The organism is Rhizobium leguminosarum bv. viciae, from assembly GCF_012276115.1.
In the GTDB taxonomy this organism is placed as follows: Bacteria; Pseudomonadota; Alphaproteobacteria; order Rhizobiales; family Rhizobiaceae; genus Rhizobium; species Rhizobium leguminosarum_T.
This window is the reverse complement of the sequence record NZ_WIEU01000007.1, coordinates 55,469-168,282: the sequence shown is the minus strand read 5'-3', so window position 1 is coordinate 168,282 and position 112,814 is coordinate 55,469. Positions and strand designations below refer to the sequence as shown.

The following is a 112,814-nucleotide window of genomic DNA, read 5'->3' as shown; positions in this document are numbered from 1 at the left end:
GGCGGCTTTATCGCCTCATACTGCATAATTCCCTAAATCGGAATCGATTTAAGGATAAAATCATGCAGCCATTCAAAGTGCTGCAGCCTCCTTTGCGCCTCTCGAAAGATGCGCGGCGCTGCAGACAAACAAAGCCTTCACAAGGGTGAAATGGCGGCCGAAATCGACCCTGTGACGGCCTCGGACCCGCGGGCCTCGAAAGCTTCATGCACATGATGGCGGCCGTCGAGGATGACGTCCTCCATCGCACGGCGCGCGGCGGCGTTATCGCCGGAAACGATCGCATCGACGATGCGCATATGGGTATCGGCGATATTGGCGAAGCCGTTTTCGGTTGGCGGCGTGCTCATCCGGAACATGCCGACGAGGGCTGCTTCGATGAGACTGCCCAGTGTCCGCATGAAGGGATTGTGCGAGGCTTCGGCGATCGCCAGGTGAAAACGAAGGTCGGCGAGTGCCAGGCTGTCGGCCGTATGACCGGACGCCGCCATCTCGAGCGCCAGCCCGCGCAGCATCTCGATCTCCTCGGCATTCGCCCGCTCGGCGACGAGACCGGCGGCGAAAGGTTCGAAGGCGAGACGGATATCGTAGAGCTGCAGCAGAAACTCTTCCGTCACGCCATTGTCGAAGTGCCAGGCGATGATCTCGCTGTCGAACATGTTCCAGAGGTTCTTCTCGGTCACACGCGTACCGACCCGTGCCTTGGCGACGACCATGCCTTTGGCGGCGAGCGTCTTCATCGTCTCGCGCAACACCGTGCGAGACACTTTGAAGCGTTGCGCCAGTTCCGTATCGCCTGGCAGGATCGAGCCGACCGGATAGGTGCCGGCAACGATCGCCTTGCCGAGTTCGTCGACCACCTGAGCGTGGCTCGTCCGGGTTCTACGCCCCGTCTTGCGTGTCTCGTCCAATTTGTAGCGCAAGCGATCCGTCTCCCCCCTCAGGCGTACCTCTTGTTCAGACTGGAAACGAACAGGATTGCTTTCTGCATCAAGATGAATGCAAACAGCAAAAGGCCAATCAGGATCTTGGTCCACCAGCTCGACAGCGTGCCGTCGAAGGTGATGTAGGTCTGAATGAGCCCCTGGATCAGGATACCGATCAAGGTTCCCGCCACGAATCCCGCTCCTCCGGTCAGCAGCGTCCCCCCAATGACGACCGCCGCGATGGCATCGAGTTCGACGCCGACTGCTGCAAGAGAATATCCGGCAGAGGTGTACAGCGAAAAAACGATCCCGGATAGACCCGCGAGAAAACCCGACAACGCATAGATCTGGATTGTCGTGCGGCCGACCGGCACGCCCATCAGCCGCGCCGTCTGCGTCCCGCCGCCGAGCGCATAGACATTGGTGCCGAAGCGGGTGCGCTGGGCGATGAAGATGCCGACGGCAAAGACCAGAAGCATGATGCCGCCGATCAGCGTCAGCCGCCCGCCGCCGGGCAGACGGTAATAGAGGCTCGTCAGCGTCGAATAATATTCGTGATTGATCGGGATGCTGTCGATCGAGAGCACGAAGGCCATGCCGCGCGCCAGGAACATGCCGGCAAGGGTGACGATGAAGGCCGGCATTTCGAGATAGTGGATGATCGCGCCCATGATACCGCCAAAGGCAGTCGTGATGACGAGCACCAGCGCGAAGGCGAGCAGCGGATGGATCGAGGTATTCTGCAGGATCACCGCCAGGAAGACGCCGGTAAAGGCGATGACCGAGCCGATCGACAGATCGATGCCGCCCGAAATGATGACGAAGGTCATGCCGACGGCGGCGATGCCGAGAAAGGCGTTGTCGGTCAAAAGATTGCCGATGACGCGCGTCGACAGAATGTTCGGATATTGCAGTGCGCAGCCGGCATAGGCGAACACGAAGATGACGATGGTCGCAAGCAGCGGCAGGTATTTGGAGTTCATTTCGGCTGCTCCCTAGCGCCCTGCCGGCGGCTGGCGAAGATGGCGAGCGATTGTACCGCCGGCGACTGGATGACGAGGATGACGATAATGATGACGGCCTTGATGATCAGGTTGAATTCAGGCGGGAAGCCGGCGGACAGGATGCCGGTATTCACCGCCTGGATGATCATCGCACCGATCAGCGATCCGAGAATGCTGAAACGTCCGCCGAGCAGCGAATTGCCGCCGACGACGACGGCAAGGATCGCGTCGAGCTCCAGCCAGAGGCCGGCATTATTGGCATCGGCGCCCTTGATGTCGGCTGCGACGATGATGCCCGCGATCGAGGCGCAGATCCCGCTCAGCATATAGACCGCCATCAGCAGCACCGGCGTTTGAATGCCGGAAAGCGTGCTGGCGCGGCGATTGATGCCGACGGCCTCGATCAGCATGCCGAGCGCCGTGCGGCGGACGAGCAGGATGACGAGCAGGCCGACGAGAAGCCAGATGACGACAGGCATCGGCAGGAGAGCCAGCGAACCGCTGCCGAAGAAAGTGAGCCCATCATTGTTGAAGGTCAGGATGGCGCCTTCGGTGATCAACTGGGCGATGCCGCGGCCGGCCACCATCAGCACCAGCGTCGCGATGATCGGCTGGATATTGAGGACTGCCACCAGGAAACCGTTCCAGATACCGCAGGCAAGCCCGATCGCAAGCGTCAGGACAATGGTATAAGAAACTGAATTTCCTGAGACAATCGACGAGGCGGCGACGGCGCCGCAGATCGCGATGACCGCACCGACGGACAGGTCGATACCCTTGGTGGCGATGACCAGCGTCATGCCGATCGCCAGCAGCGCCACCGGCGCGCCGCGGTTCAGCACGTCGATCAGGCTGCCATAGAGGCGGTCATTCTGAACCACAACATTAAAAAACTGCGGTGACGTGATGAAATTCAACAGAAGAATGACAACGAGCGCAATCAATTGCGGCGCCAGGCGATATGCCAGCGCTTTCAGCGAGGACCTCATGCATCCTCCATCTTGTGCTCGGCCGCAGCGATGGCATCGACGATGCCGGCAGCGGTGATACGTTCGCCTGTCAGTTCGGCGATATGCTGCCTGTCGCGAAGTACGATAACACGTGAACTATAAGCGACAAGCTCTTCAAGTTCCGAGGAAATCACGATCAGCGACATGCCGCCGGCACAGAGCTCTTCGATGAGCCGGATGATCTCGGCATGGGCACCGACATCGATGCCGCGGGTCGGCTCGTCCAGGATCAGAAACTTGGGATTGGTCGCCAGCCAGCGGGCAAGGATCGCCTTCTGCTGGTTGCCGCCTGACAGTAGCCGGATCGGCTTCTCGCGATCGGTGGTGCGGATATCGAGCGCCTTGATGTAGCGGTCGGCGAGCGTGTTCTGCTCGGCGCGCGACAGCGGCCGCGTCCAGCCGCGGCGGGCCTGCAGTGCCAGGGCAATGTTTTCCCGGATCGACAGGTCGCCGATGATGCCATCGGTCTTGCGGTCCTCCGGGCAGAAGCCGAAGCCCTTTGCGATCGCCGCGCGGGGGCTCGAAATCGTCGCCGGCTGGCCGTCGATCGTGGCGCTGCCGCTGTCGGCGTGTTCGATGCCGAAGAGCAGTTCGGCGGTTTCGGTGCGGCCGGAACCGAGCAGCCCGGCGACGCCGACCACCTCTCCGGCGCGCACTTCAAGGTCGAACGGTTTGACCTTGCCACGTTTGCCATAACCTGAAAAACGGTATCGAACATCACCCGCCGCAAGGCTGTGTTCCCTGACCGTCTCCTCGACATGGGCCAGTTCGCGGCCGAGCATCATCGCGATCAGGCCCTGGCGCGGCAGATCGGCGGCGTCGCGGGTGCCGACGAGCTTGCCGTTGCGCAGCACGGTGATACGGTCGCTGATCGCATAGACCTGCTCGAGAAAATGGGTGATGAAGACGATGCCGAGGCCGCGCTTCTTGAGGTCTTCGATGATGCGGAAGAGCAGCGCCACTTCCTGATTGTCGAGACTTGCGGTGGGCTCATCGAGGATCAGCACCTTGCCGGAGAGATCGACGGCACGGGCGATGGCAACCACCTGCTGGACGGCGACGGAGAAACGGCCGAGTTCGGCGGTGACGTCGATATCGACGCCGTAGCCGGTGAGCAGGTGGCGCGCCTTGCGGTTCATCGCACGCACGTCGGTCATGCCGAAACGCCTTGGCTGGCGTCCGAGAAAGAGGTTTTCGGCGACGCTGAGATTGGATAGGAGATTGACCTCCTGGTAAACCGTGCCGATGCCGAGCTTCTGGGCGGCGAGCGTATTGGCCGGATTGATTTCCTGGCCGTCCAGCGTCAGGCTGCCCTCGTCACGATGGTAGGCGCCGGTGATGCACTTGATCAGCGTCGATTTGCCGGCGCCGTTTTCGCCCAGCAATGCATGCACCTCGCCTCTGCGGAGCGTGAAATCGACCTTATCCAAGGCGACGGCCCCGGGAAAGAATTTCGATATTCCGGAGGCCGCGAGAACGTTCTCGAAATCGTGAATCATAAGGGTCTGTTTTCCTGATATTGACGCCGAAAGCCGCGCCGCCGCCGGACATGACGTCCCAAGGCGGCAAGGCAGTTCCGCACCGGTCCATGACGGGCCGGTGCGGTTCTACAGAGCCCTCTCGTCTTTTCAGACGCAGGACGCTGTAGCGCTTTTATTGCTGCATAATCTTATTCTGAAATCGACTTCGATTGCGGAATTATGCAGCGGTGTCACATCAGATCAGTAGCCCTGACCCTTCTTCTCTTCGTAGACCTTCATCGGCTCGTCGGCAGGCGTGTAGAGCTTCGACTCGGTCTGGATCCACTTCGCCGGAGCCTTCTTGTCCTTCAGATAGGCTTCGAGCGCATCGAAGGCCGGACCAGCCATATTCGGCGTCAGCTCGACCGTGGCATTGGCTTCGCCTTCGGACATCGCCTTGAAGATATCCGGAACGGCATCGATGGAGACGACGAGGATATCCTTGCCGGGCTTCAGGCCGGCTTCCTTGATTGCCTGGATAGCGCCGACGGCCATGTCGTCGTTGTGGGCGTAGAGCGCGCAGATATCCTTGCCACCATTCTCGGCCTTCAGGAAGCTTTCCATGACTTCCTTGCCCTTGGTGCGGGTGAAGTCACCGGTCTGGCTGCGAACGATCTTGAGGTTGTCGTGGCCGGCAAGAGCTTCTTCGAAGCCCTTCTTGCGGGCGATGGCCGGCGACGAACCGGTGGTGCCCTGAAGCTCGACGACATTGCACTTCTTGTCGCCCACGGTCTTGACCAGGAAGTCGCCTGCGACCTTGCCTTCATGGACCAGGTCCGACGTCACCGCCGTCAGGTAGAGATCATCCGGAGCCTTGATGGTACGGTCGAGAAGGATGACCGGGATTTCGGCTTCCTTGGCTTCCTTGAGAACGTCGTCCCAGCCGGTTTCGACGACCGGAGCAATGAGAATGGCATCGACGCCCTGAGCAATGAAGGAGCGCAAAGCCTTGATCTGGTTTTCCTGCTTCTGCTGCGCATCGGCAAATTTCAGATCGATGCCGCGCTTCTTGGCCTGTTCCTTGGTGACGGTCGTTTCAGCCGCACGCCAGCCCGATTCCGAGCCGATCTGCGAGAAGCCGACAGTGAGGCCGGCGGCCGAAGCCGAACCGAACATGCAGGCAGCCAGAATCGTGGCACTCAAAAGTGCAGTCTTCAATTTCATGATTTCCTCCCAATGCCGCATCTCGCGGCGCAGGGTCAAAAAATCATATAGTATTACTTTTGTAAATCGGAATCTTGGGATGCATTGCAGCAAAAAAAGAGCGCCCAGAAGGGCGCTCTTCGCAACTGCGAGATAGCTACGGGACTATTTACCCGGCAGCTTGTCGTCGACACCTTCGACATAGAAGTTCATGCCGAGCAGGGTGCCGTCATCGGCCTTCTCTCCGGCCTTCAGCCAGGGCGTGCCGTCCTGCTTGTTGATCGGGCCGGTGAAGGGATGCAGTTCGCCTGACTTGATCTTGGCTTCGGTCTCCTCGGCGAGTTTCTTCACGTCGTCGGGCATGTTGGTGTAGGACGCCATCGTCAGGATGCCGTCCTTGAGGCCATCCCAGCTCTGCTCCGACTTCCAGGTGCCGTCGAGAAGCGCCTTGACGCGCTTGACGTAATAATTGCCCCAGGTGTCGATGATCGCGGTCAGCTGGACGTTCGGGCCAGCCTTGATCATGTCGGAAGCCTGGCCGAAGGCCTTGACGCCGCGCTGCTCGGCGACCTGCATGGGAGCCGTCGTGTCGGTGTGCTGGGTGAGGATATCGACGCCCTGGTCGATCAGCGCCTTGGCGGCATCGGCTTCCTTGCCCGGGTCGAACCAGGTGTTGACCCAGATAACCTTCATCTTGAAGTTCGGATTGACCGACTTGGCGCCGGTTTCGAAGGCATTGATGCCCATCACCACCTCGGGGATCGGGAAGGAGGCGATATAGCCGGCCGTGCCGTTTTTCGAGAGCTTGCCGGCGATAATGCCACTGATGTAGCGGCCTTCATAGAAGCGCGAATTGTAGGTCGCGACATTGTCGGCGGCCTTGAAGCCTGTCGCATGCTCGAACTTCACTTTCGGGAACTTCTTGGCGACGGCAATAGTCGGGTCCATGAAGCCGAAGGACGTGGTGAAAATCAGCGAGCAACCGGAGCGGGCCATGCGCTCGATGGCGCGTTCGGCATCCGGGCCTTCCGGAACGCTTTCGAGGTAGGGCGTCTCGATCTTGTCGCCGAATTCTTTCTCGAGCTGGAGGCGACCGTTCTCATGGGCCTGCGTCCAGCCGCCGTCCGTGCGGGTGCCGACATAAACGAAGCAGACCTTGGTCTTGTCAGCCGCCTCGGCAGCCGAACCGATGCTCAAAACGAGGGCAGCTGTCGCTGCGAGAGCAAGTGCAAATTTTTTCATATTGATCCCTGTTGGTTGGAAGTTTCGAAATCCGTCTTGTTTGTTGTTCACCGGTCCGGCACGAAGGCTTTGCCGAGCGAGGCCGGCGTATTGATCAACGTCGTGCGCCGATTATGCGAGATGATGATGAGGACCACAACTGTCGCCGCATAGGGCAGCATCGAAAGGAACTGCGAGGGAATGCCGATGCCGAAGGCCTGGGCGTGCAGCTGCAGGATCGTTACCGCCCCAAAGAGATAACCGCCGGCCAGCAGGCGCCAAGGCCGCCAGGAGGCGAAGACGACGAGCGCCAGCGCGATCCAGCCGCGCCCGCTTGACATGTTCTCTGTCCATTGCGGCGTATAGATCAACGACAGCTGCGCGCCGGCAAGGCCGGCGCAGGCGCCGCCGAACATCACGGCGAGGTAGCGCATGCGGATGACATCGATGCCGAGCGCATGCGCCGAGGCGTGATTGTCGCCGATGGCGCGGATCTTCAGGCCGGTGCGACTCTTGAAGAGGAACCAGTTGACGGCGATAACGAGCAGGATCGACAGGTAGAAGATCAGATCCTGCTTGAAGAGGACCGTTCCGACATAGGGAATGGCCGAAAGCACCGGAATTTCGATCGGCAGCAAACGGACGCCGGGCGCTCCGACGAAGGCCTCGCCGAGCATGCCGGAGGCGCCGAGGCCAAGGATCGTCATCGCAAGGCCTGTCGCCACCTGATTGGCGACGAGCGTCAACGTCAGGAAGGCGAAGAGCAGCGAAAACAGGGCGCCGCTGACAATGCCGCCGACAATGCCGATATAGGCCGAGCCGGTGAGCTGTGCCGTGGCAAAGGCACCGACCGCGCCCATGATCATCATGCCCTCGACACCGAGATTGAGAACGCCGGAGCGCTCGGTCACCAGTTCGCCGAGGGCGGCGATGACGAGCGGCGTGGAGGCGGTGATGACGGTCAGCAGAATCGCTTCGAAGATGCTCATGCCGCCTTGCCCCCGACCCGCGACCAGACCAGGCGGATTTTGTAATAGATCAGCGTATCGCACGACAGCACGAAGAAGAGCAGCAGCCCCTGGAAGACGCGAGTGACCTTATCGGAAACGCCGAGCGAAAGCTGTGCTGCCTCGCCGCCGAGATAGGTCAACGCCAGCACCAGGCCCGATGCAATGATACCGAGCGGATTGAGGCGGCCGAGGAAGGCGACGATAATGGCGGTAAAGCCATAGCCCGGCGAGATGGCCGGCTGCAGGTGACCGATCGAGCCGGAGACCTCGGCTATTCCGGCAAGGCCGGCAAGAGCGCCCGAGAAGAGAAAGCTGAACCAGATCATCTTTTTCGACGAGAAGCCGGCAAAGCGCCCTGCCCGTTCGGATTGGCCGAGCACGACGATCTGGAAGCCTTTCAGCGTGTAGCGCAGCATGAACCAGGCAGCGACCGCCGCAATGATGGCGAAGATGAAGGCCCAATGGGCGCGGCCCGATTCTTCCCAGATCGCCGGCAGCACCGCTTCCGTCGCGAAATCGCGCGAAACCGGAAAGTTGAAGCCTTTCGGATCGCGCCAGGCGCCGCGAATCAGCCAGTCGAGGAAGAGCTGGGCGATATAGACCAGCATCAGCGATGTCAGGATCTCATTGGTGTTGAAATGCGCCTTCAGCAGCGCCGGAACGGCGGCGAAGAGCGCACCGCCGAGCGCACCCAATATCAGCATCAGCGGCAGCACCAGCGGCGAATGCCAGTCGTAGAAGACGATCGGCAGATAGGAGCCGGTGATGGCGCCGATGGTGAACTGGCCTTCGGCGCCGATATTCCAGTTATTCGAGCGATAACAGACGGCCAGGCCGACGGCGATCAGGATCAGGGGGGCGGCCTTGATCGCCAGCTCATGCAGCGACCAGACCTCGAGCAGCGGTTCGACGAAGAAGGCGTAGAGTGCGGCGACCGGGTCCTTGCCGAGCATGGCGAACATGATGGCGCCGAACACCAGCGTCAGGACAAGGGCCAAGAGCGGCGAGACGAAAGCGAAGAGCTTCGAGACGTCGGGGCGTTTTTCGAGTTCAATGCGCATGGGGCGCCTCCGGAGCAGAGCTGCTCTCGTGCAGGCCGCCCATCAGCAGGCCGATCTTTTCACGCGTCAGTTCGCCCGCCGGGAAAGGTCTGGAAAGGCGGCCTTCGGAGATGACGGCGATATCTGTCGCCACCTCGAAAATTTCGTCGAGATCCTGGCTGATAACGACGACAGCCGAACCGCTTCTTGCGAGATCGACGAGCGCCTGGCGGATGCGGCTTGCCGCCCCGGCATCGACGCCCCAGGTCGGCTGGTTGACGACGAGCACCGCCGGCTGCCGGTCGAGCTCGCGGCCGACGATGAATTTCTGCAGGTTCCCGCCGGACAGGGAGCCGGCGGCGGGATCCTCGCCACTCTTGCGGACATCCATGGCCTCGGAAATGCGCCTGGCTGCGGATTTCACCGCAGCGTGGCGGATGATGCCGAAGAGGCCTAGAAACGCCTTGCGGTCGGACTGGCTGCGGGCAAGGACGAGATTGTCCGACAGTTTCATGGCGGAGACGGCGGCGTGGCCGTGGCGCTCCTCCGGCACGAAGCCGGCGCCGAGAAGACGGCGGGCGGTAATGCCCTGGTTGCCGACCGGTTTCTTGCGGATGACGATCGCCTCGGCCGAGGCGACCGGATATTCGCCGGACAGCGCGTCGAAGAGTTCGCTTTGGCCGTTGCCCGCGACACCGGCAATGGCGAGGATTTCGCCGGAGCGGACCGCCATCGACACATCGCGCAGCGGCATGGCGAAAGGGGTGCGCGCGGCAACGGAAAGACTGGCGACGGCAAGCTGCACCTCGCCCCTGTCGCTGCGCTCCGGATGCGTCACGGTCGCCACTTCGCTGCCAACCATCATGCGGGCGAGGGAGGCAGGCGTTTCCCGCTTCGGATCGCAGGCGCCGGTCACGCGGCCATGACGCAGGACGGTGGCGCGATCGCAGATGCGCTGCACCTCTTCCAGGCGGTGGCTGATATAGAGAACCGAACGGCCTTCGGCGCGCAGCTTGAACAGAGTCTCGAACAGCTTGTCAGCCTCCTGCGGTGTCAGCACCGAAGTCGGCTCGTCGAGGATGATGAGCTTCGGGTTCTGCAGCAGCGCGCGGACAATCTCGATGCGCTGGCGCTCGCCAACCGAGAGATCGGCGACATGGGCATGCGGATCGAGCGGCAGGCCGTAGGCGATGGACAGCGCCCTCGCCTCCTCGGCGATCCTGTCGATCGGGATGGCGTCATCGAGCGACAGGGCGATGTTTTCGGCAACCGTCAGCGCCTCGAACAGCGAAAAATGCTGGAAGACCATGCCGACGCCGAGCTTGCGGGCCTCCCCTGGCGATGCGATCGCAACCGGCTGGCCCTGCCAGAGGATATGCCCATGCGTCGGCTCGAGAACGCCGAACAGCATCTTCACCAGGGTGGATTTGCCTGCACCATTTTCGCCGAGAAGCGCATGAATTTCGCCCGGCGCTATATCGAGATCGATTTCATTGCAGGCGGCAAAGCCACCGAAGAACTTCGTCAGCTTCTGGACCGATAATAACGCACCGGAATCCGGCACATTCAATGGCGACACGTTCCCCTCATTTCTTCTGCCAACCGGTCCGTTCGGATCTCATGGAATCAGCAGCGTCGTTCCTGTTGTTTTTCTTGTTTCCAGATCGACGTGAGCCTGCCCAACCTCACGCAGCGGATAGGTTTGATTGATATTGATACGCACTTTGTTGCTTTGCACAATATCAAATAGCGCTTTGGCGCTGTCGATCAGCTCCTGACGCGCGGCGATATAGGTGAAGAGCGTCGGCCGTGTCGCAAAGAGCGAGCCCCGCTGGGCCAGCATTGCCAGGGTGAAATTCTCGATCGGACCGGAAGATTGGCCGAAGGAGGCAAAAAGGCCGCGCGTTTTCAAACAATCGAGCGACTGTGGAAAAGTATCCCGGCCGATCGAATCGTAGACGACATCCACCCCCTTGCCGCCGGTGATGTCGCGGACACGATCGACGAAGCTGTCGCTCTTGTAGTTGATCACATGGTCGTAGCCATGGGCGAGCGCCAGCTCGATCTTGTCTTCGGAGCCCGCCGTGCCGATGACGGTGGCGCCGAGCGCCTTAGCCCACTGGCCGGCGATCAGCCCGACGCCGCCGGCTGCGGCGTGGAACAGCAGGACGGTCTCAGGGCCGACCTTGAAGGTGCGGTTCAAGAGATATTCGGCGGTCATGCCCTTCAGCATCATCGCCGCTGCCGTTTCGAGTTCTATGCCGTCAGGCACATGCACCAGATGCCGCGTCTCAATATTGCGTTCGGTGCTATAGGCGCCGTCGGCGCTGGCGTAGGCGACACGGTCGCCGACCTTGAAATCCTCGACGCCGGGGCCGACCGATGTCACGGTGCCGGCGCCCTCCTTGCCGGTGACAAAGGGCAGATGCGGCGCCTTGTAGGTGCCGTTGCGGAAATAGACATCGATGAAATTGAGCCCGACCGCCGCCTGTCTGATCTGCACTTCGCCTGGCGATGGCGGCGGAAGATCGATCTCGACATAGTCAAAAACCTCCGGCCCGCCCGTCCTCGAAAATGAAACCGCCTGCGTCTTGGTCATCTTGCCTGTCCTACGCTTCGCGTCCAAGGGCGGGGAAGAATTGCAGCACCGCGCCGATGACGTAAAGATAGGCGCCGGTCACGATGAAGAGAATGAGCGCCCATTCGGGCGTGTCGAAATGCATCAGCAGCGAAAATATGCCGAGCGCCGACCACAGGAAAAAGACGCCGAGGTTGAGCGGGCGCAGCCTTTTGACCCGGACCGGGTGAAGGAAATTGATCGGCAGGAATGTCAGCACCACCGAAACGATGACAACGGTGAGCGCCGTCGTGGCGCTGGCATCGATGACGAACAGCGTGAAGACGATCATGTTCCAGACGACGGGGAAGCCGGAGAAGAAATACTCGTCCGTCTTCATGCCCATATCGGCATAGTAAATGGCGCTGGAGACGACGATCATGCCGGCGGCGACGAAGGACCAGGGCTCACCGATCATGCCGCTCTGATAGAGCGCGAAGGCCGGCAGAAGCACATAGGTGACGTAATCGATGATATTGTCGAGCGTATCGCCCGACCAATTCGGCAGCACTTCCTTGACGCGCACCTTGCGGGCGATCGGCCCGTCTATGCCGTCGACGAGAAGGGCGAGGCCCAGCCACCAGAACATGTCGATGAAGCGGTGCTCGGCGGCGGCAACGACGCCGAGAAAGGCAAGGAAGGAGCCGGAGGCCGTCAGGATATGGACGGAAAAGGCGCGCATCTCCGCATAAGGAACACGCTTGTAGTTGAAAATCTTCATATTCCCCGACCGCCCTATCGCGCTCGCCCCGGCAAGCATCTTTTTTTCGCCACCATCGCCGGACCCTGTTGCTGAATCGGGTTCGACGCCGTAGGTCTTTGTTGTCGCACCGTTTTTGTCGAAAACCCGTATCCGTTTGCGGCGCGCTGCTCTAATATGCATCCTTTGCCGGCCTTCGCCAGCGGGAAAAACGACATTCTCCGCCTGCCCCTGCTCCCCATTGAATCCTGACAATGACATGCATATTTCCCTTTAGAAGCGTCGCGTGGAATGGAATGCCTTTAATTCCGGCCGGATTTGTAATATTTCGCTCGCATCCGACTGTTCATCCGACGAAACGGGATCCGCTACCGAAATGAACGCGCCTGCAAAGACCGAAGACTTCGCCTTGTCCATCCCCGCCGGCGTCTATGCCGAGACGGTGCTCGATGTCACGCACTATACCGACCGGCTCTTCCGCTTCACGATGACCCGGCCGCAGGGCTTCCGTTTCCGTTCCGGCGAATTCGCGATGATCGGCCTGATGGTCGAGGGCAAGCCGGTGTTCCGCGCCTATTCGATCGCCAGCCCCGCCTGGGCCGAAGAGCTTGAATTCTTCTCGATCAAGGTGCCGGACGGTCCGCTCACCTCCCATCTGCAGGCGATCAAGCCGGGCGACCAGGTGCTGATGCGCAAGAAGCCGACGGGCACGCTGGTGCTCGATGCGCTGACGCCCGGCCGTCGTCTCTACATGTTCTCGACGGGAACCGGCATTGCGCCTTTCGCCAGCCTGATCCGCGATCCCGAGACCTATGAGAAGTTCGAGGAAGTGATCCTCACCCACACGACACGCGATGTCGCCGAGTTGAAATACGGCTTCGACCTCGTGCACGAGATCCAGAATGACGAGCTGCTGAAGGAAGTCGTCGGCGATAAGCTGCGCCACTATGCGACCGTCACGCGCGAGGACTTCGCCTATCGCGGCCGCATCACCGACCTGATCTCGTCAGGCAAGCTGTTTACGGATCTCGGCGTGCCGCCGCTCGACCCGGCGATCGACCGCGGCATGATCTGCGGCTCCTCGGCCATGCTGAAGGACACCAAGGAACTGCTCGAGAAGGCCGGCCTCAATGAAGGCGCCAACAGCAAGCCCGCCGAATTCGTCATCGAGCGCGCTTTCGTCGGCTAAAACATTTCTGACAATCAGACCTGTGGCGGCTCCGGAAACGGAGCCGTTTCTATGTCTGGCTGAGGTAATCGATCAGTACCGCCATGGCGGCGCGCGCCTCATCCGGCCTGCCCTGATGGATGGCGCGGATGACGGCGACGTGTAGCGCGATGGCGCGGTCCATGCGCTCCGGATTTGCCTTGGAGTACCAGAGGCGACGTGAATGCGTCTGCACCGGACCGAGTGCTGCCGTGATGAAGCCGTTCGGGCAGGCATCTTCAAGGATTTCGTCGAAGGCCTTGTCGGCGGCGAAGAAGCCGGCGAGATCGCCGGTGACGGCGCATTCCTCCATCGCGCGGGCGCAATCGATGAGGCGCGCGCGGTGCTCGTCGCTTGCATGTTCAGCAACAAGGCTTGCCGCGATCGGCTCCAGCTCGCGGCGCACCTGCATGACATTGCCATGATCCTCAGCCGCGATCTCGGCGATCTGCAGGCCGACGCGCGGCTTGACCAGGATCAGCCCCTGCCAGGCAAGCTTCTGGATCGCCTCGCGCACCGGCGTACGCCCATGGCCCGCCATATCGATCAGCTGCTTTTCAGTGACAAGCGCGCCAGGCTTCAGCGCCAGCGTCACGATCAGATGCTCCAGCGCGAGATAGGCAAGGTGGCTCTGAGAAGTCTGCAATAAGGAGCTCCGTCGCAAAGTCTGATATATCACATGGTGACACGGCCAAAAACCGAAGACAAGTCGGCTAGGCCGAGGAGGACGGAGAGTGCGGTTGGCTTTCTCGCCAAACTCGCCCTCGCCTATAGAGGCAAAGCGCGCGCGACTTTCCCTCGGTCACCCCTTGCGAAACGCCCGACTGGAAACCGAGATCGAATTTTGACATGGGTCTTTTGCATTGGCGAACTGATAGCCATCGGCCTTATGGATGGCACCGAACTCCAGGCCATTCTCCGCGCATCGTCTGCAAAAGGTCTCGACGTCCTCCACGTCGAAGACCAGTTTGACGGTGGATTGGCCGCTCCGCTGGCCCTTGGCGGCCTGATGCAGCATGATATTCGCACCGCCGTCCTGAGCGATGAGTTCAATAATCCTGTCGCCCGGCAAGCTGGTCGCCTTGAAACCGAAGTGCTTCTCATAAAAGCGCGCCGTTTCCTCGACATTCCCAGCATAGATCACCAGCCTGTTGAGCGGCATGATGCTTAGCCTCCGATAGCGGTTGCGTTCGATTGGCAGGCTAGAGAGACATGATGCGTTTTGCCATAGCTCATGTGTCGGGGACCGACGTTCTGACTGTCCGTTTTGGCGTACTCCCACCTTTTGCTACTATCGACCTCCGTTGTCACTGATACTAGGAAGTGATACTATACGACTGTTAGTGGAAAACACCGGACGACTCTGGAAGCCATATTCGCCGATCCCGTCCGCGCCAGCATCGCCTGGCGCGATATCGAGGCGTTTTTCGTCGCTTGCGGGGAGAAGTCAGCGAAGGCAACGGCTCGCGCGTCCGCGTTGCACTGAATGGCGTTCGCGCGGTTTTCCATCGGCCGCATCCGCAGAAGGAAACAGACAAGGGCGCGGTACGGTCGGTGAGACGTTTTCTGCAGGAAGCGGAGATAAGACCATGAACGTTATGCACTACAAAGGTTATGAGGCCGTCATCGAATTCGATGAAGAGGCCGAGATTTTTCATGGCGAAGTCGTCAACATGCGTGATGTCATTACCTTTCAGGGAACGTCCGCTGTGGAGCTGAAACAGGCCTTCGCCGATTCGCTGGATAATTATCTGGCTCTCTGCGCAGAACGCGGCGAACAGCCGGAAAAGCCGTTTTCAGGGCAGTTCGTGGTCCGCGCTGATCCGACCCTGCACAAGGCGCTTTCAAGTGCGGCGCAACGCGACGGCGTCAGCCTGAACAAATGGGTGACGTCTGCGCTCGAACGCGCCGTCGGCTGAAGCCTTCACTCGTGCCGCAGCGCCTCAATAGGGTTCAACTGCGCGGCCCTTCTCGCCGGGAAATAGCCGAAGATCATGCCGATCGCCGCGGAGAAGAGGAAGGCGACGGCGACCATTAGGGGGCTGAAGACGAAGGGGACTTTCAGGAGCGTCACGGTGCCGAAGCCGAGGCCGAGGCCCAGCACGGTTCCGGTGATGCCGCCGAAAAGCGACAGTGCCACCGCTTCGACCAGGAACTGGGTGAGCACCTGGCTTTCGAGCGCGCCGATCGCCAGGCGGATGCCGATCTCGCGGGTTCGCTCGGTGACGGAGACCAGCATGATGTTCATGATGCCGATGCCGCCGACGAGCAGGCTGATCGCGGCGACTGCGCCGAGCAGGCCGGTCAATAACGTCGTCGTGCCGGTCATCGCCGCGGCGATCTGGGTCATGTCGTTGACGTTGAAATCGTCCTGGCGGCCGGGCACGATCTTGCGGCGCTCGCGCAGGAGATTTTCGACATCGGACTGCACCTTGGCCGTGGAGGCGCCGTCGCGCGCCGAGATGATGATCTGCGGCACGTTGCTGTTGCCGCTAATGCGCCGCTGGAACACCTTGACCGGCATGATGACGACATCGTCCTGGTCGTTGCCCATGCCGGACTGGCCGCGCTTGGCAAGCACGCCGATGACGGGGCACGAGACCTTGCCGACGCGGATCTGCTGGCCGGTGGGGTCGGCGCTGCCGAAGAGCTGCGAGCGCACCGTTTCGCCGATGATGCAGCGCGCCTGGCCGCGTTCCTCGGCAGGAGTGAAATTGCGGCCGAGCGCCAGGTTCCAGTCCTGCGCGATGAAATAGTCGTTGGTGGTGCCCGACACGCTGGTGGAATGATTCTGGCCGCCGAAAATCACCGTCGCCGTCGACTGGTTGAGCGGCGCCACCGCCCTGAGGCCGCCGATCTGGTCGCGGATCGCCGCGACGTCCTTGACGCTGAAGCGCTTGGCTTCGGAGCTCGCCCGGCCGGGGCCGAACTGGCCGGGACGGACGAACAGCATGTTGGTGCCGAGCCGCGACAGCTCGGTCGAGACCTGTGCGGTGGTGCCGTTGCCGATCGTCACCAGCGCGATCACGGCGGCAACGCCGATGACGACGCCGAGCACGGTCAGGAACGAGCGCAGCATGTTGCGGCTGATGGCCCGCAGCGCCAGCTTCAGTGTCTCAAAGAACATGATCCGCCCTCCTCCGATGCTCGACTTCCGTCTCCAGCTTGCCGTCGACGAAACGCAGCAGCCGCTGCGCATAGGCGGCGATATCGGGCTCGTGGGTGACCATAACGATGGTGATGCCCTGCTCGCGGTTCAGCCGCGTCATCAGATCCATGATTTCGACGCTGGTCTTCGTGTCGAGATTGCCTGTGGGCTCATCGGCGAGCAGCAGTGCCGGCTCGGTAACGATGGCGCGGGCGATGGCGACACGCTGCTGCTGGCCGCCTGACAGTTCCTGTGTCTTGTGATGTTCGCGCCCGGTGAGACCGACCAGCGCCAGCGCCTCGCGGGCCCGTTCGCGCCGCTCGCGCACCGCCATGCCGCGATAGATCAGCGGCAGCTCGACATTTTCGACGGCCGAGGTGCGCGACAGCAGGTTGAAGCCCTGGAAGACGAAGCCCAGCATATGGCGGCGCAGCAGCGTCAGCTGGCTGCGGTCGAAGCCGCTGGTCGGAATGCCCTCGAAGATGTAGTCGCCGGCGCTCGGCACGTCGAGGCAGCCAAGAATGTTCATCGCCGTCGACTTGCCGGAGCCTGACGGCCCCATGATCGCGACGAATTCATGGGCGTTGATCGCAAGGTCGACGTGGTCGAGCGCGCGGATCGCCGCCTCGCCCTCGCCATAGACTTTCGAGACCTGTCTGAATTCGATGAGCGGCGGGCTTGCCATCCGTCTCTCCGCCTAGTTCGCACGCGCCGTGGCGTCGATCACCAGTGCGTCGTCTTGCTTGATGTCGCCGGAGACGACCTGGGTGAACTGGCCGTCGGATGAACCGACCTGGATGACAACAGGCACCGGGCGGCCGTTGCGCAGCACCCAGACGCGGCGCTGCGTGCCCGTCAGCGCCGGGCCGGCATTGTTGCGCTGGCGCGGCGGGCCGAAGATGCCGAAAATGCCGCGAGCGCGCCTTTCGGCCTGGGCCGGGGCATAGCGCAACGCAGCGTTCGACACCATCAGCGTGTCCTTGACGGCCTCGACGGTGACGTCGGCCGTCGCCGTCATGCCGGGGCGCAGCAGCAGATCGGCATTGTCGACGGATAGAACCGCCTTATAGGTCACGACATTGTTGACCACTTCGGAGGCGAAGCGGATCTGCTCGATCTCGGCGGGAAAGGTCCGGTCTGGATAGGCGTCGACCGTGAACTTCGCCTTCTGACCGACGGCGATCTGGCCGACATCGGCCTCGTCGACATCGACCTGCAGCTCCATCTTCTTCAGGTCGCCGGCGATGGTGAAAAGGATCGGCGCCGAAAGCGAGGCTGCGACCGTGGCGCCCGGATTGACGGAGCGGGTGAGGATGACGCCGTCGATCGGCGATATGATCTTCGCCTTGGCGAGATTGACTTCGGCAAGCTGCAGGTCGGCTTCCGAGGCCAGGACCTCAGCTTCGTTGATCTGTTTGGCGGCGACGGCGGAATCATATTTGTAGCTGGCGTCATCGAGGCTCTGCTGAGTGGAGACGTTGCTCCTGACCAGGCTCTTCAACCGCTCGAGCGAGGTACTTGCCGATTGCATATCGGCATCGGCCTTGACGACGTTCGCCTTGGCCGAATTGAGCTTGGCGCGCGAGCTCTTCACATCGGCCTCGAGCTTGTTGGTATCGAGGAGGGCGAGCACTTCGCCTGACTTAACCGTGCTGTTGTAATCGACGTTGACGTCGCGGACCGTGCCGGACAGCTCGCTCGATATATCCACCTGCTCGGTCGGCTGCACGGAACCGGTGGCGGTGACAAGCACCGTCAGGTCGCCGCGTTTTGCCGGCTGGGTAGCATAACTCACTTCGCTTTGCCCGCGGCCCATATAGAAATAAGCGGCGATTGCTGCTGCGGCGATAAGAATCAGCAGGACAATCAGGCGTCCGCGCCAGCGGCTGCGCTTGCCTTGCCGTCCCGATGCGGCCAGGACCGTTGCGAGATCGGACGCTGCGCCTGTCTTTGCTCCCGTCTCGCTGCCGCTTACGATTTTGTTCATGTCGTCCTCAATTCGTCAGTGGCCGCTTGCGGCCTCTGCGGCGAAATAATCATAGCGCAGATGAACCGGCGATTAGCGTTGCCGCCGAACTGGCACGGAATTGCGGATGGGTGAAATGAAATATTGGTAAGGAAAGTCAAGTTTCGGTGCGTTTGATCTCGATGGCGACGCGCTTTAGCGCCCGTCAGTTCGCATCCTCGGCAAATTGACCCGCGCCGGGCAAGGGATGCAACCACAGTTCGCGCCGCTTGATCCAGACTTCATAGCCAGGCGCAAGATCCGTCGGCGGGCTGTCAAGCGAGCCCAGACGGATTTCCGCCTCGTCATCCCTAAGGCAGAAAAGCCTGCTGCCGCAGGCGGGGCAGAAGCTGCGGCCGGCGAAGGTGGCGATCTCGCCGTTATGGGAGAAAGCCTGGCGCGGCCAGACCGCAAAAAAGGTGAAGGCGGAGCCGCTCGATTTGCGGCAATCGGCGCAGTGACAGAGGCCGGTGCGAAGCGGCTCACCGTCCACCCTGTAGGCGACCGCCCCGCAAAGGCAGCTTCCGGTTCGGATTTTCATGTCGGACCGTCAGGCGTCGAGATTGGTCGGCAGGCCCGGCGGGCGCTGCTTTGCCGCCATCAACAGGTCGAGTTCGGTGGCGGATGGGCCGAACTTCTCGTAGAGGCGCTTTGCCTCCTTGTCGTCCAAGCGGTATTTCCTGGCAAATTCGCCGATACTGTAGGGGCGGCCACGCAACACTCTTCGCGCCGGGGTCGCCGTATTCGGTGCGTCGGTCATGGTTTTCTCCTTTCGTCACGTCCCTTTTAAGCTAGAGCGAGCTGTCGATTTGGAAAGAGCCGACGAGCCGCATCGAGGCTTCCGGCATGGGGGAATGCGGTTGTTTTCCTGGAACCTTTTCGCCGATATGCGTATTTCAAATCGGGGTTGCGGGCCGCTCCAAGCGGACGCGCGGTACTGGAGAACATCGGGATTTTTCCGCTTTCTCCCGGTGGCCAACGAAGTGGCAGACGAGCTCCCTGCCCGCCCGGTCCGCTTCCTCATCCCGCTCTTTTCGAATGGAAAACCGCTGCCCACTTTTGCGCGACATTCGTTAAGACAGGCGCTGGCCGTCCTCGCCGAAGAGGTGGAGTATATCGGGATCGAGATGCAGCGGCAGGCTGTCGCCCAATTTCATGCGCTGCTGGCCGGCAAAGACCGCAATCAGCTTCCTTCCGGCCGCCTCGGCGTGGACGACGGTCTCCGAGCCCAGTTCCTCGACAAGGGTGACGCGGGTATCCAGCCTGCTCGCGGAGCCGGCATCGGCAAGGGTAATATGCTGCGGGCGGATGCCGATGCTGACCCTTTCGCCCGCCGGGCGTGCCTCCTTAGCAATGACGGAAAGGCGATGGCCGCCGACGGTTTCGACCTCAGCGAAACCGCCGTCGTGACCGACGATCGCACCTTCGAGGAAATTCATGTGCGGCGCGCCGATGAAACCGGCGACGAAGCGGTTGGCCGGTTTGTTATAGAGTTCCAGCGGTGTTCCGACCTGCTCGATCCTGCCGTTTCTCAAGACGACGATGCGGTCGGCCAGCGTCATCGCCTCGACCTGATCGTGGGTGACGTAGATCATCGTCGCCCCTAGGCGGGCGTGAAGGGCTGCGAGTTCGGCACGCATGGTGACCCTGAGTTCGGCGTCGAGGTTGGAGAGCGGCTCATCGAGCAGGAAGGCATCCGGCCGCCGCACGATGGCGCGGCCGATCGCAACGCGCTGGCGCTGGCCGCCGGAGAGCTGGCCCGGGCGGCGCTGCAGGAAAGGTTCAATCTCCAGCATGCGTGCGGCGTCGGTGATGCGCGCTTCGATCTCGGCCTTCGCCACCTTGGTGTTCTCGAGACCGAAGGCGAGGTTTTCCCTGACGCTCATATGCGGATAGAGCGCATAGGACTGGAAGACCATGGCCAGGCCGCGATCGGCGGCGCTGATAGCGGTAACATCCTTGCCGTCGATGGCGATGCTGCCGCCTGTGGGCTTGTCGAGGCCGGCAATCAGGCGCAGCAACGTCGATTTCCCGCAGCCGGAAGGGCCGACGAAAGCGACGAACTCGCCGTCGTTGACCTCAAGCGAGACATCGCGAATGACCTCGACGGCGCCGAAATTCTTGACGATGTTCCTGAGCTCAAGCCCGCTCATGCACTCTCCTGTTTCTTATTTTAAGGTTGGCCTATTTGAGCCCCGAGCCGGCAATGCCCGTGGTGATGAAGCGCTGCAGGAAGACGAAGATCAGCACGACCGGGATCATCGAGACGACGGTCATGGCGAGGATATAGTGCCATTGCACATTGAGCTCGCCGGCATAGACGTTGAGGCCGACCTGCAGCGTATAGAGTTCCTTGCGCGACAGCACGATCAGCGGCCAGAGGAAGTCGTTCCAGCGCCAGACGACCGAGAAGATCGCCAGCACGGCGAGAGCCGGCGCCGACAGCGGCAGGATGATGCGCCAGTAGATCTGCCATTCGCTAGCCTTGTCCATACGAGCGGCGTCGAGCAATTCGTCGGGGATCGTCAGCATGTATTGCCTGAGCAGGAAGACCCCCGTCGGGGTGGCGACCGTCGGCAGGATGACACCCCAGAGGCTGTCGAAGAGGTTCAGCGTGCCGATGACGGAATAGAGCGGCACGACGATGACCGAGAGCGGCACCATCAGCGTCGCCAGGATCATCAACATGACAGCGGTGCGGCCGGGGAACTGGTATTTCGACAGCGCGAAGGCGGCCATGGAATTGACGAGCAGCGTAATCGCCGTCGCCACGACGGTGACGAAAACGGAGTTGCGCAGGAACAGGAAGAAATCGAAGCGCTGGAAAGGTTCGGTGTAATTGCCGCCGGCGAATTCGACCTGGCGCACCGGCGTGCGGTCCTTGATATTCGCCTTGACGATTTCGCCTGGCTGTTTCGGATCGACCATCTGGCCGATGATGCCGATGCGGCGGACTTCGGCGAGCACACGGGTGCTGCCATCCGGCATTGCGACATTATAGAGCGGCAACGGCTTGTCGTAGCCCGGCACCACTGCCTGCTCGGTGACATAGGGCAGGAAGGACGGCGGGAATTCGGCAAGGGCCGCCGGCGTTTTGAAGGAAGAGAAGACCAGCCAGACAGCCGGGCCGAACATCAGGAAGACGCCCGAGATCAGCCAGATCCAGGTGACCACATCGGTCCAGTGCCAGCCGCGGCCGCGGCGGCGGAGCAGGAAGGCAGAAACGGCGCTCATTGGCGTGCTCCCTTCTTCTCGTTGCGGCTACTGACGCCGAGCTGGACCAGGGTCAGGATGACGAGCACGATGCCCATCAGGATCGAGGCGGCGGAAGCCAGCCCCGGATTGCGCAGCGAACTCGCAAAGCCGGTCTCGTAGATGTATTGGGTGATGTACATGGTGCTGGTGCCCGGTCCGCCGCCGGTCAGCACGAAGACCTCGTCGAAGATCTGCACGGCGCGGATCAGCGCCAAGACCAGCACGACGATGAGGTTCGGCATCAGAAGCGGCAGGGTAATGCGCCGGAAGATGCGGGTCGGGCGGGCGCTGTCCATCGCCGCCGCCTCGTAGAGATCGCGCGGGATCGCCTGCAGGCCGGCGAGCAGGATCAGCGCATAAAAACCCATATGCGCCCAGACCGACACGAAGACGGCGAAGAAAAAGGCCCAGAAACGATCGCTGAGCCAGGAGAAGGGTTCGAAGCCGAAGGGGCTCAGCGCATAATTCAACAAGCCTTCGCGCTGCAGGATCCATTTCCAGATCAGGCCGACGACGACGGGCGACAGCAGCACCGGGAAGAAGAAGACGGCGCGCCAGAAGCCGCGATTGGAAAGCTCGCGGTTGAGGATCAAAGCCGTTGCGAGCGCTGCGATCAGCATCACTGTGACCTGAAAGACGACGAAGACGGCGGTGTTGCGTACCGCCGCCCAGAAGGTGTCGGCGGCACAGGTCGAGGGATCGAGATAGCTGCGGCAATCGAAGAGGATGCGGTACTGGTCGGCGCCGACATAGGTCCTGTTCTGCAGGAAGATGGCGCTGCCGCTCGTCGTCGAATAGATGAAGTTGATGACCAGCGGCAGCAGCACGAAGACGGTGAAGATCAGCATGTTGGGCGCCAGGAAGACGCCCGCCATGCCGTTCAGCCCGGTCAGTTTCTGCCAGGCACGCATGGGAATGTCGATTAGCCCCATGGCAAGCCGGACAGGCGCCAAGAGCGCCTGCCGCAGACCGGTTCTCGCCGGTGGTTCAGAAGAAACCGTCTTCGCCGTCATCTGTTCTTCCGTCAGTTGCCGGCGACCTTGGCCTTGATGTCCTCGTCGATGCGGGCATAGGCATCGTCGAGTTTCATTTCGCCGGCGATCACCTGGCTGATGCGGGCGACGATGGCGCTGTAATAGGCATCCGACCACTTCCAGCCCGGCAGCTTCATGGCGGGTGCCGCCGTCTGGCCGGCCGCTTCGACGAAGGCCTTCAGCGCCGCCTGCACATGCGGATTGTCGGTCTTGAAGTCCATTTGGCCGGCGGCGACACCCTTATGCGCCGGAATGAACAGGCTGCGTTCGGCAAATTCCTTCTGCACGTCGGCACCTGCCAGGTAATCCATCACCTTGGCGACGTCCTTCGGGTTCTTGGTGTATTTGACGGCGACCAGACCCGCACCGCCCTGCATGCCGGTGCAAGCGGCCGTGCCGCAGGGGCTTCCGGCCATCACCCAGTCGAAATTGTCGCCGATCTTCTGGGCAAAGCCCGAGACCTGCCAGCTGCCCGAATAAAGATAGGCAAGGCCGCCATTGATGAAGTCCTCGGCGGCGGAGCGGTAGGTGGTGCCGGCAGCACTGACCCAGACATCCTTGTTAATTGTGCCGTCCTCGTTCCACTTGACGAAGCGGCTGAGGAAATCCTTGGCGCCCTGATCGATCGGCGCCGGCTTGCCGTCAGCGGCGATGTAGTTCGCGCCGTAGGAGATGTTCGGGCCTGAGACGCGGTGGCCGGAGCGGTCGATCGCCATGGCGAAGACCTTCTGGCTGTCGGCGACCTTCTTGGCGGCCGCCGCCCAGTCGTCCCAGGTGGCCTTCGGGCCGGGGATCTCGACGCCAGCCTGCTCGAACAGCGTCTTGTTGACGAAGCCGCCGGTCAGCGTCAGCTGCGTCATGAAGCCGGTGATGGCGTTCGAGCCGTCCGGACGCATCCAGTCGGCCTGGGCGCCGAAATTGTCCTCCCAATATTTCGCGTCGGTGAGGTAGGGGCGAAGATCGAGCCAGTGCTGGGCAGGCGCCTTCAGATTGGTGAGGCGGGCGATATCCGGCCCCTGCCCGGCTTCGAGCTGCACTGGCAGCTGTTCCTTGACGACGTCGTAGGAGACCTCGTCGAGGATGACGTTGACGTCGGGATTGGCCTTCGAGAAGCGCGACAGCAGATCCTTGATCACCTCGCCTTCACCGCCATCGGAATACCACATGATGCGCACGTCGCCGGCATGGGCGGCAACGGAACTCAACAGAATTGCAGCAAAAGCCGCGCCGATCGATTTCATTCTGGTCATTTTCTCCTCCTCTTGACCGATAAATTCCTGCGCCCGGCCGATCCTCCACCTGCCGAACACGTCGTCTACGAGGCCGCGCGCCGAGGCTGCCTGCCCGGTATCTTCAGATGTACCGCGTCTCCCCGCACCGACCAGTCCGGCGGGCGAAGAATACGGCCTTCGGCATGCACGGTGCCGTCCTCTTCGAAGACGACCCGGCCATAATCCGGATCGACGACGATCAATGCGCCCTCGTCGTCTCGGCGGGCCGAAAGCGTGGCGAAACGCGCCTGCATGCCGTCAAGGCTACCCTCGCGCCCGAGATCGGAGAGACGGACGATCCAGCGGCCGTTGCGGCCGGCTAGGCGCAGCTCGATATCCGTCGTCGGGCCTTGCTTTACCGGCTCCAGCGCGCCGTTGCCGATCAACATCGCAATCCCGTTGCCGGAGCGGGCGAGCGCCAGATTGCCGTCAACCACCGTGTCGTCGAAAGCCTCGAGCGGGAACCAGGCATGGGTGAAATCCGGCTGGCCCTCATGGATCTCGAAATCGAGGATCGCCAGATCGCGGTACTGATGCACCCGCGGCAGCGTACCGCAGCCGCCCCAGAAGCTCGGCCGGCCATAACCGAACTGGATGGTTTCGCCGGGATGATTGATCCAGATCTGCGCTTCCGGGCGTTGACCCAGACGGAGGTGCAGTACGGTTTCCTGATAGCCCCAGGCGCCGGGACGATAATGGGCGATGGTGCCGAGCGCAGTGTCACGGGTCTTGTAGTGATAGAGGGCGGCGAAACGGTTTTCGCCCTGGGAAAAGGTCCATTCCTGCGCGTCGTCGGACTGGTGCGCGGCGATCGCGGCCAGCGTTTCTGGAAAACGCAGGCCATGATCGCGGATGCAGACGGCAAGCTGCGGCAAAGCGTGGACACGCCGGCCGTACCAGCCGCGGCCCCAGAGCAGCCGGGCAATGGCGGAGAGTTCGACCGAGCGGCCGGGGCGCAGCGTGTGTTCGTAGGAGCGGCCCTGGCTGCCGGTCAGCATGCCATGATGGGCCGAGCGGGCGACGATCTCCATCAGGCGGACGATGCTGGCACTCGCGCGGTTGCGGATCATCTCATCCGGCGCGCAGGCGGCGAGCGCCGTCAGGCCCTTGAGATCGATCGGGAAATAGGGAACGGAATTCCACTCGGCCATTTCCCAGCGCTCGAAATGATCGAGCCAGGCGCGGACACGCTCTTCGCCGACCTGCATCTGCTCGGCGCCGGTTCGGCCGGAGCGGACGAACACGGCTTCCGGGAAAAGCCTGCCGCCGAGATAGGCGGCGGTATGGAAGAGAAGCGCGTGGTTTTCCGAAAAATACCACTGAACGTCGTTGCCGGGCTCATCCATCCAGTAGCGGTAATTGAGGACGGCGTGCTCGATCCTGGCGCGCAGCGCAGGTGACAGCAGATCGCTCCAGCGCGTATAGGCAAAGAGCAGCGGCACCAGCACGAAATCGGCGCAGTCGTGACAATCCTCGATGACCGGCAGCATCGCCGAGATCATCGCTTCGGTTTCCTCGCCGCCCTGCCCCAGCGCAAGGCGCGCGAAAGCGCAGACCGTGTCGGGCTCGGAATGGGTAGCGACCTCGGCCAGCGCCTCGGCGACGCGGTCCTCAAGGGCGGCGGGTGCCTCCCCCTGGCGCTCAGGATGACAGATCTCGACGCCGAGCGTGCGACCGAGCGAAAGCGCACCTGCTTTGAAGGTGATGCGGAAATGGCGGAAATCGGCGGGCATATCCGCCGAGGTGCCGAGCGCCAGTTTCGTTGCCCCCGCTTCCAGATCGAAATCATAGTCGAAGCGCTCGATCGACATGAAGTCGCCTTCGATCTCGACATGGCAGCTCAGCGCCACCGGCAGCGGCGCGGGAAAAAGGATGGTCACGTCTTCGCCGAGATAAGCGGTGCGGTCAAAGCGCATGCCTTCGAGTATGACCTCCAGCGCATCCGCATCACCGGCGGCGATGGGAACAGGCACGGCAGTTTCAACTTCCGGCCCTTCGACATAATCCAGCTGGAAATAGAAGCGGGCGTCGCGCTCGGCGAGATCGTCGAAATAGACGCGGATTTCGTTCAGGCCGGCCGTGAGTTCGACCTCGAACAGCTGCTCGGCTTCGAGATTGCGCTGGTAAGGCGCCATGAAACCCTGCTCGCGGCCATTGACGAAGAGGATCGCGCCGCCGCAGGTCGACAGCCGAAGCGTGGCACGTCCCGCGGCGCGGGCAGCGAGGAAGGTACGCGCCCAGCAGCCGATGCGTGTCGGGCGAAACCAAAAGCCGGAGAGATCGACACGTGGGGAGGCAAAGGGAAGCCACCAGCGGACCGCCTCGAATTCGGCAGCCGGTTGCGGCCGACGGTCGGAGAAGGATTTTTTGAATTCGGTGCGGCAGGGATATTCATGCGGAATGAAGTTCTTCGTCTTGGTGACGAAGAAAAACGGATCCATGCTGCCTTCCATCGGGCGGTCGGCGACGTCGTAGCGCTGCTGCCACAAGTCGGCGAGCTGCCAGTAGACGATCGGGCTGGCCTTCGCCGTTGCACGGCGGAGATGGGATTGCTGCTCGGCGGTCATGCTTCAGCCCGCCCCAGGCAGTCAGAGCATGACGTCGTCTGAAAACCGCTCACACTTTTCGGCATCATGCTCGGAGCCATGAGATTCCGGACAAAACACCGACGCATGGATTGGCCGTCAAGCCGCATCTTCAAAGCCTCCCTGCTCTGCCGCTTGTCGCGGAACTCCTCAGGCAACAATTGTGCATAGGCATTCCATTTGCGCAATCTGAAAGATTTTTGCATAGTGGCGGCAAGCGAGGAAAAGACATGGCGGCGGAAGAGAAGAAAGGCAGGCGTACGCGCCTCGACGACATTGCCGCCAGATGCGGCGTCTCGATCAGCACGGTGTCGCGTGCGCTGGCCGGCGAAAAGGGCGTCAGGCCGGAGATCCGCAAGCTGGTGCTGGAAACGGCGAGTGCGGTCAGCTACGCGCTGCCGGCAAGCGTCGCCGGCAAGAAGGTCATGCTCGTTGCCTCCGGCGCGGCGATGATCGACTATGTCCGCAACCAGTTCACGCTCTATGTGCTCGAAGGATTGAACGCTCGCGCAACCGCCCTCGGCATCGAACTGGCGATGCGCCCGGTCGCCGACAAGGGGGATGAAGCCCGCGTCCTCGCCGAGATGCGCGACGATCCGAGCTTTGGCGGCATGCTGATCCTGACCGTCGACGAAGAGGATATGCTGGCAGCTGCGGCTGATCTCGGAAAGCCCGTCGTGCTGGTCAACAGCGACGATCCCTATATGCGGCTTTCCAGTGTGACGCCCTGCAACCGCTCGGCCGCCTTCATCGCCGCCGAACGGCTGATCAAAGCCGGGCATGAACGTATCCTGTTCATGCTAAGGCCGGGTCGGCGGACGATCGAGCGGCGCCTGGAGGGCTGGCGCGATGCCCTGCAGCATCATGGGCTGACCGCCGATGCCGATCTGGTGCTCGAGGTCGACGACTGGCTGCCGGAACTTGGCGCCGAAGCCGTCACCCGTCTTGTCCGCGAGAAAGGCCTTTCCTTCACCGCCATCCTGACGGCGGGCGACAGCCTTGCCAATGGCGCGGTGCGCGGATTGCAGGCGATGGGTTATGGCGTGCCGCAGGACATCTCCGTCATGGGCATAGACGACCTGCCGCAGTCGGCCTTTCTCAATCCGCCGCTCTCGACGGTGCATATTCCGATGCGCGAACTCGGCGCCACCGCGCTCGATCTGCTGCGCGACATGATGCTCGGCCTTGCGGCCCCACGGCGGCGGGTCGAGCTTGCCTGCCATCTCGTCGAAAGAGGCAGCGTCGCGGCCGTCAGGCATATGTCTGCCGTAACGGAAGGTCGCTGAACCCACACCGCGATCGAGGTTCAAGCCTCGATAAAACTCGCTTCGAACAGTTCTCGCGCATAGGCATCATGCGTGGTGCCGGCCTGCAGATCCGCTTTGGTGAGTTCATCCACGAAACAGCCATTCTTCATGATCAGCACCCGGTCGCACATGTGGGCGATGACCGCGAGGTCGTGGCTGACAAGGAGATAGGTCAGTCCCTTTTCCTCGCGTTGGTCGGCCAGCAGGTTGAGGACTTCTGCCTGGACCGAGACGTCGAGCGCCGATGTCGGCTCGTCGAGCAACAGGATGGGCGGCGACAGGATCAGGGCCCGCGCGATTGCCACCCGCTGCCTCTGGCCGCCGGAAAGTTCGTGCGGAAAACGGTTTGCGAAGCTCGTCGGCAAACCAACCTGGATCAATGCCTTTTCGACCTTGGACCAGATCTCGGAATGGCCCATGGCGCGCAGCGGTTCCGCCAGGGCGGTGCCGATACGATGGCGCGGATGCAGGGATCCGTAAGGGTCCTGAAACACCATTTGTGCGAATTTCAGCTCCTCGCGGGAGCGTTTCTTGCCGATCGGTTTGCCGCCAAGCTCGATGTCACCGGTCCAACCGGCCTCCATGCCGGCAAGGCAACGCAGCACCGTCGATTTGCCGCATCCGGATTCACCGACAATCCCGAGCGTCTCCCCCTGACTGACGTGGAAACTGATGCCCCTGACTACATGGTTGCTGGATTTGCCGGAGGCAAAGACGACATCGAGGTCACGCACATTGATCATTGCGCCGTCTCCAGATCGAGTTTCGTCCTGTCGAGAACCGCAAGCCGGCGAACCGGATTCCTGGGGTCGGGCAGCGCAGCGATCAGCCCGCGGGTATAGGGATGGCGCGCCTCCTCCAGACTGGTCAGCGTTTCCACGATCCGGCCGGCATACATGACGATGATGCGCTCGCAAAAGGCCGCCACCATGCGAATGTCATGGCTGATCAACAGCAGGCCGGAATTGTTCTCGCGCACCAGTTCATCGAGCAACAGCAGCACATCCTTTCGGACGCTGACATCAAGCGCCGAGGTCGGCTCGTCGGCGATAACAAGCTTCGGCCGCGCCAGCAGCATCATCGCGATCATCACGCGCTGGCCCATGCCGCCCGAGATCTGGTGCGGATAAAGCGCCATGACCCGCTCCGGATCGCTGATGCGCACGCGCTCCAGCATGGCGCGGGCAGCCTCATGCGCCTGTTTCTTATGAAGACCGAGGTGAAGGCGTGCGGCTTCGGCAATCTGCTTGCCGATCGAAAGCACCGGATTCAGCGAATAGCGCGGATCCTGCATGATCAGCGCGATATCCTTGCCGCGCAACGCGCCCATCTGACGTTCGCTCTTCGACAGCAACGAACTGCCGGCGAGATCCAGGCGCTCGGCCGAGACCACGGCGGCCGGCGGCAGAAGGCGCATGATGGCGCGGCCGGTCGTCGATTTGCCGGAACCGGATTCTCCGACGATCCCGACGCGTTCGCGCCCGACGTCGAAACTGACATTGGAGACGGCAGGCACGGCGCCTCGGCCGAAACGGACGCTCAATCCTTCGACGGACAGAACGGGCTGCAGATCACGATCTTGCATGGCGAGGATCCAGAATGTCGCGCAGAGCATCTCCGGCGATGTTGAAGGCAAGGCTGGTGAGGAGGATGGCGATACCCGGCATCACGGCGACCCACCAATAATCGAGCATGAACTTGCGGCCGCTGGAGATCATCGCGCCCCATTCCGGCGCCGGCGGCTGGGCGCCAAGCCCGAGGAAGCCAAGCGAAGCGGCTGTCAGGATGATGCCCGCCATGTTGAGCGTCAGGCGAACGATGACCGATGGGACGCACATCGGCGCGATATAGAGGAGAAGAATGCGTATCGGCGAGGCGCCATAAAGGCGGGCGGCGACCACGTAGTCGGCGTTTCTGACGACGAGCGCCTCGGCGCGCGCAAGCCTCGCAATCGGCGGCCATGCGGTCAGCGAGATCGCGATGATTGCCGTGGTCAATCCGGCGCCGAGCGCCGCAGCAAAGGCGAGCGCCAGGATCAGCGACGGGAAAGAGAGAACGATGTCGGTGGCGCGCATCAGCAGCGCATCGGTGCGCCCTCCGAAGAAGCCGGCAACAACGCCGATCAACAGGCCGATCGGCCCGACGATCAGGGAGACCGAAAATACGGTCTGGATGGTGATGCGCGTGCCAAAAATCAGGCGGCTCAAGATATCGCGGCCGAATTCGTCCGTGCCGGCCAGATGCGCGAGGCTCGGCGGCTGCAAGGCATCACCAAGCCTCTGCACGACCGGATCGTAAGGGGCAAGCAGCGGCGCGAAGATCGCGATCAAGCAAAGCAGACCGAGGATGACGAACCCTCCGAGACCAAGCGGCTCGGCAGCCAGTTTGCGGCCGGCGCGCGCAAACGAAGCCGCGATACGGGTCGACACACTTGGAGGGCGGATCTCTATCTCGCTGCGGATGACATCGCTCATCGGGCCGCCTCCCGCATGCGCGGATCAAAGACGGCGTAAGCGACGTCGGCCAGGAAGTTCAACAACATGAAGATGAATCCCACAATGATGGTGCCGGCGACGATGGCGTTCATATCGCCGATCATCAGCGCGTTGGTCATGTACTGGCCAATGCCCGGCCAGGAGAAAACGATCTCGGTCACGACAGCGCCTTCGAGCAACCCGCCATAGGAAATGGCGAGAATGGTGATCAGCTGCACCGCAATGTTCGGTAGCACGTGGCGCCAGATCGTGCCGAAGGGGCTCACACCCTTGGCTCGGGCAGCGATGACATAGTCCTGGCTCAACTGCTCCAGGGTAAAGCTGCGCGTCATGCGGGTGATATAGGCCATCGCCGCATAGGCAAGGATGACGGCCGGAAGGATGATATGACCGAGCGCATTCCAGAAGATTTCGGTCTCGCCCTGCAGCAGGCTGTCTATCAACAACAGCCCGGTGTGCGGCGTGACGAGGCCTTCGTAAAAGACATCGATCCGGCCCGGCCCGCCAACCCAGTTGAGGCCGGCATAGAAGATGACGAGCCCGACGATACCGAACCAGAAAACCGGGATCGAATGACCGACGAGCGCGACCACGCGGGCCGTCTTGTCGATGAAGCTATCGCGAAAGAGTGCTGCGACCAGTCCGAGCGGGACACCGACGAAGGTCGAAATGATCACCGCCAGCGTCGCGAGTTCGAATGTCGCCGGAAAGGCTTGAGCGAGGTCTGCAGAGACCGGATTGCCGGTGAGGACGGCGGTGCCGAAATCACCATGCGCCAGCCCGTTCAGATAGAGGAAAAACTGCTGATAGATCGGCAAATCGAGCCCCAGACGCGCCCGCATCGCCGCATAGGCAGCGGGATCGGCGAGCTCGCCGACAATCGCACCGACCGGATCGGTGGGCAGGATACGGCCGATCACGAAGGTCACACATAAGAGGATGAACAGGCTGACCAGCAAATGCGCCAGGCGTCGGCCAAATTCGGCTACGGAGAGTTCCTTCATGATCGGCTGTCCTGGAGTATTACTGGGTTTCGACCTTGGTGACGTTCTCGAGACGCGTCAGCTGAGACGGGTGGCCGACATATCCCTCGACCTTGGTGGACAGGACGATCGGTTCAAAGCGCTCGAAGAGCGGAAGCACCGCCGGCTTCTGTTCGACGAACATCTTCTGCATCTGAACATAGAGTTCACCGCGCTTCTTGGCGTCCGGCTCCATGGATGCCTTCGCCGTCAAGGCCGTCAGCTCGGGAATGTCCCAGCCCGAACGCCAGACGAAATTGCCGGCATTGTTGGCTTCCTTCGAGTTGTCGGGATTGGAGGAGAACTGCTCCATTGAACCAAGCACGTTCGGCATATAGGCGCTGGTCTGCGGGATCAGCAGATCGAAATCCCTGGCGCGATGGGCGGCGATGATTTCCGAGCCGTTGCCCTGCTGGATGTCGATCTTGATGCCGATCTGGGCCAGCGATGCCTGGATGGCGGTGGCCAGATCGATGCGCGGCGTTTGCGCGATGGTTTTCAGCGACAGCGAGAAACCGTCCTTGAAGCCTGCCTCACTCAGCAGTTGCTTGGACTTTTCGACGTCGAGATGCCAATCGGGGTTCGGGATGGCATATTCGAAATTCTCCGGAACGGGAACGTTTCTGGCCCGCCCGTATGGGCCCATGATGGTCTTTTCGATGCCCTTGTAGTCGATGCCGTAGGCAATGGCTTCGCGAACCTTCGGGTTGGCGAGATATTTGTTGCCGGCATTCATCGACAGCACGTAGAAGCCGCCCGTCGGAATACGCTGGATAGCAAAGCCCTTCTTGTCCTGGAAGGTCGCGAGATCGGATGCGGTGAGCGCACTGGCAATATCGATATCGCCGCGTTCGAGCATCAGCCGCTCGACCTGGCTTTCAGGCACATGCCGGACGATGACGCGACGCATCTTCGGCGCGCCGGTCATATAGTCCTTGTTGGCATCGAGGATCACCAGTTCGTTCGGAGACCAGCGATTGAGGGTGAACGGACCGGAGCCGGCCGAATGGGTTCGCATCCAGGCGTTTCCGTAGTCGTTGTCGACGGCGTGGCTCTCGACCTCGACGCTGTCGACCACGCTGGTGGTCGTCGTCGTCAGCCGGTAAAGTAGAAGCTCTGCCGTCACCTGGTCGGAGAGATCGATCCGCACCGTCTGGTCGTCGACGGCCTTGACGAGCTTTTCGACATTGTCCTTGTCGTAGCCGACGCGCTTGAGGTTGGCGGCGGCGGCCTGATCCATCTTCAGGAGCCGGGCCAATGAATAGACGACATCCTTCGAGGTGACCGGATTGCCGGAGGCGAAATTGGCCTTGCGCAGCGTAAACGTGATGCCCTTGTCGTCCACCTTCCAGCTTTCCGCCAGCTGCGGAAGGACCTTACCATCAGCCGTGCTGGCAACCAGCCGATCGTATAGATTCGACATGATCTCGACCGCCTTGCCTTCGGTCGCCTGGTGCGGATCGAGCGACAGAACCTGTGCCAGCGAGGTGCCAATCACCAGCTGGTCCTGCGGCGTAGCGGCCTGCAGCTGTGGTGCCGATATCGTCAGGGCGCCGATGACAGCGCCGACGAACAAGCTTTTAGAAAAATGCTTCATTGTCACTCCTCCCTGGATTACGATAGGAAACATATTATGTCGTCCGTATGTCGTATTATGATTTAACGAAGTCCGGTAGGGTTGACAAGGCCCGAGCGGCAGAGACTTGATGCGAAGGATTGGGGGAGCCGAAAATGACGACACACAGCCGCGGCCGACAAAGACTGGCGCAGCAGGTCATCGATCAGTTGCGGGCGCAGATCGAGACGGGGAAGCTACGGGTCGGCGACCAGCTGCCGACCGAGCCGCAGCTTGAAGCGACATTCGGCGTCAGCCGCACGGTGGTGCGCGAGGCTATCGCCGATCTGAGGTCGGCAGGCTTCGTCAAGCCGATCCAGGGCAAAGGCGTCTTCGTCGCGGATCCGAAGGCGCATTCGGTCCTTTCTTTAACGCCGGTGGAAATCAAGAGCATTCCGGAAACCCTGGAATTGCTGGAGTTTCGTATGGCCGCCGAGGGTGAAGCGGCGGCAATCGCCGCCTATCGCCGCACCGCCGAGCAGGAAGCTGCGATCCGCGAAGCCAACCGCAGAATGGCAAACCTTATCGAGACAGGGCAGCAGACGGTGGAGGCGGATTATGCCTTCCACATGGCGATTGCTGCCGCCACGAACAATCGATTCTACGTTGCCGTCTTGCGCCAGTTCGGGCCGAAAGCCATTCCCCGCGGCCAATTTCCGACGCTTCCCGAGGCCAACGACCGTGACTATCTTCAGAAGGTTTATGCCGAACATGTCGAGATTCTGTCGGCGATCGCCGACCAGGATCCGGAGCGGGCGCGACAGGCAATGCGGGCGCATATGTTGGCCAGCCAGCGCCGTTATCGCATGCTCGCGGAGCAGCAATAGGGCTCGACACTCTCAGACATTCATATTATGTCATATGACATTGGATAATTTCGAAAGAGACTCAAATGTATCTCGGAACACAGGTCGCCGCGCGGGACGACGACGATTATCGTATTTTCGCGCAACTGGGCGTGAAGCATATCAACGCCGACCCGCCGGGGAAGCCGAGCAGCTGGACGCTCTCCGATCTCGAACGTCATCGCGACAAGGTCGAAAGCTTCGACCTGATCCTCGACATGATCCAGTTGCCACTGCCCTCGCAGCCGATCGAGAAGGCGTCCTATCCCGACATCCTGCTTGCCGGCCCCGAGCGTGACCGGCAGATCGACGCCGTCTGCAAGCTGATCGAGAATGTCGCGGCCGCCGGCATTCCTGCGGTGAAGTACAATCTCAACCTGATCGGCATTCCCCGCACGCCGGATGAACCGGGACGCGGCGGGTCGATGAATGCCAGCTTCCGCTGGGACAAGACGGACCAGCAGGCCGAGCCCGGCCTTGCCGGCGTGCTTTCGGAAGACGAAAACTGGGAGCGGATCGACTATTTCCTGGAACGCGTCGTTCCTGTCGCTGCAAGCAACCGCGTCCGGCTCGCCTGCCATCCGCACGATCCCTATACGCCGCCGGGCTATCGCGGCGTCACGCGGGTGCTGGGTACGGTGGAAGGCCTGAAGAAATTCGTGCTGATGCGCGAAAACCCGTATCATGGCCTCAATTTCTGCCAGGGTTCGATCGGCGAGATGCTGGAAAAGCCCGGCAAGGAAATCGACGATGTCATCCGCTGGTTCGGCCAGCGCGACAAGATCTTCAATGTTCACTTCCGCAACATTCGCGGCGGCAAGCTGTCCTTCATGGAGACCTTCCCTGAAGAAGGCGACATGGACATGGTCCGCTCGGCCAGGATCTACAAGGAGGTGGGCTTCAAATACATGCTGATGCCCGACCATGTGCCGACCGTCAGCGGCAAGGATCCAACCGCCACCGCATTTGCCTTCTGCTACGGCTATATCGCCGCACTTCTGCAAGTGCTCGAGAGCGAGTGAGCCGGTTTTCAACACCTAAGAAATAGGACTTCATGATGAACCCGATTGAATTGAAGAAGGCCGTCGGTAGTGGCCTCCTGTCGTTTCCGGTGACCCATTTCGACGATCACCTCAAATTCGACGAAGCCAAGTACCGCCGTCATGTCGAGTGGCTTTCCGGTTATGACGCGGCTGCGCTGTTTGCCGCCGGCGGCACCGGTGAGTTTTTCTCGCTTAATCCGGCCGAAATTCCGCAGGTGATCCGGGCCGCCAAAGCGTCGGCGGGCAAGACGCCGATCATTTCGGGAACCGGCTACGGCACGTCGCTCGCCATCGAGATCGCAGTCGCGGCCGAGAAGGCCGGTGCGGACGGACTGCTGCTGCTGCCGCCCTATCTGATGTTTGCCGAACAGGCGGGTCTCATCGCCCACGTCAAGGCGGTCTGCCAATCGGTCGGCATCGGCGTCATCGTCTATAATCGCGACAACGCCATTCTGACCGCCGACAGCATCGCGCGCCTGGCGGAGGAATGCCCGAACCTGATCGGCTTCAAGGACGGCGTCGGCGATGTCGACAAGGTGATCGAGATCACCACCCTGCTTGGCGACCGTCTCGTCTATGTCGGCGGCATGCCGACCCACGAGGTTTATGCCCAGGCCTATTTCGCCGCAGGCGTGACGACCTATTCATCGGCCGTTTTCAACTTCGTGCCCGCGCTTGCCCAGCGCTTTTACGGCGCCTTGCGCACCGGCGATCAGGCGACTGTCGACGAGATCTTGAAGGGCTTCTTCTTCCCCTTCGTCGCCTTGCGCAACCGCAAGAAGGGATATGCCGTCTCCATCATCAAGGCCGGCCTTCGCGTCCTCGGGCAGAATCCCGGCCCCGTGCGCCCACCTCTGACGGATCTTACCCAGGAAGAGCTCGCGCTATTGGAAAAGATCGTCCAGGCAAACGGAGTCACACGGATTGCGGCGGAATAGTACAGCGCGGCTGCAGGCCGCCGGGCTGCCCGGCGGCTGTCCGTGCACCTCTTGAAAGTGGGCCGTTGCTGTCGCTGGTTTCGGGCACGACGGCTTTTCAGAAAAGCGGCAACGGACAGCGCCGCACTGGCAACCGCCGGATTAGGACTCAGCCATCACGCCCCTTCACCGCCCATGAGGCGGTATCGTGATCGGGGTGCTGGTTGTTGCTCTCCTTGATCGCCGCGGCCCAGCCGGCGCCGTTGTTTTCGGTCGCACCGGTATTTTCTATGCCCGTGATCGTATCAAACCATCCAACCATGTTCTCGGTACAGGTATTGGCAAGCGGCGAGAAGGCGTGCGGATCGTCAAGCGAACCGATCATCAGGTTGGTGCGACCGTTTTCGAGGTGGTGGAAGAACAATGGCGTGCCGCAGTTGGCGCAGAAGCCGCGCTCGACAAGCTCCGAGCTCTTCCAGACGCTCGGCTTGCCGCGTGTCCAGCTAAGCGCATCATCGGGCGCGGCGACGAGCGCGGCAAAGACGTTGCCCGAAGCTTTCTGGCACATGCGGCAATGGCAGAGATGCGAATTGTCATGCATAGCGGTTGCGTGGTAGCGCACGGCACCGCACTGGCAGCCGCCGCTCACCTCCATCTCGATGCGTTTCATTTTTTCTCCTTCTTCAAGAGGCGGGTTTGAGCTTTATCTCTTTTTAGGTTTTCATGTTTTGATCGTCCAGCCTCCCGGAGCGGGTCCAGTTCTGGTGTTCGTGGGCGTGGTTTGCCAGCCCAGAAGAATGGACCGATCACGCCTCTCAATCGTCTGCCCATAACTTCCGCTTCAACTGCCGGCTAAGCGGTGGCCGAATCTCGCAGAGACTGTTGGCTGGGTCCGCAGCCGTGAAGTTCCGGCCGTTTTAAACCCCGAATACTTTCGACATCGGCGGCCTCCTTCGGACTTGCCTTGCTAGATCACCATTTCGCTCAAATCGCGGATAATTCCGCCGGGGCCGTCCTCGGCTGCAGCGTCTACGCCAATCTTCGTGAGCCAGCACCACATGCTGACCCGATGGAAAAGAGTGTAGAGCCGAAGCGCCCTTTCGGTGTCCGGGTGATCGACCGAGCCATAACCTTCCAAAATGGGCTGATAGCTGCGCGGGTCTTCATGTGCAGAGCAGAAAAGGGCCTTGGCCAAGTCGAAGAGCTTATCGGCAGCGCGTGCGTTGCCAAAATCGACAAGCCCACTCAATTCAAGTCCGCCAGCCTTACCACGCACCGCCAACACATTGCCTTGATGAAGATCGTCGTGGGCGAGAACCGCACCGTCGCTTGCGTCGAAAATATCGAAGCTGCCCTCGGCAAATTGTTGCAGACGACCTGCCAGCTCGGGATCGCCGCCAAGGTCGCGAAACCGCCGAAATACATCGTCAAACGCTGCCGTCATGTAATCTGCGTTCGTGGGTACCGGTTTGTTGATGCCGTGGCCATGCACGTAGCCATACGCAGGCATCGGCACCGCATGAATGCGTCTCAGAAGCTCCCCCATCTGGCGATAGACGCTTTTGATATCAGGCTCGGCCATCCAGTGACGAAGCGAGCGGCCAGGCAGGTATGTCAACAAGGAATAGCGTAACGGCAGAAAGGACCGTGATTCATCGACGCACAGCCAGGTGGGAACCGGCAGCGTCAAATCTTTGAGCCAGCCCGCTACGAGCGCCTCCTTCGAGGGTCCCCACTCGGGCTCGTCCGGATAAATCTTGAGAACCAGCGACCCATAATCAGAATTCGCAAGATCGATCTTGTAGACCTCGGTGCTACCGCCCTCCAGCCGGGAGAAACCGCTGACGGTGAGATCGGGCTCAATGTGCTGGATGAGCCGCGAAATCGTTTCAGCGTCCAGTTCCAAAGTCATCCTTCGTTTCGGTGCCATTGCATGCGACCCTGTTGTCGCGCTTTCGCCTAACGGGATAAGCTCTCCGCATCTCACTATAATCACGGCAATTGCGCAATCCTGACTAGGAACTCCGACGGCGGGGGCGTGTCGTCAAACAAGAACGGTCTCCAACATGCGGCGATTGCGGAGTATCCAGGCCGCACTCTTTGTTCTCCATGTTATTGCCCAGAGTGGCTCAGAGTCCTTACTTTCCGCGGTGACGCTGGATTCGACTGCCTGTGCAGCTGCATCCAGCACTGCGAATTCGATCAACTGATCGATGAACCCGCTGCGAGCATTCCGTGCCAGGCCATATCCGTCAAGCAGCATGCGGACTTGTCGTGCCCTCGCTGTTGCCGAGCCGAGGCCCACCTTTTCCGCGATGTCATCATCATAGAGCTGCGCGTTTAACCAGCATGCCTGCACCAGTTCGATATCCTGGCGCACTGGACCGGCAACTTCCCAATCAATCAAAGCAATCGGCAGGCCCGCACGGGATATTATGTTCCAAGGTCCAGTGTCGCAGTGACCAATGACCAGTGGACCACGACCGACGGTGCGGCCAAACCACGGTCGCCAAACAGCATCCTTCGGAACTGAAAATGAACTGGTGGCGTCGTGCAGTCGTCTGAGCATATGCCCCAACCGGGGAAGTGCGTCGTCGGCCCAAGGCCCGGGATGAAGAACTTCACCCTCAATAAATGATAAAGTTTCGCGTCCTTGCTCGTCGAAGCCGCGGCCTATCACGCGCGGTGCTTCAGAAAAACCGGAGCGCTCAAGATGCTGCAGAAGACTGATGACCGTATGAGACCATGGACCTGATGCGCGAAAGACCACGCTGCCGCGTCGCGAAACTCGGGTACGCCCGCCGCCGTCCAATGAAGTCTCTTCTTCCATACGGAACGTATACCTTAGGACCGCCTAACGCCGAAATCGCCGGATCACTCAAGCAATTTTCGGCCGCCACGATTCATGCTGACGATCTCGAACCACTCCGATCGTCGCTGATGCATGCAATGAGCCGAAGATTTTCGGAGTTGGAGGGGCTGTTATCGGCGATCTCCGGGGCCGAGGATTCGCATGCCCCATTCTTGCGCCTACAACGCCACACCAGTACCGCGGTCGAAAACGTGGACCTGATCGCTGGTGATGCTTGCCTCGAAGACGGCGCCGTAACGGGCGGGGTATTCGCCGTCGACGATGGCGGTCACCTGCTGTCCGGCGAGATCGAAGACGACATGGGTCTGGGCGCCTGTCGGTTCCACCAGCATCGTCCGGCCGGCGAGCGGCGTGCCGGCGGCAACGCCTGGAATGAGATGTTCGGGGCGCAGGCCGATGGTGACGGCCTGGCCGGCCTTGACCTTGCGGTCGGGCGCGATGCGGATCGCCGTGCCGTCCCCGAGGCGGGCGGCGGGTTCACCGTTTTCGCCGTCGACCGTGCCTTCGAGCATATTCATCGCCGGCGATCCGATGAAGGCGGCGACGAAGAGATTGGCCGGTTTTCTGTAGAGTTCGAGCGGCGTGCCCTGCTGTTCCACCCTGCCCTGATTGAGCACGACGATGCGGTCGGCAAGCGTCATCGCTTCGATCTGGTCGTGGGTGACATAGATCGAGGTCGTCCTGACCTTCTGGTGCAGCGTCTTGATTTCAGAGCGCATCTGCACGCGGAGTTTCGCGTCGAGGTTGGAAAGCGGCTCGTCGAACAGGAAGACGGCGGGGTTGCGCACCACGGCGCGGCCCATGGCGACGCGCTGGCGCTGGCCGCCGGAAAGCTGGGCCGGCTTGCGGTCGAGGAGGTTCGCGAGATCCAGCATGCGGGCGGCTTCGGCCACCCGGGCCTCGATCTGGGGTTTGGCAACGCCGGCGAGCTTCAGATTGAAACCCATGTTTTCAGCGACGGTCATGTGCGGGTAAAGCGCGTAGGATTGGAAGACCATGGCGATGTTGCGTTCGCGCGGAGTCATGGCGTTGACGACCTTGCCGCCGATGGCGATCTCACCATCGGTGATCTCCTCGAGACCGGCGATCATTCTGAGCAGCGTCGATTTTCCGCAACCCGACGGCCCGACGAGGGCAACGAATTCGCCATCCTCAATATGAAGCGAGATGCCGTGGATGACATCGACGGCGCCATAGGTCTTGCTGATATCGGTGAGTTCAACGGATGCCATGATTGTACTCCAACGGTTCGGCTCAGGACTTCACGGCGCCGGCGGTCAGGCCGGCGATGATGTGTCTCTGGGCGACGAAAAAGACGATGATGGTGGGAAGGATGGTCAGGGTAATGAAGGCCAGCACCAGCTGCCACTCCGTGCCGTACTCGCCGCGATAGACCATGATGCCGAGCGGCCAGGGATATTTCGATTCCGAGTTCAGCATGATCAGCGGCAGGATGTAGCTGTTCCAGCTGCCGACGAAGGAAATGATGCTGACGGTGGCGACGATCGGGCGCGAAAGCGGCAGCGAGATATGCCAGAAGAAGCGGAGATAGCCGCAGCCATCGACGAAAGCCGCCTGAAACAATTCTTCCGGAAGGTTGCGGAAATAGTTTCGAAACAGCAGGATGCTCATGCCGAGACCGAAAGCCACCTGCGGCAGTACCACACCCCAATAAGTATCGAGCAGGCCGAGATCGCGGATGCGGATGAAGAGCGGCAGGATCGCAGTTGCCGCCGGAAACATCAGGCCGAGCAGGAAATAATTGAGCAGGAACGACGATCCGAAAAACCGGACATGGGCAAAGGCGAAAGCCGCCATCGACGAGACGATCAGCGTCAGGAGAACGGTGAGCGACGCGATCACCAGCGAATTGCCGATCTGCAGCCAGTAGCGTTCACCGAAAAGAATATCGGTATAGTTCGCCCATTGCCACTCCGTCGGCAGGCCGAAGGGATTGGTGCGCAGGTCGCCCAGCGTCTTGAAGCCGCCGAGCGCCGTCGTCAGCAGCGGCACGAGCACGATCGCGGCAATCAGGCTCAGCGACACGTAGAGATAGACGCGTGTTGATGTGCTCATGCGGATGGAAGAGCTCATATCAGTCATGGCGCATGAATATCCTTTTGTAACCGAAGGCGAGCGTCACGCAGATGATGAAGAGCACCACGCCGACGGCGCTGCCGAGGCCGACCTGCATGCGCATGACGCCGTAGGTGTAGAGGAAGGTGACCATCGTCTGGGTGGAGTTGGACGGCCCGCCGCCGGTCAGCGGCATGATCATGTCGAAGAGCTGCAGCGAGCCGACGACGGCAAAGAAGATGGAAAGACGCAAGGTCGAGCCGAGCAGCGGCAGCGTCACGTAACGGAACTTCTGCCAGCCGGTGGCGCCATCGATTTCGGCGGCCTCCAGCACGCTCTTGTCGACGGATTGCAGGCCGGCGATGAACAGCATCATGTGGAAGCCGAAATATTTCCAGACGATGACGCCAAGCACGGCATAGATCGCCACGTCCTTGTCGGCGAGCACGTAAGGGTTGGCGAATCCGAAGAAATTGGAAACGGCGGCAAACAGGCCATAGTCGCCATCATAGACGAAGCGCCAGATGAGGCCCGCGGCAACGTCCGCCAGCACATAGGGCAGGAAGAAGATCAGGCGGAAGCCGACGACGCCGGGAATCCGATGCGCCAGCATGGTCGCCAGCCAGATGGCGAGCGGCACCTGGATGCAGATCGAGATGACGATGATCAGGCCGTTATTGACCAGCGCCTGCGTGAAGGCCGCATTTCGGAACAGAACCTGGAAATTGCGCAGTGCGATGAACTCGGTCGGTGTGCCGTAGCCGTTCCACTTGTAGAGGCTGTACCAAGCCGCCTCGCCCATCGGCATGATGACGAAGAGCGTGAAAAGCAGCAGCGCCGGCGGCAGGAAGATCAACAGCACTGTCAGCCGGTCGTGTGCGACCGAACTCTTGCTGTTTGCGGCTCTCTTTGCCGGCCTCGCGGCCGTGGTGATCGATGGGACTGAAATATTGGCCATGGGTCCTGCTTTCGCATCTCGTCGGCAGCAATGCTGGCGCTCCCGCTCTTCACTGGAGCGCCAGGATGGGTCTGCAGGCGCTGGTTATTGTTCCAGTTCGAAAGCGTCCTGGATCATCTGGGCGCCGTCCTTGGAGTTCATCTGCCCCGAGACGATTTCCACCGACACGTCGTTGACGACACGGCCGACCGCAGCGCCAAGATCCTGGTCGAAATAGTTCTGATGCCAGGTCGAAGCGGCCAGCTGTTTTGCCGATTCGGCAAGCAGCGGATTGGTGACGCCATCGCCGGCGCCGACGGCAACGGGCAGAAGCATGCCTGATTTGGCCATCGCCCGCTCATTGTCCGCACTCGTCAGAAAAGCGAGGAAATCGAGCGCTTCCTTGGATGCCTTCTTGGTAACGGCCCAGCCGTTCAGACCGCCGAGCGTATCGGTCGGCTTGCCGGCGCCGCCATCAACCGCCGGGAAGGCGAAACGGCCGATATTTTCGGGTGCGAGACCCTTGCCGTCACCGGCATTCTTGCGCTGGTTGGCCTCGGTGTTTTCAAAGCCGAGGATGATTGCAGCCTTGCCGTCGCCGAAAACGCCGAGCGCCTGCGGCCAGGTCGAGCCGAGATAGCCGGGCTGGAACGGTTCGAGCTTGCCGAGTTCGGCGAGATCGTCGCCGGCCTTGATGATCGCGGGATCGAGGAAACCTTCGCCCTGGCCGGTCTTTGCCGCTTCGAAGACCTTCTGGCCGCCTTCGCGCATGACGAGATAGCTCCAGTAGAAGTGGATCGGCCATTTCTCACCGCCGCCGCCGGCGATCGGCACGATGCCTGCCGCCTTGATCTTCTTCACGGTACCCAGAAAATCAGCCCAGTTCTTGATGTCCTCGGCCTTCACGCCGGCCTTGGCAAAGAGTTCCTTGTTGTAGAAAAAGCTGACCAGACCGACCTTATAGGGAATAGCCCAGGTCTTGCCCTCGAATGTCAGGCCGCTGACCGAAGCCGGGCTATAGGCGCCGCGCAGTTTGCCGCCATCGGCATCGAGCGCCGGCGTCACATCCTGGAGCGCGCCGGTCTCGGACTGCTGCTTCAAGACGCCGCCGCCCCAGCTGTAAAAGAAATCCGGCACGTCGTCGGATTGCAGCAATGTCGGAATCTTGGCCTTGAAAGCCTCGTTTTCGAGAAACTGCATCTGGATATCGACGTCGGGATGCTGGGCTTCGTATTTCTTGACGATGTCTTCCCAGGCCGCGACGTATTTCGGGTCGAGCTCGAGATGCAGCCATTTGACGACCGTCGCCGCCGAAGCAGCACCTGCTCCGGCCAGCAACATGCCGGCAGCCGCGGCCATGGATGCGATACGCCTGCCGCGAAGAGCAGTGCTCTTGAACCTAAAAGTCATGATTTTTCCTCCCAGGGGGCTATCCTCACAATTTTTCCCCTATGCGGATTAATTCAACGGAGCTTTGGCATATTGTCAACCCAATGCCTCTATTTTTATCAAATGCGCTTGACAGGACCGCTGAATTCCCTGCTATTTATTTCGTAACCCGTTTAAAATATTTGGGTTCCGCCCCAACGAAACGCTCGCCTGGCTAGTTCCCATGAAGACCGCAGATCCCGAATTAATGCGCGCGATCAATCGCTTGAACGTGCTCGATACTATCAGGCGCCATGGCCCGATCTCGCGGATAGAGATCAGCGAGCGTACCGAACTCTCGACCACGACCGTTTCGGCGATCACCGCCTCATTGCTCGACGACGGGCTGATCCTGCCGCGTCACGAAGGCGATATCCGCAACGAGGCCGTGCGCGGACGGCCGCGGGTCATGCTGGAGCTCAATCCCGATGCCGCCCGCGTGGTCGGCGCCAAGATCGCCGCCAACAGGATGGTCTTCGTCGTCACCAATTTCCGCGGCGACGTGCTGTCGAAGCTCGCTTTGCCGATCCGCATCGACCGGCAGCCGATCGGCGTCATCGCCGATCTGGTCGAGGACGGGGTCAGGCGCTGCGTCGTCGATGCCGGACTTTCGCTGGAGGATGTCGACAGCGTCTGCCTCGGCTTTCCCGGCGTCATCGAGCACCGCACCGGCTATATCAGAAGCAGCCCGATCTTTCGCGACACCAATGTCAATTTCGCCGCCGAGATGTCGACGCGGCTGGCCACGCCGACCATTGTCGAAAGCGACGCCCACGCCATCACGCTTGGCCATCACTGGTTTGGAAAGGCCCGCGATCTCGAAGATATGGTGCTGATTTCGCTGGAGCAGACACTGGGGCTCGGCGTTCTGCACGGCAACAGCCTGTTTCGCGGCGCCGGCGGCCTCAGCCACAATCTCGGCGACCTCGTGCTCGGCATGGGGCCGAACGGCATCGTCCGGCTTTTCAGCCAGGCCGGCGAAAGCGCGATCCTCGGCGAACAGCAGGCCGACGGGCGTTTTGCCGAAGCGATCCGTCTCGGCCGTGGCATGAACCATGCCCAGGCGCTGATCAAGGCCGATGACGACCGGCTGATCAGTGCCGCCATCCGCGCCGGCGAAGCGGTGGGTTTGACCATTGCCAATATCGTCACACTGTTCGCGCCGCCGCGGGTCATCCTGGTCGGATCGAGCCTGGCGCTCGGCGAACCCTTTCTCAACAGCCTGCGCGATGCCTATGCGCTCGCCATTCCGCCATCGCTGCGCGGGGTGAGCGAACTCGTCTTCGACGATTCGACCGACGATTTCTGGGCGCAGGGTGCGGCGGCTGTGGCGCTCTACGAGCTTTACGAATCGCCCTGGAGCACGACGGGGCCAGCGCTCTGACGGGCGCCCCAATCAAGATCAACGGCACCATCAATGGCACGATCAGTGGAGGAATTCATGGACAAGGTCGGTATCGGCATCATTGGATGCGGCAATATTTCAGGCGCCTATCTCACGGCGATGGCATCCTTTCCCATCCTCGATATCCGCGGCGTCGCCGATCTAAACCGGGAGCTGGCGGAAGCAAAGGCTGCGGAATTCAACGTTCCGGCCAAGACGGTCGAGGAGCTTTTTGCCGACCCCAAGGTCGAAATCATCGTTAATCTGACGATCCCGAAGGCCCATGTTGCCGTAGCGCTGCAGGCGCTCGATGCCGGCAAACACACCTATTCGGAAAAGCCGCTCGGGATTAATTTCGCGGAAGGGAAAAAATTGGCGGAGGCCGCCAAGGCGAGAAATCTCCGCATTGGCGCCGCCCCCGACACCTTCCTCGGCGGCGGCCACCAGACGGCCCGCGCCCTGATCGACCAAGGCGTCATCGGCCAGCCGGTCGGCGGCTCGGCAACTTTCATGTGCCCGGGCCATGAGCGCTGGCATCCGAATCCCGCCTTCTATTACGAGGTCGGCGGCGGGCCGATGCTCGATATGGGTCCTTACTACATCACCGATCTCGTCAATCTTCTTGGACCGGTTTCTCAAGTTGCGGGATTTGCGACGACGCCGCGCGCGGAACGGCTGATCACCAGCGAACCGCGAAACGGCGAACGCATTCCCGTGCATGTGCCGACCCATGTCACCGGCATGATGGCCTTTGCCAACGGCGCCGTCGTCCAGATCGCCATGAGCTTCGACGTTGCCGGCCACAAACATGTGCCGCTCGAAGTCTACGGCACCGAGGGCACGCTTGTTGTTCCCGATCCCAACAAGTTCGGCGGCCCCGTCGAATATCTCAAGAAGGGCGGCGCGTTCGAGGACCAGCCGATCACAGCACCTTATGCCGAGGGCAACTTCCGTTCGCTCGGCGTTGCCGACATGGCGCATGCGATCCGCTCCAACCGGCCGCACCGCGCCAATGGCGACCTGGCGCTGCATGTGCTCGAAGTCATGGAAGCATTCCACACCGCCGCTGCGACCGGCCGGACGGTCGCGATCACCACGGCAACGGAGCGCCCTGCCCCGCTGTCCGATTCCATCGTCGACGGACGGTTGGCGAAATAAGTTTCAGGAGGAAAGACTATGCGTGAAGCACTGATCGTCTGGGGCGGCTGGAGCGGGCATGAGCCGCAGGAGTGCGCCGAAATCATCAAGACCATGCTCGAGGAAGACGGCTTCAAGGTCTATCTCGAGCACGGCACCGAGGCGCTTGCCGATCCTTCCGTCCATGATCTCAGCCTTGTCGTGCCAATCATGACGATGTCGAAGATCGAGAAGGAAGAGGTCAAGAACCTCGCGACCGCGATCGAAAGCGGCGTCGGTATCGCCGGCTATCACGGCGGCGCGGGCGATGCCTTCCGCGACTCCGTCGACTACCAGTTCATCATCGGCGGCCAGTGGGTGGCTCATCCCGGCAACATCATCGACTATACCGTCAACATCACCCGTCCCGACGATCCGCTCATGGAGGGTATTGCCGATTTCCCCTATACCTCAGAGCAATATTACATGCATGTCGACCCCTCGAACGAGGTTCTGGCGACGACCAAGTTCACCGGCGAACACGCCTACTGGATCGACGGAGTCGTCATGCCCGTCGTCTGGAAGCGGAAATACGGCAAGGGCCGGGTGTTCTATTCCTCGCTCGGCCATCAGGCCAAGGAATTCGACGTTCCCCAGATGAAGACCATCTTCCGCCGCGGCGCCAACTGGGCGGCGCGGTAAGGCGAAGTTCAGACACCGTGGCTGCCCAAGACCCCTCCCCAACCCCTCCCCACAAGGGGGAGGGGCTAAGCTGCGGTGTCCGGCAGTGACCAAATGGAAAGGTCTTCCTGGCTGGTACCGTTCTACCGATTGGTACGTTGGAGGTTATGTGAGGCGATGCGGCATCTTAGCCCCTCCCCCCCTGTGGGGAGGGGTTGGGGAGGGGTTTTGGCTGGTCTCAGCCGATGATCAATGCCGTCTCGTAGAGCCCCAGCGCGAAAACCGTATGAGCCAGCAGGTTGAAGCACCGCACCTTGTTCGGCGTCGGATGTTTCGAAGCGGCCCAGCCGATGCCGAGGCCTGGCTGCAGCAGGAACCACCCTGCCCCGACGGTGACGATGCCGAAGATCCAGGCGGGAAGAAATGTCGGTGCCGACAGCCAGGCCGAGCCCATGATGATGGCAAAGATCACCCCATAGAGGATGCCGACGGCGTAATGGCTGATCCAGCCGAGCGCCAGTTCATGAGCATAGGGTTCGGCATCGGCGATGCTCTCGTGAAAGACCTTGCCGCGGCCGAGGTGCCAGAACCAGCGACCCACAGGTGCCCAGTTGGGCGCCGACTGGCCGAACTGGGTGAGCAGGATCGCCCAGAGGTCCATGAGGATGGTTGCGCCGGCGCCGATCGCCAGGCCGCGCCACAGAATATCGAACATTGGGAATCACCGGAAAACGTTGCGATTGCAGGACGCTACAAGATCATCGCAGACGCGCCGGCGCAATGGCTCCGGTGAATTCAAAGGCCACATAGGCGAAGGATTCCGAGGCTAATCCGGCTGCGGTCCGCCCTCGCCCTGCGTCTCACCCGCACCATTGCCAAAAGGACGCACGGCGCTCTAGCATGTCTGTGGGAGCTGTCCGTTCTGACCCCGACTTCGAATCATGGATTTCCAGTGAGCTTTTTCCCAGCCCAGGTTCCGATCAACATCGTCATAAACCGTTCGGCCGCCGGGGACAGCGTTCCTCCGCGGCGGCGGACGATGCCGATTGTACGGGATATTTCCGGGTTTCGGATTGGTCTGGTAACTAGGAACGGATGATCCTCCTGGGGGGTCGCGAGCTTTGGCAGAACCGAAATTCCCAATCCGGCTTCGACCAGACCGAGCGACGTCGAAAGATGGGTCACCTCATAGGACCATCGCAATTTCAGGTTGGATTTGGCCAATGCCGCATCGAGAAGCGTTCGGTTGCCGCTGGAACGATGAACCGTGATAAGCTGATAGGGTGTTAGATCGCCCCATTCCAGTTCGTCTCTCGATGCTAACGGATGGTCATTGCGAGCCGCAAGAACGAACGGATCCTCGATCAGCCGCTCGAAGACGAGGTCGGGATCGGATAATCCCATAATATTGATACCGAACTCGACTTCCCCTCGCGCAACGGCTTGCAAACCGTCGGTCGCCGGTAAGTCGAGAATCCGAAACCGGATGTGGGGATATTCAACACTGAACTGCTTGATGACTGTCGGAAGAAAATAAAACGCGGCCGTCGGCAGACAAGCGATCGTGACGAGCCCGCTGCGCTGTGATCCGGCATCGCGAACCGCAAAAAGCGATGTATCGAATTCTTCCAGCATGCGTCTCACCAAGGGGATGAGTTCGGCCCCCAAAGCGGTGGTGGAAACATGCCGCGTCGTTCGTTCAAGCAGCGGCGCGCCTATGGCGAGTTCCAACTTTTGAATTCGTCGGCTGAGGGCCGGTTGTGACAGGTTTAGCAGTTCAGCCGAGCGGTGGAAGTTTTCCAACTCCACGACCGCCAGAAAGGCCCGCAAATCCAAAATTTCGCAATTAATGCTCAAAACGCATCACTCCATCTGTAATTCGCATTTCACAAATTAATCAACTTTCCGCTAAATGCAATAACGAAGCCGATTGATACGAAAACCACATTGGTAATGGAAGCGACGATGAATGACCTGATCTCCATACCCTGTGTTCTCATGCGGGGCGGAACCTCGAAGGGGCCGTTCTTCCTATCGTCGGATCTCCCTTGCGACAAAGCCGAGCGGGACGCGATACTCCTATCCATCATGGGTTCCGGGCACCCTCTCCAGATCGACGGGATCGGTGGCGGCAACCCCGTGACGAGCAAAGTTGCCATTGTCGGGCCGTCCAGTGTAGAAGGCGCGGATATCGATTATCTTTTTGCACAGGTCCGCATCGATCAGCAGTTGGTCGACACCTCGCCAAATTGCGGAAACATGCTGGCAGCTGTCGGACCGTTCGCCATTGAGGCTGGTCTGGTGAAGTCGACAGGCCCAGTCACCCGTGTCAAAATTCATAACGTCAACACCGGCAAGCTGATTGAGGCCGAGGTTCCAACGCCGGATGGCCAGGTCGCTTATCTCGGCGACGCCGCGATTGACGGCGTCCCAGGATTGGCGGCCCCGATCGCCCTGACGTTCATGGATGCTGCCGGCGCTCGCACCGGCACGCTTTTCCCGACCGGCAATCCGCGCGACACAATCGACGGCATCGACGTAACCTGTATCGACTGTGCAATGCCGATGATGCTCGTCGCTGCCGAAGCATTTGGGATCAGCGGTTATGAATCGGCCGCAGAACTCAATGGCAACGCCGTATTGCTGCAGCGCCTTGAGCGTCTGCGGCTAGAAGCGGGCCGGCTCATGGGCATGGGCGATGTCAGCAGTCAGGTGACGCCGAAGCCGGTGTTGATCTGCAGACCCAGAAATGGCGGACACCTGAGCGTCCGCTATTTCATGCCGCTGCAATGTCACCCGTCGCTCGCGACAACCGGTGCCGTGGGTATCGCGACCGCCTGTATCAACGAAGGCACCATTGCCTCGTTGCTGATCGGCAAGCAATCGCCACCAACGACACTTGTTTTGGAACATCCAAGCGGTCGCCTGGACGTGAAACTGGATACCCGCGACGGCAAGACCATTGCGGGAATACTGAGAACGGCCCGGCGGCTCTTTGAGGGCCAGGTCTTTGCAAAACCGCTCGGCAGGATCGTTCGCGCGGCGTAACCTGAAGTGGCCACCGGGAGGGTGCCACATTAATTTATCAGTGGAGGAAAATCATGCGTAAACTCATGCTCGCGCTCGCGGCAACCGTTGCTTTTGCAGGAACGGCGCTTGCCGAACCGGTTCGCATCAGTGTCGGATCCTACAATCTCAACAACTTGCCCTTTCCCGTGGCCGCCGGCCTTGGCCTTTATGAAAAGGAAGGTTTGGAAGTAACCGTCGAGAATTTTGCATCCGGCGGCTCCAAGACGCTTCAGGCGCTCGTTGCCGGTTCCACGGATATTGCCGTCGGCTTCTACGACCACACCATCCAGATGCAGTCGCAGAACAAGGCCGTTGTCGGCTTCGTGCAGCTGGCCCGCAATTCCGGTCTCGTGCTTGCCGGTGGAAAGAACGCCACTTTCGATCCGGCAAAGCCTGACACGATCAAGGGTGCAAAAATCGGTATCACCGCACCCGGCTCATCATCAGACTTCTTCGTGCGCTACTATCTGCAGCGCCACAACCTATCGGCCGATGACGTGTCGCTGATCGGCGTCGGATCCGGGTCGGCTGCCGTTGCGGCGCTGGAACAGGGTAAGGTCGACCTTCTGGTCAACTATGATCCGGCCGCGACCTTCATCGAAGCAAAGGGTGTCGGGAAGATCCTCATCGACGCCCGCAGCGATGAGGGGGCGAAGGAAATCTACGGCGGAATCTACCCGACCTCGGTTCTCTACGCGACTCAGGCCTATATCGACGAAAACCCGGAAACCATCCAGAAAGTCACCAACGCGACCGTTAAGGCCCTGGAGTGGATGAAGAATCACAGCGCCGAAGAGATCGTCGAAAAACTGCCGAAGGAATTCGTCTCCGGCGACAGGGAGACCTACGTGAAGGCCGTCGAAAACGCCAAACCGATCTTCTCGGTCGACGGCAAGTTCAGCGAGACCGACACTCAGACACCGCTCGCCGTCTTGAAGAGCTTCAACGAAAAGGTTGCCGCCGCGACCATCGATCTTTCCAAAACCTACACGAACGCCTTCGTGGACAAGGTCACGGACAAGACCATCAACTGATTCTAGGAGGAGGCCATGGCATTGGCTGTCGTAAAACCCATGTCCGTCCCGACGGGCAAACACAATAAAAGGCCAATGGTATCGATCGACGCGGTCACGATGTCATTTGGCTCCTATGTCGCAGTGCAGGACGTGAATCTGACAGTTGCCGATGGCGAGTTTCTCGCCATCGTCGGCCCGACGGGCTGTGGCAAAAGTACCGTGCTCAACGCCATTGCCGGTCTTCTGAGGCCTGCCAGCGGCACGGTGACGATCGACGGCGCTCCGGTTAAGGGTGTCCAGAACGATATCGGCTACCTCTTTCAGCAGGACGCCCTGCTGCCCTGGAAGACATCGATCGAGAATGTCGAACTGGGACTGCTATTCAAAGGTGTGCCGAGCGCGGAGCGGCGCGAGCGGTCGATGAACTGGCTTACGAAAGTCGGACTTAAAGGGTTCGAGCATCGCTATCCGCATCAGCTTTCCGGTGGCCAGCGCAAGCGTGTCCAGATGGCGCAGGCCCTGATCGCCGGCCCCAAAGTCATCCTGATGGACGAGCCCTTTTCGGCCCTCGATATTCATACGCGGCACCTCATGCAAAACGAACTGCTGCGTCTTTGGCAGGAAGAGCGCAGGGCCGTGGTGATGATCACGCATGACCTCGAGGAAGCCATTGCCCTTGGCGACCGTGTTGCAATTCTTGCAGCCGGTCCTCGTTCGCGGGTCATCGAAAGCTTCCCGGTGGAACTCGAGCGCCCTCGCGACGTCGCGGAAATCAAACTCGATCCTCGCTTTATGGATCTGTACCGCAATATCTGGGCGAGCCTGCGCGGCGAAGTGGAGAAAAGCTATGAACGTCGTGACTGAACGCATCATCCAGCTGTGTCTGCTGGTTCTTATTCTTGGAGGCTGGCAGCTCGGCGTCACCCTCGGCGTCATCGATGTTTTCTTCTTCCCGGCGCCTCTTGATATCTTCAACCAGATTATTACCTGGGCTGCTGATCCGGGCTTCTACAAGCACATCTCGATAACCCTGACTGAGACCGTCCTCGGCTACATCATCGGCACGGGTCTCGGTGTCGCCGCCGGTGTCTGGCTCGGTCTCAGCCGTAGCGCGGCGCGCGTTCTCGACCCGTTCATCAAGGCACTCAATGCCATTCCACGCGTCGTTCTCGCGCCAATCTTCGTTCTTTGGCTCGGCCTGGGTCTCTGGTCCAAAGTGGCACTAGCGGTCACGCTCGTCTTCTTCATCACCTTTTTCAATGCCATGCAGGGTGTGCGCGAAGTCAATCCTGTCGTTCTTGCCAATGCGAAAATCCTCGGTGCCAAGCGGTCGGATCTGCTGCGTCATGTCTACTTCCCCGCCGCTGCCAGCTGGATCCTGTCGTCGTTGCGCACCTCAGTAGGGTTTGCAGTGGTCGGCGCGATCATTGGGGAATATCTCGGCGCGTCGGCAGGACTCGGCTACCTCATCGCCCAGGCGGAAGGCAACTTCGATGCTGTCGGCGTATTCGCCGGTATCATCATCCTAGCGATCTTCGTCCTGATCATCGACAGGATTCTCGATGTGGTCGAAAGCAAACTCATCAAATGGCGGCCGAACGCCGCCGAAGAGCGCCCGGCATGACGCAATGGAGGCCGGCTGACGCCGGCTGACGCCTCCTGCCGGGTCCCGATCGTCTCGGTTTCAGAGGGCGTCGCGCTCGTATCTCGGCGCCCATCCGCGGGCCATCCCGCGGCTCATCACGCTTTCCGCCAGCGCCAATTGCTGGCGGAGATGTTTGCAGTCATCGAGCAGCGAGCGTATCGCCGCCTTGGCATTGTCGTCATGCCAGGCAAGCACGGCTTCGACTTCCCAGGCTTGATCCGGCCAGGCTTGATCGGGCCACGTTTGATCCGGCCAAGCCTGATCAGGCCCAGTTTGTTCGGGGCGTGCCCGATGGGGTTCCAAGGTTTTTGCCGGCTGCATCAGTTCAGCGCCAACGGCAATTGAACCGGGCGTGGCAATGGCGGCAGCTGCCGGCTGAGTTCGACCTTTCTCTGCCAGGCGGCACGCCGCTGTTGATCGCGCTCGCGGGCTGCGCGGGACGCTTCGACAAGCGCGAGGGCGTTGGCGATCACCTGTTCCGTATGCGTCATGATCATCTCCAATGTTCCTGTTTTGTTCTAGATTAGAACTTCGGCAGGAAAAGTCAAGCGTCGGGACGATCTGGCTTTGAGGATAGGTATTGCCAGCCGCAGGCTGGCGTCGAGGCGAGGCAGATACTCAGTCCGCCGCTTCTATGACGGCGATGCCGGCCTCCTGCGCCGCCCTGATGAAGGCCGCCCGCACGTGTTCCGGTGGGAGATCGCCGATAATCGCATCCAGGCACGACTTGACGGCCTCGAAATATTCTTCGCCGTCATCTACCGGCCAGTCGCGCAGGAGCGTGCGCGCGGCGTCCCACACAGAGTTAATAACGGCATAATGACCAAGCCCCATTGAGGCCAAGCCAACCGGTCGAAAATGTGCCGTCTGTCTCACTTTGCTACAGCTTTTCCCAATTTCGGTGGAGCTCATGGGTACGATGCAATTTGCGTGCCGTTGGTAGGCCGCGTCACCGGCCGAAACGTGGCTTCACGGGATTTGACCTTGATCAGCGATGAGCAGTGTAGACGTTCCTCTTCGTCTCCTCCAGATCCCCTATAGCCGGTGCGGTTGACAACACGGAGATTGAAGTGGGGTCCTGCGATCAGTCATTAAGCGACCGATTATGGTAAATATCGGGCTTTCCATCCCACGCCTGCTGATTAAAACTCAGTCTTTCCTTTTATACTCTATAAGGACTACAGCAACTCATATGCATTGCCGGAAGCAAGAACCTCTCTAATCATTCATGGATTGTCCCAAAGGTGGACGGCGTTTCGTCCCGGTCGTACAATGCCATCTATCCTGCACGCGGCGGATCTGGGAGGAGCGCGCGATGCCTATTTTCATGGACCGGCACTTTCTTGAAGGAATCACAGCCGCCGACGTTGCCCGGGCGCATCGCATGGATCTCGACATTCAGGACAAATACGGCGTCAAGTTCCTGACCTACTGGTTCGACCAGCGGCGCGGCACCGCCTTCTGCCTCGTGGATGCGCCGGATGCGGAAACGGCGCAATGCGTGCATCGAGAAGCGCACGGCTTCGTCGCCGGCGAGGTCGTCGAGGTCGCCTTATCGGCGGTCGAAGCTTTTCTCGGCCGAATTTACGATCCTGAGCCGGCGCCTGGACAGTCATCCAGCGACGTCGATCCCGGCCACCGGGCAATCCTCTTTACCGACATCGTCGGATCGACAGCAATGACATCGCGCCTCGGCGACCGCATTGCGACCGAAATGGTCAGGGCCCATGACGCTATCGTGCGCAGATGCCTCAGCCAGAATTCAGGCCGAGAAGTGAAACACACCGGCGACGGTATCATGGCGGCCTTCGCCGCGACAACGGCAGCGGTCGCATGCGCCATGGCGATCCAGCGGGAATTCGAACGATACAACGGCGGAAACACCGAGCCTATCCATATCCGCATCGGAGTGGATTGCGGCGAGCCGGTCGAGGACAGCAACGACCTCTTCGGCTCGACCGTGCAACTTGCCGCGCGTCTCTGCGCGGCAGCCTCCAGCGACCAGATCCTCGTCTCGGAGAATATTTTTCGGGAATATGGCGCCGCCGATCTCTTCGCTCACGCAACGCGCCGACGGTTCAAGGGGTTCTCGAAGCCCATGCTGGTCTTCCGATGCGACTGGGCCAATGCCGGCGTAAACTAAGATCTGCTGGACCCGACACCCAAATAGCCGGCTGCCTCTTGGCAGGGCTTGCCGCGGCGTTTTGTGGCCAAGAAATAGGCGATCATCCGGTCTGTAGATATCTAAACCAGAACGCGCCGCGACGGATGTCACGGCGCGCCCTCGCCTGCCATGCAGACGGCCCCCAACAGCCATGTCTGATTAAGCATTACCAATTTGATGATTCATCAGTCCGTCGAACCTTGGACCACCCTCGACTTTGGCAAGCACGCCCGACATCTTCAGAAAGCGCCGGAAATTCTCGCGTGCAGCGCTCAGCGGGAAACGCCCGTTGGCCGTATCTCTGCACGCCTTCAACAGCGTTTCATATGCCAAACCCCGTTTGTCCTCCGGCCACTCGTCGAGAAAATCGAAGATTTCATCGAGGCACGTGATCTCGTCGATGAAATGTTGACGATGAAGCAGAATCGGATCAAACCGAGTTGACGACATAGTATCCTCCCATTTATATTACTTTTTTATGGTGTAATTTTACTCAAAAACCGCAATCTATTCAAGTCGAAATCGCGCCCGCTTGACTATTAACGTCGCGGAACTACTTCCATAGCGACGGAATAGCCCGATCAGCTTAGACTTACGCGAATTTAGTCATCGGCTGAGGCCGCGACGCATCACGATTATAGATTGATTGATCAATCGCGCGAATGTTTCGGCTCAGGTGAGCGTGATCTAGCGGGCAAGAAGTTTTCGTATAGGCTCGCGTTAGCATGGTAGATTGCGACCATGACAAGCTTGTGAGGACACGTTCAGATGAACCGATTTTTTCCATTGGTGGCGGCAGTGCTGATCGGTGTGTCCGCGTTCACGTCTTCCTGCACGTCGCCTGCAAGGCAGGATCACCAGGATTTTCAATATCAGCGGAATACATCGGTAAACCCGGCATGTGCGGATGGGTTCAGACCCAGCAATGCTCGCTCGTGCAGTTATTGAAAGGCATAGAGCCGGAAATTGGTTTTGCACCGAAGATGGCACGCTGCAGCAATTGGGCCGGTTGGGAACTTCAAGCCCTGCCTCACCGTTAGATGATCGGGTCATAATGGCCCGCCCCTTAAACAGGAGAACGGTTTCCCATGAACAATTTGATCTGGCTTGTCGGCGCTGTCGTTATCGTGCTCGCGATTTTGAGTTTCTTCGGCTTCCGCTGATTGCAGACGTGCTGATGGCATGCGGCGGCTCAACCGCGTCTTCTTCTCCCGGCGATCGTATGGACGAGGGAAGCCGGAGCGCGCGCCTGGTTGAAAGGACTTCACGAAGCGCGATTGACGCGTCGACGCCCCCTGACAGGTTTCGAGAAGGCCAAGCTGGCTTTTTCACGGAAGGAATTATTGGTCGTCGATTGTGACGTATTCACAGCATCGGCGATACCGCCCAGTTGCCGCCCGACAAACTTCAGCCACTTGCAACCCGACATACGCGTTCCATATCGGAGAACTTGAGCATTGGAGGAAAGGGAGACCGACAATCCTGCGATGTCTTGTTCCTTTCAGTGCACTCGTTCTTGCGGGTTGCAGCGGCCAGCAGTCCGCGCTTAGTCCCGCCGGCGAGGAATCGGAGGCGGTCTATCGGCTGTTCGTCGTCATGGTTATTGGCGGCATTTCGATTTGGGCCGGCGTAACCTTCCTGCTCCTTCACGCTGCGCGCCATCGACGGGAAGTATGGCCGGCGGAGAAGGCCGGTGTGCTCATTGCCTGGGGTGGTGTTGCATTTCCGACTGTCGTCCTTCTGCTTTTGCTGGGCTACGCAGTCTGGCTGATGCCGACGATACGGCCTTGGAACCTGCTTGCAGCAAAGGATGGGGCGATTGAGGTGACGGGGGAGCAGTTCTGGTGGCGTATTCGCTATCCGGCCGTCGGTGACCAGCCTGCTTTCGAGACCGCCAACGAAATTCGCCTGCCTGTCGGCCGACCGGCGACTTTTTCCCTCAAAGCGACCGACGTTATTCATTCCTTCTGGATTCCGGCGCTGGGCGGCAAGATGGACATGATTCCGGGCCGGACCAATTTCCTCACGCTGACGCCAACGCGCACCGGCAGCTATCGTGCCCCTTGCGCCGAATTTTGCGGTGCCTCGCATGCCTATATGGCTTTCTCGGTCGTCGTTATGGAGGAGGACGATTATAACGCCTGGCGCAGCAGGCTGACCGATGGCCACGCCGGCGTTGCGGCTGAAGGCGAACGCCTCCTGCAGCGCCATGGCTGTGTGGCCTGCCATTCGCTGCGTGGACTGCAGATCGCCGGCCAGACCGCCCCGGATCTCACCTTGATCGGCGCCCGCCTCTCGATCGGCGCAGGTGCGCTTGCCAACACGCCGGAGAACATCGCCCGCTTCATTCGCTCACCCTCATCGGTGAAACCGGGCGCGAAGATGCCCGCTTTCAACATGCTTCCCGAAGATGATATCGAAGAAATTGCCCGCTATCTCGGGGGGCTCAAATGACGGAACCACTGGCTTCGGTCTCAGCCGAAACATCCGCCGCACAGGAAGCGGAACTTCGGCGCGTATGGGCCAATCCGAAAGGCTGGCGTTACTGGACCTCGGTCAACAACACTCAGATCGGCCTGTGGTATGGATCGGCCGCCTTCATCTTCATGCTATTTGCCGGCATCCTTGCGCTGCTCATGCGCCTGCAACTGGCAGTGCCCGACAACGACTTTCTCTCCGCCGATCTCTTCAACCAGGCCTTCACGCTGCACGGCACCGTGATGATGTTCCTGTTTGCCGTTCCGATCTTCGAGGCCGTCGCAATCTTCCTCCTGCCCTCCATGCTTGGCGCGCGGGAGTTGCCCTTTCCGCGGCTTTCCGCTTTCGGCTTCTGGAGTTTTGCGCTCGGCGGCGTGTTCGTCTGCGGGTCGATATTTTTCGGGGCGGCGCCCAATGCGGGTTGGTTCATGTATCCGCCGCTTGCCACCGACAAGCAATATTCCGGCATCGGCGCGGATATCTGGCTGCTTGGCCTTTCCTTCATCGAGGTCGCCTCCATCGCCGCAGCCGTCGAGCTCATCGTCGGCATCATGAAATGCCGGGCGCCGGGCATGCGGATCAACATGATGCCGCTCTTTGCCTGGTATCTGCTGATCGTGGCGGGCATGATCCTCTTCGCCTTCCCGCCGCTGATCGCCGGCGACATCCTGTTCGAGATGGAGCGGATGTTCGACTGGCCTTTTTTCGATGCAGCACGTGGCGGCGATCCGCTGCTCTGGCAGCATCTGTTCTGGATTTTCGGACACCCCGAGGTCTACATCATCTTCCTGCCCGCCATCGCGCTGATGGCGATGATCGTTCCGACCTTCGCGCAGCGTCCGATCGTCGGCTATTCCTGGATCGTGCTGGCTGCGGTCGGCACTGGGTTCCTGAGCTTCGGGCTCTGGGTCCACCACATGTTCACCACGGGCCTGCCGCAGATTTCACTGGCCTTCTTCTCGGCAGCGTCCGAGGCCGTCGCAATCCCGACCGGAGTGCAGATCTTTGTCTTCATCGCCACCATGCTGGCCGGCCGGGTGATCTTTTCCCTTCCCATGCTCTTTGGCGCCGGGGGACTGGCGATCTTCATCATTGGCGGGCTGACCGGCGTCATGGTGGCGCTCGCGCCCTTCGACTGGCAGGCGCATGACACCTATTTCGTCGTCGCCCATCTCCATTACGTGATGATCGGCGGCATGCTGTTTCCGGTGGTTGCCGGAATCTACTATTATTTTCCGCTGGTGAACGCAAAAAAACTTTCGGATCGATGGGGCAAGATCGCCTTCTGGCTCATGTTTATCGGTTTCAACACCGCCTTCTTCCCCATGCATCTGACCGGCCTGCGCGGCATGCCGCGGCGGGTCTTCACCTACCCGTCCGACGTCGGCTGGAACCTCCTGAACCTCGTCTCCACCATCGGCGCCTTCATCTTTGCCGCAGGTGTCACCATCATCGTCATCGATATTCTGCGCCCAAGACATCGCGAACCGAAAGGCGAAATGAACCCCTGGAATGCCGGAACGCTGGAGTGGATCAGCGAGCCGGAAGAAAATTGGGGGGTGCGGTCCATTCCGATCATCAAAAGCCGGTATCCGCTCTGGGACCAGCCGGAACTGATCGACGGCATCAAAGCGGGCCGGTTCTATCTGCCCGACGCGGCCGACGGTCGGCGCGAAACGCTCGTGACGTCGGTTCTGGACGCCGAGCCGTTGCAATGCCTGCGGGTCGGCGGCACCTCGCTTCTGACCGTGATCTCCGCTTTGGCACTTGGCGGCGCATTCATCGCACTGACCTTCCATTGGTGGATCTTGACGGCGCTCTGCGCCGCCGTGACACTTGCCGCCGTCCTGATCTGGCTCTGGACCGGAACCGGCGAGATACCAAAGAAAAACCTCAGGGATATCGGCCTTGGTAAGCAGGTTCCGCTTTACGCCTCCGGCCCGGCTTCAGTCGGCTGGTGGGCAGTCTTCATCACCATGGCTGGAGACGGCACGGCCTATGCCAGCTTGATGTTCGGCTATTTTTTCTACTGGACGATCCATCCCGATTTTACGGCAGGATTGCCGGGTCCGGGCAGGCTCTGGCCCCTGATGGCGGCCGCGCTCTTTGCCCTTGCCTGGCTTGCCATGCTGTTTGCGCGATATATCAATTCGAAGGGCAGGATGGCATCGGCCCGTCTTTGCCTCCTCACCGCCACCATCCTCACACTTGCCGCCTGCGCCGCCGGTCTGGCGGGTCCCTATCTGTACGACATGCAGCCGACGGCGCATGTCTATCCGGCAATCGTCTGGGTCATCGTCCTCTGGACGGTCATTCATGGCCTCGTTGCCGTGATCATGCAGTTCTATTGTCTGGCGAGTAGTTTTGCGGGTCGTCTGACGGCGGAATATGACGCCGATCTGCGCAATGTCGTGCTCTATTGGCACTTCCTGGTCATCACTGCCCTCACCTCCTTCGGAGTGCTGGGCCTGTTTCCAGAGTTGAGGTGACGAGATGCGCCTGATCCCAAAAGAGGTGGAAACGCTCTGGACCCTGTTTACCGGGCCCGCCGTCTGGGCTCTGCATTTCCTTGTCTGCTATGTCGCAGCCGCCGTCTATTGCGCGAAAGCATCGGAAGTTGCTTTCTCTTTCGGTATGCTCCGCTTTACCTTGTCCATTGTGACGGTGCTCGCGCTGCTTGCCATTCTCGGTGCCGCCTGGCTCGCCTGGCGGCAATGGGGCTTCGGCAGCGGCGATCCGCCCCATGACGAACCGACGAGGCAAGACCGGTTGCTGTTCCAGGGCTTTGCAACACTGCTGCTGTCAGGCCTGAGTTTCGTCGCGGTCATCTTCGTATCGGTCCCGCTGCTTTTTATCGAGGCCTGTGCCCGATGAAGAACCTTGCTCTTGTCGCCGGCATCTTTGCCCTTTGTCTGGCACTGGGACTTCTTGCGACGAGCTGGAACGGCGGATCGCTGACGGCGCATATGATCGTTCACATGACGACCGTCGCTATTGCAGCTCCGCTGCTGGCGATGGCGGTCAGCGGCAGGCGGCTCGATCCCGCCGTCCATCTCCCCTGGTTCGGGCCGCTACTCGCCTCGGTCGCCGAGCTCATCGTCGTCTGGCTCTGGCATATGCCGGCGCTCCGTCGGCTGGCGGAAACGCGGCTTGATGCGATGCTTATCGAACAGGCAAGCTTCCTTCTTGCCGGCATTCTGTTGTGGACCGCGTGTTTCCAGCGTCATGAGGAAGGCACCCAGCGGCTGGCGGGCATCATCGGCCTGCTCTTCACCTCGATCCACATGACGCTGCTCGGCGTCCTGCTGACCCTTGCGCCCCGCCCGCTTTATGGGGTCGGAGATGTCACCTGTCTCGGCTTCGTCCTTGGCCGCGACACCGATCAGCAACTCGGCGGTGTCGTCATGCTCCTGGTCGGCGCAGCCGCCTACATGCTCGGCGCCATCATCCTGCTTGCCGACGTCCTCAAGCCTACGTCTTCAAGGGGCAGCCAATGCGGATAAGGTGGAGACGGATATCTGCCGGCGCCGCAGTACTTGCTGCAGCGGGCCTGTTCGTCGCCTGGGCCGGCATCATCGACATCCGTGCAAGCACCGGGCACTGGCGCGTTACGGACTGGTTCCTCCACTGGGTGATGCGGGCATCCGTGCGCACGGCAGCGCTCGGCGGGCATGCGCCACGGTTTACGGCGGCGATGCTGCCGCTTGCCGCAGGACACTACGAAACCGGATGTGCGGGCTGCCATGGCTCGCCGGCGATGCCGCGACCCGCCACCGTCGAAAACATGCTTCCACCTCCGCCCAACCTCCAGCATGTCATCGCGACATGGAACGATGCCGAACTCTTCGAGATCGTCAAACATGGCGTGCGCTATACCGGCATGCCCGCCTGGCCTTCGCTGGAACGGGATGACGAGGTCTGGGCCATGGTCGCCTTCCTGCGGGAATATCCAAGCCTCGACCAAGCCGCCTATCAGCGGCTCGCCGGCTTTTCCGCGACGGCATCCCGGGACTTCGCGACGATCGTGAAAAGCTGCGAAGGCTGCCATTCGTCGGCAGGTCTCGATGAAACCAGCCTCATCCCGCGTCTCACAGACCAGTCGGAGACCTACATCCGCGACAGTCTTGAGGCTTACGCGGCCGGCAAACGCCCAAGCGGCGTCATGAAGGTTGCGCTTTCGCAGACATCAAGCGAAGACCGGAAAAAGCTGGCCAGCTATTTCGCCAATCAGAGCGTACCCACTGAAACGGGCCGGCCTTCGGAAATACTCTCTCGCGGCAAGCTCCTTGCGGAACGTGGTGACCGGACGCGTGGCATCGCAGCCTGCGCCGCCTGCCATGATGCTGCCGGTGTCAACGAGGCCTATCCACGCCTTGCCGGCCAACCGGTCCCCTATCTTGAAAACCAGCTCCGTCTTTTCCGCAGCGGAAATCGTGGCGGCGGCGCCTATGCTGATGTGATGACCAGGGCTGCTGCAGGTCTGAGCGACGAGGATATTCAGGCGCTCGCGGCCTACTACAGTGCGTTGTCAAAGGATTGAAGCTTTCCTGCGCGACGATGTTCGCCGGATTGCAAAAAGTAGATGATCACCCCCCGGCCCTTCCTTTACACTTCCAAGGCAGATGGTAAGGGAATTCGATGGCTCGTCTTATTGGCGCAGATGAAGCGGCGCAATCGGGAAAGCGGACTGCAAAAGCCGATCGGCCGACGGGCTTGGCGCGGGATGTTACAGCCATCAAGATCGGCGACTGTCTGCTCGGTTACAAGGCTGTCCAGCGCCGCATGCGGACCGGCCGCTGGAATCATTTCCGCGGCCGGATGCGCGAGATCGAAAAATTGATCAGGCACCGTCACGGAGACATCGTGCCCGAGGCCGATGACGCCTTGATTTATGTCGAGGTGATCGCCGGCCTCGCCCTTGTCGAGTTCAAGGAAGAGTTCGTCGAGGTGGTCCTCGGCTGGGCGGCGCGATGGCTTCCCTGGGCTGGGAAAGCCGACATAGAGGACGTGATCTACGAGCGGACAAAGGTGCGCTTTTCTGACCTGTCCGCCGACGCGCTCGGCCATGCTTTGCACCTCAGTTACTTAGAACGGAGCGCCCTCGATATCCGCACCATCGGTGCCTTCGATGTGCCGAAACAGAAACGAGCAAAACTACAAAAAGAAAAGCGGCGGCAGCGGGACCGAAGCCGAAAAGAGGAGCAGCGCCGTGCCGCCGGCGCGCTTTCCAGAGCCGACTATCTCGCCAATTCTTTCAGTCAAGCGCGCCCCTGGGAGGCTTTCGGCATCAGCCGCCGGACATGGGAACGCCGCGGCAAACCCATGCCGGACCCCGCGATGATATCGGATTGCGATCCGATCTCGCTCGCCGCTTAGGCAAGCGCTTTTGTCAACTTTAGCCGGGTGGTCCGAACCAGCTATTCATCGCCTCCTGCAGACCATCCTGCGTCCTGTCATCCACCCACGCCACATATCCGTCGGGCCGGATCAACACGGCCGTTGGCGCGGAGACTAGGCCCAGCGCCGGCAGCTCCCATGCGCCGTCATATCCGGCGTCGACCAACTTGATGCGGTCCGACCAGGGCGCGATGTCGAAGCTGCCGGGCGTGTCGAGGTTCAAGAGCACCGGCCGCGCGTCCTGGAGCAGCTTATAGACGCGCGTGGGACCGACAGGCGTGGTGAGATCGAGGTCAGGCATTCGGCGGCCGAGCAGCGGATGCCCCTCGCCGAACTCGTAATGGATCGCCAATCCGGACATCTCGGCGGCGATGCGTTTGCGCGGCTCCTCCATGCCAAGCAGCTCCGTTACCACGTCACGCAAGGCTTCGGTGCGATCGTCGGTCCGCTGCAATGCCACCTGCGCCATCGTCATGCGCAACACGCGGGCCGCAACCGGATGCCGCTCGGCGTGATAGCTGTCGAGCAAGGCTTCAGGCGACTTACCCTTCACCACCTGGGCCAGCTTCCAACCGAGATTGACGGCATCCTGCACACCGGTATTCAGGCCTTGCCCGCCGACCGGAGAATGCACATGGGCGGCGTCGCCGGCAAGGAGTATCCGGCCCTTGCGGTAGGCCGTCGCCTGCCTGGACATGTCGGTGAACCGGGAAATCCAGTTAACACGATGGATGCCGTAATCCGTTTCGAATGCGGCGAGGAGGGCTTCCCTGAGATCACCGAGCGTCGGTTCGGTCGTGGCGCCGGCATTCTTCTCAGGCACCATCACGCCGATCGGACCTTCCTTGGCAAAAACGATCTTGCCGTCGACAATTTCATACTCCTCCCTGCCGAAGGCATAGATGCCAAGGGGCGTGCGATGGATGCCCAATGGCGGCTCCTCTTCCATCTCCACTTCGGCGAGAACGTTGCCGGTCGTCGCATCCCATCCCGGAAACGCGATGCCGGCAGCCTTGCGAACCAGACTGCGGCCACCATCGCAGCCGGCGAGATAGCAGGCCCTGAGCGAGGCCCCATCGGAGAGTTCGATGCTGACGCCGCTGTCATCCTGCACGAAACCCGTTACCTCGAGGCTGCGATAGATCGGCACCGCCAGCTCGCCGACCCAGCCGGCCAGAATGCGCTCGATATGCTTCTGCCGCAGCGCCAGCCCGTAATTGTGCCGGGTCGGAAAATCGCTGATATCCAGACGCGTCACCGCGAATCCCGTGACCTGGGCTATCTGCCCTTCCGCGAGGAACCGGCCGACGATGCCACGCTGATCGAGAACCTCGAGCGTGCGTGCACTCAGACCGCCGGCACGCGTACCGGCAAGCCCCTGGTCAGGGCGGCGCTCGACAATGGCGACGTCGACGCCCGCCAAGGCCAGTTCGCCTGCCAGCATCAGGCCCGTCGGCCCTGCCCCTGATATCACGACTGCATGTTCCCTCATCCGCAATCTCCCCTGTTCCGCCGCACTCTCTTAGGGTTCCAGACAGAGCTGGCCCCACTGCTTCTCCACAATCTTATTGGTCCTGCGCAGCTGCCGATTTTCTCTGTCGCAGGTTGTTCTCCCTATAATAAGAGTTCCATACTGGTTGGAAGGACTTGCGACAGGATATCGGCCTTGCTTTCCAAAGCCATATTCTTTGCCATTTGCTGATCTGGTGCCGTGGAACCCAAGGCGTTTCAGCACGACCTGACCGGGTGGGCGTTGGACTTTGACAGGCATCTTCACCGGTCATCGTCTGTTCTCGAACGGCGATCAATCAATGACTTGGAAAGGGTATCTTACTGCGGAGCCGGAGCTTTTTGCGGAATCGTCTCGGCCGCCGGTCGCTCGGACGGATCGGCGGGATGGCCATAGATCATGTAGGCGGCGCCTGCCAGCACCCCGAGGACGAGAAGAGTGAGCACGTAGAACATCATGCCGCGGATGGCCGTCTTCGGTGTCTTGTCCATCAGGATCTCCAGGATTGCTCAGCAGTCAAATTCCATGCGAGCGCTTTTGGTTCCGACGCGGCGGTTGTTCAGGTGAGTAGCCGCGCACGGAACGATCAGGTCCGGATTTGGTTTAATCCACATCCTCATCGCTAGCGGAGGCCATCATGTGGGCAATCCTGACCGGAGCCGCTCTCATCATCGGCGGACTTCTTTTTCTTTTTACGTCGGCGCTTGGTCGAAAACCGAGTAATCCGCACCAAATGCCGCAAGGCGGCACCACGCTGGAACCACGGCGCCAAGGCCTTAGGTTCCTCGGGCTATCGCAAAACTGGCCGGCGCTCGCCGTTATCGCACTCGGCGCCCTTCTCCTGGCTTTTGGCGGATATTCATGACACCCGACAGCCATCAACCACCTTAACGCCTTCGGCATCAAAAACCCGGCTTTCACCGGGTTTTTGTTCAGTCATTACCAAGTCTGGCGACCAGACCAGTCATCGATGAGGAGGAAACGGACCGCAGCGGAATTTGGTTCCTGTGCCTGAGCCAATTTCATAAATCGTCGCGTTACTTGCATCGACGCAGGTAAACGACAGCCCAGCCATGCGCGCAGGCGCTCGCCAGCAGCCGATCGCCATCGGCTTAGTTCAGTGTTTGAGCAAATGGGCACCTATTGTGCCGACCATAGTGCGGAGATCATCTTTCGACCGTACCCCATGCTCGAACATGGAGATCAACTCTTGAGCTGCTTTGATTGCACTTGGGCTATCCTTGGAGCAGCAGCGAGCGGCGCACCATTCGTCATAGATGTCTTTGATCATTGTGAGGTCTTCTGGACCCAGAGCCGACTTGGAGCCGTGCATACCTTGAAACATCGCAATCCTCCCAGATGCTGACGTGACACGTAACCACAACGCACTGATTTTATGCCAAGTTCCGGAGATTTCAATGTGCGGTATAGGACAGAGCGAAAGACGCAAGGCTCTGCCCGCGTCCAATCAACCCCAGACTCCAATCAAGAAAATCGCCAACAATTTTTGAAACGATAATAGATGTGAAAATATTAATCTAAGCGTGAAGCAAATCATTTTCCCAGTGTTATACTATGTCAATGGGAGAGGAACAATGTCACTCAATATATTCGTCAATCTCTACAATCTAGGCGGCCTTGACGCACTTAACGTTTCTCTGCGGAGCCTGTCGGATGAAGAAAGGCTTGGTGCATTACTCTCTCTTGAGAAGATAGGGTACGAAGTGATCTGGAATGCCCGGAGAAAGCCAGCTTCCGCATATGTGTGGAGCGGTCCGAACGAACACTAGTTGTCAGATGGGACAAAGGCCTATCCGGAAGATTGCGATGAGACCTCACGAGCTTGTGTCTCCCTTCATCCGCTTTAAAAGGAGATGTTCATCCTCTATCGTTCCAAATGAAAGTGAGGGCGATCATGATCCGATCCCAGATAGCCGACGCACAAACCGCGTTGAGCGACGAAGAAGTCGCGCTTTGCCAAAGAGTCTTTGACCACATCAGCTCGGTGCGAGAAATCACGACAGACACCGAGCGCGAAGATCTGGCTCAGCGGGTTATCCATTCGTACCAGCATGGGGTGAAGGACGAGGGCGCGTTGCTGCGACTGCTGATCTGAGAGCGATCGACATTCATGGTATCCAGATCATGATTGCGGCGAGATGGATGAACCTGTGAAGTGGATAGTTCGACGCTCGTAGCGCGTGGCAAAGCGTCGGAAGTGTTTCAGGCGATTGAAGCACCTTTCGATGCGATTGCGATGCTTGTTAATCGGATTATGCGGGATGATGACTCTCGGGAACGATTTGAGGGTATGACCGCCTCGGCCTCCATCTTCGCGATCGTTGCGCGCAAGGCATTGCTGTCATAGGCTTTATCGCCCAGAACGGCCTGACCTGTCTGGTCATGAAGAAGAGCGGGAGCTTGCGTGACGTCGCCGACCTGGTCGGCCGTCACGATAAAGCGCAAGGGACGCCCGAGTGCATCGGCCAGCATATGGATCTTGGTCGTCAGTCCACCTCTGGAACGCCCCAGCGCCTGATCCTTGCCCCTTTTCCGCTCGCCGCCTGTTGATGAGCAAGCACGATGGTGCTGTCGATCATTAAGTACTGATTGTCCCGGTCAGCAGTGAGGGCATCAAAGACCCGCTCCCATACGCCGGCATGGCACCAGCGACTGAACCGGCGATGGACCGTCTTCCACTTGCCGTAGCGCTCCGGCAGATCCCGCCAGTGTGCACCCGAGCGCAGCACCCACAAACATCCGTTCACAAACAACCGGTTATCTACCCCGTCCGACCCGGATCGCTGGCCTAGCCTGGCAACAAAGGCGCAATTCTCGACCATTGCGCCTCGTTCAACTCCTATCGCTTCACTCCCATCAAAGGCCTCCGTGCTTCACACGGTACCCTATGAATCAGTGATCAACCGATTTGGGAATCCTGAATGTCGATCGGTCCTAGGGCTTTCCACACTTAGCTTGCCAAGCTCCGTTCTCGGCCGCGAGAATCGACTCGCATCTCTCGACGAAGCTCGACCATTCAGGCGACGGTACAACAAGACTGGAATTTGAACAGCTTAGTTCATTGTCGAGCCGGCGCGCCGTGGCGCGATACGTGGCAATAAGAAAATCGTATCGAGACGCTTCGGTATGAGCGAGGATGGCTCCGCCTATCGTGGTCAAAACCGACGTTAGCGCTATGAAATCGAAACCCAAGCCGAATAGGTTCTTGCCAGCCACGCCAACGGCGGCCGTGACAAGGGCGGCCAACAGGGACAGAGCGAATTCGATCCTGCGAAGCCTCTTTGCGACAGGAGCATATTCAGCTGCTTTCATTTCATACCGGGCGATTTGTTTCCGGACGCGGTTGTCGATGTATTCGGATGGAGCTGCAAAGCGGGTCGAGGGAGCGGATCCTGCTCCTTGATTTGGCTCGAGCAGCGATAGCAAGTCATCAATATTCTCAGCTATGTTTTCACGCTCTTCGTTAAATCGCTCCGCGGCGTGTACCTGATCATCGAAGGGAGCAGCGAACGCCGAATATTTGTAGATGGCTCCTTTCAGCGCCTCAGAAGCGGCCCGAATCCTGGTCCAGGCCGCAACCTGCGTACCTCCAAGCAGACGCGAGTTCAGAAAGCTTACGACACCGAGCAGGACTGCGCTCGCAACTGCCAGACGAAGACGCCATGAATCGTGTTCGGTTGCGAATTGGCTCGCCACAGCGGCGAATAGTGCCGCAATCGCCGATAGGGTGAGAGTGACCCACCTTGTACGATCAATGGTCTGCTTGAGTTTGGTTGCTGTTCTGGACCACGTCGACTGCAATGCAGACGCTGATGCGAGAGGCTCCATTGCGACGTACTCCCCAGTTTTCCTCGAAACTTAATTCACTCCATGAGTGTCTTACGTCGGCAATCGCTTCCATCAAAAATGAACCATGTAGATGCTGCTTGTAAAGCAGTTCATGCCTGATGCGTAGCTTTATGGCAGCATCGGGCTCGCGTAAGAGAGCCAGAGGGGATTCTAGCAAACCGACCCTGGGGCATGTCACGAGTGCGGACTGCGGTGCGTTACAGCGCTTGCAACCCGGCTTTGTTTTCGTAAGGGCAAGCTTTGTACCTGCGTTAGAATATTAGCAGTCACTTGTGTAAAGTTAATCCACAATGTAAGGTTTGCGTTAGGATCGGTTGCCTGAGGGGAATCTCGGTTGATGATGCGCTACGTCTTCATTTCCCATGCCAATCTGGACAAGCCGCTGCTGAAACCGATCCTGGAGGCGCTGCTTAGGGAGGGAATCCCGCTGTGGGTGGATCGCCCACGCGAAACCGGCCTCGGTGACCACCCATTGTTGCAGCCGGGTATACGGTCCGGAGCTGATTGGGATGCCGAGATCCGCTCGGGGTACGAACGTGCGGTTTGCGTGCTGTTCTTTCTCTCTTGCAATTCCAACAATCTGGCGCGTTCAGATTCGCTTTTTCGCGAATTTGATCATGGCAGCCACAACGATAAGCTGGTTATAGCCAAGCTCGACGATATTGGCCGCGGGGAGATAAGCGGCCTGATGCGTATCAGGCAGGCTGTCGACGTGTCTGGGTTCCGGACCGAAGGCCCACCCGCTCTTGGGGGTTTGGTCGCGGAACTCCGCCGTTTATTGCTGCACGAGGGCGGCGCGTCCGCCCAGCCGTCGCAGACGAACCAAAAGCGCTTCGGTCGATTGCTTCCCTTTGACTGCGACCGTCGCTTGCAGCGACGCCGCTTTCGCGAGGCGGTCGAGGCCGAACTCGAGCGTGACTTAGTGCGACCGCAGATGTTCTTCGTCGTCGGCGAGGAGAGTCAATGCGCCGACAAACTCGTCGAACAGTTTCAAGCTGTCGACTTGCCGTACCTATTGCAGCGCAGAGGGCTCTCGGCCCCAGTCGACGATCGGCTACTGCGCTGGCCGGCCGATGTCAGTTCCCGTGCCGACACTGACGAGATCAAAGACCATCTCGACGACCTGGAGTATGAGCTTGCTGAAAAGCTTGGGATAAGTGCGCGCTCGGGCATTACGGGCATCGAGCACCGCCTCAAGCACCAGAACGGCGCACTATTTCTCTATTTCGATGTCAGCGTGCGCAAGTGGAACGACGGCCACCACCGCCTGCTCGTCGAGTGGATCGACTGGTGGAGACGCCTGAACACAACAGGGCGCCACTATCCGATTGTCGTAGTCGGGCGGTTCTGCCACGGCGGCGAACGTATTTGGCCATTCGGGATCGGATCGCCCACCGCGCGGGTGCTGAACTATCTCATGGGCCTTGCCAAGTTGGCTGGCGATCTGGTGACGATCGCGATATTGCCGCAGCTCGGTCCTGTCAGCTACGAGGACGTCGAAGCCTGGATCGATGAGCACAGCGCTTTCGCCGCCGAGGCGCCGCCGGATTTGCGAATTCGGCTGCGAAAGTATTTCACCGGCGCGCTCGGCATGGGCGAGCGCAAGGTGCCAATGGTTCAGGCGGCCTCATTCCTAAGGACGATCATTGACGAAATGAAGATCAGTGCCGATACGTCCTCATCGCGGAGCGCAGTGTTATGACCATGCTGTACCCAGCTACGCCGTCGAGCGCACCGCCAGCCGTGCCGAAGCCACTTCCTCCCTCGCCTGGCAACGAGATGCGCGATCCGCGCGAATACCGCCGAGATCCGGGGCTGGTCGATGCGGTCAATGTCGCACTGCTTTTGCGGCAGCCCCTGATGGTGACGGGGGAGCCGGGTACGGGAAAGACGGTGCTTGCGGCGAGCGTCGCCTTTGAACTCGGGCTCGGTGTGCCACTAGCCTTCGAGACCAAGTCGACATCGCAGGCGCGAGACCTTTTCTACGGCTATGATACGATCGGGCGATTTACTTCCAAGGAGCTCGGCACTGGCGCCGGCCGGCCCGCCGACTACATCACCTATAATGCGCTCGGCGAGGCGATCGTGCGCGCAAACGATCCGGATTTGGTGCATGAAGTGCTGCCGGCCGGTTACGTCCACCCCGGTAAGCGGCGATCGGTCGTGCTGATAGACGAAGTGGAAAAGGCCCCGCGCGACTTCCCAAATGACATCCTGAACGAGATCGAGCGGATGTATTTTCGCATTCCTGAGCTTGGCAACCGCGCCATTGAGGCCGATCCCGACCATCATCCGATCGTAGTAATAACCAACAACTCGGAGAAGTCGCTGCCGGACGCGTTCCTGCGCCGCTGCATTTATTACAATATCCCGTTCCCCAACGCGGCGACGATGGAGGAGATCGTGCTCGCGCGCCTGCCAGGCTATTTCCCCCAGGACGCTGACTTAACCCTGATGCGCGACGCTGTGAAATTCGCGCTCTTCGTGCGGCACGACCCGGCGGGACTGGAGAAGAAGCCAGGAACCGCGGAGTTGCTCAACTGGCTGAGTGCCATGTTACGGCGCGGTGCCGCGCCATCGACCTCACTGTCTAATCCCGCGACGCGAGAGCTCGCGCGGCGCAGTCTGTCGGCGCTAGCCAAGATCAGCAGCGACCAGTCACGGGTAGGGGACATGCTTTCGGGATGGCGTGATGGCGCGCGCGGCTGAGGCTCCGCTAGCCGTCGACACCGTGTACCGCCGGCTGGCCGAGTATCTTGCGCGGGTCAGACTCGAGGGTGTCGCTGTTGGCGTCGAGCAACAATCGCGGCTTTTCCTTCTCCTATCGCGGCTCGAAAATGCCGGCGCCATGCCTGCTACGGCCGGCGCGTTCGCGCGTCTCATCGTGCCTGTCCTCGCTGGCACGCCGACACAGCAAGCGATGTGCTACGATCAATTCCTCGCCACATACTCCGAAACAGGCATAGAACTCGACGAATCGGGAGGACTGTCGGCTGACGGAAAAGGGGAGGAGCAAAAGACCTGGCTGCGGCGCGCCGTCAGTACTAGCATCACGCGGGCGGCGGCAGCGATGGTGATCTCCCTAACGATCGCGCTCGTGGTGTTCGCGTGGCAGGCGATCGATCGCCGCCCGGTCGAAAATCCGGTATCCGTCACGAATGCGTCGGCGGTCAGCGCAGACCCAAACAAGCTGCTTCTCGAATGGATTCGGAAGCTCCAGATCAAGGAACTGGAGCTTCCCAAGCAGCGACCGTGGAACCGATCACTGCGCTGGTTCTACACAGAGTTCGGGTGGCAGAAGTCCATGGTCGCGGCGCTGCCCTGGCTAGTTTATGCCGCGGCTTTCGCGGGACTTGTCTACCTCACGCTCGCGCACCTGCGGCGTGAGAGCCTGCGCCAGAATCTGCGGACGCTGCCGCTCTCATTCCATAGCGGCCGGCCGCGCTTCGGCGATCGTGGGCTCCTCACCGACCTCCAGCCTTTGCGCAGCCTGGCGCGTGACGAGATTCGCGAGATCGACCCCGAGGCGATGGCGGTCGCGACCGCCGAGCAGGGCGGCTTGTTGACGCCTCGCTGGCGTACGCGGCCGGTGCCTGCCGACTTCATCGTTCTGATCGACCGCCGCGGCCCGCGTGACCATCTCGCGTCTTATGGAGAGGCTATCGTGGAAACGATGCGCAGCGCCGGTCTTTTCGTCGAGCAGTTCGACTTCGACCGCTCGCCTTGGACATGTCTACGCAGACGCTCTGGGGAGATTGAAACTTTGCGTTCCGTAGTCGGCGGTTTTCCTGGCGCAATCTTCCTGTTCCTTGTCTCCGAGAGTGAATTGCTGGATGCCGGATCGGGCGCGCCCAAGGCGTGGATCGGAGAGTTCGGCAATGTGGAGCGCTTCTTTCTCGTCGTGCCGGAGGATCCTTCCGGCGTGAGCTCACTCGGCCGGGCGCTACCAAAGGGCCTCATGGTCGCGCATGCCTCACCGGCCGGGCTTCGCGCGATTGCGGCCCGCCTGATCGCGCAAGTCGTGCCTAGCACGACCTGCGACGCGGCGTCGGCGCTGATAAGGCTGGTTGCGCGCATCAATGAGCGCGCCGACCGCTGGATGCAGGCAGCTTCGCCGCCCGCACTGGAAGTCGACGGCCTTGTCGCCGAACTGCAGCGGGCGGCAGGAGATGAAGCCTATCGCTGGATCGCGGCGACTGCGGTCTATCCCGAACTGAGCTGGCCGATGACGCTCTATCTGCGCGACCGGGCGGGTAGACGCGGCGGCCACCCAGCTTTGCTCGGTCCCGACCTTCTCGCCGTGGCGCAACTGCCCTGGTTCCGGCGGGGCTGGATGCCCGACTGGATGCGGACGCGTCTGCTCAGACGACTTTCGGCACCGGAGCGGCGCAACGTGCGGTCGTTGCTGCTCGAGGCGATGGGCATCACGACGGCGACCCGCCCGGCCTCGCCGGCAATGCAGATCTCCGCGCGAAATCAAGTGGGCGTACCTCCGTCGGAGCGCATCCGCTCCGACCGCATCCTCGTCGACTACCTCTTGCCCAGCCTCGCTTCTGCCAACCACCTCTTTGCGTTGCCAGAGGAGTGGGCAAAGAGGATTGCACGGCGTCCACTGCGCCGGCTTGCCATTGCAGCCTGCTGCGGTGCGATCTTCGCAGCAATCGCGTCCTTCGGCGCAGTCGCGCTGCTGCCCATCGATGAATGCGATCTCTATGGAACTAGTCCGTTCCAAAATGATGCCATCGGGCCGGTCCTTAGCCCGTTTCGAATGTTCCGCGGCGGATATGTCGAAAAAGTGATAGCCGCCTGCGAGACTTCGGCGGCGCGAGAGCCAGACAATGTGCGATTTCGCTTCCAGTACGTAAGGGCGCTTAGCGGGAGAGTAAATATCCAGCCTAGCGAGATTGAAACCGTTCGTGCCAACCTATCCGAGTTGGTGAAGATTAATTATATCGCCGCGATAAATGCCATGGGACACAGCTACTTCGAAGGAATATTTCCTCATAACAACGAAAAAGCATTAGAATATTTCATGAAGGCCTACAATCTTGGCTCCATGGAAGCTGGTAGAAATTTAGCAGTAGTTTATCGATCCAAATATCGAGAATTCAAGAATTCTTATTTCAAGAACGAGAGTAGGAGGCTTTTGGAGGAATACATTGATAGAGGCGGTACAATTGTCACTAATTACACATTAGCGCTAAGCAGTGGTGAATACGGATCCCCGGACTTACCAAAATATCTAGAAATATTAAAGCTTGGTGTGGATCGCCATGACGGAGATGCGGCGGCAGAGATGGGCGCACTTTACGCAACTGGAGAAATTTGTGCGGATTGCTTACCGAACTATAAGGAGGCAAATAAGTATTATTTCAAGGCCATTGATTGGAGCTCCAATCCCTCCGCGGCCACGGAATTGGCCAGCGATTACTTTTACGGGAGGGGCACCGATATAGACATTTCCCAGGCATTTTATTGGGCCGCATTCGGGGCGCGTCTCGGTAACACGGATGCCGTTGACCTACTCTACCAGATCGTCGCGACCTCCGATGAGACCAAGCTTGTTGAACTCGGGCTTGAGCCGAGGCAGATAGTGGGTGAAGTCAAGGGATCGGCCGTAGGTGGCAACGAGTATTCGCAGGACTATCTTGGCCGTATACTCGAAGGCCAAGGTAAAGTTGAGGAGGCGCTGGTCTGGTACCGCAAGGCAAGCGACCGAGGCCTTCAGGAGGCAACCGAGGCCGTCAAACGGCTATCCAGCGAGTAGTAAAGGAGCATCGCGCGGTGGAATAGGCGGGGTGAAGATCGGCAAGGAAGCACTAGGGCCGATCGACATTCATGGTATCCAGATCATGATTGCGGCGAGATGGATGAACCTGTGAAGTGGATAGTTCGACGCTCGTAGCGCGTGGCAAAGCGTCGGAAGTGTTTCAGGCGATTGAAGCACCTTTCGATGCGATTGCGATGCTTGTTAATCGGATTATGCGGGATGATGACTCTCGGGAACGATTTGAGGGTATGACCGCCTCGGCCTCCATCTTCGCGATCGTTGCGCGCAAGGCATTGCTGTCATAGGCTTTATCGCCCAGAACGGCCTGACCTGTCTGGTCATGAAGAAGAGCGGGAGCTTGCGTGACGTCGCCGACCTGGTCGGCCGTCACGATAAAGCGCAAGGGACGCCCGAGTGCATCGGCCAGCATATGGATCTTGGTCGTCAGTCCACCTCTGGAACGCCCCAGCGCCTGATCCTTGCCCCTTTTCCGCTCGCCGCCTGTTGATGAGCAAGCACGATGGTGCTGTCGATCATTAAGTACTGATTGTCCCGGTCAGCAGTGAGGGCATCAAAGACCCGCTCCCATACGCCGGCATGGCACCAGCGACTGAACCGGCGATGGACCGTCTTCCACTTGCCGTAGCGCTCCGGCAGATCCCGCCAGTGTGCACCCGAGCGCAGCACCCACAAACATCCGTTCACAAACAACCGGTTATCTACCCCGTCCGACCCGGATCGCTGGCCTAGCCTGGCAACAAAGGCGCAATTCTCGACCATTGCGCCTCGTTCAACTCCTATCGCTTCACTCCCATCAAAGGCCTCCGTGCTTCACACGGTACCCTATGAATCAGTGATCAACCGATTTGGGAATCCTGAATGTCGATCGGTCCTAGGGATAACGTGTTCATCTGTCAGGCCTTCCGGTGAGAACCGTTGCAGGCAGAACACGCATTGGCCGGTGGACGGATAATTTTTGATAGCCATATTCGTTGATGCTGTAATCAAATCGGATGACCTTCGAAGTATCTACAACACAATGCTATTGGAGGAACGGTCGCATGGACGCATCGATTATCGAGACGGCGCTCGGTCTTGCATCTACCGCGGTGTCTGTAACAGGCAAGGCCGCATCTACTGCGGAAGCAATCAAGAAGTTGTTTGCTTCTGACAAAGCGGCCGACGCGGAGGAGGCGATCAAGCTTGTCAATATTTTGGCAGCGGAGCTGACCGCCGCCAACCTTATGAAGGTGAACCTCAGCAAGGCACTGAAAGACCTCAGCGTTGAATTGCGCATTGAAGACCAATTCGAAAAGGACAAGGCGCGCTACGAGCTGTTCACAACATCACAGGGCGATATCGTCTTCAAGCTTCGCGCGGACGCTGCCGGGGGCCAACCCGAACATTTCATCTGTCCAGCCTGCCTCAATAAAGATCGGCTGATCATCTTCATCCAAGGCACGGGCGACCATAAGCGCTGCCAAGTGAACCAAAATCATCTCTATACCTTTGGCAACACTCCCATTCGCAGCAGCGCCAGTGAAAATCCTTACTACTGAGGTTGAGGGGCGCGATACTCAGCTAACCGCCAGCTCCCTTTAACGCTTTTGGGCCTAGTTCGATCTCCGCTCCAGGCACTGCCAGCTTCACATTTGAAGCCTTCCCGATCAGTGCGGAGGCTAGGTAGTCGGCTGGATGCATATCCGCCGTATCATCCTTATCTGCGGTCACGAACAGATTGCGTGATATGTTCTCCAATAGTTGATCCGGAATGGGCGACTGCTGCGACATTTTCCATTCGAACGCCGTCTCTACCACCCACTGGGCGCGCGTGATATCGAGTTCGAATTGCTTCAGGTGAAATTCGCTATCGGCCAAGCGCTCGAACCATCGATTCATCCAACGCAAATACCAGCTTATAACGCCCAGAAATCCGATCGAAGCAGTAGCGGACTTGGCAATAGCCAGAATGCGTTCTGCTGCCGTTGAATCTGCCAAACCGGTCACGGCCAGAGCTTCCGAGGTGAAAAAGTAGATGAGGAAGCCGAGGATGGCTGCGGATGCGGCTACCCCGACGTGGATTGGCCAGCGTGCTCTTTTAGTCTCAGGGGTAAGGTCTAGTTTTTTGAACCGATCGGCCAGCCTTGCCTTTAGCTTTTCATGAAGTTCACGACGGACGTGTGTATTGTTGCGGTCATCCAAGGCGCGAACACGTTCGGCGACCTCGTCGGCCTTCTGGGCGAGAAGCGTGCGTTCCGCATCGTTCGCCTTCTGAGCCTCTAATCGCTCTGCGGCTGTTTGCTCTTCAAGCTGCTTCCTTAACTCGAGGTACTCCGCATCGAGCTCTCGCCTTGCACGAGAGGCCTCCTCTCCAACGTCGAGAGTCATTTTCTGCAAGCGCTCGATGATGTTCTGATGGGAGCGCAGAACTGTTTGGAACGACTTAGGATCCTTGAAAGCCGCAGAGGCGGCATTTACATCCTGCCCGAATACTTCTTCTATCAGTTGGTTAACAGCGTTCGAAGCGTCGAGGCTGAGTGGCGGTGATGGGCTTCCGCCATGATTCGGATTGATGCTGAAAATTAAAGCGTCGAACAAGGACGGATCGAATTTTGCCTCGGAGTTTTGCTCGGGGCGTCTGTCGATAAAGACGTGAACCCGCGAAATAGTAGTTGATATTACAGTGATGCTCTGCAGTCTTGAATTGCGGATCCAATTATGCTCGGACGTCTCGTCGTCCAAAGAGAGAGTAAACGCTCTTTCTTGGCCGGCGGTGTGGACACTTATCGTGTCGGTGCCAATGAGGCGAGCCACGCCAGAAAAGAATGACACCAGTTCAGCATCATTCTTCTTTGAGACAAATTTTGTACTTTTCATCGTCGATTCGCCCTGCGGTTAAGCTAGTCGAATCCGAACATCACCGCGCTCGGTTGTCCATGGCATTGCGACGCAACCCCACAACTAATCGGGATCCACCCACCCCATCCAATTTTCGGAAGGGTCTTCCGCTTCGTCATTGAATCATGGCTGGCTACTGCAGATGCTAGCAAAACAATTTATCGCCCCAGCGAGTCGCCAACTCTGCGGTCTCCCTGGTAACATGCGGCACAAAAGCCAGTCACGTGCCGGAAAGCGTGGCGAAGCGCGGTCAATTCCCGAAAGGTTGGCGCTTATCATATTGATATTGCTTGCAATTTTTGGTGAGAGCGTCGGGGTTCGAACCCGAGACCTACTGATTAAAAGTCAGTTGCTCTACCAGCTGAGCTACGCTCTCCCTCTCCGCGGGTGTGACCACCCCGGCTGGAAGTGGGCGGAACATAGGCAGGCGACCCATGCCGGTCAACCGAAAATTTTGCCTTTTGCAAACGTTCGGCACATTTCTTGCGCACGCCAAGACAAATATCTTACGTGCAGAGACAGATTTCTTGCGCGCGCAAAAAGGTGATTGGCAATCGCTTGCGTGCAAAGCTAGGAACATCTCGCAGATTGCAGCCGGAGAGAATGCGTGTCGATTGCCGATATTTCCCTGTGGAGCGCGCTCATTGCCGGGGCGCTTTCCTTCCTGTCGCCCTGCGTGCTCCCCCTCGTTCCGCCCTATCTCTGCTATATGGCCGGCATCTCCGTCGAGCAGTTCCGCGGCGGTGGTGCGGTGGCGGTGGCGCCCGACGTCAGGCGCGGCGTGTTTTTCTCGGCACTGCTCTTCACGCTCGGCTTTGCCACCGTCTTCGTGGCGCTCGGCGCCGGTGCTTCCAGCATCGGCATGGCGCTTCGCCAGCATCTCGACCTCTTGTCGAAGATAGGCGGGCTGATCATCATCGTCATGGGGTTGAACTTCCTTGGCCTCTTTCGAATCGGGGTGCTGGCGCGTGAGGCGCGCTTCCAGAGCAGCGGCAAGCCGGCGACGCTGACAGGCGCCTATATCATGGGCCTTGCCTTCGCCTTCGGCTGGACGCCCTGCATCGGCCCGGTGCTCGGCGCCATTCTCGGCGTTGCCGCCTCGCGGGAAACGGTCGGCTCTGGCGCCGGGCTGCTCGCCATCTATTCGCTCGGCCTTGCCATCCCGTTCTGGATCGCCGCCGGCTTTTCCGGCGCCTTCATGCGCTTCCTGTCGCGCTTCCGCCGCCATCTCGGCACGGTGGAAAAGGTGATGGGTCTGTTCCTCGTGCTGACCGGCCTCGCCTTCCTCTTTGGATGGGTCAGCAATGTGGCGATCTGGTTCCAGCAGACCTTTCCGATCCTGATGCAGATCGGCTAGCTAGGCCACCGGCTGCCGATTTTCCTGGCCATGGTGCAGGTGCGTTGGCTCCTCCGCTTCCTCCTGCGCCGTCCGTCGCCGGTACCGGCGGGCAATGCCGCCTTCTGCGCGGCCTATCGGGAAAAGCGTCCCACGTTGCGGGATAGCCCATTGGTCAAAGGGACACTCCTCAGCATGCTGAGAATATCTGGCATCCGCACGCCGACGCTGCCATAAATGAGCTTCATCGAGGGAGGCATCGTGATGCAGAAGAATGCGCCGGACTTCAGCCTTGAGGGCAAGGTGACCTTAGTGACGGGAGCGAGCCGTGGGATCGGTCGAGCTTGCGCACTTGCCTGTGCCGCAGCAGGTTCCGATATCGTTTTGGGGGTCCGCGATGTCGCAGCGTCGGCGGGTCTGGTTGCCGAACTCGAGGGAGCGGGGCGAAAAGTTCTCCCCGTTGAACTGGATATTCCCAACAAGGCTCATATCGCACAAGCCGTCGACGCGGCGCTTGCGACGTTCGGCCGGATCGACATCCTCGTCAACAATGTCGGCGTGGCTCCGGGCAATCTCGCGGAACTGGTCGAGGAGAAGGATCTTGACGAGATACTCGATGTCAACATCAAGGGTACCTTTCTGATGACGCAGGCTGTGGGCCGGCACATGATCAAGCGCAACGGCGGCAGGATCATCAATATCAGCTCACAGGCCGGTACCGTGGCACTGCGCGGCGAGGCAATCTATTGCATGAGCAAGGCGGCCATCAATCACCTCACGCGCTGCCTTGCAGCCGAATGGGCACGCTATAATGTCACCGTAAATACCGTATCGCCGACCTTCATTCACACCGATGGCACAGCACCTTTTCTATCCGATGCCGACAATCGCGAAGCGACGCTCGGTCACATTCCGCTCGGCCGGATCGGCGAAACCGATGATGTGGTGGGTGCCGTAGTCTTCCTTGCATCACCGGCTGCGAGCCTGATCACCGGCGCGAACCTGCTGGTGGACGGTGGATGGTCCGTCGCCTGAGATCGAGGCCCCCCTGCAGCGCAAGTCCTGTGTAAAGAGAACAACGATTTGCCGGACAAGGATCGTCCTACGTCATCACTGGCGATCTGATATTTCGACCAGCATTGATGGCCGCACCCCGGCTCTTATGCAAACTGTCTACGAATTCGGGCCCGGAGCGAAAGATCGGCACGAGTCCGCTGCTCAAGGACTTGCTACGCAAGGCCGGCTATTCAGCGGAGACATCACGCTTCCGGGAACGCTGGGCAAGCTCACTTCCGTCGTGACGATGATCGTCGGCATCTCCCTATTCGTCAGGCTTGCTCAGGCAGTCGTCCGGCTTCACAAAGTGACCTATCCCTGTCACCGATGCGGCCTTCCGCGCCATACGCCGACGCCTTCATTGCAAGGCGTGCGGAGATGCCTTGAACATACCGGACGAGGGATCGTGACCGCCGACCCTGGCTAGACGATACGCTAGGATTCGTACGCAGTCGTTGTCTGAGAGGGCGCCCAACGTCTTCGGGTTGGAGCGCAGCCCCGCAGATGTTGTTGTGCCAGCTCATTGGTTTGCGCCGGCCCGGCGCACTATTTCAAATCGGGTCCGTCGGATTGCAGCCCGCCCATACCGGGGAGCACGCCGCCGCCGACATCATCCTCTCGCGAAAGGATTATCCGCATCGCGGGCTGTTGCGAGACCGGTCGTCAGTTCATACGTTCTGTCATCCAACCTCACAGGAGCAGAAGATGCAGATCGACCTCACTGGCAAGACCGCTCTGGTTACCGGATCCACTGAAGGCATTGGATACGCAATCGTCCGCCAGCTCGCGAGGGCGGGTGCGGACGTGGTGGTCAACGGCCGGTCCGAAGAAAAGACCGCGAAGGCCGCCGGCCGCCTGAAAGGCGAAGGCGCCAAGGGAAGCGTGACCGCGGCGGCAGCCGATCTCGCGACCGCTGGCGGATGTGACGCTCTTGTCGCCCAAGTCCCTCACGTCGACATCCTCATCAACAACGCGGGCATCTTCCAGCCGCTAGACTTCTTCGATGCGGACGACGAGGTATGGGACCGACACTGGCAGGTCAACGTCATGTCCGCCGTTAGGTTTTCGCGCGCATATCTTCCGGGCATGCAGAAGCTCGATTGGGGCCGTGTCATCTTCATCGCGTCGGAATCCGGCTTTAACATACCGGTCGAGATGATCCACTACGGTGTCAGCAAGACCGCAGACATCGCGGTTGCCCGCGGCCTTGCCAAGCGCATGGCTGGCACGGGCGTCACCGTGAACTCAGTCCTTCCCGGCCCCACGCTGTCCGAGGGCGTCGAGGCGATGCTCGCAGAGGAACGTGCGAAGACGGGGAAACCGATCGAGGAGGTGGCGGCGGACTTCGTCAAGAAGCACCGCGCCGGTTCGATCATCCAACGCGCCGCGAGCGTCGAGGAAATTGCCAATCTCGTGACCTATCTGGCCTCCCCTTTGGCATCCGCAACGACTGGAGCTTCGATGCGCGTGGACGGAGGCCTGATCGACACGCTCTGACACACTCCACCGGGCACTGCACCGTCTTCGTCGGAAGTTGTCTCCGCGATGCGCTGCGGTGGCGGGCTATTCGGCGGCCTTTCCAAAGCCCTCCAATTCTCACCCTTTCGCAGACCAGTAGCTTTATCGAAAAGACGGCACGTCAAGGAACCGCTGGCGACCGCCAAGGTTTAGCCCCGAGAACATCAGCGCAGATGAGCTCAATGGAAAACGCAGCGAAAGACTTGGGCGAACAACGTCGACGGCTCGATGGCCGTCGCGCCGCGGCAATCGACGACGACCTTGGGAATTCAGTATGAACATCGAGATGATCATTTTCGGGCCGAGCGACTGGGTCCCGAACAACCCGCATCTTCCTGTATTGCTTTACAGAGGGCTGTTTGCCGACGGCGGACCGACCGATTTCGAACGTCGCTTCGCGGCAAACGCTTGGACAGGCATCTGGACAAACGGTGTCTTCGATTATCAGCACTACCATTCCGGTGCCCATGAAGTGCTGGGAATTGCATTTGGTAGCGCCACGCTGCTGATTGGTGGTCCCGGCGGTCAAGCAATAGCGGTGGCGGCCGGAGACTGTCTGGTACTTCCTGCCGGGACAGGGCATCAGAATCTCGGCTGCACGTCGAACTTCCAGGTCATCGGCGCTTATCCTAAGGGACAGCATGCCGACATTCAGACTTCGGCTGCTTCAAGCGAGACGCTGACGAAAATCTCGTCAGTACCCCTACCCGACACCGATCCCGTTCAAGGACCATCGGGATTTCTCATCGAGCAATGGCGATAGCAGGCTTGCCGCGGATCGACGCCGGCCCCATCAGCACCACGCCGGCAGCAAAAAGCGAGGCCTGCACCTATGCCGTGGTATGGCTTGCCCTGTCCCTCGGCCCCACTCGTCCTTATCCCTCGACCAATCGATCGCAAACACGCCTCCCTGTAGCGTCGTCGATGCCGTGTTTAAGGCGGCGGTCAGAAGGAGACGAACATGAACCTTGAGACAAAGATGAGCCTCGAAAACACCGCACACACCGGCAGACCTCGGCTCGACGAATTGGTGCCGTCGCGCTACGCGGTGCGGGTCGGCGAGATTGAGGTGCTGGTGGTCAGCGATGGAGTGCTACCGCTCCCTACCGCGATGCTGGGACACAACATCGATCCCGCCGTCCGAGCGGGCTGGCTGAAAAACATGTTCCTGCCAGCGGATGCTTTCGACTGGGCGCTGAACGTGGTCGTGGTGCGCAGCGGCGATCAGACCATACTCCTCGACGCCGGGCTGGGGATCGACCCGGACTTGCATCTGCCGCGGGCCGGGCAGCTGATCAAGCGTTTGGAAGCCGCCGGCATCGATCTTGCGTCGGTGACCGACGTGGTGCTGACCCACATGCACATGGACCATATTGGCGGGCTGCTCGTCGATGGGGTGAAGGACCAGTTGCGTCCGGACCTACGCATCCACGTGGCGGCGGCCGAGGTCAAGTTCTGGGAGGCGCCCGATTTTTCCCGTGTCTCCATGCCGCCGGGCTTCCCGGAAGCGCTTCGGGCAACCGCCGAGCGGTTCGCCAAAGAGTATCGCAGCCATTTCAGGCTGTTCGATGACGAGTACGAGGTCGCGCCGGGCGTGGTCGTCCATCGCACCGGCGGCCACACCCCGGGGCACAGCGTGATCCGCGTGGCGTCCGGCGGCGACCGGCTGATGTTTGCCGGCGACGCCGTATTCGCGGTCGGCTTTGAGCACCCCGACTGGTTCAACGGCTTCGAGCACGACCCCGAGGAGGCGGCGCGCGTTCGGATCCGTCTTTTGCGGGAGCTGGCGGAGACCGGCGAGCAACTGGTGGCCACCCACCTGCCGTTCCCGTCCGTCGGCCGGGTGGCTGTCGACGGCGACGCCTTTCGTTGGGTGGCGGCCTTCTGGGACTACTGATCGATTGTTGGGTTGGATCTTGGAGCGTGTACTCATCGCGTGAATGAGTCCACGCTCTATGGTTTGTTTTTTGAGCAATTCCGGACGCAAAAACCGCTACACACTTTTGCTGGAATTGCTTAAGTCAGATCCTGACCCGCCGATCATCCCCGCGCCCTGGAAGACCTCTTGGCCGAAATCGTCAGCCTGCTATTGCCGTTCTTCGGCCTGATCCTCATCGGTTACATCGCCGCCAAGGCGACCAAGCAGCCGGCCGAAGCGCTCGGCTGGCTGAACACCTTCATCATCTATGCCGCCCTGCCCGCTCTGTTCTTCAAGCTCGTCTCGCGCACGCCGATCGAAGAACTGACGCGCGTCGATTTCATCGCCACCGATATTGCGGCGACCTATGCAGTCTTCATCCTGCTTTTCGCCATCGGCCGCCTGCTGCGCGGCAATTCGCTTGCCGATTGCACCATCCAGTCCTTTGCCGGCGCCTACGGCAATATCGGCTATTTGGGACCGGGCCTGGCGCTCTTAGCGCTCGGCGAAGGTGCGGCGGTGCCGGTGGCGCTGATCATCTGCTTCGAGAACGCGCTGCATTTCGTCGTGGCGCCTGCACTGATGGCAGCGGCTGGCGACGACAAGCGTTCAGCCAGCCGGCTTATCGCCGACATCGTGCGGAAAGTCGGGCTGCATCCCTTCATCCTGTCGACGACGCTTGGCTTTGCCGTGGCTGCCTTGCATCTCGACCAGCCGCTGGCGTTTCAGCGCCTCGTCGACTATCTCGCCCAGGCGGCGGCTCCCTGCGCGCTCTTTGCCATGGGCGTGACGCTGGCGCTGCGGCCGCTGAAGCGGATCCCGGCAGAAATCTCCTATATCGTCCCGGCGAAGCTGATCCTGCATCCGATCGCGGTTTTCGTTGCGCTGACGGCGATTGGTGGTTTCGAGCCGGTCTGGATCCAGGCCGCCGTGCTGCTCGCCTCACTGCCGACGGCAACCAATGTCTTCGTCATCGGCCAGCAATATGGCGTCTGGCAGGAGCGCGCCTCGGCAACGATCCTGATCACCACGGTGTTTTCGGTGGTGACTGTTTCGCTCTGGCTGATCGTGATCCGCTCAGGCCTTCTTCCGCTTCAGCTTTTCCCGTAGCGCATCGGGAATATCGCGGAAGCCGCGGCCGGGCTCGATGCCCTCGCGCATGACGATATTGCGCAGCGGCGGTATCGCCGAGAGGATATGCAGGCCGGCAGCCCGCAGCATCTGGATGGGCAGGAAATCCGAAAGCAGCGAGCGGTTGAGAAGATCGACACTCGCCGTGCGCGTCATGATATCGGCGCGGCGTTTGCGGTCGAAGCTTTCGCCGGCATCGGCCGGTACCGGCAATTCCGCCCTGTCGCAGAGGATAGCGGCAAGCGTCATGATATCGCGCAGGCTGAGGTTCAGCCCCTGCGCCCCGATCGGCGGGAAGACATGGGCGGCCTCGCCAATCAGCGCGATGCGTCCCTTGCCGAAACGATGCGCCATCATGCCGGACAGCGGCCAGACTTGGACGCCCTCCTCGACGCTGACCTTGCCGAGTATGGACTGCATGCGCGCCTCGACGAGGGCGCCGAGCTGGGCAAGCGGCAATTCCATGCGGCTCGCCGCCTCAGCGGGATCCTGTACCCAGACCAGGCTGGAGCGGCTTCCCGGCAGCGGCACCTGGGTGAAGGGGCCGTGTTTGGTGTGGAATTCAGTCGAGATGTTCTGGTGCGGCAGCGAATGGGCGAAATTCAACACCATGGCCGATTGCGGATAGGACCAGTTGCGCACGGTAATGCCTGATGTCTCGCGCAGCTTCGAGCCGCGGCCATCGGCGCCGACGGCAAAATCGGCCGACAGCGTCTCGCCGCCGGCAAGCGTGATCGAGACCACTTCGGCTGAGATGTCGATCGATTCGGCCATACCGGTGAAGCGGGTGATATTGCCCTCGCCGGCGGCGGCCTCTTCGAGGATATCGATCAGCGCCCTGTTGGGGAAATTGTAGCCGAAGGCATCCAGGCCGACATCGGCCGCGCGGAAGGTGGTGGGAGGCGCGCGCAGCAGCCTGTCGGTGCCGTCGACGATGCGCATGCTGGTGAGAGGGGCGGCTGCGGGACGAAGCTTTTCCCAGAGCGCCAGGCGGTCGAGGAAGCGGATCGACTGATCCATCAGCGCTGTGGTGCGCCGGTCCTCCTTGGGAGCAACGGGGGCAACCAGCGCCACGCTGCGGCCGCCGCGCGCCAGCGCAATTGCGGCGATCATGCCGGCCAGACCGCCACCGATCACCGCCACTTCGAATGTCTTCATGCTATCGTTCCGCCATCGTAAAAAGGCGGATCGACCGCTTATGCGGCCGGCTTCGCCTGACGGCGCCAACTATAGCCCTTGCCGGCCTCGGCGTCACGCACCGCCGGCTGATAATGATGGGGAATGGCGGGAAGACGGTTTTCGGAAAGACGCTTCAGCGCCGTGGCGTTGGTGACCGAAAAGCTGTCGATGCCGACGCGCAGCATTAGCGGCACCTGATCGATCAGCACGTCGCCGACGGCGCGTAGCTCGTTGGTGTAACCCAGGCGCTGGCGCAGCAGCGAGGCATGGCTGAAGGCGCGGCCGTCGTTGAAAGCCGGAAAGGCGACGGCAACGATTTCGAGGCGATAGAGATAGGGCTCCAGCCGGCGCACGTCATCGGCCGGCTTGATCAGCACGCCGAGGCCGACATCGTTGCTTTCGTCGGCCTTGGCAATCAGTTCGTCGAGACCAAGCAGCGGCTTCTGCTCTTCGGTCGCCCTCACCTCGTCGGTCTCGATCACCCAGGGATCGTTTTCGACAAAACCGGTTTCTCTCCAGATCTTCGTCATCATCCCCTCCTTATGCCGCTTCAGCCGTCGCGCCGTAGAGCGCGGTCTTGAACGGCTGCGGTCCGACGCGGCGATAGGCGGCGAGGAAGTTCTCGGATGGGTCGAGACGCAGGCCGAGATAGGTGTCGACGATCGTCTCGATCGCGTCGGTCACCCGGTCCGGCTCGAAGCCGCGGCCGATGATTTCGCCGATCGAGGTATGTTCGTCGCCGGAGCCGCCGAGCGTGATCTGGTAGAGTTCGGCGCCCTTCTTCTCCACACCGAGCAGGCCGATATGGCCGACATGGTGATGGCCGCAGGCATTGATGCAGCCGGAGATCTTGATCTTCAGCTCGCCGATCTCTGCCTGACGTTCGGCATTGCCGAAACGGCGGGAGATTTCCTGCGCCAGCGGAATGGAGCGCGCGTTGGCCAGCGCGCAGTAGTCCAGCCCGGGACAGGCAATGATATCGGTGATCAGGCCGGCATTGGCTTCGGCGAGATTGATGGCGACGAGGCCGCGATAGACGGCTTCGAGATCGGCAAGTGCCACATGCGGCAGGATCAAGTTCTGCTCATGGCTGACGCGGATCTCGTCGAAAGCATATTCCTCGGCGAGATCGGCGATCGCATCCATCTGTGCATCCGAGGCATCGCCCGGAATGCCGCCGATCGGCTTCAGCGAAATCGTCACCATGCCGTAATCGGGGTTCTTGTGCGGCTGCACGTTCTGCTGGACCCAGCGGGAGAAGCCGGAATCGGCCTTCTTCCAGCGGGCGAGGTTTTCCCAGCCTTCGGCGCGCTGGGGCAGCTCAGGCGGCGCGAAATAGGCAGCGATCGACTGGACGTCCTTTTCCGGCAGCTTGAGCTCGGTATCCTTCAGCGCGGCGAATTCAGCCTCCACCTGGCGCGTCAGTTCCTCGGTGCCGGTTTCGTGCACGAGGATCTTGATGCGGGCCTTGTACTTGTTGTCGCGACGGCCGTGCAGATTGTACACGCGCACGATCGCCGTGGTGTAGGAGAGCAGGTCTTCCTCAGGCAGGAAGTCGCGGATCAGCTTGGCGATCATCGGCGTACGGCCCTGGCCGCCGCCGACATAGACAGCAAAACCGATTTCGCCCTTGTCGTTCTTCTTCACGTGCAGGCCGATATCATGGACCTGGATTGCGGCGCGGTCGCGCTCGGCGCCGGTGACGGCGATCTTGAATTTGCGCGGCAGGAAGGAGAATTCCGGGTGGACCGACGACCACTGGCGCAGGATTTCAGCGTAAGGACGCGGATCGGCGATCTCATCGGCGGCGGCACCGGCGAAGTGATCGGCCGTGACGTTTCTGATGCAATTGCCCGAAGTCTGCAGCGCATGCATCTCGACGCTGGCAAGATCGGCAAGCGCATCCGGAATATCGGACAGTTTCGGCCAGTTGAACTGCAGGTTCTGGCGCGTGGTGAAGTGGCCGTAGCCGCGGTCATAGGTGCGGGCGATATGGGCGAGCATGCGCAGCTGGCGCGAGCTCAGCGTGCCATAGGGAATGGCGATGCGCAGCATGTAGGCGTGGAGCTGCAGGTAGACGCCGTTCATCAGGCGCAGCGGCTTGAACGCATCCTCGGCCAACTCACCGGAAAGGCGGCGCTGGACCTGGTCGCGAAACTGCTCGACGCGCTCGGTAACAAAGGCATGGTCAAATTCGTCGTAACGGTACATCGTCTTCCTCAGACTGCAATGAATTCGGGATCGGCAGGAGCGTAGCCCGGGGCATATTCCATGGTCGGGCCCTGCGCGCGGATGCGCTCGCGAAGGCGAAGCGGCCAGAGAATGCCGTTGGTTTCCTGAACGTCGACAACGGCGACGTCAACCACCTCGTTGTCGGCATAGGATTTCTTGCCGATCGCCTCCAGCGCCGCAACGGCCTCGGCATGACGGGCAACGAGCGCCTCCTGCAACGAGGTGGACCACTTGCCGTTCGCATCCAGCCAGACGGCAATGCCGTCCGTCAGCCGGTTGGCGGTCAGAACCTTGTCACCCATATTCAGCTCCTTGCAAGTTCCTCGAGCCGGGCGTTTGCGCGCACCAGGGGCTCGGACAGTTCGAAATTAGCGCCGGCGACCGCATCGCCGATGATGACCATGACAGGCCCGGTCAACTCGTCGCGGTGCTGCAGATCGGGCAGATCGGCGAGCGTGCCATGCAGCAGGCGACGATCGGCGCGGCTGGCATTTTCGATGACGGCGACGGTGGTCTCAGACGGAATGCCCGCCTGCATCAGCCGCTCTGCGACGGAGGCAGCAACCGTACGGCCCATATAAACGGCGATCGTCGCGCCGGAAACGGCAAGGCTTGCCCAATCGGGCAGCACGTCGCCGGTGAGATCATGGCCTGTCGTGAAGACCAGCGAGGAGGCAACGCCGCGCAGCGTCAGCGGCAGCTCGAAATCGGCAGCGGCTGCGAAAGCCGAGGTGATGCCAGGTACGACCTCATAGGTGATGCCGGCAGCGCGCAGTGCCGCCATCTCTTCCCCTGCCCGGCCATAGACCAGCGGATCGCCGGATTTGAGACGGACGACGCGCTTGCCTTGGCGGCCGAGATCGACCAGCAGGTCGTTGATTTCTTCCTGGGACTTCGAGTGACAGCCCTTGCGCTTGCCGACGGAAAGCCGCTCGGCATCGCGGCGGCCCATATCGACGATCGCCTGCGGCACGAGCGCGTCATAGACGATGACGTCGGCTTCCATCATCACGCGCTGGGCGCGCAGCGTCAGCAGATCCTCGGCACCCGGACCGGCGCCAACCAGCCAGACGTGGCCGGCGACCTTGTCCATCGCGTGCAGCAGCCGGTCGGCGGCGTGGCGAGCCTGCGGCAGGTTGCCGTTGGCGACCGCATCGGCAACGGCACCGGAAAAGAAACGGCGCCAGAAGACCCGGCGGGAGACGCCTCTCGGAATCAGTTGTTCGACGGCCTTGCGGTAGCTCGTCGCCAGCCCGGCAAGGCGGCCGAGCGAGGGCGAAAGAAGCTGGTCGATCTGCGCGCGGATCATCTGCGCCAGAACCGGCCCTGCCCCTTCGGTGCCGATGGCCACGGCGACGGGCGCGCGGTTGACCAGTGCCGGCGTGAAGAAATCGCAGTAATCGGGCTGATCGACGGCATTGGCCGGAATTCTGGCGGCACGCGCAGCATCGATGATGTTGCGGTCATCAGCTTCATTGCCGGTTGCGGCGAAGACGAGCGCCGACCCCTCGACCTGTTCGGCTGAGAAGGCAGCGCGCACGGTCTCGATGCGGTTGGCGATCAGGAAGGCGTGGTAATCGGCTTCCGGCCGGTCGGCATAGGCGACAATCCGCGCCTTTGTGTTGAGCAGCAGCCGCACCTTGGCGAAAGCTTCGTCGCCATTGCCGAAGACAGCCGTCTTCTGGCCTTCCACGCGAAAGAAGGCGGGAAATACCGAAAGCTGTTCAGTCTTGGAAGGCATCATCAATCCACTTCGAGGTTGCCGGAATATGCCCTTGATCGACAAGGGATTGAAGGAACAGAAATTCGAAAGCCCAAGCAAGCGGGTATTCTTTTGCTCGTGCCGTCAGTGATTTGAGAAAAGTCACCCGTGCGGCCAAAAAGCCGCATATTCCCAGCCCGCTTGCTGCAATGCAGTATAAAGCCTGTGACAAAAGACGTCCACCGGTGCTTGACGCATTTCACTCGCGCCGCCAAGGCGATAGACTGAGGAAAACTGGAGGGCCCTCATGCCTGATAAGACCATTGCCTCCCGCCTGCTTCGGGTCATGGAAGAGGATATCCTGCCGCTGACGGAGCGTAGCGTTTCGCTTGGCAACAAAGTGTTCGGTGCGGCGATCTTAAGGAAATCCGATCTTTCGCTCGTCGTCGCCGAGACCAATAACGAGCTGGAGAATCCGCTCTGGCACGGCGAGGTGCATACGCTGAAGCGCTTCTATGAGCTTGGGGAGAAGCCGCCGACCAAGGATCTGATCTTCCTGTCGACGCACGAACCCTGCACCATGTGCATGTCGGCGATCACTTGGGCCGGCTTCGACAATTTCTACTATTTCTTCAGCCATGAGGATTCGCGCGATGCCTTCGCCATTCCGCACGATTTGAAGATCCTGAAGGAAGTCTTCGGGCTTGAACCCGGCGGCTACCGCAGGCAAAACGCCTTCTGGAACAGCTTTGCCATCGCCGATCTGGTCGAGACCGAAGAGGCTCAGCTTAAGACCGGGCTGAAGACGCAGACTGCCCGCATCAAGGCGCGCTACGACGCGCTGTCGACCAGCTATCAGTCGTCGAAGAGCGCCAACGACATCCCCTTGAACTGAGGGCCCCTGAACTGAGGGCCTCTGAACTGAAGCCTGCTGAACCGAGGCAACATGCAACCTTCCAAAGACATTTCGCGGCTGATCGAGATCATGGCGGCGCTGCGCCATCCCGAAACCGGCTGCCCCTGGGACATCGTGCAGAATTTCGAGACGATCAAGCCTTATACGATCGAGGAGGCCTATGAGGTCTCCGACGCGATCGAGCGCGGCGATATGGACGATCTCTGCGACGAGTTGGGCGACCTGCTGCTGCAGGTGGTGTTTCACGCACGCATGGCCGAGGAGGCCGGCGAATTTTCCTTCGGCGACGTGGTCAACGCCATCACCGCCAAGATGATCCGTCGCCACCCGCACGTCTTTGCCCGCTCGGCGGCGGATACGCCGGACGCGGTGAAGAGACAATGGGACGAGATCAAGCAGGCGGAGAAACGCGAGCGCACCGAGCGACGGTCACGGCGCGGCATCACCGAGGACTTCAACAGCGGCTTCCTCGGTTCCGTGCAGCGTAGCTTCCCGGCTCTGACGGAAGCCCTGAAGCTGCAGGAACGCGCCGCCAAGGTCGGCTTCGACTGGTCAGCACCGGAGCCGATCCTCGACAAGATCGAGGAGGAGATCGGCGAATTGCGGGCAGCCCTTCGCGAAGGCGATCAGGCAAAGGTCAGCGACGAACTCGGCGATTTGATCTTCGCCGTCGTCAATATCGGGCGGCATGTGAAGGCTGATCCGGAACAGGCAGTGCGCGGAACCAATACGAAATTCCGTCGCCGGTTCAGCCATATAGAACAGGTTCTTGAAGAAGAAGGCGAGACGCTGGAAGAGGCGACGCTGGAGCGGATGGAGGAAATCTGGCAGGCGGCGAAGGCGATTGAAAGAGCTGTGACGTCCAGCGCTGAGTGAGTTTTCCCTGAGCATTTCAAAGGAACAGAGTTAGAGCGGGGCTGGGCTTGCTCCCCTTCTCCCAGCGGGGAGAAGGTGGCCCGAAGGGTCGGATGAGGGGGCCACGCGGCACACCCTGCATTGCTCTTCGCTTGCGCTCAGCGCATTCGCTCCTGTCGTCGCTCACCCCCTCATCTGCCTGCCGGCATCTTCTTCCCGCTGGGGAGAAGGAGGATGTGGCAGCGCTCTTGCTTCCTCTCAGCCCAGTCAAAACCATACGGTGTTCGATCGGCTGCCCGTTACGCCGATTGAGCTGAGCTTATAAAGGGAGGCGAAAGCACATCCTTAAAGGGGCGATTACCGCTCCCAGTCTTCCTTATCAGACTTCGGACCATTGCCGATGCGGCGTTCGAGTTCGGTTGCTTCGGTTTCGGAGAGGCGCAGATCGAGCGTGATCGTGCCGTCCTCATTATCCTCGCGGCCGTCGACGATCGCGTGATCGTAAAGCCATGGCAACAGCGCCAGCTTATCAACAGGAAGTCGGATTGTTGCCACGGTCATCACGCCTGACAGTCTGCGGCTGATCTCTTCCATCAGCGTGTCGACACCCTCGCCGCTGACGGCGGAAACCGCGACGACGTTGCTCGCCCCGGCTGCCCTCTGCACCATGGTGTCGTGCACCTCAGGCTCCAACCGGTCGATCTTGTTCCAGACCTCGATCAGACGCTTTTCAGCTTCGGCCTCGTCGATACCGAGATCGTTCAGGATGCGCATCACGTCGGAGCTCTGCGCCTGGTTGTCGGCATCGGACATGTCGCGGACATGCAGGATGAGATCGGCTTCCAGCACCTCTTCCAGCGTCGCCCGGAAGGCGGCGACGAGATGGGTCGGCAGGTCGGAGATGAAACCGACGGTGTCGGAGAGGATGACAGTGCGGCCATGCGGCAGCTTCATGCGCCGAAGGGTCGGGTCGAGGGTGGCAAAGAGCATGTCTTCAGCCAGCACGCCGGCGCCGGTGATGCGGTTGAAGAGCGTCGACTTGCCGGCATTGGTGTAGCCGACCAGCGCTACGATCGGATGCGGCACCTTGCGGCGCTTGGCGCGGTGAAGCTGGCGGGTGCGCACGACCTGCTCCAGCTCGCGCTCGAGCTTGATAATGCGGTCCTGCAGCATCCGCCGGTCGGCTTCGATCTGGGTTTCGCCGGGACCGCCCATGAAGCCGCCGCCGCCGCGCTGGCGTTCAAGGTGGGTCCAGCTTCGGACCAGGCGGCCCTTCTGATAATTCAGATGGGCGAGATCGACCTGCAGCGTGCCTTCCTTGGTGGAGGCGCGGCGGCCGAAGATTTCGAGGATGAGGCCCGTCCGGTCGATGACCTTGGCGTTCCATTCCTTTTCGAGGTTGCGCTGCTGCACCGGCGTCAACGGATGATCGACGATGACGAGACCGGAATCGCGCTCGTTGAGCAGCGCCTTGATCTCCTCGATCTTGCCGGTGCCAAGCAACGTGGCCGGTCTCGGATCGTTGACCGGGACGATCGAGCCATTGACGACATCGAGATCGATCGCCTGGGCAAGACCGGTCGCCTCTTCGAGCCGGCTTTCCGGCGTGCGGGTCGATGCCGATTCGCTCTGGCCGCCGCGACTGCGCGATTTCAGAACCGGCACGACGACAGTCGCGCGCATATCGTCCCTGTGCTTGGCGGCCTCAGGGATGATCGAATCGTTCTTGGTATCGCGTGTCGAAATGACGGCTGATCCTGTTAGGACGCGGCTTCTTCGCTCTCGAACATCTGCATGGGCTGGCCCGGCATGATCGTCGAGATCGCATGCTTATACACGAGCTGCGAATGGCCGTCACGGCGAAGAAGAACACAAAAATTGTCAAATGACGTAACAACGCCCGTGAGTTTCACGCCGTTGATCAGAAAGATTGTCAGGGAAATCTTTTGCTTGCGAACAGTATTGAGAAATAAGTCCTGAAGATTCTGAGAACGTTCCGCCATCGCGCCGCTTCTTTCTTTATTGCCGACCTGATCTGGCCGGTAGAATATCAATCAACCTCACCATGCCAAGACCGGCGGCATCCTCGTTCCACCTGCCCAGCAAATCTTGGTATCAAATCGCAATCTTTTCCGCAACGTCGAAAAAGGCCTCGCGGACTTTCTGCGAAACGCTGCCTGGATGACCGTTGGCAATGGGTTGGCCATCGACGGAAATGACTGGAAAACAAATGCTTGTGGCTGCAGTGAGGAAGACCTCGCGGGCCGCGAGCATCTCCGAAACGGAGAAGTTCCGCTCCGCTATCGTCAACCCCAGCTTGGCTCCGACATCCATCAGAGTGGTGCGGGTAATGCCGCGCAGGATGCCGTGCTCGGCCGGGCGCGTCACCAGCGTTCCGTCCGGATCGACGATCCAGACATTGGTCGCCGCCCCTTCCTTCACCATGCCGTCGCCGTCGACATAGATCGCTTCCTGGGCGCCGGCCTCCTTGGCCTGCTGGCGGGCCATGGCATTCGGCAGCAGGCCGATGGACTTGATGTCGACGCGGTCCCAGCGATTGTCGACAAGGGTGATCGCCCTGATGCCGTTGGCGTTCTTAGCGGCAATGATCCTGGCATCGGTGCTCTTGGCGGTGATGACAAGCGAGGGCGGCGTTCCCTCGGCCGGGAAGACATGATCGCGGCGGGCGACGCCGCGCGTCACCTGCATATAGAAAAGCCCGTTGCGGACATAGTTGCGGCGCAGCGTCTCGCGAATGACCTGGATCAGCGCCGCCCGGCCCATCGGCCAGGCGATGCGCAACTCACCAAGCGATCGGTCGAGACGGTTCAGATGGCGCGTGAGGTCGACGATATAGCCGTGACGCACCTCGCAGACCTCATAGACGCCATCGGCGAACTGGTAGCCGCGATCTTCGATATGCACGCTGGCATCGGAATGCTTGACGTAACGGCCATTCACATAGGCAATTCTCGGCATGGGAAACCTGGTCTTCCGGGAAGCAATATAGGGACGCGGCGCGGCCTCGGCCGCGCCGGAAACGATCAGACCCCGAGCGACTTCAGCTTGCGGTGGAGCGCCGAACGCTCCATGCCGACGAATTCCGCGGTGCGCGAGATATTGCCGCCGAAGCGGTTGATCTGGGCGATCAGGTAGTCCTTCTCGAACATCTCGCGGGCTTCGCGCAGCGGCAGCGTCATGATGTGATAGTCGTTCTTGGCGGACACCTTCGGCAGCATGTCGCCGAGATCGGTCGGCAGCATGTCGGCGGTGATCGGCGCATCCGGGCCGTCGGTGCGGGCAAGGATCATCAGCCGCTCGATATTGTTGCGCAGCTGGCGGATGTTGCCGGGCCAGTCATGCGCCTGCAGCACCGCCATGGCGTCGTCGCCGATGCGGCGCGGCCGGATGCCGGCCTGCTCGGATATCTGGCGCATCAGCTGGTCGACGAGGAAGGGAATGTCCTCGCGCCGTTCGGCAAGTGCGGGCACACGCACCGGCACGACGGCAAGGCGATGATAGAGATCCTCGCGGAACCAACCTTCGGCGATGCGGCTTTCGAGATTATAGGCGGTCGAAGAGATGATGCGGACATCGACCTTGACGCGCTTGGAACCGCCGACCCGCTCGAACTGCTGATCGACCAGCACGCGCAGGATCTTGTTTTGCGTCTCACGCGGCATTTCACCGACCTCGTCGAGATAGAGGATGCCGCGATGGGCTTCCTCGAGCGCGCCGATCTTGCGCGCCTGGCCGGGCGTGCCCTCGGTGCCGAACAGTGCCACCTCCATGCGTTCGGGCGTGATGTTGGCGGCGTTGATTGCGACGAAGGGGCCGTTGGCGCGGGCCGACTTCTTGTGGATCATCCGCGCCACCAGCTCCTTGCCGGAGCCCGACGCGCCGAGGATCATGATGCGGCTGTTGGTCGGCGCAACCTTCTCGATCGTCTGGCGCAGCTGCGAAACGGCAACCGAGGTGCCGATCAGCTCCAGCGCATCGCCGGTGCGGCGCTTCAGATCTGAGACCTCGCGCTTCAGCTTGGAATTCTCCAGCGCGCGTTCGGCGATCAGGATCAGCCGGTCGGCCTTGAAGGGCTTCTCGATGAAATCGAAGGCGCCGCGCTTGATCGCCGAGACGGCGGTCTCGATGTTGCCATGGCCTGATATCATCACCACGGGCAGTTCGGGATGGCGGGTCTTGATCTCGTCGAGCAGCGACAGACCATCGAGCTTGCTGCCCTGCATCCAGATATCGAGGAAGATCAGCCGCGGTACGCGATCGGAAATCGCCGCCAGCGCGCTGTCGCTGTCATGGGCCGTGCGCGTCTCGTGTCCTTCGTCGGAGAGAATGCCGGAAACGATCTCGCGAATATCGTGCTCATCGTCGACGACGAGAATATCAGAGGCCATAAACGCTTTCCTTGTCATTGGCTGCGGGAGCGGCAGGCGTCGGATCTAGGCGTGGCAGATGCACGCGGATCATGGCCCCTCTTCCCCGGTCAAAATCGGCGGGCGCATCATGCAGCTCGAGCTGCCCGCCATGTTCCTCGATGATCTTCTTGACGATGGCGAGGCCGAGGCCGGTGCCCTTCTCGCGCATCGTCATATAGGGTTCCAGAATGCTGTGACGGTTCTCCACCGGCAGGCCGCGGCCATTGTCGATCACGTCGACGGTGAAGCGGTCGCGGCCGGTATCGAGTGCGGCGCGGACGAGAACCTTGCGTTCATCCCGCTCGTCGCTCGGAACGGCCTCGATCGATTCGACGGCATTCTTGATGAGGTTTCCGAAAGCCTGGCCGAGCATGCGGCTGTCGAACAGTCCCTCCAGCGGCTGGTCGCCGAAATCCTGCTCGAAGGTAACGTGATGGTTGCCCATCTCGCGCAGGAAGATCGCGTCGCGCAGAATATTGCGCAGGTCGCTCGGCTCCTTGGTCGGCTTCGGCATGCGGGCGAAAGCGGAGAATTCGTCGACCATGCGGCCGATATCGCCGACCTGGCGGATGATCGTATCCGTGCACTGGTCGAAGACGGTCCGGTCATCCGGGTCGATCTGCTTGCCGTAGCGGCGCTGGATGCGCTCGGCGGACAGCTGGATCGGCGTCAGCGGATTCTTGATCTCATGAGCGATGCGCCTTGCCACGTCGCCCCAAGCGGTCGAGCGCTGGGCGATGACGAGATCGGTGATGTCGTCAAGCGTGATCACGTAGGACTCGCTCATGTCGCGCACTTCCTCGCGGGTCACCTGCACGCTCAGCGTCCTGACAGTGCCGCCGCGGACCAGCGCGATCTGCTTGCGGAAATCGCCGCGATGACGCACCGCAGCCTCGGTCAGCACGTGATCGACCTCAGGCGCGATATCGACCAGCTGCTTTCCGAGCATCTCGTCTGCGGACAGCGACATCAGCGTCTCGGCCGAGCTGTTGACGATGGCGATGCGGCGGTCCTGCTCGACACCGATGACGGCAGCAGTGACGCCCGAAAGCACCGCCTCGATGAAGCGGCGGCGGTCGTCGACCTCGTCCTTGGCCTCGAGGATCTCGTCGCGCTGGGTGCGGATTTCCGAAATCATCTTGTTGAACGTGCGCGAGAGATTGGCGACGTCGCCGTCGACGGCATGCACGGGCACGACGATATCCATATTGCCCGATGCCACGCTGTCGGCCGCCGTGATCAGCAGGCGGATCGGCCGGACGATACGGTCGGCGACGGCGATCGCGGTCCAGATCGCCGCCAAAAGCACGATCAGCGCGAAGCCGATATAGAGCACGGCAAAGGCGACCTGCAGCGAGAAGCGGTTGGCCTCCATCGAACGGTATTCGGTGGCGTTCTCCTCCATCATGCGCATGGCGCCCATGACCTTGGGATCGACGGCGCGCACCGTATAGAGGAAGGTGCCCTGGATGGCATCGAGCTTGATGATGGCGCCGACGAGATTGGTGACGCCGGGCGGGATCAGCGTCGGCTGGCCAGCGGCCGCCTTTTCCAGGGCGTCCTGGGGAATAGCGGGTAGCGGCTTTTCGGTGGCGATATCGGCCTGGACGATCACCGAACCGTCGCGCTCGACGAGGAAGGCGCCGAGCAGGCCGCGGCCCCTCGCCTGGCGGGTCATCAGGTCGGCAAAGCCTGTCCTGTCGAGGCTGTAGAGCGCGCGGTTGCGCTCCAAGTCGTTGGCCATGGAGACTGTCTGCCCCTGCAGGTAGCTGGCATTCTCCATCATGTAGGCCTGGCCGATATTGCGCGACGAGCTGACGATCGACTGGGTGCGCAAGGCAAACCAGCGATCGAGACCGGCGTTCAGCGTGATGCTGGCGAAGATGGCGACGAGGATCGCCGGCGTGATCGCGACGATCGAAAAGAGCACGACGATGCGGATATGCAGGCGGGCTGCCGCACGGCCGCGGGTGCGGGCTTTCAGCAGCCTCGCCACTTCGCGGCCAATCAAGGCGAGCAACGTCAGGACAAAGAAGGAATTGACGATCACCGAGGTGATGACCACATGCGACGTCGGGGCGATCGGCGTCAGGCCGAGCAGCACAAATAACGTGGCCGTGGCGCAGAGAAGCGCGCCGCCGGCAAGCACGAGGCCGGGTACGGCAAAAAGTGCGCGGCGGTCGGTCACCGTCGTCACCGTCTCGCCCGCCGCCGCCGGCGATACCCCATCCTGCGTCATTCGGCCTCTCTTCAGACGGCACCTGCCGCCCTCGCCATCCGATCGAAAACCAAGCAACGCCGGCTTAAAAAGCCAGCGCCGCAACGACTCGATCGGGAGCGAATGTCCAAAACCCTTGCGTGACCTTTAAGCAACGCATTGTGGCGAAAATGCAACGCGCCTCGGCACATTGTCAAGCCGTGCTTCCCTCGACGAGCCTTAATCTGACCCGCCGAGGAAGGTTTTGTTTTCTCTAGAAGCGCCGTGGCCCTTCGGGTTTGTTTCCGACGATCGTGTCGATCCGCTCCAGCACGTCAGACGTCATCTTCTCTCGGTGTGAGAGGGCCGCGAGATTGTCCTGCAGCTGGCTGGCGCGCGAGGCTCCAAGGATGACGGTCGAGACATTGCGGTTGGCGAGGCACCACAAAAGGGCGAGATGGGTGATCGATAGGCCGATCTCGTCCGCGAGCTTTGCCAGCTCTCCAACTTGTTTGAGCTGGGCGCGGCCGGCATCGCTGGACCACTTTTCCTTCAGCCATTCGTAGCCCGGCAGGTTCATACGGCTGTCGGCCGGCACACCGTTATTGTACTTGCCGGTCAGGACGCCCGAGGCGAGCGGTGACCAGATCGTGGTGCCAAGGCCGATCAGGTCGTAGAGCGGCAGATAGTCAGACTCGACCTTCTGGCGTTCGAAGATGTTGTACTGCGGCTGCTCCATGGTCGGCGGCGTGATGCGCAAGTCCCGGGCAACGGCATAGGCTTCCGTCAATTGCTGCGCGGACCATTCCGACGTGCCCCAATAGAGCACCTTGCCCTGGGCGACGAGATCGTGCATCGCCCGGACCGTTTCCTCGATCGGCGTGTCGATATCCGGGCGGTGGCAGAAGTAGAGATCGAGGTAGTCGACCTGGAGCCGCTTGAGCGCTGCGTGGCAGGCATCGGTCACATGTTTGCGCGACAGACCGCGCTGCGTCGGCCTCTCACCTCCCCAGAAGACCTTGCTGGAGACGACGAAGCTGTCACGGCTCCAGCCGAGCCTGCTGAGCGCCTCGCCCATCACGATTTCGGACTTGCCGCTCTCGTATCCTTCGGCATTGTCGAAGAAGTTCACCCCATTGTCGTAGGCAAGCTTCATGAGGTCGACGGCGTCGCCCCCATTGACCTGCTTGCCGAACGTCACCCATGAACCGAAGGAGAACTCGCTCACCTGCAGGCCCGACTTTCCCAAACGTCGATATTCCATCATGTCACTCCCGCAAATTATGAATATGTGCCGGCCTGTCACCGGAAGTCGGCGCCGCCCGATCGATCGACGACCGATTGGCGTAATCTATGGCATGCGCAACGATATGCGAGGCTCAGCCCGCCAAGTTGACCAAAACACGATGTCGCAGGTCCCGTCAGCCTCCGACCGTAAAGAAAAAGGGCGCTCCACGACATCAGCCGGAGCGCCCGTGGCATGCGATCGACGACGTTTGCGGCGGAGGTCGACGGCAGCAACGGCAGAATGATGAGATTCGGAACGGATAGGCAACATGCGATTGGAGTCTGCGACGTTATCGCGCGCCGATTAATCCTGTCATCCACCGGATATCCACAGCCTATCCACAGGCACCGCGACAATGATCGCAGCAACTTCAATGACATTCGCCTCTCGGCAAAACACTCCTCACAAATGCTTATGTGACTGTCGAATGACACCGCATCTTTGTTTGTCTGCTTGGATACAAACCGTGGCCTGGCTCAGATAGGCTCACCTCTCCTCCCGACCGTGGCGGCGGACGCCGGGAGGGGTGGGCGGTGGGCAACATGAGGGCCTACCGCCTTCTTTTTGTCGCGCCCCTGGAAGAACGCTCAGGCGGTGCGGGAACTCCTGTAGACCGAGACGCCAAATTCCCTGATCTTCTTGCGCAAGGTGTTGCGGTTGAGACCGAGAAGATCGGCGGCTTCGATCTGATTGCCGCGCGTCGCCGTCAGGGCGGCGAGGATCAGCGGATATTCCATTTCCGTCAGCACTCGTCCCCGAAGCCTGCAAGTACCAGAGTTTGATCCAACGCAACGCTTGAACCCGGCATTCATCGTATTCCTAAAAGCAGCTCCATATTCATGGAGGATAATGGCTCAAAGAGGAGATGCAGAATGTCCATGTTCAGACTGCCAACTATCACTCTACTGGCCTTGCTCGGTGCCGTCGGTACCATGGGCATCGCGTCCGCCCAGACGAAAAGTCCAGACTCGGCTCAGTCGGAGGCTAAGCCCGCGGCCGAAGGATCGGAAATGATGCCCGGCATGATGGGCCGCAACATGATGTCATCGGACATGAATGAAGGAATGCGCATGATGGGGCCAATGCGCGGTCATATGATGAAGATCATGTTCGTCATCGCCGATAGTGATGGGGACGGCGCAATTTCTTTCGAAGAATTGACCGCAATCCACAAACGCGTCTTCGACGCGATCGACGCAAACAATGACGGCAAAGTCACACCTGAAGAAATGCAGGCGTTTATGCAGGACATGTGACCGGCGGCTCGGCATTTGCCACCCCATGTGAGCAGCCACCACCAACTCCAGGTGCGCTGCTCCTTCGGGCTAACCTCACGCGGCGCCGTGCAAAGGCCAGAGAAGCCGGAGCGCCGGCAATTGCGTTACATCAATGCCGAGTTGCGACGAACAGAGATAGTTGGTCGCAATCGTGGCGGTCCGCGAAAGATGGAGCAGGACATGACGGCACAATATTTTCTCCCGCTATCAACATATCCCGATTCAAGTTCCGGATTGATCATTTCGAACGCTGTAGCGTTTGCCGGGCACTACGGTGCACATCTTCACGCGTGCGCGCTAACGGTGGAGATCCCGCACATTCCCAACGCCTGGTCGTCGTTGCTGCTCGATACCCCGAAGATGATCGAGCATGCCGAGACTTTGAGCCGTGATCGCGCTGCAACTCTGGTTGCAGCGGCAACCAACCTCGCAGCGAGCGCCAAGGTTGAATTATCTTGTCGAACGGTCAAAACCACCTTGCCTCTATTGCACGACACGGCAGCCACGGAAGCACGTTTTTTCGATCTGGCTATTCTCGAATGTATCGCGGACGTTCCGGATACTCGCATTGTCGCCGAGGCGGTCATATTCGGCTCCGGCCGGCCAGCCGTCATCTTTCCCAACAAGACCTTTGCGGGCCCAATCGACCATCTGGTCATCGCCTGGGACGGAAGCCGAGCTGCCGCCCGGGCCGTCAACGATGCAAAGCCATTTTTTCACAAGGCCAAGCGGGTCTCGGTCCTATCTCTGACCGGCGAAAAGCCGCTGCAGGAGACCAGCGGAGCGCACCTTGCTGAGATCCTGGTTTCGAGCGGCGTCAATGCAAGCGCAACGGTCGCTCGCTTTACCTCGTCATCCATCAGTCAGAGCATTCAGCGGACAGCGCTGGAATTGGGCGCCGATATGCTTGTCATGGGAGGATTTGGACACTCGAGGTTGCGAGATTTCGTCCTGGGTGGAGCAACCGATGGCGTACTGGAGGAGCCTCTTCTGCCCGTCCTCATGTCACATTGACAATAACTGTCCACGGCGTTGCCGATCTTGCTTCGGCGCCGTCGGCGAAACCTTGGCCGCGCCCGCGTTAAAGATGCGCGACCAGCGACCGGGAGGATGCGCGTTCGACGTCCCTCCGCAGCACCGTGCAAGCCCGAACAGGCTCAGGCCGTGCGGGAACTCCTGTAGACCGAGACGCCAAGTTCCCTGATCTTCTTGCGCAAGGTGTTGCGGTTGAGACCGAGAAGATCGGCCGCCTTGATCTGGTTGCCGCGCGTCGCCGTCAGTGCGGCGAGGATCAGCGGATATTCCATTTCGGTCAGCACGCGATCATAGAGGCCGGGCGGCGGCAGATTGTCCCCGAAACCTGCGAAATAGCTGCGCATGTTCTCTTCGACGGCTTGCGCGATCGTCATCGAGCCGCTGCGCATCGGCCCCTTGTCGATCGGGCTGTCGGGCACGTCGGAGCGCAGTTCGGCGTCGATGATCTCGCGGGTGATCACATCCTGCGGGTAAAGCGCCATCAGACGGCGGATGAGATTTTCCAGTTCGCGGACATTGCCCGGCCAGGCATAGGCCTTCATCAGTTCGAGCGCTTCCTGATCGAAACGCTTGGAGCCAAGACCTTCCTTTTCCGCCTGCTGGATGAAATGGCGCACCAGATCGGGAATGTCCTCGGCGCGGTCGCGCAGCGGCGGCAGGCGCAGCGGCACGACGTTGAGGCGGTAATAGAGATCCTCGCGGAAGAGGCCCTGGTTGATCGCCTGCTTCAGGTCCTTGTTGGTGGCGGCGACGATGCGCACATCGGTGCGGATCGGCGTGCGGCCGCCGACGGTGGTATATTCGCCCTGCTGCAGGACGCGTAAGAGCCGTGTCTGGGCGTCCATCGGCATGTCGCCGATCTCGTCGAGGAAGAGCGTGCCGCCTTCGGCCTGCTCGAAGCGGCCGGTCGAGCGGGTCTGCGCGCCGGTGAAGGCGCCCTTCTCGTGGCCGAAGAGTTCGGATTCGATCAGGTCGCGCGGGATTGCCGCCATGTTGATTGCGACGAACGGGCCGTTGCGGCGCTTGCCGTAATCATGCAGCGCGCGGGCGACGAGCTCCTTGCCGGTGCCGGATTCGCCGGTGATCATCAGCGTCAGGTCCGTCTGCATCAGCCGGGCGAGCACGCGGTAGATTTCCTGCATCGCCGCCGACCGGCCGACGAGCGGCATGCCGTCCTGCATGTCGTCTTCGAGTTTGGCGGGCTTGCGCTTCGGCTCGGCGAGCGCCCGGCCGATGATGCCGATCAGCTCGGTGAGATCGAAGGGCTTCGGCAGATAATCATAAGCGCCCTTCTCCGAGGCCTTGATTGCGGTCATGAAGGTGTTCTGGGCGCTCATGACGAGGACCGGCAGGTCGGGCCGCGCCTTCTTGATGCGCGGCAGCAGATCGAAGGCGTTCTCGTCGGGCATCACCACATCGGTGACGACCAGATCGCCCTCGCCTGCCGAAATCCAGCGCCAGAGGGTAGCGGCGTTGGAGGTGATGCGGACGTCATAACCGGCGCGGCTCAAAGCCTGGTTGAGCACGGTCCGGATGGCCGCATCGTCATCTGCAACGAGGATCGTGGCTGTCATCGAGAAGGTCCTGTCGAGCTTGCTATAGAGGCGTCTTCAAGCGAGGCGTCCTTCGACGCCGGCATGAGAACGCGGAATGTCGTGCGGCTGTTCTGGCTGTCGCATTCGATGATGCCGCCGTGATCGCCGATGATCTTGGCGACCAGCGCCAGGCCGAGGCCGCTGCCGTTCGGCTTGGTGGTGATGAAGGGATCGAAGAGATGCGGCAACAGATCGAGGGGGACGCCGGGGCCGTTATCGTGGACGCAGAATTCCAGCGGCAGCGAGATCTTTTCGCGCGTGCCGGCGACCGAAAGACGGATGCCGGGACGATAGGCCGTCGTCAGCATGATCTCGCCGTCCGGCCGATCGCCGACCGCTTCGGCGGCGTTCTTCACCAGATTGAGGAAGACCTGGACGAGCTGGTCGCGATTGGCATAGACGGCCGGCAGCGACGGATCGTAACTCTCGGTCACCCTGATGTTGCGGGCAAAACCCGCCTTGGCGACCGCCTTCACATGATCGAGCACGGAATGGATGTTGACCGGCATGCGGTCGACAGGGCGTTCGTCGGAAAAGACTTCCATGCGGTCGACCAGCGAGACGATGCGATCGGTCTCGTCGCAGATCAGCCGGGTCAGCGCCCGATCGTCGTCGACCGCAGACTGTTCGAGCAGCTGGGCGGCGCCGCGGATGCCGGAAAGCGGGTTCTTGATCTCATGCGCCAGCATCGAGGCAAGGCCGGTCACCGAGCGGGCAGCGGCGCGATGCGTCAGCTGCCGGTCGATCTTGTCGGCCATCGAGCGTTCCTGAAAGACGATGACGACGGCGCCGGGCTCGCTGAGCACCGGGGCGACGTAGAGATCGACGAGCTTGTCCTGGCCGAGGCGGGGCGAACTCAGGTCGACGCGATATTCGTTGACCGGCGCCTTGCGCTCGCGCACCTGGTCGATCAGGGCGAGCAGCGGGCTACCGAAAGGAATGAAGGTCGAGATGCGGTAACGCGCCAGATGCGAGGCGCTGGCGCCGAAGAAGGCCTCCGCCTCCCAATTGGCGAAAACGACGAAGCCGGATTCGTCGACCATGACGACCGGGTTCTGGATGGCGTTCAGCACGGCCATGGCGACGGTCCCGCCGGCGTGATCGGACGGAGATGTCATATCCTTCATCATGCCGCCTCCCGGCTGTCGACAATATTCGCAGCCAGCGCATCGTAAAGGCGCGCGGCCACCTCGCGCGGGTCGCGCGAGGTCATGATCTCCGCCTTTTCAGCGCCTGACAGATCAGGCGCGAAACGCTGGAGATACCAGCCAAGATGCTTGCGGGCGTGGCGGATCGCCACCGCTTCGCCGTAGAAATCCAGCATCATCCGGTAATGCTCGACGGCAATATCGGCGATCTCCGGGGATTGCGGTGCGGGTGCACCTGATATGACACCGGCATGCCACGGCCTGCCCTGGCAGCCCCTGCCGATCATGACGGCATCGGCGCCGGAGCGGCGCAATATTTCCTGCGCATCGCCTGCGGTTTCGACATCGCCATTGGCGATCAGCGGAATGGAGATCACCTCGCGGACGGCGCGGATCGCATCCCAATCGGCGCGGCCTTCATAGAATTGCATGCGGGTGCGCCCATGAATGGTCACAAGCTGGATGCCGGCTGCCTCGGCGCGCCGCGCAATGTCAGGCGCATTGATGGAATTCTCGTCCCAGCCGAGGCGCATCTTCAGCGTCACCGGAATGTCAACGGCTTTGACCGTCGCCTCGATGAGGCCGAGCGCGTGATCGGGGTCGCGCATCAGCGCAGAACCCGAATAACCGCCAATCACCTTCTTTGCCGGACAGCCCATATTGATGTCGATGATATCGGCGCCGTGATCGGCGGCGATCTTGGCCGCCTCCGCCATCCAGTGCGCCTCGCGCCCGGCAAGCTGCACCATATGCGGCCGGAAGCCCGCAGCACTGAGCCGCGACCAGGATTCAGCCGTGTCGTTGACCAGTTCGCGGCTCGCCACCATCTCGGTGACGACGAGGCCGGCGCCGAAGCGCCACGCAAGCTCGCGGAAGGGCATATCCGTGACGCCGGACATCGGCGCCAGCACAACGCGGTTCCGCACGGACACGGGTCCGATTCGGAAAGGCGCTGCGAGGTCCTTGGAAATCAAATGATTATCTTTCGGGCACACAATAGAACTGCATTATTTTTAGCCATTATTCCTTGACTTGCCAAGGGGGCTGGGAGGGGAATTGATATTTTTCGGGCAGATGCTGGAAAAGGCCAAAGCAAGACGTTAGAGCACTCGGGTCAATTCCGCATATTTTAGGGGATTTATGCTGCAAATGCCTTCTAAGCAACCGATATCGGCTGGAATTGTCATCGTGGCCGCCGGCCGCGGCGAGCGCGCAGGATCTTCCAAGGAAGGCCCCAAGCAATATCGCATGATCGGCGGCAAGCCGGTTATCGTGCATACGCTTGAAAACTTCATGACATGGGAAGCGGCAACCGAGATCGTCGTCGTCATTCATCCCGACGACGAGGCGCTGTTTGCGAGAGCCTTCCGCCACATCATCTCGGCAACGCCGATCGAAACGGTGCATGGGGGTGCGACCCGGCAGCAATCCGTGCTTGCCGGCCTCAGACACCTCAAGGGCAAGCAAATCAGCCATGTGCTGATCCACGATGCCGTGCGACCGTTCTTCGATCATCTGCTTCTGGACCGCATCGCCGAGAGCCTTGGCGCCGGCGCGCAGGCGGTCCTGCCGGCGATCCCGGTCACCGATACGCTGAAACGCGCCGACAGCGCCGACACCGTGCTGACCACGGTTTCACGCGAGCATCTCTACGCGGCGCAGACGCCGCAATCCTTCGCCTTCGAAACGATTCTCGAGGCGCATGAGAAGGCAGCGGTGAGCGGACGAAGCGATTTCACCGACGATGCCTCGATCGCCGAATGGCTGGGCATTCCGGTGACGATCGTCGAGGGCACGGCCGGCAACGTCAAACTGACGGTCAAGAACGATATCGCCATGGCCGACGACAAGCTCTCGTCTTCGCTGCTTCCGGACGTGCGCACCGGCAACGGCTACGACGTGCACCAGCTCGTCGCCGGCGATGGCGTGACGCTCTGCGGCGTGTTCATTCCGCATGACCAGAAACTGAAAGGACACTCGGATGCCGACGTCGCGCTGCATGCGCTGACGGACGCGCTGCTCGCCACCTGCGGCGCCGGCGATATCGGCGATCATTTCCCGCCATCCGACCCGCAATGGAAGGGGGCAGCCTCGCGGATCTTCATCGAGCATGCCGCCCGGATCGTGCGCGAGCGCGGCGGCACGATCATGAATGCCGACGTCTCGCTGATCGCCGAGGCGCCGAAGGTCGGCCCGCATCGCGACGCCATGCGGGCGAAACTGTCGGATTATCTCGGCATCGATATCGAGCGTTGCTCGGTCAAGGCGACGACCAATGAGACGATCGGCTTCGTCGGCCGGCGTGAAGGCATCGCAGCGATCGCCACGGCGACCGTCGTCTATCGCGGGAGGAAATGATGAGCCTTTTTCCTCACGATATTATTTCGACGGCGGAGGCGATCATCCGCGACTTCACCGCTGCAGAGCTGATGGTCTCGACCGCCGAATCCTGCACCGGCGGGCTGATCGCCGGGGCGCTGACGGAGATTTCGGGTTCGTCCGCCGTCGTCGACCGTGGCTTCGTCACCTATACGAATAGTGCAAAGATCGAGATGCTCGGCGTGCAGGCGGAAACGCTGCTGCACTTCGGGGCAGTCTCCGAAGAAACGGCGCGGCAGATGGTGCATGGCGCCCTCTTCCGCTCACGCGCCGACATCGCCGTTGCCGTCACCGGCATCGCCGGTCCCGGCGGCGGATCGGCGGAAAAGCCGGTCGGTCTCGTGCATCTCGCCGCCAAATCGCGCGCCGGCGCGCTCGTCCATCGGAAAATGCTCTATGGCGATATCGGCCGCAGCGACGTCAGGCTGGCGACGATCAGGACGGCGCTGGAGATGGTGCGCTCGCTCTATGCGGCCTGACGCAGGTTCGCGCATCAAGCCGGCGTGTAGATCCTGTTTGCCCTGGTCTCGAAGGCTTCGGTGAACATGCGGAAGGCGCGGTCGAACATCGAGCCCATCAACGCGCCGAGAATACGGCTCTTGAACTCGTAGTCGATGAAGAAATCGACGGTGCAGCCGCCGGACGGCATCTCCTGGAAATGCCAGCGATTGTCGAGATATTTGAACGGGCCATCGATATATTTGACCTCGATGACGTGCTCGGCGCGGTTCAGCAGCACCTGTGTGGTGAAGGTCTCGCGGATCGCCTTGTAGCCGACCGTCATGTCGGCAACGAGCAGGATCTTGCCGTCGCGCTCCTTGCGGCTCCTGATGGCCAAGGCTTCGCAGAGCGGCAAAAATTCCGGATAACGCTCGACATCGGCGACGAGATCGAACATCTGCTCGGGCGTGTGCGGGACGGGACGGTGCGTTTCGAATTGCGGCATAAGCGGCAATTAATCGGGCGGGCCGAGAAGATCAAGAAGCTCGCGCATCTGGCGGCGGGATTTTAGCTGAAGAACCGGTACTTCGGGGCCGTGCTCGGCGATGCCCGCGATGGCCTAAAGATTTTCATCGTCGGCACCGCGGCTCCCTAACAATGACTGACACGAGAAGGCTGTTGCTCCTCGCTCGTCATGGCGCCAATAGAAATAAACAAATATCCATAAATACTCCCGCACATCCTGTCGAAACTCAATATTTCTGATGGATTATAGATCTATATAATCTGCTCTCGCTAATAATATCTCTTGTTTGATACCACCACCTAACCTACAGATTGCCGACAACTTATGGATGATCGCGCGAATGAGCTTCTTGACAGAACACTTTATCAGAAATGCACAAGATATACTTTCAGTTGGCAACATACCATTCGACTCGAAATTTCTACGGGCTGAGTTTTTGTCCGATCACCGATTGAAGAGCAGGCAATTCCTCTGCGATTTGTTCCCCAAGGGTGGCGTCGGCGCCGAGTTTGGCGTGTTCACCGGATTGTTCTCGACCATTCTGCTTGACCGGGCCAAACCGAAATCCGCCTATTTCGTCGACCCTTGGTGGCTGATTTTCGGAAATCACTATCCAGACTGGGGCGTCTATACCGCTAATGGCCGGTTATCGACGAGCCGCGCCCACGATGTGGCCTCGCGACGTATCAAAAGATCTGCGCAAGGCGCAAGCGTATCGGTCCATGTCGACTATTCGGTGCCTTTCCTGGAGCAGCTTCCCGACGACCATCTCGACTGGGCCTATCTGGATTCTTCGCACTCCTATGATGGCACGGCCGAGGAGCTCAAAGTGTTGCGGCGTAAGGTAAAATCGGGCGGTATCGTCGCCGGCGACGATTGGCACGACGCTCTCGATCACGCCCATAGCGGCGTCGCGGTCGCCGTTCGCGAAGCAGTCGGCGCCGGCGCGTTCGAGATGATCGGCAGCTATCCCGCGTTGCAATGGGCGATCCGCCGGCCCTGAGTTGACATTGCAGTTGCATTGTTGATTTGATGTTAGATGTAGCGGCTCTGCAAGCGTGCTCTTGCCATTGCCGGGCGGCCGATCACCAGGCTACGGTCGGCTTCGATTTCGAACGAGATGTGACGTGAATCGCCGACCGCCCAAAGAAAAGACCTCCGTCATGCTCGGCCTTGTGCCGAGCATTTGATTCACCCCCAATTGTTCTGATAGAAAAAACATGCGTTTTCAAATGCTTAATTTGATGTGCGCAGATCCTCGGCACAAGGCCGAGGATGACGTTGCGGGTTTGTCAGCGGTCTGAACTGCAACGACAATCGTCGCCGTTTCCTCGAAAAAGCAAGTGCCAGCTCTTACTCGGCTGCCATCAACAGCTTCTTCTCGCGCGCCGCTCTCAGCCGGGCAAAATCGTCGCCGGCATGGTGCGAGGAGCGGGTCAGCGGGCTGGAGGCGACCATCAGGAAGCCCTTGCTGTAGGCGACGGTCTCGTAGGACTTGAACTCGTCCGGCGTGACGAAGCTCATGACCTGGTGGTGCTTGCGGGTCGGCTGCAGGTACTGGCCGATCGTCAGGAAGTCGACATCGGCGGTGCGCAGATCGTCCATCAGCTGCAGGACTTCGTTTCGCTCTTCGCCGAGACCGACCATGATGCCCGATTTGGTGAACATGGTGGGATCGAGTTCCTTTACCCGCTGCAACAGGCGGACGGAATGGAAGTAGCGGGCGCCGGGGCGAACGGTCAGATAGTTGCCGGGCACAGTTTCCATATTGTGGTTGAAGACGTCGGGTTTGGCGGCGACGACGCGTTCCAGCGCACCCGGCTTCTTCAGGAAGTCGGGCGTCAGGATCTCGATCGTCGTCATCGGCGAGGCGGCACGGATTGCCCAGATCACCTTTTCGAAGTGTTCGGCGCCGCCGTCCTCCAGGTCGTCACGGTCGACCGAGGTGATGACGACGTGGCTGAGGCCCATCTCCTTGACTGCCTTGGCGACGTTCTCCGGCTCGGCCATGTCGAGCGCATTCGGCTTGCCGGTGGCGACATTGCAGAAGGCGCAGGCGCGGGTACAGATCTCGCCCATGATCATGAAGGTCGCGTGCTTCTTGTCCCAGCACTCGCCGATATTCGGGCAGCCGGCCTCCTCGCAGACGGTGACGAGCTTGTGCTCCTTCACGATCGCGCGCGTCTCGGCATAACCCTTGGAGGTCGGCGCCTTGACGCGAATCCAGTCCGGCTTGCGCATGACTTCCGTGTCCGGCCGATGCGCCTTCTCCGGGTGCCGCACGCGCTTGGCGTCGGGATTGATCGTATCGAGGATGGTCACCATTGCAGTTTCAGCTTTCTGCCGCCCCTATGCGGCACATCTCGTTCGGATCTAGCGCCGCACCAGCCGCGCAAGGAATATCAACAAGCAGGCGCCGAGGAAACCCGTCACGAAATAACCGAGCCGCCCGCCGACCACCTCGAGATGAAACTGCGCGAGGATGGCGCTTGCGACGACCGAGCCGACAATGCCCAGCACGATATTCAGGAAAATCCCGTATCGCGCTTCCATCAGCTTGCCGGCGAGCCAGCCCGCAAGTCCGCCGATGATGATTGCCGAAATCCAGCCGACGCCTTCCATGCCCTGCCCTCAATTGCTCTTCAAGCGATCGCTCTGGCGATCAGAACCACGATGATGGCGCCGACGGTGGCGTGGATGATCTGCACCACCAGCGCGTTTTCAATGCCCAGCGAAATGCCGAGCGCGCTGAACAGATAGCCGCCGACGAAGGCGCCGATGATGCCGCTCAGCAGGCATCTTATCAACCCGCCGCCACCGACGACCAGGCTAGCCAGGAAGCCTGCAACCAGGCCGATCAGCAAAAACACCAGCAACGCCTGCGTCTCCATAGACATGATGATTTCCTTTCGTTTTTTCCACCCCTGGGGATGGCTTTGCCACCCCGACATAAAGGGCGGCATTGGAAAGTATCAAGCGTTCAGGACGCGGCCGTAGGCATCGAGCACCGCTTCCTTCATCGTTTCGGACACAGTCGGATGCGGGAAGATCGTGTGCATCAGCTCTTCCTCGGTCGTTTCGAGATTCATCGCAACGACGAAGCCCTGGATGAGCTCGGTGACTTCGGCGCCGACCATATGGGCGCCGAGCAGCTCGCCGGTCTTCTTGTCGAAGATCACCTTCACCATGCCCTGGTCTTCGCCGAGCGCGATCGCCTTGCCGTTCGCTGCGAAAGAGAAGCGGCCGACGCGGATGTCGCGGCCCTGCTCCTTGGCCTTGGCTTCGGTGATGCCGACGGAGGCGACCTGCGGATTGCAATAGGTGCAGCCCGGGACCTTGCCCTTGTCGGTGGGATGAACGTTCGGCAGGCCGGCGATCTTTTCGACGCAGACGACGCCCTCATGCTCCGCCTTGTGCGCCAGCATCGGCGGGCCGGCGACATCGCCGATCGCATAGATGCCGGCGATATTGGTCTTGCCGTAGCCGTCGATGACGACGCAGCCGCGATCGGTCTTGACGCCGAGCGCCTCGAGACCGAGATTTTCGATATTGCCCTGAACGCCGACGGCCGAAATCAGCCGGTCGGCAGTGATCTGCTCAACCTTGCCATCGGCCGTCTCGACATGGGCGGTAACGCTGTTCGTGGCCTTGTCGACCTTGGTGACCTTGGCGCTGGTGAAGATCTTGAGGCCGCGCTTTTCAAGCTGCTTGCGGGCGATCGCCGTGATCTCGGCATCCTCGACCGGCATGATGGTCGGCATGACTTCCACGACCGTCACGTCGACACCCATCGAGCGATAGAAGCTGGCGAATTCGATGCCGATCGCGCCCGAGCCCATGACAATCAGCGATTTCGGCAAAACATCCGGCTTCAGCGCCTCGAAATAGGTCCAGATCAGCTTGCCATCCGGCTCGATACCGGGCAACGCGCGCGGACGGGCGCCGGTGGCGATGATGATATGCTTGGCGGAATAGGTGCCCTCGCCGCTCTTGACGTTCTTCGGCAGCGGATGCTGCGGCTCGACGACCGGCTTCGACGGCTTGCCGACGACGATCTCGCCGGGCTGAGCTCCAGTCGAAGCCTTGGTGATCTTCGCTTCGCCCCAGATGATGTCGATCTTGTTCTTCTTCATCAGGAAGCCGACGCCGGCATTCAGACGAGCGGAGACGGCACGCGAGCGGCCGACGACGGCCTTGGCATCCGGCTTGACCGTGCCTTCGAGAACGAGGCCGTAATCCTTGAAGTGATTGGCGTGGTCGAGCACCTCGGCCGAGCGCAGCAGCGCCTTTGTCGGGATGCAGCCCCAGTTCAGGCAAATGCCGCCCATATGCTCGCGCTCGACGATCGCGGTCTTGAGGCCGAGCTGGCTGGCGCGGATGGCAGCGACATAGCCGCCGGGACCCGAACCGATGATAATGACGTCGTAGGATTCAGCCATGTGTTTCCTGCCTTTGTTACGCTGCGCTGCGGGTCATGAGCACCCACGCATGTCTCTTGCTGTTTTCGAAGAGCGGCACGGCATCGGCGCGCGCAGCCTCCAGGAATCCGTTTCTTCCATAAAGCGACAAAGCCGCTTCGTTATCACTTGCGGTAATGAGACTGACCGGGCGGCGATCGGCCCTTTCGATCTGATCGTCCAGCAGCCTGCGTCCGATGCCGATGCCGCGCAGGTGGCGATAGACGCCGAGACTGCCGATGAACCAGCTTCCGACCACCGTCTTCTGCAAGGCAAGTATCGGTGCGGTCGCCGGAATCATCGCCTCGATATCACCTATCCCCTCATCCAGCGCATGGCCGATCGCCACACCAGCGACCTCGCCATAGGCCTCGGCAATGACGGCATCCCGCCAACTGCCGACAGCTTCCTCCTCGCCCATCTTCAGCCGGCCCAGCTCCAGCGGCGTGTCGCTCACGCCGTTTTCCACACCGGCAAACCAAAGCCAGGAGGCAAAACCGCGCGATGCGATATCCGCCAGGATCGCCAGCTCCGAGGCATCCCGCCGTGAGGCCTGCCGGAGGGCGATGAAGGAGGTCATACTCAGATCCCCAGCATCATCCGCACGATCGATTCCAGCCCGCGTCCGAGCGCACGCGTATTCTCCGCATCGAGGTGAATGCCGTCGATCGGTGTGGTCTTGGCGACGGAATTGCCGTCGAAGAAGCCGCAACCGAGTTCGTCGGCAAGATCACGATAAAGCGTTGCGAGTTTTGCCGATTCCTCGATGCCGCCGGGAAACGACGCGGCGAAGGGCACATTGCCCGTCGCGCGGATCGCCGGCGGCGCCACGATCAGAATCTCCGGCCCATCGAATTCGAAGGGCCAGGCATGATTGCGGATCAGCCGCACGAGCCGGCTGATGCCCTGGCATGCGGCAAAGGCCGAGCCCGCCACGACCGGCTTCATGTCATTGGTGCCAAGTAGAAGGACAACGAGGTCGAGCGGCGCATGCGTCTGCAGGATCGTCGGCAGGATGCGCGCACCGTTGCGGTCGCAATCGGCGAGATGGTCGTCGAAAGCGGTGGTGCGACCGTTCAGGCCTTCGGCGATGACACGCGCGTCACCGCCGAGCGCTGCCTGAAGCACGCTCGGCCAGCGATTCTTGTAATCATGACGGCCGATCGTCTCAGCGTCATAACCCCAGGTCAGCGAGTCGCCATAGCAAAGAACGGTCTTGGTCATTTCTACCCCTGATCAAACGCGTTTACATTTGGATCAAATTCATATCCGGATCCCTCAAAATCCAGATATCGGTTGACCATTGCCGAGCTACCATCGTGGAAATACAATCGCGCTTCACAAAGCGTGGGACCATATGCTGTGGTCCTAACAGCAAACCCGTTTTTCGAGTTCTTCACTATATACTTCGCACCATTACTATAGGTTTTCCGATCGAAGTATTTTCCAAAATAATACTCAACCCGCTGAACGTCATTCAAAGCACCGTAGCTCTTATGAGCGATCAGGTAGACCGAGATATCATACGAAGCCTTGCCAGTCCCCTTATGTACCTCTTGCGTCTTCACTGCTCGATGAACAAGAAAAACGTTCTTTTGGAGCCTATAAACTTCATGACGAGCAGAAAGTAGCTGATCGTCCGCGCCGACCTTCTCGTAAACGGAGCCGGCTGCTAAGGGAAAATTGTCGAGCTGAATACCATGCAATTCAATCTCGCCATATTTTACCGAAGCACCGCGCCATATCTGAGCTTTCAGAGCATCCAAAATTCCCCGGAGCGGAGCATGAAACCACCACAGGATCAAAGCGACAGCCGCTGGCCAAGAAAACTCGGCCAGCGCTTTCAACAATTCGGTCACTGCGGAGACGCCGCTCATCAGACAAGCATGCCCATCGGGTTTTCGATGTAGCCCTTGAAGGCCTGGAGCAGTTCGGCGCCGAGCGCGC

The 112,814-nt window shown here is 60.5% G+C and carries 111 protein-coding genes, 1 tRNA gene and 5 pseudogenes (1 of these 117 cut by a window edge); 42 read left to right on the top strand and 75 right to left on the bottom strand.

Annotated features, from left to right (window positions below):
- Window positions 1-137: 137 nt before the first annotated feature.
- From GFM02_RS15445 to pcsA, 11 genes are all read right to left on the bottom strand, one after another.
- A complete protein-coding gene (locus GFM02_RS15445; protein WP_168271856.1) occupies window positions 138-923 on the bottom strand; it encodes a FadR/GntR family transcriptional regulator in 786 nt (261 codons plus the stop codon).
- Window positions 924-940: 17 nt separating this feature from the next.
- Window positions 941-1,909, bottom strand: coding sequence for a galactofuranose ABC transporter, permease protein YjfF (yjfF, locus tag GFM02_RS15440; protein ID WP_168322077.1), 969 nt, complete (start codon window positions 1,907-1,909; stop codon window positions 941-943).
- Window positions 1,906-2,919: an ABC transporter permease gene (locus GFM02_RS15435; RefSeq protein WP_168271858.1), complete on the bottom strand. Its 1,014-nt coding sequence runs from the start codon at window positions 2,917-2,919 to the stop codon at window positions 1,906-1,908. Before GFM02_RS15435 ends, yjfF begins: the two co-directional genes overlap by 4 nt.
- On the bottom strand, window positions 2,916-4,439 hold the full coding sequence (ytfR, locus tag GFM02_RS15430) for a galactofuranose ABC transporter, ATP-binding protein YtfR (protein WP_168271859.1): 1,524 nt from the start codon (window positions 4,437-4,439) through the stop codon (window positions 2,916-2,918). The genes GFM02_RS15435 and ytfR overlap by 4 nt, the downstream gene beginning before the upstream one ends.
- A gap of 222 nt (window positions 4,440-4,661) precedes the next feature.
- Entirely contained in the window at window positions 4,662-5,624 is a 963-nt protein-coding gene (ytfQ, locus tag GFM02_RS15425) for a galactofuranose ABC transporter, galactofuranose-binding protein YtfQ (protein ID WP_003539585.1), read from the bottom strand.
- Between the two features lie 144 nt (window positions 5,625-5,768).
- Window positions 5,769-6,845 carry a BMP family ABC transporter substrate-binding protein gene (locus GFM02_RS15420; RefSeq protein ID WP_168271860.1) on the bottom strand — a complete coding sequence of 359 codons (1,077 nt, stop codon included), beginning with the start codon at window positions 6,843-6,845 and terminating at the stop codon, window positions 5,769-5,771.
- A gap of 47 nt (window positions 6,846-6,892) precedes the next feature.
- A complete protein-coding gene (locus GFM02_RS15415; protein ID WP_077981025.1) occupies window positions 6,893-7,813 on the bottom strand; it encodes an ABC transporter permease in 921 nt (306 codons plus the stop codon).
- A complete protein-coding gene (locus tag GFM02_RS15410) occupies window positions 7,810-8,895 on the bottom strand; it encodes an ABC transporter permease (RefSeq protein WP_020049889.1) in 1,086 nt (361 codons plus the stop codon). The genes GFM02_RS15415 and GFM02_RS15410 overlap by 4 nt, the downstream gene beginning before the upstream one ends.
- Window positions 8,885-10,453 (bottom strand): ATP-binding cassette domain-containing protein, encoded by a 1,569-nt coding sequence (locus tag GFM02_RS15405; RefSeq protein WP_168322076.1) that lies wholly within the window; start codon window positions 10,451-10,453, stop codon window positions 8,885-8,887. Before GFM02_RS15405 ends, GFM02_RS15410 begins: the two co-directional genes overlap by 11 nt.
- A gap of 39 nt (window positions 10,454-10,492) precedes the next feature.
- Window positions 10,493-11,473 (bottom strand): quinone oxidoreductase family protein, encoded by a 981-nt coding sequence (locus GFM02_RS15400; RefSeq protein ID WP_168322075.1) that lies wholly within the window; start codon window positions 11,471-11,473, stop codon window positions 10,493-10,495.
- Between the two features lie 10 nt (window positions 11,474-11,483).
- On the bottom strand, window positions 11,484-12,212 hold the full coding sequence (gene pcsA / locus GFM02_RS15395) for a phosphatidylcholine synthase (RefSeq protein WP_012757415.1): 729 nt from the start codon (window positions 12,210-12,212) through the stop codon (window positions 11,484-11,486).
- 355 nt (window positions 12,213-12,567) lie between these two features.
- Here pcsA and GFM02_RS15390 point away from each other — a divergent pair, with 355 nt between their 5' ends.
- Window positions 12,568-13,380 (top strand): ferredoxin--NADP reductase, encoded by an 813-nt coding sequence (locus GFM02_RS15390; RefSeq protein ID WP_025394516.1) that lies wholly within the window; start codon window positions 12,568-12,570, stop codon window positions 13,378-13,380.
- A 49-nt stretch (window positions 13,381-13,429) separates the two neighbouring features.
- On the opposite strand, the gene GFM02_RS15385 is transcribed toward GFM02_RS15390, so the two are convergent.
- Both GFM02_RS15385 and GFM02_RS15380 read right to left on the bottom strand, forming a co-directional pair.
- Entirely contained in the window at window positions 13,430-14,044 is a 615-nt protein-coding gene (locus GFM02_RS15385; protein ID WP_168271865.1) for a GntR family transcriptional regulator, read from the bottom strand.
- A gap of 156 nt (window positions 14,045-14,200) precedes the next feature.
- Complete coding sequence (locus tag GFM02_RS15380) at window positions 14,201-14,560, bottom strand: VOC family protein (protein ID WP_168322074.1); 360 nt, start codon at window positions 14,558-14,560, stop codon at window positions 14,201-14,203.
- Window positions 14,561-14,832: 272 nt separating this feature from the next.
- Here GFM02_RS15380 and GFM02_RS15375 point away from each other — a divergent pair, with 272 nt between their 5' ends.
- Both GFM02_RS15375 and GFM02_RS15370 read left to right on the top strand, forming a co-directional pair.
- Entirely contained in the window at window positions 14,833-14,991 is a 159-nt protein-coding gene (locus GFM02_RS15375) for a type II toxin-antitoxin system HicA family toxin (RefSeq protein ID WP_315855755.1), read from the top strand.
- On the top strand, window positions 14,988-15,317 hold the full coding sequence (locus tag GFM02_RS15370) for a type II toxin-antitoxin system HicB family antitoxin (RefSeq protein WP_205930323.1): 330 nt from the start codon (window positions 14,988-14,990) through the stop codon (window positions 15,315-15,317). The genes GFM02_RS15375 and GFM02_RS15370 overlap by 4 nt, the downstream gene beginning before the upstream one ends.
- Before the next feature lie 5 nt (window positions 15,318-15,322).
- Here GFM02_RS15370 and GFM02_RS15365 read toward each other — a convergent pair whose 3' ends face one another.
- The 10 genes from GFM02_RS15365 to GFM02_RS15320 all read right to left on the bottom strand — a co-directional run bounded on the left by GFM02_RS15365 (window position 15,323) and on the right by GFM02_RS15320 (window position 26,678).
- The gene (locus tag GFM02_RS15365; protein ID WP_168271867.1) at window positions 15,323-16,525 is read right to left on the bottom strand and encodes an ABC transporter permease; all 1,203 of its coding nucleotides are present in this window, start codon (window positions 16,523-16,525) and stop codon (window positions 15,323-15,325) included.
- Window positions 16,515-17,231, bottom strand: coding sequence for an ABC transporter ATP-binding protein (locus tag GFM02_RS15360; protein WP_025394513.1), 717 nt, complete (start codon window positions 17,229-17,231; stop codon window positions 16,515-16,517). Before GFM02_RS15360 ends, GFM02_RS15365 begins: the two co-directional genes overlap by 11 nt.
- A 12-nt stretch (window positions 17,232-17,243) precedes the next feature.
- Complete coding sequence (locus GFM02_RS15355) at window positions 17,244-18,533, bottom strand: efflux RND transporter periplasmic adaptor subunit (protein ID WP_168271868.1); 1,290 nt, start codon at window positions 18,531-18,533, stop codon at window positions 17,244-17,246.
- Window positions 18,534-18,717: 184 nt separating this feature from the next.
- Window positions 18,718-19,092 (bottom strand): GFA family protein, encoded by a 375-nt coding sequence (locus GFM02_RS15350; protein WP_168322073.1) that lies wholly within the window; start codon window positions 19,090-19,092, stop codon window positions 18,718-18,720.
- A gap of 9 nt (window positions 19,093-19,101) precedes the next feature.
- Window positions 19,102-19,311, bottom strand: a complete 210-nt coding sequence (locus GFM02_RS15345; protein WP_131642634.1) for a hypothetical protein — start codon at window positions 19,309-19,311, stop codon at window positions 19,102-19,104.
- A 313-nt stretch (window positions 19,312-19,624) separates the two neighbouring features.
- Entirely contained in the window at window positions 19,625-20,704 is a 1,080-nt protein-coding gene (locus GFM02_RS15340; protein WP_168322072.1) for an ABC transporter ATP-binding protein, read from the bottom strand.
- Between the two features lie 31 nt (window positions 20,705-20,735).
- Window positions 20,736-21,785 carry a carbohydrate ABC transporter permease gene (locus tag GFM02_RS15335; RefSeq protein WP_003539547.1) on the bottom strand — a complete coding sequence of 350 codons (1,050 nt, stop codon included), beginning with the start codon at window positions 21,783-21,785 and terminating at the stop codon, window positions 20,736-20,738.
- On the bottom strand, window positions 21,782-22,819 hold the full coding sequence (locus tag GFM02_RS15330; RefSeq protein ID WP_168322071.1) for a carbohydrate ABC transporter permease: 1,038 nt from the start codon (window positions 22,817-22,819) through the stop codon (window positions 21,782-21,784). The genes GFM02_RS15335 and GFM02_RS15330 overlap by 4 nt, the downstream gene beginning before the upstream one ends.
- An 11-nt stretch (window positions 22,820-22,830) precedes the next feature.
- Window positions 22,831-24,090 carry an ABC transporter substrate-binding protein gene (locus tag GFM02_RS15325; protein WP_020049861.1) on the bottom strand — a complete coding sequence of 420 codons (1,260 nt, stop codon included), beginning with the start codon at window positions 24,088-24,090 and terminating at the stop codon, window positions 22,831-22,833.
- A 65-nt stretch (window positions 24,091-24,155) separates the two neighbouring features.
- Window positions 24,156-26,678, bottom strand: coding sequence for a hypothetical protein (locus GFM02_RS15320; protein ID WP_168322070.1), 2,523 nt, complete (start codon window positions 26,676-26,678; stop codon window positions 24,156-24,158).
- A gap of 248 nt (window positions 26,679-26,926) precedes the next feature.
- Here GFM02_RS15320 and GFM02_RS15315 point away from each other — a divergent pair, with 248 nt between their 5' ends.
- Window positions 26,927-27,982 (top strand): LacI family DNA-binding transcriptional regulator, encoded by a 1,056-nt coding sequence (locus GFM02_RS15315; protein WP_168322069.1) that lies wholly within the window; start codon window positions 26,927-26,929, stop codon window positions 27,980-27,982.
- Window positions 27,983-28,002: 20 nt separating this feature from the next.
- Here the strand turns inward: GFM02_RS15315 and GFM02_RS15310 are convergent, their stop codons facing one another.
- From GFM02_RS15310 to GFM02_RS15290, 5 genes are read right to left on the bottom strand one after another with little or no spacing between them, the layout of a single operon-like run.
- Entirely contained in the window at window positions 28,003-28,746 is a 744-nt protein-coding gene (locus GFM02_RS15310; protein ID WP_168322068.1) for an ABC transporter ATP-binding protein, read from the bottom strand.
- Entirely contained in the window at window positions 28,743-29,588 is an 846-nt protein-coding gene (locus GFM02_RS15305) for an ABC transporter ATP-binding protein (RefSeq protein ID WP_168322067.1), read from the bottom strand. The genes GFM02_RS15310 and GFM02_RS15305 overlap by 4 nt, the downstream gene beginning before the upstream one ends.
- On the bottom strand, window positions 29,575-30,477 hold the full coding sequence (locus tag GFM02_RS15300) for an ABC transporter permease (RefSeq protein ID WP_168322066.1): 903 nt from the start codon (window positions 30,475-30,477) through the stop codon (window positions 29,575-29,577). Before GFM02_RS15300 ends, GFM02_RS15305 begins: the two co-directional genes overlap by 14 nt.
- Entirely contained in the window at window positions 30,474-31,502 is a 1,029-nt protein-coding gene (locus GFM02_RS15295) for an ABC transporter permease (protein WP_168322065.1), read from the bottom strand. The genes GFM02_RS15300 and GFM02_RS15295 overlap by 4 nt, the downstream gene beginning before the upstream one ends.
- Before the next feature lie 19 nt (window positions 31,503-31,521).
- On the bottom strand, window positions 31,522-33,117 hold the full coding sequence (locus GFM02_RS15290; RefSeq protein WP_168271880.1) for an ABC transporter substrate-binding protein: 1,596 nt from the start codon (window positions 33,115-33,117) through the stop codon (window positions 31,522-31,524).
- 134 nt (window positions 33,118-33,251) lie between these two features.
- On the opposite strand from GFM02_RS15290, the gene GFM02_RS15285 reads away from it, so the two are divergent.
- The 3 genes from GFM02_RS15285 to kdgD all read left to right on the top strand — a co-directional run bounded on the left by GFM02_RS15285 (window position 33,252) and on the right by kdgD (window position 35,961).
- On the top strand, window positions 33,252-33,962 hold the full coding sequence (locus GFM02_RS15285) for a FadR/GntR family transcriptional regulator (RefSeq protein WP_168271881.1): 711 nt from the start codon (window positions 33,252-33,254) through the stop codon (window positions 33,960-33,962).
- 65 nt (window positions 33,963-34,027) lie between these two features.
- Entirely contained in the window at window positions 34,028-35,002 is a 975-nt protein-coding gene (locus GFM02_RS15280) for a mannonate dehydratase (RefSeq protein WP_168322064.1), read from the top strand.
- A 32-nt stretch (window positions 35,003-35,034) separates the two neighbouring features.
- A complete protein-coding gene (kdgD, locus tag GFM02_RS15275; RefSeq protein WP_168322063.1) occupies window positions 35,035-35,961 on the top strand; it encodes a 5-dehydro-4-deoxyglucarate dehydratase in 927 nt (308 codons plus the stop codon).
- A gap of 148 nt (window positions 35,962-36,109) precedes the next feature.
- On the opposite strand, the gene GFM02_RS15270 is transcribed toward kdgD, so the two are convergent.
- The 7 genes from GFM02_RS15270 to GFM02_RS15240 all read right to left on the bottom strand — a co-directional run bounded on the left by GFM02_RS15270 (window position 36,110) and on the right by GFM02_RS15240 (window position 43,235).
- The gene (locus GFM02_RS15270) at window positions 36,110-36,610 is read right to left on the bottom strand and encodes a GFA family protein (RefSeq protein ID WP_168322062.1); all 501 of its coding nucleotides are present in this window, start codon (window positions 36,608-36,610) and stop codon (window positions 36,110-36,112) included.
- Window positions 36,611-36,907: 297 nt separating this feature from the next.
- Window positions 36,908-37,852 (bottom strand): phosphotransferase family protein, encoded by a 945-nt coding sequence (locus GFM02_RS15265; RefSeq protein WP_168322061.1) that lies wholly within the window; start codon window positions 37,850-37,852, stop codon window positions 36,908-36,910.
- Window positions 37,853-37,984: 132 nt separating this feature from the next.
- Window positions 37,985-38,770, bottom strand: a complete 786-nt coding sequence (locus GFM02_RS15260; RefSeq protein WP_168322060.1) for an aminoglycoside phosphotransferase family protein — start codon at window positions 38,768-38,770, stop codon at window positions 37,985-37,987.
- 200 nt (window positions 38,771-38,970) lie between these two features.
- Window positions 38,971-40,044 (bottom strand): ABC transporter ATP-binding protein, encoded by a 1,074-nt coding sequence (locus GFM02_RS15255; protein WP_168322059.1) that lies wholly within the window; start codon window positions 40,042-40,044, stop codon window positions 38,971-38,973.
- Between the two features lie 22 nt (window positions 40,045-40,066).
- Window positions 40,067-40,915: a carbohydrate ABC transporter permease gene (locus GFM02_RS15250; RefSeq protein ID WP_003539503.1), complete on the bottom strand. Its 849-nt coding sequence runs from the start codon at window positions 40,913-40,915 to the stop codon at window positions 40,067-40,069.
- Entirely contained in the window at window positions 40,908-41,846 is a 939-nt protein-coding gene (locus GFM02_RS15245; RefSeq protein ID WP_168322058.1) for a carbohydrate ABC transporter permease, read from the bottom strand. Before GFM02_RS15245 ends, GFM02_RS15250 begins: the two co-directional genes overlap by 8 nt.
- An 84-nt stretch (window positions 41,847-41,930) precedes the next feature.
- A complete protein-coding gene (locus tag GFM02_RS15240) occupies window positions 41,931-43,235 on the bottom strand; it encodes an ABC transporter substrate-binding protein (protein WP_168322057.1) in 1,305 nt (434 codons plus the stop codon).
- 202 nt (window positions 43,236-43,437) lie between these two features.
- Between GFM02_RS15240 and GFM02_RS15235 the strand changes: the two genes are divergently transcribed.
- The 3 genes from GFM02_RS15235 to GFM02_RS15225 are packed head-to-tail and all read left to right on the top strand — an operon-like array spanning window position 43,438 to window position 46,455.
- A complete protein-coding gene (locus tag GFM02_RS15235) occupies window positions 43,438-44,637 on the top strand; it encodes an ROK family transcriptional regulator (RefSeq protein ID WP_131666023.1) in 1,200 nt (399 codons plus the stop codon).
- 57 nt (window positions 44,638-44,694) lie between these two features.
- Window positions 44,695-45,795 carry a Gfo/Idh/MocA family protein gene (locus GFM02_RS15230; protein ID WP_168322056.1) on the top strand — a complete coding sequence of 367 codons (1,101 nt, stop codon included), beginning with the start codon at window positions 44,695-44,697 and terminating at the stop codon, window positions 45,793-45,795.
- Window positions 45,796-45,813: 18 nt separating this feature from the next.
- A complete protein-coding gene (locus tag GFM02_RS15225; protein ID WP_003539493.1) occupies window positions 45,814-46,455 on the top strand; it encodes a ThuA domain-containing protein in 642 nt (213 codons plus the stop codon).
- Between the two features lie 217 nt (window positions 46,456-46,672).
- Here the strand turns inward: GFM02_RS15225 and GFM02_RS15220 are convergent, their stop codons facing one another.
- Together GFM02_RS15220 and GFM02_RS15215 are read right to left on the bottom strand one after the other, a co-directional pair.
- A complete protein-coding gene (locus tag GFM02_RS15220) occupies window positions 46,673-47,149 on the bottom strand; it encodes a DUF2938 domain-containing protein (RefSeq protein ID WP_168322055.1) in 477 nt (158 codons plus the stop codon).
- Window positions 47,150-47,373: 224 nt separating this feature from the next.
- On the bottom strand, window positions 47,374-48,291 hold the full coding sequence (locus tag GFM02_RS15215; protein WP_168275210.1) for a LysR family transcriptional regulator: 918 nt from the start codon (window positions 48,289-48,291) through the stop codon (window positions 47,374-47,376).
- Between the two features lie 108 nt (window positions 48,292-48,399).
- Here GFM02_RS15215 and GFM02_RS15210 point away from each other — a divergent pair, with 108 nt between their 5' ends.
- Genes GFM02_RS15210 through GFM02_RS15195 form a run of 4 tightly spaced genes read left to right on the top strand, consistent with a single transcriptional unit; the run spans window position 48,400 to window position 52,143 of the window.
- Complete coding sequence (locus GFM02_RS15210) at window positions 48,400-49,482, top strand: 4-oxalomesaconate tautomerase (RefSeq protein WP_168322054.1); 1,083 nt, start codon at window positions 48,400-48,402, stop codon at window positions 49,480-49,482.
- A 53-nt stretch (window positions 49,483-49,535) separates the two neighbouring features.
- Window positions 49,536-50,537 carry an ABC transporter substrate-binding protein gene (locus GFM02_RS15205; RefSeq protein WP_168322053.1) on the top strand — a complete coding sequence of 334 codons (1,002 nt, stop codon included), beginning with the start codon at window positions 49,536-49,538 and terminating at the stop codon, window positions 50,535-50,537.
- Between the two features lie 15 nt (window positions 50,538-50,552).
- Window positions 50,553-51,383 (top strand): ABC transporter ATP-binding protein, encoded by an 831-nt coding sequence (locus GFM02_RS15200; protein WP_168322052.1) that lies wholly within the window; start codon window positions 50,553-50,555, stop codon window positions 51,381-51,383.
- Window positions 51,367-52,143, top strand: coding sequence for an ABC transporter permease (locus GFM02_RS15195; protein ID WP_168322051.1), 777 nt, complete (start codon window positions 51,367-51,369; stop codon window positions 52,141-52,143). The genes GFM02_RS15200 and GFM02_RS15195 overlap by 17 nt, the downstream gene beginning before the upstream one ends.
- A gap of 60 nt (window positions 52,144-52,203) precedes the next feature.
- On the opposite strand, the gene GFM02_RS15190 is transcribed toward GFM02_RS15195, so the two are convergent.
- The 3 genes from GFM02_RS15190 to GFM02_RS15180 form a co-directional block, all read right to left on the bottom strand.
- Entirely contained in the window at window positions 52,204-52,485 is a 282-nt protein-coding gene (locus GFM02_RS15190; RefSeq protein ID WP_168322050.1) for a hypothetical protein, read from the bottom strand.
- The gene (locus GFM02_RS15185) at window positions 52,485-52,655 is read right to left on the bottom strand and encodes a hypothetical protein (protein ID WP_168321993.1); all 171 of its coding nucleotides are present in this window, start codon (window positions 52,653-52,655) and stop codon (window positions 52,485-52,487) included. Before GFM02_RS15185 ends, GFM02_RS15190 begins: the two co-directional genes overlap by 1 nt.
- Window positions 52,656-52,782: 127 nt before the next feature.
- The gene (locus tag GFM02_RS15180) at window positions 52,783-53,040 is read right to left on the bottom strand and encodes a DUF982 domain-containing protein (RefSeq protein WP_011651896.1); all 258 of its coding nucleotides are present in this window, start codon (window positions 53,038-53,040) and stop codon (window positions 52,783-52,785) included.
- A gap of 439 nt (window positions 53,041-53,479) precedes the next feature.
- Here GFM02_RS15180 and GFM02_RS15175 point away from each other — a divergent pair, with 439 nt between their 5' ends.
- The gene (locus tag GFM02_RS15175) at window positions 53,480-54,307 is read left to right on the top strand and encodes a nickel-binding protein (RefSeq protein ID WP_168322049.1); all 828 of its coding nucleotides are present in this window, start codon (window positions 53,480-53,482) and stop codon (window positions 54,305-54,307) included.
- Window positions 54,308-54,487: 180 nt separating this feature from the next.
- Here the strand turns inward: GFM02_RS15175 and GFM02_RS15170 are convergent, their stop codons facing one another.
- On the bottom strand, window positions 54,488-54,778 hold the full coding sequence (locus GFM02_RS15170; RefSeq protein ID WP_168256286.1) for a DUF982 domain-containing protein: 291 nt from the start codon (window positions 54,776-54,778) through the stop codon (window positions 54,488-54,490).
- Between the two features lie 1,134 nt (window positions 54,779-55,912).
- On the opposite strand from GFM02_RS15170, the gene coxB reads away from it, so the two are divergent.
- The 5 genes from coxB to GFM02_RS15145 are packed head-to-tail and all read left to right on the top strand — an operon-like array spanning window position 55,913 to window position 61,346.
- A complete protein-coding gene (gene coxB, locus GFM02_RS15165; RefSeq protein WP_281411272.1) occupies window positions 55,913-56,782 on the top strand; it encodes a cytochrome c oxidase subunit II in 870 nt (289 codons plus the stop codon).
- The gene (ctaD, locus tag GFM02_RS15160) at window positions 56,779-59,295 is read left to right on the top strand and encodes a cytochrome c oxidase subunit I (RefSeq protein WP_168322048.1); all 2,517 of its coding nucleotides are present in this window, start codon (window positions 56,779-56,781) and stop codon (window positions 59,293-59,295) included. Before coxB ends, ctaD begins: the two co-directional genes overlap by 4 nt.
- Window positions 59,296-59,299: 4 nt before the next feature.
- Window positions 59,300-59,680: a hypothetical protein gene (locus GFM02_RS15155; protein WP_020049832.1), complete on the top strand. Its 381-nt coding sequence runs from the start codon at window positions 59,300-59,302 to the stop codon at window positions 59,678-59,680.
- Window positions 59,677-60,309 carry a cytochrome c oxidase assembly protein gene (locus tag GFM02_RS15150; RefSeq protein ID WP_168322047.1) on the top strand — a complete coding sequence of 211 codons (633 nt, stop codon included), beginning with the start codon at window positions 59,677-59,679 and terminating at the stop codon, window positions 60,307-60,309. Before GFM02_RS15155 ends, GFM02_RS15150 begins: the two co-directional genes overlap by 4 nt.
- The gene (locus GFM02_RS15145) at window positions 60,300-61,346 is read left to right on the top strand and encodes a c-type cytochrome (protein WP_168322046.1); all 1,047 of its coding nucleotides are present in this window, start codon (window positions 60,300-60,302) and stop codon (window positions 61,344-61,346) included. Before GFM02_RS15150 ends, GFM02_RS15145 begins: the two co-directional genes overlap by 10 nt.
- Before the next feature lie 65 nt (window positions 61,347-61,411).
- Here the strand turns inward: GFM02_RS15145 and GFM02_RS35570 are convergent, their stop codons facing one another.
- Window positions 61,412-61,660 carry a hypothetical protein gene (locus GFM02_RS35570; RefSeq protein ID WP_348643971.1) on the bottom strand — a complete coding sequence of 83 codons (249 nt, stop codon included), beginning with the start codon at window positions 61,658-61,660 and terminating at the stop codon, window positions 61,412-61,414.
- Here GFM02_RS35570 and GFM02_RS15140 point away from each other — a divergent pair.
- Entirely contained in the window at window positions 61,541-62,182 is a 642-nt protein-coding gene (locus tag GFM02_RS15140; RefSeq protein ID WP_348643970.1) for a hypothetical protein, read from the top strand. The genes GFM02_RS35570 and GFM02_RS15140 overlap by 120 nt on opposite strands.
- 19 nt (window positions 62,183-62,201) lie before the next feature.
- On the opposite strand, the gene GFM02_RS15135 is transcribed toward GFM02_RS15140, so the two are convergent.
- Window positions 62,202-63,695: an FAD-dependent monooxygenase gene (locus GFM02_RS15135; protein ID WP_168322044.1), complete on the bottom strand. Its 1,494-nt coding sequence runs from the start codon at window positions 63,693-63,695 to the stop codon at window positions 62,202-62,204.
- A gap of 338 nt (window positions 63,696-64,033) precedes the next feature.
- The gene (locus GFM02_RS15130; RefSeq protein WP_168322043.1) at window positions 64,034-64,204 is read right to left on the bottom strand and encodes a hypothetical protein; all 171 of its coding nucleotides are present in this window, start codon (window positions 64,202-64,204) and stop codon (window positions 64,034-64,036) included.
- Between the two features lie 146 nt (window positions 64,205-64,350).
- On the opposite strand from GFM02_RS15130, the gene GFM02_RS15125 reads away from it, so the two are divergent.
- Window positions 64,351-64,578, top strand: a complete 228-nt coding sequence (locus GFM02_RS15125; RefSeq protein WP_168322042.1) for a hypothetical protein — start codon at window positions 64,351-64,353, stop codon at window positions 64,576-64,578.
- Window positions 64,579-64,830: 252 nt separating this feature from the next.
- Here the strand turns inward: GFM02_RS15125 and GFM02_RS15120 are convergent, their stop codons facing one another.
- Complete coding sequence (locus GFM02_RS15120) at window positions 64,831-65,004, bottom strand: hypothetical protein (RefSeq protein WP_231283788.1); 174 nt, start codon at window positions 65,002-65,004, stop codon at window positions 64,831-64,833.
- A gap of 304 nt (window positions 65,005-65,308) precedes the next feature.
- On the opposite strand from GFM02_RS15120, the gene GFM02_RS35565 reads away from it, so the two are divergent.
- Together GFM02_RS35565 and GFM02_RS15110 are read left to right on the top strand one after the other, a co-directional pair.
- A complete protein-coding gene (locus GFM02_RS35565) occupies window positions 65,309-65,503 on the top strand; it encodes a hypothetical protein (protein ID WP_062943270.1) in 195 nt (64 codons plus the stop codon).
- 125 nt (window positions 65,504-65,628) lie between these two features.
- A complete protein-coding gene (locus GFM02_RS15110; protein ID WP_027665927.1) occupies window positions 65,629-65,829 on the top strand; it encodes a hypothetical protein in 201 nt (66 codons plus the stop codon).
- A gap of 13 nt (window positions 65,830-65,842) precedes the next feature.
- On the opposite strand, the pseudogene GFM02_RS15105 reads toward GFM02_RS15110, so the two are convergent.
- Window positions 65,843-66,570: pseudogene (locus tag GFM02_RS15105) on the bottom strand (IS5 family transposase).
- 98 nt (window positions 66,571-66,668) lie between these two features.
- Entirely contained in the window at window positions 66,669-67,562 is an 894-nt protein-coding gene (locus tag GFM02_RS15100) for a DUF4231 domain-containing protein (protein WP_168322041.1), read from the bottom strand.
- Window positions 67,563-67,920: 358 nt separating this feature from the next.
- On the opposite strand from GFM02_RS15100, the gene GFM02_RS15095 reads away from it, so the two are divergent.
- From GFM02_RS15095 to GFM02_RS15085, 3 genes are read left to right on the top strand one after another with little or no spacing between them, the layout of a single operon-like run.
- Window positions 67,921-69,285: a toll/interleukin-1 receptor domain-containing protein gene (locus tag GFM02_RS15095; RefSeq protein WP_168322040.1), complete on the top strand. Its 1,365-nt coding sequence runs from the start codon at window positions 67,921-67,923 to the stop codon at window positions 69,283-69,285.
- A complete protein-coding gene (locus tag GFM02_RS15090) occupies window positions 69,282-70,292 on the top strand; it encodes an AAA family ATPase (RefSeq protein ID WP_168322039.1) in 1,011 nt (336 codons plus the stop codon). The genes GFM02_RS15095 and GFM02_RS15090 overlap by 4 nt, the downstream gene beginning before the upstream one ends.
- The gene (locus tag GFM02_RS15085) at window positions 70,276-73,350 is read left to right on the top strand and encodes a tetratricopeptide repeat protein (protein WP_168322038.1); all 3,075 of its coding nucleotides are present in this window, start codon (window positions 70,276-70,278) and stop codon (window positions 73,348-73,350) included. Before GFM02_RS15090 ends, GFM02_RS15085 begins: the two co-directional genes overlap by 17 nt.
- Before the next feature lie 69 nt (window positions 73,351-73,419).
- Here the strand turns inward: GFM02_RS15085 and GFM02_RS15080 are convergent.
- Window positions 73,420-74,147 (bottom strand): annotated as a pseudogene (locus tag GFM02_RS15080) (IS5 family transposase).
- Window positions 74,148-74,414: 267 nt separating this feature from the next.
- Here GFM02_RS15080 and GFM02_RS15075 point away from each other — a divergent pair.
- Entirely contained in the window at window positions 74,415-74,912 is a 498-nt protein-coding gene (locus tag GFM02_RS15075; RefSeq protein ID WP_168322037.1) for a hypothetical protein, read from the top strand.
- A gap of 22 nt (window positions 74,913-74,934) precedes the next feature.
- Here GFM02_RS15075 and GFM02_RS15070 read toward each other — a convergent pair whose 3' ends face one another.
- On the bottom strand, window positions 74,935-76,230 hold the full coding sequence (locus tag GFM02_RS15070) for a hypothetical protein (protein ID WP_168322036.1): 1,296 nt from the start codon (window positions 76,228-76,230) through the stop codon (window positions 74,935-74,937).
- Between the two features lie 321 nt (window positions 76,231-76,551).
- A tRNA-Lys gene (locus GFM02_RS15065) sits at window positions 76,552-76,627 on the bottom strand.
- A gap of 231 nt (window positions 76,628-76,858) precedes the next feature.
- Between GFM02_RS15065 and GFM02_RS15060 the strand changes: the two genes are divergently transcribed.
- The 7 genes and pseudogenes from GFM02_RS15060 to GFM02_RS15030 all read left to right on the top strand — a co-directional run bounded on the left by GFM02_RS15060 (window position 76,859) and on the right by GFM02_RS15030 (window position 83,189).
- Complete coding sequence (locus GFM02_RS15060) at window positions 76,859-77,608, top strand: cytochrome c biogenesis CcdA family protein (RefSeq protein WP_020049820.1); 750 nt, start codon at window positions 76,859-76,861, stop codon at window positions 77,606-77,608.
- Between the two features lie 243 nt (window positions 77,609-77,851).
- On the top strand, window positions 77,852-78,622 hold the full coding sequence (locus GFM02_RS15055; protein WP_168322035.1) for an SDR family NAD(P)-dependent oxidoreductase: 771 nt from the start codon (window positions 77,852-77,854) through the stop codon (window positions 78,620-78,622).
- A gap of 217 nt (window positions 78,623-78,839) precedes the next feature.
- Window positions 78,840-79,053: pseudogene (locus GFM02_RS15050) on the top strand (ion transporter); the annotation flags it as partial.
- Between the two features lie 295 nt (window positions 79,054-79,348).
- Window positions 79,349-80,140, top strand: a complete 792-nt coding sequence (locus GFM02_RS15045) for an SDR family NAD(P)-dependent oxidoreductase (protein ID WP_168322034.1) — start codon at window positions 79,349-79,351, stop codon at window positions 80,138-80,140.
- Window positions 80,141-80,435: 295 nt separating this feature from the next.
- Entirely contained in the window at window positions 80,436-80,924 is a 489-nt protein-coding gene (locus tag GFM02_RS15040) for a cupin (RefSeq protein WP_168322033.1), read from the top strand.
- A 198-nt stretch (window positions 80,925-81,122) separates the two neighbouring features.
- Window positions 81,123-82,058 (top strand): MBL fold metallo-hydrolase, encoded by a 936-nt coding sequence (locus GFM02_RS15035; RefSeq protein ID WP_168322032.1) that lies wholly within the window; start codon window positions 81,123-81,125, stop codon window positions 82,056-82,058.
- A gap of 168 nt (window positions 82,059-82,226) precedes the next feature.
- Window positions 82,227-83,189: an AEC family transporter gene (locus tag GFM02_RS15030; RefSeq protein WP_168322031.1), complete on the top strand. Its 963-nt coding sequence runs from the start codon at window positions 82,227-82,229 to the stop codon at window positions 83,187-83,189.
- Here the strand turns inward: GFM02_RS15030 and GFM02_RS15025 are convergent.
- The 5 genes from GFM02_RS15025 to cysG are packed head-to-tail and all read right to left on the bottom strand — an operon-like array spanning window position 83,157 to window position 88,362.
- Complete coding sequence (locus GFM02_RS15025; protein WP_168322030.1) at window positions 83,157-84,368, bottom strand: UbiH/UbiF family hydroxylase; 1,212 nt, start codon at window positions 84,366-84,368, stop codon at window positions 83,157-83,159. The genes GFM02_RS15030 and GFM02_RS15025 overlap by 33 nt on opposite strands.
- Before the next feature lie 38 nt (window positions 84,369-84,406).
- Window positions 84,407-84,919, bottom strand: coding sequence for a DUF934 domain-containing protein (locus GFM02_RS15020; protein WP_168322029.1), 513 nt, complete (start codon window positions 84,917-84,919; stop codon window positions 84,407-84,409).
- A 10-nt stretch (window positions 84,920-84,929) separates the two neighbouring features.
- Window positions 84,930-86,600, bottom strand: a complete 1,671-nt coding sequence (locus tag GFM02_RS15015) for a nitrite/sulfite reductase (protein ID WP_168322028.1) — start codon at window positions 86,598-86,600, stop codon at window positions 84,930-84,932.
- An 8-nt stretch (window positions 86,601-86,608) separates the two neighbouring features.
- On the bottom strand, window positions 86,609-86,923 hold the full coding sequence (locus GFM02_RS15010; protein ID WP_011651871.1) for a DUF2849 domain-containing protein: 315 nt from the start codon (window positions 86,921-86,923) through the stop codon (window positions 86,609-86,611).
- 2 nt (window positions 86,924-86,925) lie between these two features.
- The gene (cysG, locus tag GFM02_RS15005; RefSeq protein ID WP_168322027.1) at window positions 86,926-88,362 is read right to left on the bottom strand and encodes a siroheme synthase CysG; all 1,437 of its coding nucleotides are present in this window, start codon (window positions 88,360-88,362) and stop codon (window positions 86,926-86,928) included.
- Between the two features lie 268 nt (window positions 88,363-88,630).
- Here cysG and GFM02_RS15000 point away from each other — a divergent pair, with 268 nt between their 5' ends.
- Complete coding sequence (locus GFM02_RS15000; protein ID WP_168322026.1) at window positions 88,631-89,218, top strand: deaminase; 588 nt, start codon at window positions 88,631-88,633, stop codon at window positions 89,216-89,218.
- 51 nt (window positions 89,219-89,269) lie between these two features.
- A complete protein-coding gene (mazG, locus tag GFM02_RS14995; protein WP_168322025.1) occupies window positions 89,270-90,115 on the top strand; it encodes a nucleoside triphosphate pyrophosphohydrolase in 846 nt (281 codons plus the stop codon).
- Window positions 90,116-90,451: 336 nt separating this feature from the next.
- On the opposite strand, the gene hflX is transcribed toward mazG, so the two are convergent.
- The 7 genes and pseudogenes from hflX to GFM02_RS14960 form a co-directional block, all read right to left on the bottom strand.
- A complete protein-coding gene (hflX, locus tag GFM02_RS14990) occupies window positions 90,452-91,777 on the bottom strand; it encodes a GTPase HflX (RefSeq protein WP_168322024.1) in 1,326 nt (441 codons plus the stop codon).
- 77 nt (window positions 91,778-91,854) lie between these two features.
- Entirely contained in the window at window positions 91,855-92,097 is a 243-nt protein-coding gene (gene hfq, locus GFM02_RS14985) for an RNA chaperone Hfq (RefSeq protein ID WP_003539403.1), read from the bottom strand.
- A 112-nt stretch (window positions 92,098-92,209) separates the two neighbouring features.
- A complete protein-coding gene (locus GFM02_RS14980) occupies window positions 92,210-93,073 on the bottom strand; it encodes a D-amino-acid transaminase (protein WP_168322023.1) in 864 nt (287 codons plus the stop codon).
- Window positions 93,074-93,138: 65 nt separating this feature from the next.
- A complete protein-coding gene (locus tag GFM02_RS14975) occupies window positions 93,139-94,503 on the bottom strand; it encodes a sigma-54-dependent transcriptional regulator (protein WP_011651865.1) in 1,365 nt (454 codons plus the stop codon).
- Window positions 94,493-96,763: a sensor histidine kinase NtrY-like gene (locus GFM02_RS14970; RefSeq protein ID WP_017960313.1), complete on the bottom strand. Its 2,271-nt coding sequence runs from the start codon at window positions 96,761-96,763 to the stop codon at window positions 94,493-94,495. Before GFM02_RS14970 ends, GFM02_RS14975 begins: the two co-directional genes overlap by 11 nt.
- A 232-nt stretch (window positions 96,764-96,995) precedes the next feature.
- Window positions 96,996-97,985, bottom strand: coding sequence for a potassium channel beta subunit family protein (locus GFM02_RS14965; RefSeq protein WP_168322022.1), 990 nt, complete (start codon window positions 97,983-97,985; stop codon window positions 96,996-96,998).
- Between the two features lie 611 nt (window positions 97,986-98,596).
- A pseudogene (locus GFM02_RS14960) lies at window positions 98,597-98,770 on the bottom strand (helix-turn-helix domain-containing protein); the annotation flags it as partial.
- 111 nt (window positions 98,771-98,881) lie between these two features.
- On the opposite strand from GFM02_RS14960, the gene GFM02_RS14955 reads away from it, so the two are divergent.
- Together GFM02_RS14955 and GFM02_RS14950 are read left to right on the top strand one after the other, a co-directional pair.
- Window positions 98,882-99,265, top strand: coding sequence for an EF-hand domain-containing protein (locus tag GFM02_RS14955; RefSeq protein ID WP_246764371.1), 384 nt, complete (start codon window positions 98,882-98,884; stop codon window positions 99,263-99,265).
- Window positions 99,266-99,454: 189 nt separating this feature from the next.
- Complete coding sequence (locus GFM02_RS14950) at window positions 99,455-100,300, top strand: universal stress protein (protein ID WP_168303039.1); 846 nt, start codon at window positions 99,455-99,457, stop codon at window positions 100,298-100,300.
- Window positions 100,301-100,443: 143 nt separating this feature from the next.
- Here the strand turns inward: GFM02_RS14950 and ntrC are convergent, their stop codons facing one another.
- Genes ntrC through dusB form a run of 3 tightly spaced genes read right to left on the bottom strand, consistent with a single transcriptional unit; the run spans window position 100,444 to window position 104,059 of the window.
- Window positions 100,444-101,895, bottom strand: a complete 1,452-nt coding sequence (gene ntrC, locus GFM02_RS14945; protein WP_003539347.1) for a nitrogen regulation protein NR(I) — start codon at window positions 101,893-101,895, stop codon at window positions 100,444-100,446.
- A complete protein-coding gene (locus GFM02_RS14940) occupies window positions 101,892-103,046 on the bottom strand; it encodes a two-component system sensor histidine kinase NtrB (RefSeq protein WP_020049802.1) in 1,155 nt (384 codons plus the stop codon). Before GFM02_RS14940 ends, ntrC begins: the two co-directional genes overlap by 4 nt.
- A complete protein-coding gene (gene dusB, locus GFM02_RS14935; protein WP_222415430.1) occupies window positions 103,043-104,059 on the bottom strand; it encodes a tRNA dihydrouridine synthase DusB in 1,017 nt (338 codons plus the stop codon). The genes GFM02_RS14940 and dusB overlap by 4 nt, the downstream gene beginning before the upstream one ends.
- 145 nt (window positions 104,060-104,204) lie before the next feature.
- Between dusB and GFM02_RS14930 the strand changes: the two genes are divergently transcribed.
- The gene (locus tag GFM02_RS14930; RefSeq protein ID WP_168322021.1) at window positions 104,205-105,422 is read left to right on the top strand and encodes a bifunctional 2-C-methyl-D-erythritol 4-phosphate cytidylyltransferase/2-C-methyl-D-erythritol 2,4-cyclodiphosphate synthase; all 1,218 of its coding nucleotides are present in this window, start codon (window positions 104,205-104,207) and stop codon (window positions 105,420-105,422) included.
- The gene (locus GFM02_RS14925) at window positions 105,419-105,922 is read left to right on the top strand and encodes a CinA family protein (RefSeq protein ID WP_205930321.1); all 504 of its coding nucleotides are present in this window, start codon (window positions 105,419-105,421) and stop codon (window positions 105,920-105,922) included. The genes GFM02_RS14930 and GFM02_RS14925 overlap by 4 nt, the downstream gene beginning before the upstream one ends.
- A 14-nt stretch (window positions 105,923-105,936) precedes the next feature.
- Here GFM02_RS14925 and GFM02_RS14920 read toward each other — a convergent pair whose 3' ends face one another.
- On the bottom strand, window positions 105,937-106,389 hold the full coding sequence (locus tag GFM02_RS14920; protein WP_131663957.1) for a type II toxin-antitoxin system RatA family toxin: 453 nt from the start codon (window positions 106,387-106,389) through the stop codon (window positions 105,937-105,939).
- Between the two features lie 9 nt (window positions 106,390-106,398).
- Window positions 106,399-106,500, bottom strand: a pseudogene (locus GFM02_RS35115) (AAA family ATPase); the annotation flags it as partial.
- Window positions 106,501-106,738: 238 nt separating this feature from the next.
- On the opposite strand from GFM02_RS35115, the gene GFM02_RS14910 reads away from it, so the two are divergent.
- Window positions 106,739-107,413, top strand: a complete 675-nt coding sequence (locus GFM02_RS14910) for a class I SAM-dependent methyltransferase (RefSeq protein ID WP_246792253.1) — start codon at window positions 106,739-106,741, stop codon at window positions 107,411-107,413.
- 350 nt (window positions 107,414-107,763) lie between these two features.
- Here the strand turns inward: GFM02_RS14910 and lipA are convergent, their stop codons facing one another.
- From lipA to GFM02_RS14870, 8 genes are all read right to left on the bottom strand, one after another.
- Window positions 107,764-108,735, bottom strand: coding sequence for a lipoyl synthase (gene lipA, locus GFM02_RS14905; protein ID WP_168322020.1), 972 nt, complete (start codon window positions 108,733-108,735; stop codon window positions 107,764-107,766).
- A 48-nt stretch (window positions 108,736-108,783) separates the two neighbouring features.
- Complete coding sequence (locus tag GFM02_RS14900) at window positions 108,784-109,032, bottom strand: GlsB/YeaQ/YmgE family stress response membrane protein (protein ID WP_130700173.1); 249 nt, start codon at window positions 109,030-109,032, stop codon at window positions 108,784-108,786.
- A 20-nt stretch (window positions 109,033-109,052) separates the two neighbouring features.
- Window positions 109,053-109,307: a GlsB/YeaQ/YmgE family stress response membrane protein gene (locus tag GFM02_RS14895; RefSeq protein WP_168322019.1), complete on the bottom strand. Its 255-nt coding sequence runs from the start codon at window positions 109,305-109,307 to the stop codon at window positions 109,053-109,055.
- 75 nt (window positions 109,308-109,382) lie between these two features.
- The gene (gene lpdA / locus GFM02_RS14890) at window positions 109,383-110,849 is read right to left on the bottom strand and encodes a dihydrolipoyl dehydrogenase (RefSeq protein ID WP_168302927.1); all 1,467 of its coding nucleotides are present in this window, start codon (window positions 110,847-110,849) and stop codon (window positions 109,383-109,385) included.
- A gap of 16 nt (window positions 110,850-110,865) precedes the next feature.
- Window positions 110,866-111,447 (bottom strand): GNAT family N-acetyltransferase, encoded by a 582-nt coding sequence (locus tag GFM02_RS14885; RefSeq protein WP_168322018.1) that lies wholly within the window; start codon window positions 111,445-111,447, stop codon window positions 110,866-110,868.
- 2 nt (window positions 111,448-111,449) lie between these two features.
- Window positions 111,450-112,091 (bottom strand): SGNH/GDSL hydrolase family protein, encoded by a 642-nt coding sequence (locus GFM02_RS14880; RefSeq protein WP_020049793.1) that lies wholly within the window; start codon window positions 112,089-112,091, stop codon window positions 111,450-111,452.
- Window positions 112,092-112,093: 2 nt separating this feature from the next.
- Entirely contained in the window at window positions 112,094-112,744 is a 651-nt protein-coding gene (locus GFM02_RS14875) for a pYEATS domain-containing protein (RefSeq protein WP_168322017.1), read from the bottom strand.
- Window positions 112,744-112,814, bottom strand: partial view of a pyruvate dehydrogenase complex dihydrolipoamide acetyltransferase gene (locus GFM02_RS14870; RefSeq protein ID WP_168322016.1) — the final stretch only. Its footprint extends 1,294 nt past the window's final position; 71 of the gene's 1,365 nt are visible here — the last part of the coding sequence; its start codon lies beyond the right edge, outside the window; its stop codon occupies window positions 112,744-112,746. Before GFM02_RS14870 ends, GFM02_RS14875 begins: the two co-directional genes overlap by 1 nt.

Coding starts and splice junctions, on each gene's coding strand:
- ctaD (WP_168322048.1), top strand. CDS start 56,779: ATGACGGAACCACTGGCTTCGGTCTCAGCCGAAACATCCGCCGCACAG.
- GFM02_RS14950 (WP_168303039.1), top strand. CDS start 99,455: ATGGAGCAGGACATGACGGCACAATATTTTCTCCCGCTATCAACATAT.
- GFM02_RS15435 (WP_168271858.1), bottom strand. CDS start 2,919: ATGAGGTCCTCGCTGAAAGCGCTGGCATATCGCCTGGCGCCGCAATTG.
- lpdA (WP_168302927.1), bottom strand. CDS start 110,849: ATGGCTGAATCCTACGACGTCATTATCATCGGTTCGGGTCCCGGCGGC.
- GFM02_RS15175 (WP_168322049.1), top strand. CDS start 53,480: ATGCCTATTTTCATGGACCGGCACTTTCTTGAAGGAATCACAGCCGCC.
- yjfF (WP_168322077.1), bottom strand. CDS start 1,909: ATGAACTCCAAATACCTGCCGCTGCTTGCGACCATCGTCATCTTCGTG.
- ntrC (WP_003539347.1), bottom strand. CDS start 101,895: ATGACAGCCACGATCCTCGTTGCAGATGACGATGCGGCCATCCGGACC.
- GFM02_RS15235 (WP_131666023.1), top strand. CDS start 43,438: ATGAAGACCGCAGATCCCGAATTAATGCGCGCGATCAATCGCTTGAAC.
- GFM02_RS14920 (WP_131663957.1), bottom strand. CDS start 106,389: ATGCCGCAATTCGAAACGCACCGTCCCGTCCCGCACACGCCCGAGCAG.
- ytfQ (WP_003539585.1), bottom strand. CDS start 5,624: ATGAAATTGAAGACTGCACTTTTGAGTGCCACGATTCTGGCTGCCTGC.
- GFM02_RS14875 (WP_168322017.1), bottom strand. CDS start 112,744: ATGAGCGGCGTCTCCGCAGTGACCGAATTGTTGAAAGCGCTGGCCGAG.
- GFM02_RS15090 (WP_168322039.1), top strand. CDS start 69,282: ATGACCATGCTGTACCCAGCTACGCCGTCGAGCGCACCGCCAGCCGTG.
- GFM02_RS15000 (WP_168322026.1), top strand. CDS start 88,631: ATGCCTGATAAGACCATTGCCTCCCGCCTGCTTCGGGTCATGGAAGAG.
- GFM02_RS15280 (WP_168322064.1), top strand. CDS start 34,028: ATGTATCTCGGAACACAGGTCGCCGCGCGGGACGACGACGATTATCGT.
- GFM02_RS15135 (WP_168322044.1), bottom strand. CDS start 63,695: ATGAGGGAACATGCAGTCGTGATATCAGGGGCAGGGCCGACGGGCCTG.
- GFM02_RS15255 (WP_168322059.1), bottom strand. CDS start 40,044: ATGGCATCCGTTGAACTCACCGATATCAGCAAGACCTATGGCGCCGTC.
- GFM02_RS15110 (WP_027665927.1), top strand. CDS start 65,629: ATGATCCGATCCCAGATAGCCGACGCACAAACCGCGTTGAGCGACGAA.
- GFM02_RS15095 (WP_168322040.1), top strand. CDS start 67,921: ATGATGCGCTACGTCTTCATTTCCCATGCCAATCTGGACAAGCCGCTG.
- GFM02_RS15155 (WP_020049832.1), top strand. CDS start 59,300: ATGCGCCTGATCCCAAAAGAGGTGGAAACGCTCTGGACCCTGTTTACC.
- GFM02_RS15225 (WP_003539493.1), top strand. CDS start 45,814: ATGCGTGAAGCACTGATCGTCTGGGGCGGCTGGAGCGGGCATGAGCCG.
- GFM02_RS14955 (WP_246764371.1), top strand. CDS start 98,882: ATGTCCATGTTCAGACTGCCAACTATCACTCTACTGGCCTTGCTCGGT.
- GFM02_RS15380 (WP_168322074.1), bottom strand. CDS start 14,560: ATGCCGCTCAACAGGCTGGTGATCTATGCTGGGAATGTCGAGGAAACG.
- GFM02_RS14970 (WP_017960313.1), bottom strand. CDS start 96,763: ATGACGCAGGATGGGGTATCGCCGGCGGCGGCGGGCGAGACGGTGACG.
- GFM02_RS15120 (WP_231283788.1), bottom strand. CDS start 65,004: ATGATCAAAGACATCTATGACGAATGGTGCGCCGCTCGCTGCTGCTCC.
- GFM02_RS15020 (WP_168322029.1), bottom strand. CDS start 84,919: ATGACGAAGATCTGGAGAGAAACCGGTTTTGTCGAAAACGATCCCTGG.
- GFM02_RS14885 (WP_168322018.1), bottom strand. CDS start 111,447: ATGACCTCCTTCATCGCCCTCCGGCAGGCCTCACGGCGGGATGCCTCG.
- hfq (WP_003539403.1), bottom strand. CDS start 92,097: ATGGCGGAACGTTCTCAGAATCTTCAGGACTTATTTCTCAATACTGTT.
- GFM02_RS15270 (WP_168322062.1), bottom strand. CDS start 36,610: ATGAAACGCATCGAGATGGAGGTGAGCGGCGGCTGCCAGTGCGGTGCC.
- GFM02_RS15355 (WP_168271868.1), bottom strand. CDS start 18,533: ATGAACAAAATCGTAAGCGGCAGCGAGACGGGAGCAAAGACAGGCGCA.
- GFM02_RS15300 (WP_168322066.1), bottom strand. CDS start 30,477: ATGAGCGATGTCATCCGCAGCGAGATAGAGATCCGCCCTCCAAGTGTG.
- GFM02_RS15130 (WP_168322043.1), bottom strand. CDS start 64,204: ATGGACAAGACACCGAAGACGGCCATCCGCGGCATGATGTTCTACGTG.
- GFM02_RS14910 (WP_246792253.1), top strand. CDS start 106,739: ATGATCGCGCGAATGAGCTTCTTGACAGAACACTTTATCAGAAATGCA.
- GFM02_RS15410 (WP_020049889.1), bottom strand. CDS start 8,895: ATGCGCATTGAACTCGAAAAACGCCCCGACGTCTCGAAGCTCTTCGCT.
- GFM02_RS15240 (WP_168322057.1), bottom strand. CDS start 43,235: ATGACTTTTAGGTTCAAGAGCACTGCTCTTCGCGGCAGGCGTATCGCA.
- GFM02_RS14900 (WP_130700173.1), bottom strand. CDS start 109,032: ATGGAAGGCGTCGGCTGGATTTCGGCAATCATCATCGGCGGACTTGCG.
- GFM02_RS14880 (WP_020049793.1), bottom strand. CDS start 112,091: ATGACCAAGACCGTTCTTTGCTATGGCGACTCGCTGACCTGGGGTTAT.
- GFM02_RS15150 (WP_168322047.1), top strand. CDS start 59,677: ATGAAGAACCTTGCTCTTGTCGCCGGCATCTTTGCCCTTTGTCTGGCA.
- GFM02_RS14940 (WP_020049802.1), bottom strand. CDS start 103,046: ATGATGAAGGATATGACATCTCCGTCCGATCACGCCGGCGGGACCGTC.
- GFM02_RS35565 (WP_062943270.1), top strand. CDS start 65,309: ATGTCACTCAATATATTCGTCAATCTCTACAATCTAGGCGGCCTTGAC.
- GFM02_RS15195 (WP_168322051.1), top strand. CDS start 51,367: ATGAACGTCGTGACTGAACGCATCATCCAGCTGTGTCTGCTGGTTCTT.
- GFM02_RS15320 (WP_168322070.1), bottom strand. CDS start 26,678: ATGACCGCCGAGCAGCAATCCCATCTCCGCCGTGCAACGGCGAAGGCC.
- GFM02_RS15335 (WP_003539547.1), bottom strand. CDS start 21,785: ATGAGCGCCGTTTCTGCCTTCCTGCTCCGCCGCCGCGGCCGCGGCTGG.
- GFM02_RS14925 (WP_205930321.1), top strand. CDS start 105,419: ATGATGAGCCTTTTTCCTCACGATATTATTTCGACGGCGGAGGCGATC.
- GFM02_RS15145 (WP_168322046.1), top strand. CDS start 60,300: ATGCGGATAAGGTGGAGACGGATATCTGCCGGCGCCGCAGTACTTGCT.
- GFM02_RS15220 (WP_168322055.1), bottom strand. CDS start 47,149: ATGTTCGATATTCTGTGGCGCGGCCTGGCGATCGGCGCCGGCGCAACC.
- kdgD (WP_168322063.1), top strand. CDS start 35,035: ATGATGAACCCGATTGAATTGAAGAAGGCCGTCGGTAGTGGCCTCCTG.
- GFM02_RS15400 (WP_168322075.1), bottom strand. CDS start 11,473: ATGACCAAGACGCAGGCGGTTTCATTTTCGAGGACGGGCGGGCCGGAG.
- GFM02_RS15070 (WP_168322036.1), bottom strand. CDS start 76,230: ATGAAAAGTACAAAATTTGTCTCAAAGAAGAATGATGCTGAACTGGTG.
- GFM02_RS15010 (WP_011651871.1), bottom strand. CDS start 86,923: ATGGGTGACAAGGTTCTGACCGCCAACCGGCTGACGGACGGCATTGCC.
- GFM02_RS15315 (WP_168322069.1), top strand. CDS start 26,927: ATGGCGGCGGAAGAGAAGAAAGGCAGGCGTACGCGCCTCGACGACATT.
- GFM02_RS15390 (WP_025394516.1), top strand. CDS start 12,568: ATGAACGCGCCTGCAAAGACCGAAGACTTCGCCTTGTCCATCCCCGCC.
- GFM02_RS15420 (WP_168271860.1), bottom strand. CDS start 6,845: ATGAAAAAATTTGCACTTGCTCTCGCAGCGACAGCTGCCCTCGTTTTG.
- GFM02_RS15290 (WP_168271880.1), bottom strand. CDS start 33,117: ATGAAGCATTTTTCTAAAAGCTTGTTCGTCGGCGCTGTCATCGGCGCC.
- GFM02_RS15190 (WP_168322050.1), bottom strand. CDS start 52,485: ATGCAGCCGGCAAAAACCTTGGAACCCCATCGGGCACGCCCCGAACAA.
- GFM02_RS15055 (WP_168322035.1), top strand. CDS start 77,852: ATGCAGAAGAATGCGCCGGACTTCAGCCTTGAGGGCAAGGTGACCTTA.
- GFM02_RS15075 (WP_168322037.1), top strand. CDS start 74,415: ATGGACGCATCGATTATCGAGACGGCGCTCGGTCTTGCATCTACCGCG.
- GFM02_RS14975 (WP_011651865.1), bottom strand. CDS start 94,503: ATGGCCTCTGATATTCTCGTCGTCGACGATGAGCACGATATTCGCGAG.
- GFM02_RS14980 (WP_168322023.1), bottom strand. CDS start 93,073: ATGCCGAGAATTGCCTATGTGAATGGCCGTTACGTCAAGCATTCCGAT.
- GFM02_RS15170 (WP_168256286.1), bottom strand. CDS start 54,778: ATGTCGTCAACTCGGTTTGATCCGATTCTGCTTCATCGTCAACATTTC.
- GFM02_RS15035 (WP_168322032.1), top strand. CDS start 81,123: ATGAACCTTGAGACAAAGATGAGCCTCGAAAACACCGCACACACCGGC.
- GFM02_RS15325 (WP_020049861.1), bottom strand. CDS start 24,090: ATGACCAGAATGAAATCGATCGGCGCGGCTTTTGCTGCAATTCTGTTG.
- GFM02_RS15265 (WP_168322061.1), bottom strand. CDS start 37,852: ATGACTTTGGAACTGGACGCTGAAACGATTTCGCGGCTCATCCAGCAC.
- GFM02_RS15100 (WP_168322041.1), bottom strand. CDS start 67,562: ATGGAGCCTCTCGCATCAGCGTCTGCATTGCAGTCGACGTGGTCCAGA.
- GFM02_RS15285 (WP_168271881.1), top strand. CDS start 33,252: ATGACGACACACAGCCGCGGCCGACAAAGACTGGCGCAGCAGGTCATC.
- GFM02_RS15295 (WP_168322065.1), bottom strand. CDS start 31,502: ATGAAGGAACTCTCCGTAGCCGAATTTGGCCGACGCCTGGCGCATTTG.
- GFM02_RS14895 (WP_168322019.1), bottom strand. CDS start 109,307: ATGTCTATGGAGACGCAGGCGTTGCTGGTGTTTTTGCTGATCGGCCTG.
- mazG (WP_168322025.1), top strand. CDS start 89,270: ATGCAACCTTCCAAAGACATTTCGCGGCTGATCGAGATCATGGCGGCG.
- GFM02_RS15365 (WP_168271867.1), bottom strand. CDS start 16,525: ATGTTCTTTGAGACACTGAAGCTGGCGCTGCGGGCCATCAGCCGCAAC.
- GFM02_RS15125 (WP_168322042.1), top strand. CDS start 64,351: ATGTGGGCAATCCTGACCGGAGCCGCTCTCATCATCGGCGGACTTCTT.
- GFM02_RS15230 (WP_168322056.1), top strand. CDS start 44,695: ATGGACAAGGTCGGTATCGGCATCATTGGATGCGGCAATATTTCAGGC.
- GFM02_RS14930 (WP_168322021.1), top strand. CDS start 104,205: ATGCTGCAAATGCCTTCTAAGCAACCGATATCGGCTGGAATTGTCATC.
- GFM02_RS15025 (WP_168322030.1), bottom strand. CDS start 84,368: ATGAAGACATTCGAAGTGGCGGTGATCGGTGGCGGTCTGGCCGGCATG.
- hflX (WP_168322024.1), bottom strand. CDS start 91,777: ATGCGCGCGACTGTCGTCGTGCCGGTTCTGAAATCGCGCAGTCGCGGC.
- GFM02_RS15250 (WP_003539503.1), bottom strand. CDS start 40,915: ATGACTGATATGAGCTCTTCCATCCGCATGAGCACATCAACACGCGTC.
- GFM02_RS15205 (WP_168322053.1), top strand. CDS start 49,536: ATGCGTAAACTCATGCTCGCGCTCGCGGCAACCGTTGCTTTTGCAGGA.
- GFM02_RS14965 (WP_168322022.1), bottom strand. CDS start 97,985: ATGGAATATCGACGTTTGGGAAAGTCGGGCCTGCAGGTGAGCGAGTTC.
- GFM02_RS15185 (WP_168321993.1), bottom strand. CDS start 52,655: ATGACGCATACGGAACAGGTGATCGCCAACGCCCTCGCGCTTGTCGAA.
- GFM02_RS15350 (WP_168322073.1), bottom strand. CDS start 19,092: ATGAAAATCCGAACCGGAAGCTGCCTTTGCGGGGCGGTCGCCTACAGG.
- ytfR (WP_168271859.1), bottom strand. CDS start 4,439: ATGATTCACGATTTCGAGAACGTTCTCGCGGCCTCCGGAATATCGAAA.
- GFM02_RS15310 (WP_168322068.1), bottom strand. CDS start 28,746: ATGATCAATGTGCGTGACCTCGATGTCGTCTTTGCCTCCGGCAAATCC.
- GFM02_RS15040 (WP_168322033.1), top strand. CDS start 80,436: ATGAACATCGAGATGATCATTTTCGGGCCGAGCGACTGGGTCCCGAAC.
- GFM02_RS15340 (WP_168322072.1), bottom strand. CDS start 20,704: ATGAGCGGGCTTGAGCTCAGGAACATCGTCAAGAATTTCGGCGCCGTC.
- GFM02_RS15345 (WP_131642634.1), bottom strand. CDS start 19,311: ATGACCGACGCACCGAATACGGCGACCCCGGCGCGAAGAGTGTTGCGT.
- pcsA (WP_012757415.1), bottom strand. CDS start 12,212: ATGAAGATTTTCAACTACAAGCGTGTTCCTTATGCGGAGATGCGCGCC.
- GFM02_RS15330 (WP_168322071.1), bottom strand. CDS start 22,819: ATGACGGCGAAGACGGTTTCTTCTGAACCACCGGCGAGAACCGGTCTG.
- GFM02_RS15085 (WP_168322038.1), top strand. CDS start 70,276: ATGGCGCGCGCGGCTGAGGCTCCGCTAGCCGTCGACACCGTGTACCGC.
- GFM02_RS15370 (WP_205930323.1), top strand. CDS start 14,988: ATGAACGTTATGCACTACAAAGGTTATGAGGCCGTCATCGAATTCGAT.
- GFM02_RS15360 (WP_025394513.1), bottom strand. CDS start 17,231: ATGGCAAGCCCGCCGCTCATCGAATTCAGACAGGTCTCGAAAGTCTAT.
- GFM02_RS15210 (WP_168322054.1), top strand. CDS start 48,400: ATGAATGACCTGATCTCCATACCCTGTGTTCTCATGCGGGGCGGAACC.
- GFM02_RS15305 (WP_168322067.1), bottom strand. CDS start 29,588: ATGCAAGATCGTGATCTGCAGCCCGTTCTGTCCGTCGAAGGATTGAGC.
- lipA (WP_168322020.1), bottom strand. CDS start 108,735: ATGGTGACCATCCTCGATACGATCAATCCCGACGCCAAGCGCGTGCGG.
- GFM02_RS15260 (WP_168322060.1), bottom strand. CDS start 38,770: ATGGAAGAAGAGACTTCATTGGACGGCGGCGGGCGTACCCGAGTTTCG.
- GFM02_RS15015 (WP_168322028.1), bottom strand. CDS start 86,600: ATGTACCGTTACGACGAATTTGACCATGCCTTTGTTACCGAGCGCGTC.
- GFM02_RS15245 (WP_168322058.1), bottom strand. CDS start 41,846: ATGGCCAATATTTCAGTCCCATCGATCACCACGGCCGCGAGGCCGGCA.
- GFM02_RS15200 (WP_168322052.1), top strand. CDS start 50,553: ATGGCATTGGCTGTCGTAAAACCCATGTCCGTCCCGACGGGCAAACAC.
- cysG (WP_168322027.1), bottom strand. CDS start 88,362: ATGCCTTCCAAGACTGAACAGCTTTCGGTATTTCCCGCCTTCTTTCGC.
- GFM02_RS15045 (WP_168322034.1), top strand. CDS start 79,349: ATGCAGATCGACCTCACTGGCAAGACCGCTCTGGTTACCGGATCCACT.
- GFM02_RS15415 (WP_077981025.1), bottom strand. CDS start 7,813: ATGAGCATCTTCGAAGCGATTCTGCTGACCGTCATCACCGCCTCCACG.